At 66.7% G+C, this 115343-nt stretch carries 88 protein-coding genes and 1 pseudogene (2 of these 89 cut by a window edge); 74 read left to right on the plus strand and 15 right to left on the minus strand.

What is annotated here, in order from left to right; translation table 11 throughout:
• The 8 genes from DGN21_RS03195 to hslU form a co-directional block, all read left to right on the plus strand.
• Nucleotides 1–585, plus strand: the 3' end of a protein-coding gene (locus DGN21_RS03195; RefSeq protein ID WP_160955228.1) for a S9 family peptidase. 1530 nt of this gene lie to the left of the window's left edge; 585 of the gene's 2115 nt are visible here — the last part of the coding sequence; its start codon lies off the left edge, out of view; the stop codon is at nucleotides 583–585.
• Between the two features lie 162 nt (nucleotides 586–747).
• Complete coding sequence (locus tag DGN21_RS03200) at nucleotides 748–1146, plus strand: YbaN family protein (RefSeq protein WP_126965502.1); 399 nt, start codon at nucleotides 748–750, stop codon at nucleotides 1144–1146.
• A gap of 38 nt (nucleotides 1147–1184) precedes the next feature.
• Complete coding sequence (locus DGN21_RS03205; protein WP_126965501.1) at nucleotides 1185–1439, plus strand: lipoprotein; 255 nt, start codon at nucleotides 1185–1187, stop codon at nucleotides 1437–1439.
• Complete coding sequence (dapF, locus tag DGN21_RS03210) at nucleotides 1429–2280, plus strand: diaminopimelate epimerase (RefSeq protein ID WP_126965500.1); 852 nt, start codon at nucleotides 1429–1431, stop codon at nucleotides 2278–2280. Before DGN21_RS03205 ends, dapF begins: the two co-directional genes overlap by 11 nt.
• The gene (locus tag DGN21_RS03215; protein ID WP_160955229.1) at nucleotides 2280–2951 is read left to right on the plus strand and encodes a DUF484 family protein; all 672 of its coding nucleotides are present in this window, start codon (nucleotides 2280–2282) and stop codon (nucleotides 2949–2951) included. The genes dapF and DGN21_RS03215 overlap by 1 nt, the downstream gene beginning before the upstream one ends.
• 78 nt (nucleotides 2952–3029) lie before the next feature.
• Nucleotides 3030–3917 (plus strand): tyrosine recombinase XerC, encoded by an 888-nt coding sequence (gene xerC / locus DGN21_RS03220; protein WP_126965498.1) that lies wholly within the window; start codon nucleotides 3030–3032, stop codon nucleotides 3915–3917.
• Between the two features lie 446 nt (nucleotides 3918–4363).
• Nucleotides 4364–4915 (plus strand): ATP-dependent protease subunit HslV, encoded by a 552-nt coding sequence (gene hslV, locus DGN21_RS03225; protein WP_005997221.1) that lies wholly within the window; start codon nucleotides 4364–4366, stop codon nucleotides 4913–4915.
• A 100-nt stretch (nucleotides 4916–5015) separates the two neighbouring features.
• Complete coding sequence (hslU, locus tag DGN21_RS03230) at nucleotides 5016–6383, plus strand: ATP-dependent protease ATPase subunit HslU (protein ID WP_024940232.1); 1368 nt, start codon at nucleotides 5016–5018, stop codon at nucleotides 6381–6383.
• Nucleotides 6384–6715: 332 nt separating this feature from the next.
• Here hslU and DGN21_RS03235 read toward each other — a convergent pair whose 3' ends face one another.
• The 4 genes from DGN21_RS03235 to DGN21_RS03250 are packed head-to-tail and all read right to left on the minus strand — an operon-like array spanning nucleotide 6716 to nucleotide 10429.
• Nucleotides 6716–7171 (minus strand): nucleoside deaminase, encoded by a 456-nt coding sequence (locus tag DGN21_RS03235; protein WP_016903626.1) that lies wholly within the window; start codon nucleotides 7169–7171, stop codon nucleotides 6716–6718.
• A complete protein-coding gene (locus tag DGN21_RS03240; RefSeq protein WP_126965497.1) occupies nucleotides 7168–7668 on the minus strand; it encodes a GNAT family N-acetyltransferase in 501 nt (166 codons plus the stop codon). The genes DGN21_RS03235 and DGN21_RS03240 overlap by 4 nt, the downstream gene beginning before the upstream one ends.
• Before the next feature lie 26 nt (nucleotides 7669–7694).
• Complete coding sequence (locus DGN21_RS03245; protein ID WP_104571068.1) at nucleotides 7695–8783, minus strand: HlyD family secretion protein; 1089 nt, start codon at nucleotides 8781–8783, stop codon at nucleotides 7695–7697.
• Complete coding sequence (locus DGN21_RS03250) at nucleotides 8780–10429, minus strand: MFS transporter (RefSeq protein WP_215825118.1); 1650 nt, start codon at nucleotides 10427–10429, stop codon at nucleotides 8780–8782. The genes DGN21_RS03245 and DGN21_RS03250 overlap by 4 nt, the downstream gene beginning before the upstream one ends.
• A gap of 87 nt (nucleotides 10430–10516) precedes the next feature.
• Between DGN21_RS03250 and ubiE the strand changes: the two genes are divergently transcribed.
• The 11 genes and pseudogenes from ubiE to DGN21_RS03305 all read left to right on the plus strand — a co-directional run bounded on the left by ubiE (nucleotide 10517) and on the right by DGN21_RS03305 (nucleotide 25967).
• Nucleotides 10517–11278, plus strand: a complete 762-nt coding sequence (gene ubiE / locus DGN21_RS03255; RefSeq protein WP_016903622.1) for a bifunctional demethylmenaquinone methyltransferase/2-methoxy-6-polyprenyl-1,4-benzoquinol methylase UbiE — start codon at nucleotides 10517–10519, stop codon at nucleotides 11276–11278.
• Nucleotides 11279–11495: 217 nt separating this feature from the next.
• Nucleotides 11496–12386, plus strand: a complete 891-nt coding sequence (locus tag DGN21_RS03260) for a GGDEF domain-containing protein (RefSeq protein WP_024940237.1) — start codon at nucleotides 11496–11498, stop codon at nucleotides 12384–12386.
• A 237-nt stretch (nucleotides 12387–12623) separates the two neighbouring features.
• Nucleotides 12624–14579 (plus strand): M1 family metallopeptidase, encoded by a 1956-nt coding sequence (locus DGN21_RS03265; RefSeq protein ID WP_184429022.1) that lies wholly within the window; start codon nucleotides 12624–12626, stop codon nucleotides 14577–14579.
• 233 nt (nucleotides 14580–14812) lie between these two features.
• The gene (locus DGN21_RS03270) at nucleotides 14813–15532 is read left to right on the plus strand and encodes a hypothetical protein (RefSeq protein WP_126965494.1); all 720 of its coding nucleotides are present in this window, start codon (nucleotides 14813–14815) and stop codon (nucleotides 15530–15532) included.
• 144 nt (nucleotides 15533–15676) lie between these two features.
• Nucleotides 15677–16299: pseudogene (locus DGN21_RS03275) on the plus strand (HAD family hydrolase).
• Nucleotides 16300–16923: 624 nt separating this feature from the next.
• Nucleotides 16924–18939: a methanol/ethanol family PQQ-dependent dehydrogenase gene (locus DGN21_RS03280; protein WP_326520548.1), complete on the plus strand. Its 2016-nt coding sequence runs from the start codon at nucleotides 16924–16926 to the stop codon at nucleotides 18937–18939.
• Entirely contained in the window at nucleotides 18936–20696 is a 1761-nt protein-coding gene (locus DGN21_RS03285) for a quinoprotein dehydrogenase-associated putative ABC transporter substrate-binding protein (protein ID WP_126965493.1), read from the plus strand. Before DGN21_RS03280 ends, DGN21_RS03285 begins: the two co-directional genes overlap by 4 nt.
• A gap of 25 nt (nucleotides 20697–20721) precedes the next feature.
• Entirely contained in the window at nucleotides 20722–21372 is a 651-nt protein-coding gene (locus DGN21_RS03290) for a c-type cytochrome (protein WP_047126076.1), read from the plus strand.
• The gene (locus DGN21_RS03295; RefSeq protein WP_126965492.1) at nucleotides 21369–22430 is read left to right on the plus strand and encodes a beta-propeller fold lactonase family protein; all 1062 of its coding nucleotides are present in this window, start codon (nucleotides 21369–21371) and stop codon (nucleotides 22428–22430) included. Before DGN21_RS03290 ends, DGN21_RS03295 begins: the two co-directional genes overlap by 4 nt.
• Before the next feature lie 35 nt (nucleotides 22431–22465).
• Complete coding sequence (locus DGN21_RS03300; RefSeq protein ID WP_126965491.1) at nucleotides 22466–23572, plus strand: S-(hydroxymethyl)glutathione dehydrogenase/class III alcohol dehydrogenase; 1107 nt, start codon at nucleotides 22466–22468, stop codon at nucleotides 23570–23572.
• 10 nt (nucleotides 23573–23582) lie between these two features.
• Nucleotides 23583–25967, plus strand: a complete 2385-nt coding sequence (locus tag DGN21_RS03305) for a TonB-dependent receptor (protein WP_126965490.1) — start codon at nucleotides 23583–23585, stop codon at nucleotides 25965–25967.
• A gap of 577 nt (nucleotides 25968–26544) precedes the next feature.
• Here the strand turns inward: DGN21_RS03305 and DGN21_RS03310 are convergent.
• Together DGN21_RS03310 and DGN21_RS03315 are read right to left on the minus strand one after the other, a co-directional pair.
• The gene (locus DGN21_RS03310; protein ID WP_065032118.1) at nucleotides 26545–28518 is read right to left on the minus strand and encodes a sigma-54-dependent Fis family transcriptional regulator; all 1974 of its coding nucleotides are present in this window, start codon (nucleotides 28516–28518) and stop codon (nucleotides 26545–26547) included.
• A 247-nt stretch (nucleotides 28519–28765) separates the two neighbouring features.
• Entirely contained in the window at nucleotides 28766–29698 is a 933-nt protein-coding gene (locus tag DGN21_RS03315) for a carbohydrate kinase family protein (RefSeq protein WP_003482735.1), read from the minus strand.
• A 276-nt stretch (nucleotides 29699–29974) separates the two neighbouring features.
• On the opposite strand from DGN21_RS03315, the gene DGN21_RS03320 reads away from it, so the two are divergent.
• The 9 genes from DGN21_RS03320 to DGN21_RS03360 all read left to right on the plus strand — a co-directional run bounded on the left by DGN21_RS03320 (nucleotide 29975) and on the right by DGN21_RS03360 (nucleotide 42280).
• Complete coding sequence (locus DGN21_RS03320; protein ID WP_003482734.1) at nucleotides 29975–31021, plus strand: rod shape-determining protein; 1047 nt, start codon at nucleotides 29975–29977, stop codon at nucleotides 31019–31021.
• Nucleotides 31022–31193: 172 nt separating this feature from the next.
• On the plus strand, nucleotides 31194–32471 hold the full coding sequence (gene mreC / locus DGN21_RS03325) for a rod shape-determining protein MreC (RefSeq protein ID WP_215825119.1): 1278 nt from the start codon (nucleotides 31194–31196) through the stop codon (nucleotides 32469–32471).
• Nucleotides 32468–32953: a rod shape-determining protein MreD gene (gene mreD, locus DGN21_RS03330; protein ID WP_016900812.1), complete on the plus strand. Its 486-nt coding sequence runs from the start codon at nucleotides 32468–32470 to the stop codon at nucleotides 32951–32953. Before mreC ends, mreD begins: the two co-directional genes overlap by 4 nt.
• A 3-nt stretch (nucleotides 32954–32956) precedes the next feature.
• Nucleotides 32957–35017, plus strand: coding sequence for a penicillin-binding protein 2 (gene mrdA, locus DGN21_RS03335; RefSeq protein ID WP_065032116.1), 2061 nt, complete (start codon nucleotides 32957–32959; stop codon nucleotides 35015–35017).
• The gene (gene rodA / locus DGN21_RS03340; protein ID WP_054591925.1) at nucleotides 35014–36132 is read left to right on the plus strand and encodes a rod shape-determining protein RodA; all 1119 of its coding nucleotides are present in this window, start codon (nucleotides 35014–35016) and stop codon (nucleotides 36130–36132) included. The genes mrdA and rodA overlap by 4 nt, the downstream gene beginning before the upstream one ends.
• 318 nt (nucleotides 36133–36450) lie before the next feature.
• Nucleotides 36451–37851, plus strand: a complete 1401-nt coding sequence (locus DGN21_RS03345; RefSeq protein WP_215825120.1) for a glycosyl hydrolase family 28 protein — start codon at nucleotides 36451–36453, stop codon at nucleotides 37849–37851.
• A gap of 412 nt (nucleotides 37852–38263) precedes the next feature.
• A complete protein-coding gene (mltB, locus tag DGN21_RS03350; RefSeq protein WP_024940725.1) occupies nucleotides 38264–39403 on the plus strand; it encodes a lytic murein transglycosylase B in 1140 nt (379 codons plus the stop codon).
• Entirely contained in the window at nucleotides 39400–40815 is a 1416-nt protein-coding gene (locus DGN21_RS03355; RefSeq protein ID WP_102255644.1) for a septal ring lytic transglycosylase RlpA family protein, read from the plus strand. Before mltB ends, DGN21_RS03355 begins: the two co-directional genes overlap by 4 nt.
• Before the next feature lie 259 nt (nucleotides 40816–41074).
• Nucleotides 41075–42280 (plus strand): D-alanyl-D-alanine carboxypeptidase family protein, encoded by a 1206-nt coding sequence (locus tag DGN21_RS03360; RefSeq protein WP_016900824.1) that lies wholly within the window; start codon nucleotides 41075–41077, stop codon nucleotides 42278–42280.
• Nucleotides 42281–42528: 248 nt separating this feature from the next.
• Here DGN21_RS03360 and DGN21_RS03365 read toward each other — a convergent pair whose 3' ends face one another.
• Nucleotides 42529–43590: a lipid A deacylase LpxR family protein gene (locus DGN21_RS03365; protein WP_024939686.1), complete on the minus strand. Its 1062-nt coding sequence runs from the start codon at nucleotides 43588–43590 to the stop codon at nucleotides 42529–42531.
• 290 nt (nucleotides 43591–43880) lie between these two features.
• On the opposite strand from DGN21_RS03365, the gene DGN21_RS03370 reads away from it, so the two are divergent.
• The 5 genes from DGN21_RS03370 to DGN21_RS03390 all read left to right on the plus strand — a co-directional run bounded on the left by DGN21_RS03370 (nucleotide 43881) and on the right by DGN21_RS03390 (nucleotide 49529).
• Nucleotides 43881–44864, plus strand: coding sequence for a CsgG/HfaB family protein (locus DGN21_RS03370; protein WP_024939685.1), 984 nt, complete (start codon nucleotides 43881–43883; stop codon nucleotides 44862–44864).
• A 127-nt stretch (nucleotides 44865–44991) separates the two neighbouring features.
• The gene (locus DGN21_RS03375; protein WP_016900827.1) at nucleotides 44992–45270 is read left to right on the plus strand and encodes a YbeD family protein; all 279 of its coding nucleotides are present in this window, start codon (nucleotides 44992–44994) and stop codon (nucleotides 45268–45270) included.
• 89 nt (nucleotides 45271–45359) lie between these two features.
• A complete protein-coding gene (gene lipB, locus DGN21_RS03380) occupies nucleotides 45360–45956 on the plus strand; it encodes a lipoyl(octanoyl) transferase LipB (protein WP_252374684.1) in 597 nt (198 codons plus the stop codon).
• Between the two features lie 15 nt (nucleotides 45957–45971).
• Entirely contained in the window at nucleotides 45972–46985 is a 1014-nt protein-coding gene (gene lipA, locus DGN21_RS03385; RefSeq protein WP_016900831.1) for a lipoyl synthase, read from the plus strand.
• Between the two features lie 384 nt (nucleotides 46986–47369).
• The gene (locus DGN21_RS03390) at nucleotides 47370–49529 is read left to right on the plus strand and encodes a carboxy terminal-processing peptidase (RefSeq protein ID WP_184429024.1); all 2160 of its coding nucleotides are present in this window, start codon (nucleotides 47370–47372) and stop codon (nucleotides 49527–49529) included.
• A gap of 174 nt (nucleotides 49530–49703) precedes the next feature.
• Here DGN21_RS03390 and DGN21_RS03395 read toward each other — a convergent pair whose 3' ends face one another.
• The gene (locus DGN21_RS03395) at nucleotides 49704–50447 is read right to left on the minus strand and encodes a sulfite exporter TauE/SafE family protein (protein ID WP_126965106.1); all 744 of its coding nucleotides are present in this window, start codon (nucleotides 50445–50447) and stop codon (nucleotides 49704–49706) included.
• Nucleotides 50448–50622: 175 nt separating this feature from the next.
• Between DGN21_RS03395 and DGN21_RS03400 the strand changes: the two genes are divergently transcribed.
• On the plus strand, nucleotides 50623–51507 hold the full coding sequence (locus DGN21_RS03400) for a LysR substrate-binding domain-containing protein (protein WP_126965107.1): 885 nt from the start codon (nucleotides 50623–50625) through the stop codon (nucleotides 51505–51507).
• A 54-nt stretch (nucleotides 51508–51561) separates the two neighbouring features.
• Here DGN21_RS03400 and DGN21_RS03405 read toward each other — a convergent pair whose 3' ends face one another.
• Nucleotides 51562–52431, minus strand: coding sequence for an endonuclease/exonuclease/phosphatase family protein (locus DGN21_RS03405; RefSeq protein ID WP_215825121.1), 870 nt, complete (start codon nucleotides 52429–52431; stop codon nucleotides 51562–51564).
• Nucleotides 52432–52594: 163 nt separating this feature from the next.
• Between DGN21_RS03405 and DGN21_RS03410 the strand changes: the two genes are divergently transcribed.
• The 8 genes from DGN21_RS03410 to gnd all read left to right on the plus strand — a co-directional run bounded on the left by DGN21_RS03410 (nucleotide 52595) and on the right by gnd (nucleotide 61188).
• Entirely contained in the window at nucleotides 52595–53650 is a 1056-nt protein-coding gene (locus tag DGN21_RS03410; RefSeq protein WP_047124615.1) for a bifunctional nicotinamide-nucleotide adenylyltransferase/Nudix hydroxylase, read from the plus strand.
• Between the two features lie 126 nt (nucleotides 53651–53776).
• Entirely contained in the window at nucleotides 53777–55180 is a 1404-nt protein-coding gene (locus DGN21_RS03415) for a nicotinate phosphoribosyltransferase (RefSeq protein ID WP_160955173.1), read from the plus strand.
• A 22-nt stretch (nucleotides 55181–55202) separates the two neighbouring features.
• Nucleotides 55203–56303, plus strand: coding sequence for a hypothetical protein (locus DGN21_RS03420; RefSeq protein WP_065032113.1), 1101 nt, complete (start codon nucleotides 55203–55205; stop codon nucleotides 56301–56303).
• Nucleotides 56296–57360 carry a DNA methyltransferase gene (locus DGN21_RS03425; RefSeq protein WP_160955174.1) on the plus strand — a complete coding sequence of 355 codons (1065 nt, stop codon included), beginning with the start codon at nucleotides 56296–56298 and terminating at the stop codon, nucleotides 57358–57360. Before DGN21_RS03420 ends, DGN21_RS03425 begins: the two co-directional genes overlap by 8 nt.
• Nucleotides 57361–57433: 73 nt before the next feature.
• Nucleotides 57434–58219 (plus strand): DUF2242 domain-containing protein, encoded by a 786-nt coding sequence (locus DGN21_RS03430; protein ID WP_160955175.1) that lies wholly within the window; start codon nucleotides 57434–57436, stop codon nucleotides 58217–58219.
• Nucleotides 58220–58339: 120 nt separating this feature from the next.
• Nucleotides 58340–58720 carry a glycine zipper 2TM domain-containing protein gene (locus DGN21_RS03435; protein WP_024939674.1) on the plus strand — a complete coding sequence of 127 codons (381 nt, stop codon included), beginning with the start codon at nucleotides 58340–58342 and terminating at the stop codon, nucleotides 58718–58720.
• 141 nt (nucleotides 58721–58861) lie between these two features.
• Nucleotides 58862–60226 carry a hypothetical protein gene (locus tag DGN21_RS03440; protein ID WP_252374685.1) on the plus strand — a complete coding sequence of 455 codons (1365 nt, stop codon included), beginning with the start codon at nucleotides 58862–58864 and terminating at the stop codon, nucleotides 60224–60226.
• A 20-nt stretch (nucleotides 60227–60246) separates the two neighbouring features.
• On the plus strand, nucleotides 60247–61188 hold the full coding sequence (gene gnd, locus DGN21_RS03445; protein WP_039514966.1) for a phosphogluconate dehydrogenase (NAD(+)-dependent, decarboxylating): 942 nt from the start codon (nucleotides 60247–60249) through the stop codon (nucleotides 61186–61188).
• A 201-nt stretch (nucleotides 61189–61389) separates the two neighbouring features.
• Here the strand turns inward: gnd and DGN21_RS03450 are convergent, their stop codons facing one another.
• A complete protein-coding gene (locus DGN21_RS03450; protein WP_215825123.1) occupies nucleotides 61390–62457 on the minus strand; it encodes an oxidoreductase in 1068 nt (355 codons plus the stop codon).
• A gap of 150 nt (nucleotides 62458–62607) precedes the next feature.
• Here DGN21_RS03450 and DGN21_RS03455 point away from each other — a divergent pair, with 150 nt between their 5' ends.
• The 5 genes from DGN21_RS03455 (at nucleotide 62608) to folK (ending at nucleotide 67628) form a co-directional block, all read left to right on the plus strand.
• Entirely contained in the window at nucleotides 62608–62982 is a 375-nt protein-coding gene (locus tag DGN21_RS03455) for a BON domain-containing protein (protein ID WP_215825124.1), read from the plus strand.
• Between the two features lie 286 nt (nucleotides 62983–63268).
• Nucleotides 63269–65080, plus strand: coding sequence for an ATP-binding protein (locus DGN21_RS03460; protein WP_024939669.1), 1812 nt, complete (start codon nucleotides 63269–63271; stop codon nucleotides 65078–65080).
• Nucleotides 65077–65517: a response regulator gene (locus tag DGN21_RS03465; protein WP_016900854.1), complete on the plus strand. Its 441-nt coding sequence runs from the start codon at nucleotides 65077–65079 to the stop codon at nucleotides 65515–65517. The genes DGN21_RS03460 and DGN21_RS03465 overlap by 4 nt, the downstream gene beginning before the upstream one ends.
• Nucleotides 65518–65520: 3 nt before the next feature.
• Nucleotides 65521–67023 (plus strand): hybrid sensor histidine kinase/response regulator, encoded by a 1503-nt coding sequence (locus tag DGN21_RS03470; protein ID WP_024939668.1) that lies wholly within the window; start codon nucleotides 65521–65523, stop codon nucleotides 67021–67023.
• Nucleotides 67024–67115: 92 nt separating this feature from the next.
• A complete protein-coding gene (gene folK, locus DGN21_RS03475; RefSeq protein ID WP_184432155.1) occupies nucleotides 67116–67628 on the plus strand; it encodes a 2-amino-4-hydroxy-6-hydroxymethyldihydropteridine diphosphokinase in 513 nt (170 codons plus the stop codon).
• Nucleotides 67629–67640: 12 nt separating this feature from the next.
• Here folK and DGN21_RS03480 read toward each other — a convergent pair whose 3' ends face one another.
• The gene (locus DGN21_RS03480) at nucleotides 67641–68378 is read right to left on the minus strand and encodes a pteridine reductase (RefSeq protein ID WP_184516089.1); all 738 of its coding nucleotides are present in this window, start codon (nucleotides 68376–68378) and stop codon (nucleotides 67641–67643) included.
• Here DGN21_RS03480 and DGN21_RS03485 point away from each other — a divergent pair.
• Both DGN21_RS03485 and DGN21_RS03490 read left to right on the plus strand, forming a co-directional pair.
• A complete protein-coding gene (locus DGN21_RS03485; RefSeq protein WP_024939666.1) occupies nucleotides 68377–69630 on the plus strand; it encodes an SAM-dependent methyltransferase in 1254 nt (417 codons plus the stop codon). The two genes, DGN21_RS03480 and DGN21_RS03485, sit on opposite strands and share 2 nt — an antisense overlap.
• On the plus strand, nucleotides 69618–70031 hold the full coding sequence (locus tag DGN21_RS03490; protein WP_026063984.1) for a VanZ family protein: 414 nt from the start codon (nucleotides 69618–69620) through the stop codon (nucleotides 70029–70031). Before DGN21_RS03485 ends, DGN21_RS03490 begins: the two co-directional genes overlap by 13 nt.
• 232 nt (nucleotides 70032–70263) lie before the next feature.
• Here the strand turns inward: DGN21_RS03490 and DGN21_RS03495 are convergent, their stop codons facing one another.
• On the minus strand, nucleotides 70264–72309 hold the full coding sequence (locus DGN21_RS03495; RefSeq protein ID WP_184577070.1) for a TonB-dependent receptor: 2046 nt from the start codon (nucleotides 72307–72309) through the stop codon (nucleotides 70264–70266).
• Nucleotides 72310–72621: 312 nt separating this feature from the next.
• Nucleotides 72622–73482 carry a 2OG-Fe(II) oxygenase gene (locus DGN21_RS03500; RefSeq protein WP_160955181.1) on the minus strand — a complete coding sequence of 287 codons (861 nt, stop codon included), beginning with the start codon at nucleotides 73480–73482 and terminating at the stop codon, nucleotides 72622–72624.
• A 189-nt stretch (nucleotides 73483–73671) separates the two neighbouring features.
• Here DGN21_RS03500 and DGN21_RS03505 point away from each other — a divergent pair, with 189 nt between their 5' ends.
• The 24 genes from DGN21_RS03505 to DGN21_RS03620 all read left to right on the plus strand — a co-directional run bounded on the left by DGN21_RS03505 (nucleotide 73672) and on the right by DGN21_RS03620 (nucleotide 108098).
• Nucleotides 73672–75150: a hypothetical protein gene (locus DGN21_RS03505; RefSeq protein WP_184551415.1), complete on the plus strand. Its 1479-nt coding sequence runs from the start codon at nucleotides 73672–73674 to the stop codon at nucleotides 75148–75150.
• Between the two features lie 79 nt (nucleotides 75151–75229).
• Nucleotides 75230–77884 (plus strand): TonB-dependent receptor, encoded by a 2655-nt coding sequence (locus DGN21_RS03510; protein WP_054591904.1) that lies wholly within the window; start codon nucleotides 75230–75232, stop codon nucleotides 77882–77884.
• Between the two features lie 158 nt (nucleotides 77885–78042).
• Nucleotides 78043–78855 (plus strand): type II secretion system protein N, encoded by an 813-nt coding sequence (locus DGN21_RS03515; RefSeq protein WP_160955183.1) that lies wholly within the window; start codon nucleotides 78043–78045, stop codon nucleotides 78853–78855.
• Complete coding sequence (gspD, locus tag DGN21_RS03520) at nucleotides 78852–80933, plus strand: type II secretion system secretin GspD (RefSeq protein ID WP_160955184.1); 2082 nt, start codon at nucleotides 78852–78854, stop codon at nucleotides 80931–80933. The genes DGN21_RS03515 and gspD overlap by 4 nt, the downstream gene beginning before the upstream one ends.
• Before the next feature lie 4 nt (nucleotides 80934–80937).
• A complete protein-coding gene (gspE, locus tag DGN21_RS03525; RefSeq protein ID WP_252374686.1) occupies nucleotides 80938–82425 on the plus strand; it encodes a type II secretion system ATPase GspE in 1488 nt (495 codons plus the stop codon).
• Complete coding sequence (gene gspF / locus DGN21_RS03530; RefSeq protein ID WP_160955186.1) at nucleotides 82412–83608, plus strand: type II secretion system inner membrane protein GspF; 1197 nt, start codon at nucleotides 82412–82414, stop codon at nucleotides 83606–83608. Before gspE ends, gspF begins: the two co-directional genes overlap by 14 nt.
• Nucleotides 83609–83636: 28 nt before the next feature.
• Nucleotides 83637–84101, plus strand: a complete 465-nt coding sequence (gspG, locus tag DGN21_RS03535) for a type II secretion system major pseudopilin GspG (RefSeq protein ID WP_102583436.1) — start codon at nucleotides 83637–83639, stop codon at nucleotides 84099–84101.
• A gap of 27 nt (nucleotides 84102–84128) precedes the next feature.
• Nucleotides 84129–84611: a GspH/FimT family pseudopilin gene (locus tag DGN21_RS03540; protein ID WP_160955187.1), complete on the plus strand. Its 483-nt coding sequence runs from the start codon at nucleotides 84129–84131 to the stop codon at nucleotides 84609–84611.
• Nucleotides 84595–84975 (plus strand): type II secretion system minor pseudopilin GspI, encoded by a 381-nt coding sequence (gene gspI / locus DGN21_RS03545; RefSeq protein WP_160955188.1) that lies wholly within the window; start codon nucleotides 84595–84597, stop codon nucleotides 84973–84975. The genes DGN21_RS03540 and gspI overlap by 17 nt, the downstream gene beginning before the upstream one ends.
• Nucleotides 84972–85595 carry a type II secretion system minor pseudopilin GspJ gene (gene gspJ, locus DGN21_RS03550; protein WP_126965125.1) on the plus strand — a complete coding sequence of 208 codons (624 nt, stop codon included), beginning with the start codon at nucleotides 84972–84974 and terminating at the stop codon, nucleotides 85593–85595. The genes gspI and gspJ overlap by 4 nt, the downstream gene beginning before the upstream one ends.
• The gene (gspK, locus tag DGN21_RS03555; protein ID WP_126965126.1) at nucleotides 85592–86584 is read left to right on the plus strand and encodes a type II secretion system minor pseudopilin GspK; all 993 of its coding nucleotides are present in this window, start codon (nucleotides 85592–85594) and stop codon (nucleotides 86582–86584) included. Before gspJ ends, gspK begins: the two co-directional genes overlap by 4 nt.
• The gene (gene gspL / locus DGN21_RS03560) at nucleotides 86581–87669 is read left to right on the plus strand and encodes a type II secretion system protein GspL (protein ID WP_126965127.1); all 1089 of its coding nucleotides are present in this window, start codon (nucleotides 86581–86583) and stop codon (nucleotides 87667–87669) included. Before gspK ends, gspL begins: the two co-directional genes overlap by 4 nt.
• The gene (gene gspM, locus DGN21_RS03565) at nucleotides 87666–88142 is read left to right on the plus strand and encodes a type II secretion system protein GspM (protein ID WP_126965128.1); all 477 of its coding nucleotides are present in this window, start codon (nucleotides 87666–87668) and stop codon (nucleotides 88140–88142) included. Before gspL ends, gspM begins: the two co-directional genes overlap by 4 nt.
• 5 nt (nucleotides 88143–88147) lie before the next feature.
• Entirely contained in the window at nucleotides 88148–88858 is a 711-nt protein-coding gene (gene gspN, locus DGN21_RS03570) for a type II secretion system protein N (protein WP_024940305.1), read from the plus strand.
• Between the two features lie 724 nt (nucleotides 88859–89582).
• Entirely contained in the window at nucleotides 89583–92291 is a 2709-nt protein-coding gene (locus DGN21_RS03575) for a TonB-dependent receptor (RefSeq protein ID WP_126965129.1), read from the plus strand.
• A gap of 159 nt (nucleotides 92292–92450) precedes the next feature.
• Nucleotides 92451–95345 (plus strand): beta-galactosidase GalA, encoded by a 2895-nt coding sequence (gene galA, locus DGN21_RS03580; protein ID WP_215825126.1) that lies wholly within the window; start codon nucleotides 92451–92453, stop codon nucleotides 95343–95345.
• Entirely contained in the window at nucleotides 95342–97777 is a 2436-nt protein-coding gene (locus tag DGN21_RS03585; protein WP_126965131.1) for an alpha-N-acetylglucosaminidase, read from the plus strand. Before galA ends, DGN21_RS03585 begins: the two co-directional genes overlap by 4 nt.
• Nucleotides 97778–97886: 109 nt before the next feature.
• Nucleotides 97887–99053, plus strand: coding sequence for a heparan-alpha-glucosaminide N-acetyltransferase domain-containing protein (locus tag DGN21_RS03590; RefSeq protein ID WP_126965132.1), 1167 nt, complete (start codon nucleotides 97887–97889; stop codon nucleotides 99051–99053).
• 258 nt (nucleotides 99054–99311) lie between these two features.
• Nucleotides 99312–100034 (plus strand): GntR family transcriptional regulator, encoded by a 723-nt coding sequence (locus tag DGN21_RS03595; RefSeq protein ID WP_016900882.1) that lies wholly within the window; start codon nucleotides 99312–99314, stop codon nucleotides 100032–100034.
• Between the two features lie 46 nt (nucleotides 100035–100080).
• Nucleotides 100081–101358 carry a sugar MFS transporter gene (locus DGN21_RS03600; RefSeq protein WP_024940299.1) on the plus strand — a complete coding sequence of 426 codons (1278 nt, stop codon included), beginning with the start codon at nucleotides 100081–100083 and terminating at the stop codon, nucleotides 101356–101358.
• A 40-nt stretch (nucleotides 101359–101398) separates the two neighbouring features.
• Nucleotides 101399–102466 (plus strand): LacI family DNA-binding transcriptional regulator, encoded by a 1068-nt coding sequence (locus tag DGN21_RS03605; protein WP_024940298.1) that lies wholly within the window; start codon nucleotides 101399–101401, stop codon nucleotides 102464–102466.
• Nucleotides 102467–102471: 5 nt separating this feature from the next.
• Nucleotides 102472–103500: an SIS domain-containing protein gene (locus tag DGN21_RS03610; protein WP_016900885.1), complete on the plus strand. Its 1029-nt coding sequence runs from the start codon at nucleotides 102472–102474 to the stop codon at nucleotides 103498–103500.
• A gap of 2 nt (nucleotides 103501–103502) precedes the next feature.
• On the plus strand, nucleotides 103503–104657 hold the full coding sequence (gene nagA / locus DGN21_RS03615; protein WP_126965133.1) for an N-acetylglucosamine-6-phosphate deacetylase: 1155 nt from the start codon (nucleotides 103503–103505) through the stop codon (nucleotides 104655–104657).
• A 777-nt stretch (nucleotides 104658–105434) separates the two neighbouring features.
• Nucleotides 105435–108098 (plus strand): TonB-dependent receptor, encoded by a 2664-nt coding sequence (locus tag DGN21_RS03620; RefSeq protein WP_184428956.1) that lies wholly within the window; start codon nucleotides 105435–105437, stop codon nucleotides 108096–108098.
• Between the two features lie 169 nt (nucleotides 108099–108267).
• On the opposite strand, the gene DGN21_RS03625 is transcribed toward DGN21_RS03620, so the two are convergent.
• Complete coding sequence (locus DGN21_RS03625) at nucleotides 108268–109500, minus strand: multifunctional CCA addition/repair protein (RefSeq protein WP_160955190.1); 1233 nt, start codon at nucleotides 109498–109500, stop codon at nucleotides 108268–108270.
• Between the two features lie 972 nt (nucleotides 109501–110472).
• Complete coding sequence (locus DGN21_RS03630; protein ID WP_167708423.1) at nucleotides 110473–112446, minus strand: transglycosylase SLT domain-containing protein; 1974 nt, start codon at nucleotides 112444–112446, stop codon at nucleotides 110473–110475.
• 271 nt (nucleotides 112447–112717) lie between these two features.
• On the opposite strand from DGN21_RS03630, the gene DGN21_RS03635 reads away from it, so the two are divergent.
• On the plus strand, nucleotides 112718–115343 hold the 5' portion of the coding sequence (locus DGN21_RS03635) for a TonB-dependent receptor (RefSeq protein ID WP_184551426.1). It continues 254 nt past the right edge of the window; only the first 2626 of its 2880 coding nucleotides appear in the window; the start codon lies at nucleotides 112718–112720; its stop codon lies beyond the right edge, outside the window.

A 115343-nucleotide genomic window follows, 5' to 3' on the forward strand; every position in this document is an offset into this window, starting at 1 on the left:
CAGGAAATGGGCCGCCAGTGGTACGACGACGGCAAGCTGCTGCACAAGAAGAACACCTTCACCGACTTCATCGACGTCACCCGCGGCCTGGTGGAACAGGGCTATGCCGCCAAGGACCGCGTCGCCGCTTCCGGCGGCAGCGCCGGTGGGTTGCTGATGGGTGCGGTGGCCAACATGGCCCCGCAGGACTATCGCGTGATGGTCGCGCAGGTGCCGTTCGTCGACGTGGTCACCACCATGCTCGATGCCAGCATCCCGCTCACCACCAACGAATACGACGAGTGGGGCAACCCGGAAAAGAAGGCCTATTACGATTACATGCTGTCTTACTCCCCGTACGACAACGTGACCAGGCAGGCCTACCCGGCCCTGTTCGTCGGCACCGGTCTGTGGGATTCGCAGGTGCAGTACTGGGAGCCGGCCAAGTGGGTGGCCAAGCTGCGCGACGACAACACCGGTACCCAGCCGATCGTGTTCCGCACCAACATGGAGGCCGGTCACGGCGGCAAGTCCGGCCGCTTCCGCCGTTACCGCGAACTCGCCGAGTCCTATGCGTTTGTGCTGGATCAGCTCGGGGTCAAGTAGTTGAGGGGCGGGGATTGGGGAGTCGGGATTGGGGATTGGTAAGGACGGGACTCTTCCAGCCCTGCGTGCCGACGTCCCCCATCCGCCGTTCGGGCCCCTTCTCCCGGTGCGAGAAGGGGATGCCCGGACCATCTCGGCGCCCGCTGGCCGTATCATTTACCCATGACGCGACCGACTCGATTCCGCTGGGCCTGGTGGTTGCTGGCCTATGCCAGCCTGGCGACCGGCATCGTCGGTATCTTCGTGCCCGGCCTGCCGACGACCGTGTTCATCCTGATTTCCGCCTGGGCCGCCTCGCACGGCTCCGAGCGCCTGCACAACTGGCTGCTCTCGCACCCACGCTTCGGCCCGGCGATCGTCGAGTGGCAGACCTATCGCGCGGTCAGCCGCAAGGCCAAGTGGATGGCCACGCTCACCATGACCGTCTGCGCCGGCGTCATGCTGTGGTGCGTGCCGGTGTTCTGGGTCAAATGCCTGTCGATCGGCAGCATGGCGGTGGTGGCGATCTGGCTGTGGCTGCGCCCCGAGCCGCCACCGCGCGCGCTGCCCGCTGCGCATTGAGCGCACGGCAGTCAGGGTGTTCTGGCTATACTTCGGCCATGAGCCTCATGTCCCGACCGTCTGTTCGTCTCGCACTGGTTGGTGCGACCTTTGTCCTGCTTGCCGCCTGCGGCAACAAGGGCCCGCTGGTGATGCCGCAGAAGCCGGTGCCGGTGGAAGCCCAGCCGGTGCTGCAGCCGCCGGATGCGCCGCAACCGCTGAATGAGTCCTCGCCTGCGCCTGCGCCGGTGAACACCGATACGCAGCCCGCGCCCACCACCGACCAGCCCGCTAGCAGCGGCAATGAGCGCTGACGGCCGCAGCGGGCGTCTGCGTTTCACCAAAATGCATGGCGCCGGCAACGATTTCGTGCTGCTGGACCTGCGCGACGGCACGCCGCCGCCGGATGCGGCGCTGGCCGCACGTCTGGCCGACCGCCATTTCGGGGTGGGCTGCGACCAGATCCTGACCATCGAACCCCCGCGCAGCAGCGAGGCGGTGGCCGCGTACGGCATCTGGAATTCCGACGGCTCGGCCGCGCGCCAATGCGGCAACGGCGCGCGCTGTGTGGCGGCCTGGCTGGTGCGCGACGGCACCGCGCAGGGCGATGACTTCGTCATCGATAGCCCGTTCACCTCCCACCGCGTGCAGCGTCTGGACGCCGGCACCTATGCGGTGGCGATGGGCGTGCCGCAGTTCGAGCCCACGCAGATCCCGCTGGCCGGCTTTGCGCATGCGCGCGAGGAATACGCGCTGCCGGTGCATGGCGAAACCGTGCGCTTTGGCGCGGTGTCGATGGGCAACCCGCATGCCGTGGTGGAAGTGGGGCGGGTGGAGGCGGCGCCGGTGGAACGCGTCGGCGGCCTGTTGCAGCAGAACGCCGCGTTCCCCGATTCGGTCAACGTCGGCTTTGTGCAGGTGGTCGACCCGACGCATGTGCGCCTGCGTGTGTTCGAACGCGGCGTCGGCGAAACCCTGGCCTGCGGCAGCGGTGCCTGCGCAGCGGCGGTGGTGCTGATGCAGCGTGGCCGTGTCGAGCGCGACGTGCAGGTGTCCTTGCCCGGCGGCGAGCTGCGCATCCGTTGGGCCGGCGAACAACAGGAGGTCGTGATGTCAGGCCCGGCCGTGTTCGTCTTCGATGGAGAGTGGAACTGATGAGCGAGAACACGGACAAATTCAGCGCGCACGAAGTGGCAACCTGGTTGCGGCGCCACCCGACCTTCCTCAAGCAGTTCCCGGATCTGGCGGTGAGTCTGCTGGTGCCGCGCGACGACGGCCCCACCGCCTCGCTGGCCACCTATCAGCTGGAAGTGCTGCGCGACAAGAACCGCGAGCTGTCGCGGCGCCTGCACGAGCTTGGCCACAATGCGCAGGACAACGAGCGCCTGGCGGTACGCACGCATCAACTGACCCTGGCGCTGATGCGCCAGACCAGCGCGGCCGACACGCTCAAGGCGATGGCCGCCTCGCTGGCGGAAGATTTCAATGGCGAACTGGTGCGGCTGGTGTTGCTCAAGCCGGTCACCGGCCTGGAGGCCGACTGGCTGCAGGTCATCGCCGCCGACGATGCACGGCTTGCACCGTTCCGCGATTGCCTGAGCGACGGCGAGCCGATCTGCGGCCGCCTGCAGGCGGAAAAACACGCGCTGCTGTACGCCGACCAGGCTGCCAACGTGCAATCCACTGCGCTGCTGCCGTTGCCCGGCATCGGCCTGATTGCGGTCGGCAGCAGCGACGCCAACCGTTTCTATCCCGGCATGGGCACCTTGTTCCTGCGCATGATGGGCGAGTCCCTGGGCGTGGCCTTGCAGCGCTTCGACACATGATGCGCCGTGCAGGGTGCGCCGATGCGTGCAGCCTGCGCTGGATGGCCGCGCCGATGGTGCGGCAGCGAGGAATCTGAGGTGGCGTCGGTCGACGACTTCCTGGGATACCTGCAGGTCGAGCGGCAGGTGTCGGCGCATACGCTGGATGCCTACCAGCGCGATCTTGCCGCGTTGGTGGGCTGGGCCGGCGAACAGGCCATCGACGATGTGGCGCAGCTCGATAGCGCACAGTTGCGGCAGTTCGTTGCGGCCGAGCACCGGCGCGGGTTGTCGCCCAAGAGCCTGCAGCGTCGTCTGTCGGCATGCCGCAGTTACTACGCCTGGTTGCTCAAGCATGGCCGCATTGCCGCAAGTCCGGCGGCGGCAATGCGTGCACCCAAGGCGCCACGCAAATTGCCGCAGGTGCTCGATGCCGATGAAGCGGTGCGTCTGGTCGAGGTGCCCACCGACGCGCCGCTGGGCCTGCGCGATCGCGCCTTGCTGGAGCTGTTCTATTCATCCGGGCTGCGCCTGAGCGAGCTCTGCGCGCTGCGCTGGCGCGACCTGGATCTGGACAGCGGCTTGGTGATGGTGCTCGGCAAGGGCGGCAAGCAGCGCCTGGTGCCGGTAGGCTCGCATGCGATCGGCGCGCTGCGCGACTGGCTGCGCGACAGCGGCGGGCGTGCCGACACGCATGTATTCCCCGGCCGCGCCGGCGGTGCGATTTCGCAGCGCGCAGTGCAGATCCGCATCAAGCAACTGGCAGTGCGCCAGGGCATGTTCAAGGACGTGCATCCGCATATGCTGCGGCACAGCTTTGCCAGCCACATCCTCGAATCCTCCGGCGACCTGCGCGGCGTGCAGGAATTGCTCGGCCATTCGGATATCGCCACCACGCAGATCTATACGCATCTGGATTTCCAGCATCTGGCCAAGGTCTACGACGCTGCGCATCCGCGCGCCAGGCGCAAGAAAGCTGCTGAGTGAGTGGCGCGGCGTGTGTTGCGCTTGGCGGTTAACCACTTCTCTGAAGTACCGCCGCGTGCGAATCGCCGCTCTTGAGCCCCTATCGCATTGGGAGAGGGGCAAGAGCGCAGGCATCGGCGCCTGTACGCGCATCCATGCGCGGGCCTGCGTGGTTACTCGGGCCGGAGCGTTTGTTGCAGTGATGCGCATATGACGGCCGCGTACTGCGGTGACAGGTTTGCGCAGCAGCGTCTCCGCGCCGGCGACGATCACCCGGTTCATCCCGAAGCGCACACCACGCTCCCAATCGTTCTCGTGTGCGGCTGCTCGATGCCTGCGTACCGGTAGCGCACACGCATGCTGTCTGCCGTCTGAGCGCGCTGCATCAGTCGCCCGCGCCGCATGCGCGCAGCATGCTTGAACCCGGCAGGGGCGTCCCCACCTCATTGGAAACCCCCGGAGGACCCATGGACCCCAGCCAGAACCCCAACATCGTTCACGCCACCACCATCATCTCGGTTCGGCGTGGTGGGCATGTCGCCGTTGCCGGCGATGGCCAGGTCACCCTCGGCCACACCGTCATGAAGGGCAATGCGCGCAAGGTGCGTCGGCTCGGCCGCGAGGGTCAGGTGCTGGCCGGTTTTGCCGGTGCCGCCGCCGATGCGTTCACCCTGTTCGAGCTGTTCGAAGCCAAGCTCGACAAGCATGGGCAACTGACCCGTGCCGCCGTGGAGCTGGCCAAGGATTGGCGCACCGAGCGCCGCCTGGGCAAGCTCGAGGCGCTGCTTGCGGTCGCCGATAAGGAAACCTCGCTGATCATCAGCGGGACCGGCGATGTGATCGAACCGGAAGACGGCATCATCGCCATCGGTTCGGGCGGTTCGTACGCCCTGTCGGCTGCCCGCGCGCTGCTGGCGCACACCGAGCTCGATGCCAAGACCATCGCCACCGAGGCGATCAACATCGCCGGCGATATCTGCATTTATACCAATCGCAATGTGGTGGTCGAAGAGCTGTGAATCGGGATTTGGGATTGGGGATTCGCAAAAGCACTCCTTTCCCTGCGCCCGGACACGCATCGATCGTTCCTACTCCGCTTTTACGAATCCCCAATCCCCAATGCCAAATTCCGATACCTCAACCATGACTCCGCGCGAAATCGTGCAGGAGCTCGATCGTCATATCGTTGGCCAGCACGATGCCAAGCGTGCGGTTGCCATCGCGCTGCGTAATCGCTGGCGCCGCATGCAGCTGCCCGAAGAGCTGCGCAACGAGGTGATGCCCAAGAATATCCTGATGATCGGCCCGACCGGCGTCGGCAAGACCGAGATCGCGCGGCGTCTGGCCACCTTGGCCAATGCGCCCTTCGTCAAGGTGGAAGCCACGCGCTTTACCGAGGTCGGCTATGTCGGCAAGGATGTGGAACAGATCATTCGCGACCTGGCCGACACCTCGGTCAAGCTGTATCGCGAACAGGCCAAGGTGCGCGTGCGCAACCAGGCCGAAGAACGCGCCGAAGACCGCCTCCTGGATGCGCTGCTGCCGCGCCGTGCGGCCGGGATCGGGTTCGATCCGGAAGCGGCGCGCAACGAGCCCTCGGCGCAAGACAACGACACCCGCATCAAGTTCCGCCGCATGCTGCGCAGCGGCGAGCTGGACGAGCGCGAGATCGAGCTGGAAGTGGCGGTCAACGCCAGCATGGACATCATGACCCCGCCGGGTATGGAGGAAATGGGCCAGCAGCTGCGGCAGATGTTTTCCAACCTGGGCAGCGGCAAGTCGCAGAAGCGCAAGCTCACCATCAAGGCCGCGCGCCCGCTGCTGATCGAAGAAGAAGCCGGCAAGCTGGTCAACGAAGACGACGTGCGTGCGGCGGCGATCGAAGCCTGCGAGCAGCACGGCATCGTGTTCATCGATGAAATCGACAAGGTCGCCAAGCGTGGCGAAGCCGGCTCCAACGGCGGCGATGTCAGTCGCGAGGGCGTGCAGCGCGATCTGCTGCCGCTGGTGGAAGGTTCCAACGTGTCGACCAAGTACGGCACGGTCAAGACCGACCATATCCTGTTCATCGCCTCCGGCGCGTTCCATCTGGCCAAGCCAAGCGATCTGATTCCCGAATTGCAGGGCCGTTTCCCGATCCGTGTCGAATTGACCGCGCTGACCAAGGCCGATTTCGTGCGCATCCTCACCGAGCCCAAGGCGGCGTTGATCAAGCAGTACGAAGCCCTGCTGCAGACCGAGGGCGTGCGCCTGACCTTTGGCGCCGATGCGGTGGAGCGCCTGGCCGAGATCGCCGCGCAGGTCAACGAGCGGCAGGAAAACATCGGCGCGCGCCGCCTGCACACGGTGCTGGAGCGTCTGCTCGATGTGCTGAGTTATGAGGCGCCGGACCGCGACGGCCAGAGCGTCACGGTCGATGCGGCCTACGTCGATGCGCAGCTCGGCGAACTGGTGCAGGACCCGGACCTGAGCCGCTATATCCTCTGACGGCGAGGGCACCGCACTAGAGAGTTGGTCGGTGGCCGCGTGAAAAACTGTTTGCCGAACGTGCGTCGGACTTCGAGCCGGCGCATCAGGGTCACGGCGCGCATCACGCACTGCCCTTGCTGCTCTTAAGCAAGCACACCGACCATCTCGACTTGGTCCTTGCCCGCCCACCGTCGCGGGACCTTACGCGGCATGGATGCCGCGTAAGAGCCTACATGGACGTACTTGCGGCGTGTCCTGCGATGGTGGGCGGGCAAGGGCCTCGCAGCCAAGCCGCAGATCAAGCGCTCTGCACCCAAACCGCTGCAGTCAAACCGCTGCACCCAAACCGCTCAGTCCTCGCCGATATCCTCGTTCCACACGTCGGGGTTGGCCGAGATATAGCCGCCCAGCAGGTCGATGCATTCCTGGCTCTGCAGGTCGATGACAGTGACGCCGTGCTCGCGCAGCCAGGATACGCCGCCCTGGAAGGTGACCGACTCGCCGACCACCACGGTGCCGATATTGAACTGGCGCACCAGCCCGCTGCAGTACCAGCACGGCGCCAGCGTGGTGACCATGATGGTGTCCTTGTAGCGACGCTGCCGGCCGGCCTTGCGGAAGGCATCGGTTTCCCCATGCACGGAGGGATCGTTTTCCTGCACGCGGCGGTTGTGGCCGCAACCGAGCAGACGTCCGTCGTTGTGGTACAGCGCCGCGCCGATCGGGATGCCGCCTTCGGCCAGGCCCTGGCGGGCTTCGGCAATGGCGGTGTCGAGCAGTGCGCGGTAGTCGGGGGTGGTGATCATGCAGGCTCCTGGGTGGCGGCGTCGGCGCGACGCAGCATGTCGATGTGGGGAATGCCGTCTTCCAGATACGGTGCGGACGAGGGCGTGAAACCGTGTGCGGCGTAGAACGCCTGCAGGTGCGCCTGCGCACCGAGTTGCACGGCGCTGGCGGGCCACTGCCGGTGCACCAGCCGCAAGCCTTCCTGCAGTAATGCGTGTGCGAAGCCGTGGCCGCGCTGCGTGGCGGCAATCACTACCCGGCCGATGCTCGGCTCGGGGTAACTCACACCGGGCGGTAGCACGCGCAGATAGGCGGCCAACGCACCGTCGTCGGTGCTACCGAGCAGATGCAGCACACCCGGCAGGCTGTCCTTGCCATCCAGCTCCGGATACGCGCACTGCTGCTCCACCACGAACACATCCGAGCGCAGCCGCAGCAGCGCGTACAACTGCGTGGTGCTCAGTTGGTCGAAGCGCAGGCATTGCCAGTGCAGCGAGGGTGGGGACAGGGACGACATCACCGCATGATAGCGGCTGTGTCGCGTCAGTCGACCGCGCTGTCGGTGTCGATCGCCACCACCACCGACATGCCCGGGCGTAGCCGCGGTGCCAGCGCCTGGTCCGGATCGACGCTGATGCGCAGCGGAATGCGCTGGGCGATCTTGACGAAGTTGCCGGTGGCGTTGTCGGCCGGCAATACGCTGAATTCCGAGCCGGCGGCCGGAGAGATTTCCTGCACACGGCCGTGCAGACGCGCATTGTCCAACGCATCCACGGTGAAGCTGGCGCGTTGCCCGATGCGGATCTTGGCCATCTGGGTTTCCTTGAAATTGGCCACGATCCACAACGTGTCCGGCACCAGCGACATCAGCTGCGTGCCATTGGTGACGTAGGCGCCCTGGCGCACGCCGAGCTGGCCGAGCTGGCCATCGCGCGGGGCCAGGATGCGCGTGTTGTCCAGATTGATCTGCGCCAGTTGCACGGCCGCTTGCGCATTGGCCACCGCCGCTTCCAGGGCGGCGCGATTGACGGTGACGCTGCGTGCGTTCTCCTCGGCGGCCTGCACGGCCGCGCGCGCCTGCGCCACGCCGGCATCGGCCTGCGCACGTGCGGCGAAGGCGGTGTCGCGATCCTGTTCGGATACCAGTTTCTGCTCGGCCAGCTGCTGCGCGCGCGCATACGCCGAGCGGGTGCGGTCGCGCTGGGCCTGATTGCTGCTCAGTGCGGCGCGTTGTTCGGCGATGGTGGCATCGGCGCTATGCCGCTGCTGGTCCCAGTTGGACAGGTTGGCCTGGGCGGTCTGCAGCTGCGCCCTGGCCTGTTCGAGCTGCTGGGCATAGATGCGGTCGTCGATCCTGGCCAGCAACTGACCGTGTTTGACGTGGGCGAAGTCCTGCACCGGCACCTCGGTGACATAGCCGCTGACCTGCGGCGCGATCACCGTGATCTGGCCATGCACCATCGCGTTTTCGGTGCGCTCGACGGCGCTGACGAACGGCGGCAGGCGCCATGCATACAGCACCAGCAATACGCCGATGAGCGCAAGCCCGCCGAAGCCGATCACGCCACCGATGCGGCGCCGCCTGCGACGTTGCAGATCGGCAGGAGAGGTTGAAGCTGCAGGTGTATTCATGGGCGCGCGGTGGAAGCAGGAGAGGGGGACGCAGCGGATGGGCGCAGATAACGCCGCCACACCAGCACGGACAGGATCCATAGCCCGGTGGCGATGGCGATGCAGCCGATCAACAGGAACACGTCGTTATAGGCGAGCACATTGGCTTCGCGCGTGGCCACGCTGCCCAGGGCGCGCACGCCCTGGGCCTGGCGCAGGGCCGGGTCGCCGATGCTGCGGCCGTACAGCGCGGCATAGGCCTGCACGCGCGCGGCTACTTGCGGGTCGGTCAATGCCAGATGTTCGACCAGCTGGCTGGAATGGTATTTCTCGCGCACGACCTGCACGGTGCCGAGCAGCGCGCCGCCGAGCAGGCCGCCCATGTTCTGTGCCATGCCGAACAGCACGATGAAGCTGATCAGGTGGCCCGGCTGCGCGATGACCCGGCCCAGCCCGGCCACCATTGCCGGGCCGATGAAAAAGGTGCTGCCAAACGCGAGCAGGAACTGGCTGACGTACATCTGCTCCGGGCGGGTGAGGCTGGTGGCATCGGCATCCATGAAACAGCCGATGCAGATCGCCGCCACCGCAATGATCAGATGTTCGGCCACCCGCGCCGGATTGATCAGCCACGCGCTGGCGGCAACGCCGACCACTGCGCCCAGCAACATCAGCGCGAACAGGGTCTGCAGCTGCGTGTTGGCCAGTCCCAGGGTCTGGAAGAAGCCGATCGCGCCGGTGCTCTGCTCGGACAGCACCAGCCGGATCAGCAGGATTGCCAGGCCCAGCCGCAGCATGTCGCCGCTGGCCAGCCAGCGCGTGTTGATCATCGGGTTGCGGCGGTTGTGCTCGATCCACGCCGCCGTGCACAGCAGCACGATGGAGGCCGCCAGCACCACGCCCAGCCACGGTGTGCTGGTCCACCACAGCAGCCGCCCCAGCGACAGCACCGCCGCCAGCCCGGCCGAACCGGCCGCGAACAGGCTGAAGGTGAGGAAATCCAGCGGCTCGAATACGCGATAGCGGTCGCTGGGCGGCAGCTTGAGCGCCAGCACGCAGGCCAGCGCGAACACCGCCAGGCCCAGTTCGAATAGGTACAGGCCCTGCCACTGTGCAAATTCCAGCAGATCGGTGGAGAACACCCGCGCCAATGGCAGCGCCAGCTGGGTCACCCCCAGCCCGGTCACCACCGCCTTGAGCCGGTATTTGGCCGGGAACGCCTGGATCACGTAATACAGCCCCAGCGAGCTGAGCGCGGCGCCCACCAATCCGTGCGCGGCACGCACGGTGATCGCCGAGCTCAGGCTGTGCACGAACAGATGCGCGAAGGCGATGACCGCATACAGCGCCAGGAAGATCTCGGTGAAGCGCCGCAGCCCGAACTGCTGGCGGAACTTCACCAGCAGCAGGTTGGCCGACATGTTGGTCATCACGTAGGCGGCCGGCAGCCAGGCCATTTCGGTGGCGTAGGCGCCCAGCGTGCCCTGCAGATAGGTCAGGTTGGCGGTGACCAGCGCATTGCTCAGCCCGCCGGTCAGCGCCACCACCACGCCCACCAGCCCGTACTGGATGCGGCGCCGGGTAGAGTGCAGGGGGGTGGAGGCCGACCCGGGCAGGGTGGGCTTCTCGTGGGGCTGCCAGTCGCGCTGGACGTACTTGTCGTGCACGCAGGGCTCGCAGGGCCGGTCGCAGGGAAGGCAGCGATTGTGGTCCGGTTGCGGTCATGGCGGCGTCAGCAGTGCGATAATCCGCCCATGAGCGAATCCCCCTATACCTCCGGTACCACCCATTTCGGCTTCCGCGACGTCGCTGCCAAGGACAAGCAGAAGCTGGTCGGCGAAGTGTTCACCTCGGTCGCGCGCAACTACGACCTGATGAACGATCTGATGAGTCTGGGCGTGCACCGCGCATGGAAACGCTACTTCGTGGCGACCGCGCAGGTGAAGCCGGGCGACCGTGTGCTGGACCTGGCCGGCGGTACCGGCGACATCGCCGTGCTGCTCAAGGAGCGCGTCGGCAACGAGGGCGCGGTGGTGCTGGGCGACATCAACGCCGGCATGCTGTCGGTAGGCCGCGACCGGCTCACCAACCGCGGCCTGGTGGCCGGCTTCGATTACGTGCAATGCAATGCCGAGGCGCTGCCGTTCCCGGATCAGAGCTTCGATCTGGTGACCATTTCCTTCGGCCTGCGCAATGTCACCGACAAGGACGCCGCGCTGCGCGAGATGTACCGCGTGTTGAAGGTGGGCGGGCAGGCGCGCGTGCTGGAGTTTTCCGAAGTCACCGCCGACTGGTTCAAGCCGATCTACGACTTCCACTCGTTCAAGATCCTGCCCAGGCTGGGCCAGCTGTTCGCGCGCGACGCCGACAGCTACCAGTACCTGGCAGAAAGCATCCGCAAGCACCCGCCGCAGGAATCGCTCAAAGGCATGATGGGCGAGGCCGGATTTGCGCGTTGCCACTACAAGAACCTGACCGGCGGCATCGTGGCGATCCACTCCGGCTACAAGATCTGACCCGGATCCGACCCAGCGTGATCTGAGCGTCCGGTCCGGCGCGCAGCATGCGCCGGACATCGCGCATCGGGCATCGCACGAGCAGGTCATGCTCGTGTTCGCTTGCCGCACGATTGCACTGTGCGCAGGTGCGTTTGCCGACAAACTTTTGAGACTCCCGTCGCGTTGGCTCCACTGACGGTCGGCGACACTAGGCGCTCTTTTGCCGGAGACGTGGATGCGCTTGTACGCAGGGTTGTCGCGCGTGTTTCCCCGCTCCTTCAGCGCCAAGCTGCTGGCGGTGACCTTTGTCGGCATCCACCTGCCGTTGCTGTTGTTGATCGCCTGGCTGGCCGCGCAAAGCGAGTTGAGCGGGCGCCCGCTGTGGTCGGTGGTGATCGTGGCGCTGCTGGCCACGCTGGCTGGCACCGCGGCGACCCTGTCGGCCCTGTATCGCCTGCTCGCACCGCTGCGCATCGCCGCCGACGCACTGGATGCGTATTACGCCGATCAACGTCTGCCCAGCCTGCCCGAACATGGCGACGACGAACTGGGGCGGTTGCTGCGTGGCATCAATCGCAGCCTGCGCGGCATCGATGCCGGCATGCGCGATCTGAAGAAGCACGCCTTGTTCGACCCGCTGACCGAGGCCTTGAACCGGCGCGGCTGCGAGCAGGCGATGCGCGATTCGGTCACCGCCGCGCAGCGCGAAGGCTGGCCGTTCGTGCTGTTCGTGCTGGACATGGACAACCTCAAGCCGATCAACGACCGCTTCGGCCATCTGGCCGGCGATCGCGTGCTGGTGCGGCTGGTGGAATCGGCCTACGGCTGGCTGGGCGCGCAGGACTGGATCGGGCGCTGGGGCGGCGACGAATTCCTGATCGGCGTGCATGCCAGCGAGGACGACGCCACGCTCAAGCTCAATCAATGGCTGTCGATGCTCGAACGCGAGGATGCCGACGAGGCGCCGCTGCATGTGAGCGCCGGCAGCGCGGTGTGCGAGCGTGGCCTGGATGCCACCGAGCTGTATCGCCGCGCCGATGCGGCGATGTATCGCGCCAAGTTTTCCGGCGGCCGGCGTCTGGTACGCGACGGGCATGACAGCCCGCGCAGCCATCCGGTGGTCTAGGCGATCCGGCAATCACCTGGCGGCCGGGTCGCAGGCGGGTGCGCGCTAGGCACGGGTAGCCTGAGTTACGCCATTAACGCGGTTGCTGCGTAAGGTTCGCGCCGACGCGGCCAGCGACATGCACGGTGTCTCCAGCCGGCGCGGGTTGAGCGGCCGGCACGTGCTCGCCATCGGCCGCACGGGCAGGCAACGGCCCGGGGCGTTAAAATGCTCAATTCCCTCGCTGCGGTGCCGTCGATGCGCTTCCCGTTCCTGTCGCTGTCCCTGGCCGTGTCCATTGCGCTGGCCGGCTGTTCCAACGAGTCCACGCCGCCGGCCGCCAGCACCGCCGCGCCGGCCACCACTGCCAAGGCCCCCGTGAAAGCAGACGCCCGCAACCACGACGAAAGCTCCTACGCCCAGCCGCAGCTGGTGGTCATCAAGGATCTGGCGCTTGACCTGAAGCTGGATTTCGACGCCAAGCAGATCGGCGGCACCGCCACCTACACGCTGGAATGGAAGGACAAGGCCGCCAAGCAGCTGGTGCTGGACACGCGCGAGCTGAGCATTGCGCAGGTGCAGGCCGACGACGGCAAGGGCACGCTGGCGCCGCTGCAGTTCGCGCTGGCGCCGGCCGACAAGACCTTCGGCAGCAAGCTCACCATCGAGGCGCCGAATCAGCCGGCCAAGGTCGTGATCACCTACCACACCGCGCCGACCGCCTCCGGCCTGCAGTGGCTGGAGCCGTCGATGACCGAAGGCAAGCAGTTGCCTTTCATGTTCAGCCAGTCGCAGGCGATCCACGCGCGTAGCTGGGTGCCGTTGCAGGACACCCCGAGCGTGCGCTTCACCTACAGCGCGCACGTGACCTCGCGCCCGGACGTGATGGTGCTGATGAGCGCCGACAACGACCCCAAGGCCGCGCGCGACGGCGACTACAGCTTCAAGATGCCCGAGCCGATTCCGTCCTATCTGCTGGCGATCGCCGCCGGCGACGTGGTGTTCAAGCCGATTTCCGCGCGCTCGGGCGTCTGGGCCGAGCCGGCCATGGCCGACAAGGCCGCCAAGGAATTCGAAGACACCGAAAAGATGATCGGTGCTGCCGAAAAACTGTATGGCCCGTATCGCTGGGGCCGTTACGACATGCTGGTGCTGCCGCCGTCGTTCCCGTTCGGCGGCATGGAGAATCCGCGCCTGACCTTCGCCACGCCGACCGTGATCGTCGGCGACAAGTCGCTGGTGTCGCTGGTCGCGCACGAACTGGCGCATAGCTGGTCCGGCAACCTGGTGACCAATGCCAGCTGGAAGGACATCTGGCTCAACGAAGGCTTCACCACCTACGTGCAGGCCCGCATCACCGAAGCGCTGTATGGCGTCGAGATGGCCGAGATGGAGCGCGAGATCGACCAGGGCGACCTGCTGGCCGAAGTGAAGGGCATGGCGCCGGCCGACCAGGCGCTGGCGCTGCCACCGCTGGCCGAGCGCGACCCCGACGAAGCCCTGAGCCAGGTGGCCTACGTCAAGGGCGCATGGTTCCTGCAGTTCCTGGAGCAGCGCTTCGGCCGCGAGGTGTTCGACCCGTTCCTGCGCGGCTGGTTCGACGATCACGCGTTCCAGAGCGCCACCACCGACCAGTTCGTCGATTACCTCAACAAGAACCTGCTGGACAAGCATCCCAACACGGTCAGTGCGGCCGAGGTGGATGCGTGGTTGAAGCAGCCGGGCATCCCGGCCTTCGCCGCCAAGGCACGCTCGCGCAGCTTCTCGATCGTGGACACCGCGCGCATCGCCTGGAGCGGCAGCGGCACGCTGCCGAGCAAGCAGGTCACCGGCGAATGGGGCACGCAGGAATGGGTGCACTTCCTCAGCGGCATGGGCGCCATGCTCAAGCCCGAGCAGCTCAAGCAGCTGGATGAGGCCTACCACTTCACCGGCACCCCGAACGGCGAAATCGCCATGCGCTGGTATCCGCTGGCGATCCGCAGCGGCTACACCGATGCGCGCCCCGCTGCAGGCGAGTTCATCGAACGCGTCGGCCGCCGCAAGCTGGTGCTGCCGATCTACGCCGAGTTGTTGAAGACCCCGGACGGCATCGCCTTCGCCGAGCAGGCCTTCGAAAAGGCCAAGCCCAGCTACCACCCGATCACCACCGCATCGGTGGCCGAGATGATCGCCAAGGCCAAGGCGGCACCGCCGGCGCAGCCGCAGCCGTAATGGCAGCGGGAGGGCGTTGCCGACGCCCTCCCGCCGCTTTCCTTGCTGCATCGTGCAGGCAGCACCGCGCCCTGCAATCGCCGTTGTAGGAGCGCACCCGGGCGCGACGTGGCGTTACCGGGAATGCTCCATCGCGCCCGGGTGCGCTCCTACGCTGTGTGGCCGTTTGATCGCGGCTATCGTGGGCAGGCTGGTATCGTTGCCGCTGCCTTTCATGCCTTCCGGAGTCGACGATGAAGTATCTGCTGAGCGCGGCCTTGTGCGTCGCTGCAGTGAGTGGCTGTACCGACCGCGAGGCGCAGCGTCAGGCGCAGGCAAGCGCGCAGGCGCAGGCCAAGCAACAGCAGGCCGATGCACTCGCCAAGCAATACGACGAGGCGGTGAAGGCCGGTAACTGGGACATGGCACGCGCGCATGGCGCCGCACTGCTGGAAGGCTACGCCGGGACCGCGGCGGCCACACGCATCGAACCTGGCTATGCCGACATCAAGGCCAAGGGCGACCAGGCGCGCGAACTGCGCCGCATGCAGGCGTTGTGGCAGTACTCGCAGGTGCCGGCCAAGGGCGGCACGCAGCGCTCGGCGATGATCGATGCCAAGAGCCGCGTGGATGTCGACGGCAGCGGCCCCAAGCCGGTGAGCCTGGTGTTCCGCGATCACCCGCAATGGAAACGCCACAGCTATCTGGTGCTCAAGGCCGGCGACTTCAACTGCTATGGCGGCTGCAAGGTGCAGATCTCGGCCGATGATGGCGCAGCACGCCCGATGGCCGCGCACCGCCCCGACACCGATGAAGCGATCGCGATGTTCATCGACGACGACAAGGCGCTGTGGAAGCTGGTGCGCAATGCCAAGCGCATCAGCATCGCGTTCCCGGTGAAAGCCGGCGGCACGCGCACGGCAGAGTTCGAAGTGGGTGGCCTGGACACCACCCAGATGCCGGGCTGGAAGTAGGCGCACCGCCCTTGCACGGCACCAGCTGCGCAGCCGGTGCACGGCATCGGCATAGGAGCTGGTGCATTCGGGTGCGTGCGCGCGGTGTGCGTTCCCCTGACGGCTTGCGATGTTGCGTCAACCATCTTTGGAGTCTTTGCACGTATGGATGCCATGGCCATCACACAGATCTCTCCCGCGTTGTCCGGCTACCGCTATTGGGTGTTCGACATGGACGGCACGCTGACCGAAGCGGTGCACGATTTCGCGTTGATCCGACGCGCGTTGGAGATCCCGCCCGAGGCGGACATCCTGCACCACCTGGCATCGCTGCCGGCCGAGCAGGCCGCAGCCAAACACGCCTGGTTGCTCGCGCACGAGCGTGAACTCGCGCACGCCGCACAGCCTGCGCCCGGTGCAGTGGCCCTGGTGCGTGCGTTGCAGGCAGCCGGATGCCGGCTCGGCATGCTCACCCGCAATGCGCGCGCATTGGCGCAGGTGACATTGCAGGCGATCGGCCTGCACGATGCATTGCCTGGGACGACATCGTCGGCCGCGATGAGGCCGCCCCCAAACCCGCACCCGATGGCCTGCAGTATTTTGCGCAACGCTGGGCGGTGGAGGGCACAGCACTGGTCATGGTCGGCGATCACCAAAACGACCTGGCCTGCGGCCGTGCAGTCGGTGCCTGCACCGTGCTGGTCAACACGCCCGGCGATCCATGGCCCGGCCTTGCCGACTGGCGGTTGCAGGATTGCACGCAGTTGCTGGCGCAGTGGAACCGCTAGCGTGAGCTTTGGCGAGTAGGCCAGGCGCGCGAAGCATGGAGTGCGATGCGTGGCTGGCCGCGTGTCTCTGGATGACGATGGCGATCAGGACACCGTCATCGCATTGGAAGAGTGACATGCGCTCGAAAGGGCGCGGACGCTGCTGAGTCTTGCAACGCGTCATCAGCACTGCCAGACATCATGCAACTGGCCTATGCCGTACCCTCATCCGCCCTTCGGGCACCTTCTCCCGATGGGAGAAGGGAAGGCGGCAGCACCCGTTCGACGACGTAGCTGGCCTTCGGTGAGGTGTTGCCTTGCGCAAGCCACAGCAAGCTATGTCGCCTCAAGCGTGCAAGGTGCGCAGCACTGACCGACAGGCAGTCCCACCCCCGCTGCACCATCCATGTCACAGCACGCCCGGCGCAAACTGTGCCAGAACCGTGACAGTGCGCCTTGCGCAAGCGACTGCCATCACATCAAACCTTGCTGCTCCAACATGGTGCGTCGCACCAGTGCGCTGGCATGGCGTTTGCTCTTTCCCTCTCGACGTTTCCGACGTCCGCGGTGCAACTGGCGGGTGCAACGCCTGCGCTGCGGGATGTTTCAACCGACTGGTTGTTCAATCGAGAGGGGTAGACGCATATGCACCAATCTTCCTGTCGCAGCCTGCGCAGCAGTGTGCTGCTCATGCTTGCGCTGAGCGCCGCGTTGGCCGGCTGCAAGAAAGACGCCGCCACGGAAACGACAACGCCTGCACCGGCCGCCACTCCCGCAGCCGCGCCGGCCGCCGCCACCGTGGTCGATACCGACAGCGAGTTCACCACCAATGCCAGCAACCCGGATAACTGGGGCGGCATCGGGCGCGACTTCGCGCTGACCCGGCACAGCCCGCTGGCCGAGATCAATCGCGACAACGTCAAGAACCTGAAGATGTCGTGGGAAATGAAGACCGATGCCACGCGCGGCCACGAAGGTCAGCCGCTGGTGATCGGCAGCGTCATGTACATGGTCAGCGCGTATCCGAACAACGTATTCGCCATCGACCTGGCAGCGCAGGACGACGGCGGCAAGGTGTTGTGGAAGTACACCCCGCAGCAGGACGAACGCTCGGTGGCGGTGGCGTGCTGCGATACGGTCAACCGCGGCGCCTCCTATGCCGATGGCAAGCTGGTGTTCGGCAGCCTGAGCGGCGATGTGATCGCACTCGATGCCAAGACCGGCAAGGAAGTGTGGAAGCAGAAACTCGCGCACCCGGACAAGGGCGAAACCATCACCATGGCGCCGATCATCGCCGACGGCAAAGTGGTGGCCGGTATCAGCGGCAACGAGTTCGGCGTGCTTGGGCGTGTCGCTGCCTACAACCTGGCCGATGGCAAGCAGGCCTGGTCTTGCGATGCGGCCGGTACCGACAAATCGATCTGCCTGGGTGCGGATTTCAACAAGGCCAACCCGCAGCATGGCCAGCTCGGCGATCTGGGCGTCAAGACCTTTCCCAACGACGAATGGAAGCGTGGCGGTGGTGCGGCCTGGGGCTGGTACAGCTACGACCCGAAGTTGAAGCTTCTGTATTACGGCACCGGCAATCCCGGCCTGTGGAGCCCGTCGTATCGCTGCGGCAAGACCTCGCAGGAGGAATGCAACAACGGCGAGCATGACAACAAGTGGTCGATGACCCTGTTCGCGCGCAAGATCGATACCGGCGAAGCGGTGTGGGGCTACCAGAAGACGCCGTTCGACCAGTGGGACTACGACGGCATCAACGAGCCGATCCTGGTCGATCTGAGCATCGACGGCAAGCAGGTGCCATCGGTGGTGCAGTTCGACCGCAACGGCTTTGCCTACGTGCTCGATCGCCGCGACGGCACCTTGCTACGCGCACACAAGTTCGTGCCGGCCAACTGGGCCGAACGCATCGACATGAAGACCGGCCGCCCGGTCAAGGTGGCCGCGCATTCGCCGCTTGAACGCGGCAAGAAGGTGCAGGCCTTCCCGTCGGCGATGGGCGGCAAGGACCAGCAGCCGTGCTCGGTGGATCCGGCCAATGCGGCGGTGTTCTTCTGCGGCACCAACAACTGGCATATGGAGCTGGAACCGCAGGAACGCGGCAACACCATGATGGGCCTGCCCTACGTGTTCGCCAACGTGATGATGAAGCCCAACGAGCCGGGTGCACTGGGCATCGTCAAGGCCTTCGACGTGGTGGAAGGCAAGTCCAAGTGGGAGATCAAGGAGAAGTTCCCGGTGTGGAGCGGCACCCTGGTCACCGACGGCGGGCTGGTGTTCTACGGCACGCTGGATGGCTGGTTCCGTGCGGTGGACAAGGACACCGGCAAGAAGCTGTGGGAGATGAAACTGCCCTCCGGCATCATCGGCAACCCGATCGCCTACAAGGCCAATGGGCACCAGTACGTGGCGGTGTTCTCCGGCATCGGTGGCTGGATCGGTCTGCCGGTGGCCGCAGGTCTGGATCCGTCCGATCCATATGGCGCGCTGGGCGCAGCCGGTCTGGCATTTGGTGCCGGCTTCGACAAGATCCCGCTCGGCGGCATGGTGCACAGCTTCCGGATCGATGGTGCCGGCAAGACCGTGACCGCCAGTGCCACCGCCACGGCGGCTGCAGGCGGCACCGCCAACACCGCAGCGAAGACCGCACGATGAGTTCCACGCAAGGCGTTGGACGCGCGCACTGGCAGTTCGCTGCCGGTGCGCGTGGCATGCACCGGCAGCTGTGTCGGCTGCTGGTGCTTTGCAGCCTCGGACTCGTCGCCGCAGGCTGCACCCGCGAGCCGTCCTCACCGACGGCTCGCGCTTCTGCTTCCGATGCGGCGCCCGCGACGGCGGCCTCCACTGCGGCACCGGCCACGGCCAGTGCTCCACCGCCAACGCCCGATCCGCACGTGCTGCGGGTCTGCGCCGACCCGGGCAACATGCCGCTGTCCAACAAGGCCGGCGAAGGCTTTCAGAACAAGATTGCGCAGGTCGTGGCCGAGGCCATGGGCCGGCGCCTGGAATACGAGTGGCGCACCTATTACCAACGCGGGCTGGCACGCAGCACGATCACTGCCGGCCGCTGCGATGTGTTGATGGACCTCAACAGCGATTTCGAGCAGGGCCTGACCACACGCCCGCTGTATCGCTCGGCCTATGTGCTGGTGACGCGCAAGGGCCTGGATCTGGTGCCGACGTCGCTGGACGATCCGGCGCTGAAAACACTGCGGCTGGGCGTGTTCCAGAGCTCGCCCGCACGCCAGGCCCTGTACGAGCACGGCATCAGCGGCCAGGTGCAATACCTGTTCTACGACTCGGCCACGGCGCCGGAAGAACATCCCGGCAAGCTGGTCGAACGCGTCGCCGCCAATGAACTGGATGCGGCCGAATCCTGGGGCCCGGTGGCCGGTTATTACGCGCAGCGCAGCGGCCTGGGCGTGGTGCCGCTCAATACCATCGACGATGCGGTGCTGGAGTATTCGATGGCATGGGCGGTGTCGCGCAAGAACGCGGACCTGCGCGATGCCTTGAACACGGCCATGCAACAGAGTTCAGCAAAGATCGCCGAGATCCTGCGCAGCTATCACGTGCCGCTGGTGCGCTGTGGCGACTGCGTGGTAGCCGGCGATCTGGCCGCGCACGGGCCGTATGCCACGCCGATGCCGGTGTCCAAGGCGCCAAGCCCGGCTGCGTCCTCGCAGGAGCTGGCGCAGCTGCAACTGCGCATCGCCGACGGTGCCGACCCGAACCAGGAACTGGCGCATGCGCTGGATGCAGGCGACGCGGTGCGTGCGGCGTGGCTGTTGCGGCATGGCGCCGATGCCAACCGTCCCAACCTGCTCGGCGAGCCGCCGTTGCATCAGGCCATCCGCAACCAGGAACCGGATCTGGTCGGACTGCTGCTCGATGCCGGCGCACGCCTGGATGCGCGCGATGGCAGCGGCTGGACCGCCTTGATGAAGGCAGCCTGGGCCAACGATGCCGGCAGCGTGACCAGGTTGCTCGGCAAGCGCGCGCCGGTGGACACCGTCTCCAGCGATGGCTGGAGCGCGCTGGACCTGGCGGTGTCCTACGCCGATGTCGGCGTGGTGCAGGCCTTGCTCAAGGCGGGCGCGGATGTACGGCGTGCCAATGCCACCGGTTTCACGCCGGTGATGTTCGCGGTGGCGCGCGACGACCCGGCGATGCTCGATGCGGTGCTGGCCGGCGGTGCCGACGTCGGCCACGCCAACCAGGCTGGCGTCACCGCATTGATGCTGGCGGCCGCGGCCGGGCGCGACGCGGTGGCCAAGCGCCTGCTGGCGGCCGGCGCCGACCCTGCCGCACGCAATCGCGACGGCAAGACCGCCGCTGCATTAGCGCAGGCACGCGGCGATAACGCGCTGGCCACGCTGCTTACCGAGGCCAGGCGCCCCTCCCGGCAATGACCGTGTCACCCGCCGCGCGCACGGGGTGCGCGGTGCTCCCTCCGATCAGAAAGGTTCGTTCATGCGCAAGTCCACCGTGGGTTGTTTCGATCGTTCCATGCGCGCACCGCTGTGCGCGGTGATGCTCAGCGTCGTGCTGGCGGCCTGCGGCAAGGACGCACCGCCGCCCGCGCCCGCGCCTGAGGCGGCCACCGCACCGGCTGCCAGCCCGCCGGCGCCGGCCACCGGTACTGCTGCACCTGCGGCGGCGAGCGCCGCGGTGCCCAATCCGGCCGCCGGGCCTGCGCCGGATCCGGCCACGCCGCCCGCAGCGCCGGCCACCGTGGTGCCGATCCCGAAGGGGCCGGAGGTCAAGGTCACGCCCGAGCTGATCGCCGAGGGCAAGAAGATCTATTTCTCCGCCGGCTGCAATGCCTGCCATGGCGGCACCGGTGGCGGCGGCATGTGCCCGCCGTTGACCAACGACATCTGGGTGTATGGCAGCGACGACGACACCTTGCGTACGCTGATCAGCGAAGGCACCGCCGCGATGATCACCCACGGCAAGACGCGGGTCGGGCATGAAAAGGTGGTCGGGCAGATGCCGCCGTTCGCGCCGGTGCTCAAGCCGGGCGACACCGAAAAACTGCTTGCCTTCATCCATTCGATCAACAAGACCGCGGGCAAGGCGCAATGAGGCCAGCGCCGGCCGGTTGGCAGTGCATCCTTGCAGCAACTGCGCTGGGCGCGCTGCTGGTCTTGGCCGGTTGCCGTCGCGATGCGGAGCTGCCGGCGTCCAACGCGGCGCCGGCGGCAGCGATGCCCGCAACGAAGGCCGCGGCGCCGGTGCCCGCAACGCGGCCGGTATTTGCCTATGTGCCCAACCAGCGCAGCGGCACGGTGTCGGTGATCGATACGCACACCGACACGGTGGTGCGTACGCTCAGTGCGCGGGGGCAACTGGGCAAGCGTCTGCAGCAGGTATTGCCGGGCCCGCAGGGGCATCTGTACCTGATCGATGCCGAGCATCACCGCCTGATCGAACTCGATACCGACAACGACGCGGTGCTGCGCAGCGTGGAGATCGGCGAGAACGCCGAAGGCATTGCGCTGTCGCCGGACGGCAAGCAGTTTGCGGTGTGTGTGGAAGGCCAGAACCAGGTGATGTTGATCGATGCGGCGCAGTTCAGCGTGCAACAGGTGATCGCCACGCGCGGGCAGGCACCCGAGCACTGCGCCTACACGCCGGACGGGCAGTGGCTGCTCACCAGCAACGAGGGCTCCAACGACATGGACATGATCGAGCTGGCCACCGGTCGCTCGCGCGGCGTGGTCGCCACCAGCGGCCATCCGCGCGGTATGGCGTTTGCACCCGACGGGTACAGCGTCTACATCGCGCAGGAGACCGCCAACGTGGTCGACGTGATCGACCTGCAGACGCGTCGACGCCGCGCCAGCCTGCCGGCCGGCGTGCGCACGGCCGGCGTGGCGTTGTCTGCCGACGGCACGCGGCTGTATGCGTCCAACGGCGGTGCCGGCACGCTCAGCGTGATCGATACCAACACTGCGCGCAGTCTCGCCGAGATTGCGGTGGGGCTGCGGCCGTGGAATCCGGCACTGACCCCGGCCGGCGACAAGCTGTATGTCGCCAACGGGCGCTCGAACACGGTCAGCGTGATCGACACCGTCGCATTGCGCGAGATCAAACAGATCCCCGTCGGCGAACTGCCGTGGGGCGTGGTCATCGCGCGCTGAGCGGCGGGCATGCCGCAGCGCGCCAGGGAGGCCGGATGAAGACACGCGCTGCGGTGGCATGGGGTCCGCACCAGCCGCTGACCATCGAAGAGGTGGACCTGCAGCCGCCGCGGCCCGGCGAGGTGCTGGTGCGCCTGGTCGCCACCGGGATCTGCCATGGCGATGCGCATGCATTGGCGCATGCGCAGGCGGGCAGCTTCCCGGTGATCCTGGGTCAGGAAGGCGCGGGCATCGTCGAGGCGGTCGGTATCGGCGTCACCAGCGTGCAGCCCGGCGATCACGTCATCCCGCTGTACATGCCCGAATGCGGCGTGTGCAAGTTCTGCCGCTCCGGCCGCACCAACCTGTGCCAGGCGATCCGCAGCAGCCAGGAGCGCGGGCTGATGCCCGATGGCAGCAGCCGGTTCTCGTTGCACGGCCGGCCGATCCTGCACCACATGGGCATCAGCACGTTTTCCGAATACACCGTGGTGCCGGAGATCGCGGTCGCGCGGATCCAGCCGGAGGCAGCGCTGGATCAGGTCTGCCTGCTCGGCTGCACGGTCACCACCGGCGTCGGTGCGGTGCTCAACAGCACGCATGTGCGGCCCGGCGACTGCGTGGCGGTGTTCGGCCTGGGCGGCATCGGCTTGTCGGTGGTGCAGGGCGCGGTACTGGCGCAGGCCGGGCGCATCATCGCGGTGGATATCGACCCGGCCAAGTTCGCGCTGGCGCGCGCGTTGGGCGCCACCGATTGCCTGGATCCGCGCGACTACGGCGCACCGATCCAGCAGGTGATCGTGGACCTCACCGATGGCGGCGCCGACCACAGCTTCGAATGCGTGGGCGATGTCGGCGCGATGCGCGCGGCGCTGGAGTGCTGCCACAAGGGCTGGGGCGAGAGCGTCATCCTCGGCGTGGCCGACGACGCGCAGGAAATCAGCACGCGCCCGTTTCAATTGGTGACCGGGCGGGTGTGGCGCGGCAGCGCCTTCGGTGGAGTGAAAGGGCGCAGCGAATTGCCCGGCTATGTCGCGCGCTATCTGCGCGGCGACATCCGGCTTGCGCCGTTGATCACCCGCACGCTGGCGCTGGACGACATCAATCAGGCGCTGGCGGACTTGCGTGCGGCGCGCGGCATCAAATCGATCGTGCTCTATTGAGGAGACGCAGATGGCAGCAGGCACACGCAGCACGGCAAGGTTGCACCATCACGCACTGGCAGGCGCCTGCGCCAGCGCCTTGCTCGCAAGCAGCGCGCTGGCAGTGGCGGCCGATGCGCCGCAGGTGACCTGGCTGGACCGCATCGAGGTCACCGCCACGCCGATCCCCGGCACCACCATCGATGCGGCGCAACTGCCGTACATGGTGCAATCGGCCACCAACAGCGAGCTGTCGCGCGCGCGCAGCAACAACCTCGGCGATCTGTTGCAGCGGCGCTTCGTCGGCGTGGATGGCAACGATGTGCAGGGCAGCGCGTTCCAGAACGACCTCACCTTCCACGGGTTTCGCGCCTCCGCCTTGCCCGGCGCCTCGCAAGGCGTGTCGGTGTATCTGGACGGCGTGCGTTTCAACGAACCATTCGCCGACATCGTCAGCTGGGACATGCTGCCCGAGTCGGCAATCAATGCAGTGACCCTGATGCCCGGCTCCAATCCCTTGTTCGGGCCGAACACGCTCGGTGGCGCGGTGGTGTTGTCTACCGCATCAGGCCTCACCTCACCAGGAGTGCAGGGCGAGCTGAGCATCGGCAGCGGTGCGCGCAAGCGCCTGGATGCCAGTTACGGTCTCGCCAGCCAGGACGGCTGGCATGGCTTCGTCGCGGTGACCGGTTTCGACGAGAACGGCTGGCGCGATGCCTCCGAGGGCCGCCTGGGCACCGTGTTCGGCAAGGTCGGCAAGCAGGGCGAGCAGACCGACTGGAGCCTGTCGGTGCTGCACGGGCGCAGCCGCCTGATCGGCAATGGCCTGCTGCCGGATACGCGCTACACCGACGATGGCCCCGAGCCCGGCCTGTATCGCGCCGACCGCCGCGCGGTGTACACCTCGCCCGATCTCACCCGCAATCGCAATACGCTGTTCACCGCGCAACTGGACCATCGCTTTGATGCGGACACCGCATTGCATGCACTGGCCTACGCGCGCGTGGGCCGCCGCGACACCGTCAATGGCGATATCGGCGAGGACTACGAAGAATTCGTCGAAGAATGCGCCTCCGGCTACGCCGCCGACGGCAGCGCGCTGGATGCCGATTGCGATGTCGCGCGCGCCGATGCCGATGCATTGCCCACCGGCGCGCTCAACACCACCCAGATGCGCCAGGAGGCGCAAGGTCTGGCAGTCAACCTGAGCAGTCAGTGGGGTGCGCATGCGCTCAGCACCGGCGTCACCTTCGATCGTGGTCACGTGCGCTATCAGCAATTCGCCCGCGACGGCTGGGTGCAACCGGACCGCTCGGTCGCTGCCGATCCGGATGCCGAGCGCGCGTTCTTTTCCGGCGTGCGCGGCAGCACCAAGACGCTGGGCGTGTTCGTCGCCGACACCTGGGCGCTGGACGCTGCCACCCATCTCAGTGCCGCAGTGCGCTGGAATCGCGTGGTGGTGGACAACATCCTTTCCACCGCCGACGACGGCGACCGCCCACGCGAGCGCTTCGTCTATGCCAAGGCCAATCCGTCCCTGGGTCTGACCCATCGGCTCGATTCGGGGCTGACGTTGTACGGCTCGGTCGCGCAAAACAGCCGCGCACCGACCGCGATCGAACTGGGTTGCGCCGATCCCACCCAGCCGTGTCGGTTGCCGACCGGCCTGCAGGCCGACCCGCGCCTGGAGCAGATCGTCTCCCGCACGTACGAGCTCGGCGCGCGCTGGGCGCCGTCGGCCAACAGCAACGCCAGCCTGTCGGTGTACCGCGCCGACAATCGCGACGACATTTTGTTCCTGCGTGCACCGGACACCCAGCTGGGTTACTTCGACAACGTCGGCCGCACCCGCTACCAGGGCGCGGATCTGGCGCTGCGTCTGCGCAGCGGCGACTGGCAATGGTCGGCCGGCTACAGCTTCCTGGATGCGACCTACCGCAGCAATGGCGAGCTGCTGTCCGGCGAGCGCGTGATCGCCTTGCGTCCAGGCCTGCGCATCGCCGCATTGCCGCGCCACAACCTCAAGCTCGGCGTGGAATGGCAGCACGATGCGCTGACCCTGGGCGCCGGGGTGCGTGCGGTGTCCGGGCGCGTGGCCAGCGGCAACGAGGATGGCCAGGTCGACAATGCCGACGACGACGAGCCCGCACCCGAGCGCATCGACATCGGCACCGCCGGCTACGCGCTGGTGGATCTGCAGGCGCGTTGGCAACTGGGCGCGCGGCTGTCGCTGTTCGCCCGCATCGACAACGTCTTCAACCGCCGCTACGCGACCTACGCGGCCGTGGCCGAAGACGTGTTCCCCGATGGCGAACTCGCGCGTCCGCAGGATGCGCCGGTGGAAACCGGCCCGGCAAGGTTCCTCGCGCCGGGTGTGCCGCGGCAGTATCTGATCGGGTTGCGTTGGGCGTTATGAGGCTGGGGATTCGGGATTGGAGATTAGGGATTCGCAAGGCGCAAAGTGCAATCGCCAGTCGCCCGCAGCGTTATCTGGATGGTGCCGAGCTGCGCTAGTCGAGGGTGCGGTGTCCTCACCGCTCGCGGGACACGCCGTAAACCCATCCCTGGGGGCTCGGTGGCGGCATCCATGCCGCCACACGGTCCCGCAAGCGGTGAGGACACCGCACCAGACAGTTGATTGGTTGCCTTGTTTAAAACCATGCACACCGACCATCTTGACTGGCCCTTGCCCGCCCACCGTCGCGGGACCTTACGCGGCATGGATGCCGCGTAAGAGCGTACAAGGACGTACTTGCGGCGTGTCCTGCGATGGTGGGCGGGCAAGGGCCCTGCAACCAATCTCGCAGCCAAGCCCCAAATCATCCGCTCCACAATCGCGGCATCGACACGTGGTGCATGCCGCACCAAACAACAGCGGCACCCACCTGATGGTCAAGAAGTGCTCTTGATAAATCGCTCCAAATACCAGCGCCAAGACCCCGCCTTGGCTCTAACGAATCCCCAATTCCGAATCCCAAATCCCCGCCCTCCAATCACCCGGTATCCAGGCCATGCTTGCGCAGCTTGCGATACAGCGTGTTGCGACTGATGCCCAGGGCATCGGCGGTGCGGCTGACATTCCAGCGGTGGCGTTCGAGTTGTTGCTGCAGCACCAGGCGTTCGGCCTGGTCGAGTGCGACGCGGCCGGGCATGTCGTCGGCGGCCACCGCGCCGCCATCGACCAGGCACGGTGCGCTGCCGGCATCGACGATTTCCTGCGGCAGATTCGGCAGGCGGATCACTCCGTCGCTGCACAATACCGCCGCCGTGCGCAGCACATTACGCAACTGGCGCAGGTTGCCCGGCCATGCGTAGCTCAGCAGCTTGTGCATCGCTTCCTCGCTGATGCGCACGCTGTGCTCGCTGGTTTCCTCGCGCAGCAGCGTGCGAATCAGCTCGGCCTTGTCGCTGCGCTCGCGCAGCGGTGGCAGGTGCAGCACCACGCCATTGAGCCGGTAATACAAATCCTCGCGAAACTCGCCGGCCGCCACCCGCTGCGCCAGATCGCGATGGCTGGCGCTGATCACGTGCAGCTCCAGCGGTACCGCGCGTTCGCTGCCCAGTGGGGTGACGCATTGTTCTTCCAGCACGCGTAGCAGGCGGCTCTGCAAGGGCAGCGGCATGTCGCCGATTTCATCCAGAAACAGGGTGCCGCCGCTGGCCTGCAGCAATTTGCCATGGCGGCCTTCGCGCGCGGCATCGGTGAACGCGCCGCGCGCATACCCGAACAATTCGCTCTCTATCAATGCCTCGGGAATCGCCGCGCAGTTGATCGCCACGAACGCGCCGCCAGCCCACGGCGAGCCGCGGTGCACCGCCTTGGCGAATTCCTCCTTGCCGGTGCCGGTGTCGCCGCACAGCAGAATCGACACCCGATGCGCAGCCAGCTTCAAGGCATTGGCCAGGTTGTGGCGCATGCGCGAATCCGAGCCGACATGCTCACCGGGTTGCAGCTCGGTATCCGGTGCCAGCTGCGCCGGCCCACCCACCGCCGGCAGCGCAGCGCGCGCTCGCGGCGGGCGCACCAGTGCGTAGAACCGTCGCCCATGGCAGGCGCAGCGGATCGACCACAAGGTGCCGGCATCGCTGCCGGCGCGGTGCTCGAGGGTGTCGAAATCCAGCTGCATCACCTGTGCGATGTTGCGGCCCACCAGCTGGCTGCGATCGATCTTGCCCAGTTGCTCCAGCACCGCCTCGTTGACTGCCAGCACGCGGCCATCGGTATCGATCGCGATCAGTGCCTCGTGCAGCAGGCCGGCGAACTCGGGCCGGCTATGGAAGCGCAGGATGAAGGCATGGCCGAACTGGTTGAGGAAATGCGAGCGCGAGATCTGCGCCGCCGACATGCTCACCAGGGCCACGGTGTGGCGCTGGATCTGCTTGCCGTCCTGCGCGTTGGGGGTGGACGCATCCAGCACCGCCAGCAGCCCGCCATGCGGGTCCAGGATCGGCGCGCCGCTGCATGACAGCGGCAGATGGCGGGTCAGATAATGTTCGCCGCGGTGCACGCTGACTGCGGTGCGCTCGGCGGCGCAGGTGCCCAGGCCGTTGGTGCCCTGGTGACACTCGGCCCAGCTGGCGCCGCAGAACAGACCGGCCTGGCGGAATTCGCGCAGCAGGGTGGGGTCGTGCACGCTGTGCAGCACGGTCGCCTCTGCATCGGCAAAGATCACGGCGTAGCCGCTGCCGGCGATCTGCTCGTAGAGGTTTTCCATCTCCACCTTGGCAATGCGCAGCACATCGCCCAGACGTTGCTGGCGCTCGCGCACGTGCAGCGCATCGTGCACCAGCGGCTCGGGGGCTGCCTCGGGCAACAACGCGTAATCGTCCAGGCAGCGCCGCCACGAGCGCGACAGTGGTGCGGCAAGCGGCGCGATGTCGCGCAACCGACGGATCTGCCGGAGCGCATCCGGTTCGATCTCCGGCAGGGCGATGGACGTGGCGGCGACAACGCTTGGCTCGGACATGGGCCAGCGTTCCTCAGTGGGCGCGAAGCGTCAGTAGAGGCACAGATCGGGCTGATGCTCAAACTGCATTGCAGCAATTGCGGTGCCGACGCGCCCCTTTCCTGCGGGAGCGGGGGTGCGGTGAGGGGGCGGTGCGAAGCCCGAAGCTGTTCAACTTGCACGGGGCTTCGCCCGTCCCCTCATCCGCCCCTGCGGGGCACCTTCTCCCGAGAGGAGAAGGGCAAGCGCTGATCAGCGGCGGTGCGCGTCAGAGCGCGTAGCCGAACTGCTGCTTGAACTGGTCGTTGAACTCGGCAAAGTCGAACCGTTGGTTCTGCGTGCCCGGGTGCTCCACCTTCAGCGCGCCCATCAGGTTGCCCATCCGCCCGATCGTCAGCCAGTCGTAACCGCCCTGGATGCCGTAGATCAGGCCGGCGCGGAAGGCGTCACCGCAGCCGGTCGGGTCGACCACGCGGCGCTCGTGCGCCGGCGGGATGTCGTAGGTCTTTTCCGGCGTATGCACCAGCGCGCCCTTGGGGCCCTGCGTGGTGATGTAGGCCTGCACGCGCGAGACGATGTCCTTCTCGTCCCAGCCGGTGCGTTCCTGCAGCAGGTTGGATTCGTAGTCGTTGACCACCACGTACTGGGCCTGCTCGATGAACTGGCGCAGTTCCGGGCCGTTGAACAAGGGCATCGCCTGGCCGGGGTCGAAGATGAAGGGGATGCCGGCGGCAGCGAACTCTTCCGCATTCTGGATCATGCCCTCGCGCCCATCCGGGCCGACCAGGCCCAGGGTCACGCCCGGCACATCCTTCACGTGGTTCTCGTAGCTGCGCATCATCGCGCCCGGATGGAAGGCGGTGATCTGGTTGTTGTCGTGGTCGGTGGTGATGAAGGCCTGCGGGGTGAACAGGTCGTCGATGATCTTCACCCGCGACAGGTCGATCCCCAGCGTTTCGAAATGCTCGCGATACGGGCCGAAGTCCTGGCCCACGGTGCCCATCGGGATCGGCGCGCCGCCGAGCAGATGCAGGTTGTAGGCGATATTGCCGGCGCAACCGCCGAACTCGCGGCGCATGCGCGGGACCAGGAACGACACATTCAGGATGTGCACCTTGTCCGGCAGGATGTGGTTCTTGAACTGGTCCGGAAACACCATGATGGTGTCGTAGGCGAGGGAACCACAGATCAGTGCGGACATCGAGTCAGGCCTTTGCGTTGGGAAATACCCGCCAGTTGCCGGGCATGGCAGCGGGACGGCGCGCGCGCCGCGGCGCAAAGGGTAACGGCTGCGACCGATCAGGGCCACAACCGCATGCCATGCCCGGCGTGACCGGCACATGAAAACGACGCCGCAACGGCCGATTTTTCCTTGCCCGCACCGGGGGGGATTGCTAGGCTAGTGGACTTCGTTTTCTGCCCAAAATTTCGCCAGTCTGGCGGCGGGCACGCGACTTACCCAGGAACAACTCCCTCGATGTTCAAGAAACTCCGCGGCATGTTCTCCAACGACCTGTCCATCGACCTGGGCACGGCCAATACGCTGATCTACGTACGCGGGCAGGGCATCGTACTGAACGAACCTTCGGTGGTGGCGGTGCGTCAGGACCGCGCAATCGGCGGCACGCGCTCGGTGGCCGCCGTCGGCGCCGAGGCCAAGCAGATGCTCGGCCGCACCCCGGGTCACATCACCACGATCCGCCCGATGAAGGACGGCGTCATCGCCGACTTCACCTACACCGAGGCAATGCTGAAGCACTTCATCAAGAAGGTGCACAAGTCGCGCTTCCTGCGCCCGAGCCCGCGCGTGCTGGTGTGCGTGCCGGCCGGTTCCACCCAGGTCGAGCGCCGCGCCATCAAGGAATCGGCGGAAGAAGCCGGTGCGCGCGATGTGTATCTGATCGAGGAACCCATGGCCGCGGCGATCGGTGCCGGCATGCCGGTGACCGAGGCGCGCGGTTCGATGGTCATCGACATCGGCGGCGGCACCACCGAAGTGGCGGTCATCTCGCTCAACGGCATCGTCTACTCGCAGTCGGTGCGCGTGGGCGGCGACCGCTTCGACGAGTCGATCACCAACTACGTGCGCCGCAACCACGGCATGCTGATCGGCGAAGCCACCGCCGAGCGCATCAAGCTGCAGATCGGCTGCGCCTACCCGCAGGACGAGGTGCAGGAGATGGAAATCTCCGGCCGCAATCTTGCCGAAGGCGTGCCGAAGATGATCAAGATCAACTCCAACGAAGTGCTCGAGGCATTGCACGAGCCGCTGTCGGGCATCGTCTCGGCGGTCAAGCTGGCGCTGGAACAGACCCCGCCGGAACTGTGTGCCGACGTGGCCGAGCGCGGCATCGTGCTTACCGGCGGCGGCGCACTGCTGCGCGACCTGGACCGCCTGATCTCCGAAGAAACCGGCCTGCACGTACAGGTCGCCGACGACCCGCTCACCTGCGTGGCCCGCGGCGGCGGTCGCGCGCTGGAGCTGGTGGACATGCACGGCAACGAGTTCTTCGCGCCGGAGTGAAGCGTTCGGGATTGGGGAGTCGGCATTCGGGATTCGCAAAAGCGGGTCCGGCCCACGGCCCGGTAGGACTGCTCCGCAGTTCCGCGAGTTCACGTTTTAGCCGCATCCGTATCGGGGGCAGCCAACCGCTCCCCGAATCCCCAATTCCGAATCCCCAATCCCGGCCCTGACAGTGCCCTCCTACGCCGGTCCTCCCGTCGCCTCCCGTCCGGGCGAAGTCACCTCCACGCTGCGGCTGCTGGTCTATCTGGTGCTGGCGATCGTGCTGATCGCGCTCGATAGCCGGGGGGGCTGGCTGAGCCAGGTGCGTCTGCAGGCCAACCTGCTGATCCAGCCGATCTGGGCGGTGGCCGGATTGCCGGGGCGGATCGGCTCGCAGGTGCGCGACAACGCCGCCACCCATGCGCAGCTGGTGGAAGAAACCCGTACCCTGCGCAATCAGTTGCTGGTGGCCAATGCGCGCCTGACCCGGCTGCAGACCGCTGCGCTGGACAATGCGCAGCTGCGCGAACTGCTCAACGTCGCCGAGCGCCGCGGGCTGGACGTGCAGCTGGCGCCGATCCTGGATATCGACCTGGACCCGACCCGGCAGCGCCTGTTGTTGGACGCCGGCAGCCGCGATGGCGTGCTGCTGGGCCAGGCGGTGATCGATGCCGGCGGGCTGATGGGCCAGGTGATCGAAGTGACCCCGCTGCATTCGACCGTGCTGCTGCTGACCGACCCCGACCACGCGGTGCCGGTCAGCGTGGCGCGCAACGGCGTGCGCCTGATCGTCTACGGCCGCGGCGACCGGCTGGAACTGCGCGACATCCCGCTCAGCGCCGGCGTGCAGGTGGGCGACGAAATCGTCACCTCCGGCCTCGGTGGCCGCTTCCCGGCTGGCTTCCCGGTCGGCAAGGTCTCCGAACTGCACCCGGACGACACCCACGCCTTCCTGGTCGGCGAACTGACCCCGGCCGCCAAGCTCGATCGCGGCCGCGATGTGCTGCTGCTGCGCGCGGGCAAGCCGCTGCGGGTGGTGCCTGGGGCCGGGATTGGGGAGTCGGGAGTTGGGATTGGCAACAGCAACAGCAACAGCAACGGTAACGGCAACGGCAACGGCGTCGCGGCGGCGGCCGGCGCGCCGGTGACTGCGACACCGCGCACGCCTGCGGGCGGTGTTTCCAACGCAGCGACTGATACCGCGCGCCCGACGGCCGCCGCAGCATCGGGCACCGGTACCTCGGCGCCTGCACGGTCCGCAGCGACACCTGCCGCGCCCGGCGCGCTGCCGTCCAGTGCGCCAGCGTCCGGCCGCCCGGCCAGCACGTCCGCCCGGCGTCCCGCATCGACTGCATCCAACGGCCCGAATCCCGATTCCCGTTCGTCCCCGCCACAGGGCGCTGCTTCCAGCCAATCCCCAATCCCCACTCCCCAATCCCGTCCGGCTCCGCAGGAGACGGACCAATGACCCGCATGCGCAACACCTGGATCCTGCCGGCGAGCATCGTCATCGCGCTGGTGCTGGGCCTGCTGCCGCTGCCGGTGGTGGTGCAGCCGCTGCGTCCGTACTGGCTGGCGCTGGTGCTGGCGTACTGGGTGATCGAGGAGCCGGACCGGGTCGGGCTGGGCATCGCCTTCGTGGCCGGCGTGCTGGCCGACCTGCTGTATGGCGGGCTGCTCGGCGAGCAGGCGCTGCGGCTGGTGATCATGACCTTCATCCTGCAGCGCTTCCGCGCGCGGATGCGCTTCTTCCCGGTCTCGCAGCAGGCGCTGGCGATCGGCGGGCTGCTGCTCAACGACCGCATCGTCTCCTCGGCCGTGCATCTGGCGGTGGGCGAGCCGACCCTGCCGTGGAGCTACTGGTGGGCGCCGCTGCTGGGCATGGCGCTGTGGCCGCCGCTGTTCGTGTTGCTGGATGCGGTGCGGCTGGGCAAGCGGAGCAAGAAGTAAGCCATGCACGGGCGTCGTCATCCCAAGAACCCGCATGCGGAGGCCGAGCAGTTCCGCCGGCGTGCGGTGCTGGGCTTTGTGATGGTGGTGATCTGCCTGGTCGGGCTGGGCGGCTGGTATTTCAAGCTGCAGGTGCTCGACCACGAGGTCTATGCCACGCGCTCGGAAGCCAACCGCATCAAGCCCAAGCCGGTGGTGCCCGGGCGCGGCATGATCTACGACCGCACCGGCCGGCTGCTGGCCGAGAACGTGCCGGCCTTCCGCCTGGACGTGACCCCGGACAAGGTCGCCGACATGGACGCCATGCTGGCTGCGCTGGGCAAGGTGATTCCGATCGCGCCGGAGGATCTGGAGCGCTTCAACCGCGAGCGGCGCGCGCGCCGAAGCTTCCTGCCGGTCACCCTCAAGTTGCGCATGAGCGATGAGGAAATGGCGCGCTTTGCGGTGGAGCGCTGGCGCTTCCCCGGGGTGGAGCTGGAGCCGTACCTGACCCGGCGCTACCCGTACGGGCCGCTGTTCGCGCACATCATCGGCTACGTCGGCCGCATCGACGAGAAGGACCTGGCGGTGCTGGGCGAGGGCAATGCCGCGCTCACCCACATGGGCAAGTCCGGGCTGGAGCGCTATTACGAGCAGGACCTGCGCGGCCAGGTCGGTTACGAGCAGGTCGAAACCAACGTGCAGGGGCGGGCGATCCGCACCGTCGGCCGGGTCGCGCCGCAGTCGGGCGCGGACCTGCGGCTGTCGGTGGATGCCGACCTGCAGCGCGCGATGGTGGCCGCGTTCGGCGAGCACGAAGGCGCGGCGATCGCGATGGACCCGCGCACCGGCGAGATCCTGGGCATGGTCAGCCTGCCCAGCTACGACCCCAACCTGTTCGTCAACGGCATCTCGCATACCGATTTCCGCATGCTCAACGACAACCCGTCGCGGCCGCAGTTCAACCGGCTGGTGCTGGGTGGCGTGGCGCCGGGCTCCACGCTCAAGCCGCTGATCGCGCTGGCCGGCCTGGACAGCGGCCTGCGCCGGCCGGAAGACCGGGTGCTGTCCACCGGCATGTTCTATCTGCCCGGGGTCAGCCGCGGCTGGGGCGATTCGCATCGCGGCGGCCATGGCTGGACCGATCTGCGCAAGTCCATCGCCCAGTCGGTCAATACCTATTACTACCGGCTGGCGGTGGACATGGGCATCGAGCGCTTCGACCACTACCTGGGCGAGTACGGCTTCGGCCAGCCGACCGGGGTGGACCTGCTCGGCGAGATCGGCGGCATCCTGCCGTCGCCGGCCTACAAGTACAAAACCCGCAAGGAGCGCTGGTATCCCGGCGACACCGTCAACATCGCCATCGGCCAGGGCGACTGGAAGGTGACCCCGCTACAACTGGTGCGCGGGGTGTCGGCGATCGCCAGCGGGCTGCTGCTGCGCCCGCACTTGGTGCTGGAGCAGCGCACCGGCTTCGATCACCCCTGGCAGCCGATGATCCAGCCGCCGGGCAAGCCGATCAGCCCGAGCGCGGCGCACCTGCAGGTGGTGCGCGAGGGCATGATGGACACCATGCGCCCGGGCGGCACCGGCTATGCGATCACGCCGGGCGCGCCGTATCAGATGGCCGGCAAGACCGGCACCGCGCAGGTAGTCAGCCGCAAGGGCGTGGCCGCGGTGGACCCGCGCAGCCTGCCGCTGCATCTGCGCCACCGTGGCCTGTTCGTCGGCTTCGCGCCGGCCGACAACCCGGTCATCGCGGTGGCGGTGGCGGTGGAGGGCGGTGGTTTCGGTACCAGCTCGGCAGCGCCGATCGCACGCAAGATCTTCGACGCCTGGCTGCTCGGCAAGCTGCCCGCCGGCCTGGAGCCGCTGGACAGCGAGCTCGGCATGACCGCGGTGGGCGTCAACCAGTTCGAAGCCGGCGCCACCGATGCGCGCCAGGCCGGCGATGCGGCCGCGGCCACGCTGGACGAGCTGCCGGTGGTGATCGGCCAGACTGCGGTGGCGTTGGACCCCAACACGCCGGCGCAGCCGGTGGTGCCGGATGTGCCCGATGCGGTCCAGGAGACCGACCATTGAGTGACATCCTGCGCTGGCTGGTGGACATGGTTGCGCGTTTCACGCGCAGCCTGGACTGGGTGCTGTGCCTGGCGCTGGGTGCGCTGATGGTGATCGGCCTGTCGGTGCTCAAGAGCGCGGGCGGCGCCGCCAACGGCGATCATCTGGTGATGGCGCAAGCCGTGCGCTTCGTCATCGGCCTGGCTGCGATGTGGGGCATTTCGCGCATGTCGGTGCTACGCCTGCGCGCCTGGACGCCGTGGGTGTACGGCCTGTCGATGCTGCCGCTGCTGGCGGTGTTCGCGCTAGGCACCGGCAAGTACGGTCGCCAGTGGCTGGACCTGAAACTGTTCTACCTGCAGCCGGCCGAACTGCTCAAGATCAGCCTGCCGATGATGGCCGCCTGGTATCTGCACCGCATGCCGTTGCCGCCGCGCATCTCCACCGTGCTGGTGACCGGCGTGATCATCGGCGTGCCGACCGCACTGATCATGCTGCAGCCGGACTTCGGCACCGGCGTGCTGATCGCCGCCAGCGGTGTGTTCGTGCTGCTGCTGGCCGGCCTGCCGTGGTGGTGGGTGGCGGTGGGCGTGGGCGGCGTCTCGGCGGCCGCGCCGGTGGCCTGGTTCTGGCTGCTGCGGCCGTACCAGAAGGACCGCATCATGATGTTCCTCAACCCGGAAAACGATGCGCTGGGCGCCGGCTGGAACATCATCCAGTCCAAGATCGCGATTGGCTCGGGCGGTTTCGACGGCAAGGGCTGGGGGCTGGGTTCGCAGTCGCATCTGAACTTCATTCCCGAACAGACCACCGACTTTGCGTTCTCGGTGCTCAGCGAGGAGTTCGGCTGGATCGGCGTGGCGACCGTGCTCAGCCTGTACCTGATCGTGATCGCGCGCTGCCTGTGGATCGCCGCGCAGGCGCGCGACACCTATTCGCGCCTGGTCGCCGGTGCCACCGGCCTGGCCTTCTTCGTCTACGTGCTGGTCAACGGCGGCATGATTTCCGGGCTGCTGCCGGTGGTGGGCGTGCCGATGCCGCTGATGAGTTACGGCGGTACCTCGGCGGTGTCGCTGCTGGCCGGGCTGGGCCTGGTGATGGCGGTCAAGGCGCACCGCCCGGTGCACGGCTACTGAGCCGGCGCGTTCTGCAGCCGACGCTGACAGGCACTCACCCGTGTCGAAAGAACCAATCACACCTGGCCAGTCGCAGCACGCCGCTGGCGACAGGGCGTGACACGCAGCTGACGCTGCGCAAGGCGCGCGGTTCTGCGCGCTGCGTTGCAATGACGACCTCCCGGCACGGGGCCGCTTCGCGCATGCGGTATCGGGTTCGCGCGGCGTCTGTGAATGGGCACGTCGCTCCGTAGAGTCCGATGCGCCGCCGTCCTGCGCGCGGCCGGGTCGCGTTGCAGCTGCAGGCACGCGCCATTCCTCTTCCAGGTGAGCTCTTCCATGAAACTGCCAACCGCCGCGATCGGCTGTGTCTGTCTTACGTTCGCCGCTCACGCCGGCGCCATCAACCTTGCCACCGGCGATACGCGCGCGGTCTCCGAGCCGGCGATTCCCGCCACCTGCCAGCCGGTGAGCGCCAGCCATACGCCAAGCGGACGGCTGTTCGACGCCGCGCTGGAAAGCGCACCGCCCGACACCAAAGCCATCCAGGCCGCACTGACTGCCTGCACCGGCAAAAACGGCAGCGTGCTGCTCAAGGCCGGTACCGGCAACGCGTTTCTCAGCGGCCCGCTGACCATTCCCACCGGCGTCACCCTGGTCGTCGATCAGGGCGTGACCCTGTACGGCTCGCGCAATCCGGCCGACTACGGCAGCGGTTGCGGTGTCGCAGGCGCCAAGAGCGGCGGCTGCCTGCCGCTGATCAGCGTCAAGGGCACCAGGTCGGGCGTGATGGGCGTACGCACCGGCGGGCGTCAGGGCACGATCGACGGGCGCGGCGATCTGCCCATGCTCGGCAAGAGCACCACCTGGTGGGAGTTCGGCGAAAACGCCAAGGCTGCCGGCCAGGTGCAGAACAGCCCGGACCTGATCAAGGTGCAGAACTCCAACACGTTCACCCTCTACAACGTCAATCTGATCAATGCGGCGTACTTCCATTTCTTCGCGCATATCGTCGATGGCCTGACCATCTGGGGCGTGCGGGTGAAGTCGCCGGCGACCAGCCCCAATACCGATGGCCTGGACCTGGACAGCGTGGTCAACGCCAGCCTGGTCGACAACGATGTAATGGGCGGCGACGACTGCGTGGCGATCAAGACCATTGCGTCCAAGTCCGGCAACATCAGCGTGCGCGACAACCGCTGCTACGGCACCCACGGCATCTCGATCGGTAGCGAGGTGATGTCCGGGGTCAACAACGTGCTGGTCGACAACAACGCCATCACCGCCACCGACGATGCCGGCAACCGCAGTACCGACAATGCCGGGCTGCGCATCAAGACCAGCCTCGCCAAGGGCGGCCCGGTCAGCCTGGTCACCTATCGCAATACCTGCCTGTACGGGGTGACCAGCCCGCTGGTGATCAACCCGTTCTATTCGTCCGGCGGCAGCGGCACCAAGCCCAGTTTCGCCGGGGTCGTCGTCAACGGCCTGCGTACCACCGGCGATGTCGGCCTCAAGGGCAAGGGCTGGATTCTGAAAGGCTTCGATGCGCAGACGCCGCTGGACCTGACGCTGGCCAATGTGGCCACCGGCAATACCGCGGTCTCCGCCAGCGATGCGCAGATCGGGCTGAGCAACAGCGCGCTCACCCCGACCGGCAGCAACGTCACCACCTCCAGCGTGCAACTTGGCGGCAGCGTACCCACCTGCTCGACTGCGCCACGCTTCCCGGCCCTGTGATCGACCAGGCGCGGCCACCCGGCCGCGCCCGATGGCCTGAGTGACATCAAAGGAAGCAAAACCTGCCACTCATGCGGTCAGATGAAGAGGCCAGAAGCAGGCCCACGGCATGCCGCAAAAACGCAAAGCCTCGCCAGCGCCTGGCCCGGTCCACCAGACAACCCCAGTCGGCACACGAGCACCCCGCACCCCACAATTCCCGAATCCCGAATCCCGAATCCCGAATCCCGAATCCCGAATCCCCATTCCCGAATCCCCATTCCCCATTCCCCATTCCCCATTCCCCCGCAGCACCCAAACCAATCCCCAATCCCCCCTCCCAAATCCCCGCCGCCCAGAGCGACAAGCTAAAGCTCTTTCCTTTCATGGTCTTATTGCCAGAAGTTCATCTGTTCTCTGTTACCCTCGGCCGATGATTCGACGCACTCTGACCTGCCTGCTCACCCTCGGCCTTGTCGCCTGCGCGACTCAGCCCAGCCCTCCGACCCCGCCGCCGGCCGCCAGCGCGCCCCCGGCCAAGCCGCCGAGCGCCCCGGTCGCGCCCGTCAGTGCCGCTGCCGAAGCGCCCGCGCTGCCGCCGGTGGACCTGACCCCAGTGCCGTTCGAGATCGCCCGCGCCAACTTCGTGCGCGACACCGCCGCTAAATACGGCATCGACGCCGCACAGATCGAAGCGGTGCTGGCGCAGGCGCAATTCAAGGACGCCATCGTCACCGCGATGTCGCGCCCGGCCGAGCGGGTCAAACCGTGGAACGAATACCGCCCGATGTTCATCACCCAGGCGCGGATCGATGGCGGCCGCAAGTTCCTGGCCGAGCATCGTGCCGAGCTGAGCAAGGTCGAAGCGGCCACCGGCGTGCCGGCGCAGGTGATCGTGGCCATCATTGGGGTAGAGACCAGTTACGGCAGCAACGCCGGCAAGTACCGCGTGCTGGACGCGCTATACACGCTGGCGTTCCGCTATCCGCGCAGCGGCGACCCGGCCAAGCTCGAACGCGAAGTGCGTCGCGAGCTGTTCTTCCGCGATGAACTCGGCCAGCTGTTCGCGCTCGGCAAGGAAGAGCAGCTCGATGTCACCACGCTGATCGGCAGCTATGCCGGCGCGATGGGCATGGGCCAGTTCATGCCGTCCAGCTACCGCCAGTTCGCCGTCGACGGCGATGCCGACGGCAAGCGCAACCTGTTCACCGACCACAACGACGTGTTCGCCTCGGTCGCCAACTACTTCGTCAAGAAGGGCGGTTGGGTGCGCGGTGGCCAGGTCGCGGTGCCGGCCACGCTGGCCGCCGGCCACGAGGAATTCAATCCCACCGACTGGTCGCCGGTGTACACGCTGGCCGACCTGTCTGCGCGCGGCTATCACCCGAATGCGCCGGTGGTGGCCGGCAGCACCGCCACCCCGATCACCCTGGACGATGCCAACGGCAAGCAGTACTGGCTGGGCTTCCAGAATTTCTACGCGATCACCCGTTACAACATTTCCAAGATGTACGCGATGGCCGTGTTCCAGCTGTCCGAGGCCATCGCCGGCAAGGAGTTACCCCCGGCATGAACAGCACGACAGGCCCCAAGTGGCTGATCCCGATGGCGCTGATGCTCGGCCTGGCGGCCTGTAGCAGTGCACCGAAGAAAAGCGCCGGCACCGGCGGCAGCGGCGCGATCAAGGGCGTCAAGGTCGACGGCAAGGGGCCGGCGTATGTGGCCACCGGTTGCCCCTCGACCTCGCCCTACGCACCCGCCAAGGAAGACCCGTCCACGCGCGGCGACTACACCGCCGGCGGCCTGTACAAGCCGGGGGTCAAGGACACCACGCCGGACCACGTGCCCAACGTGGCCTGCATCCCCGAACCGCTGGTCACCAACGAGCCGCGCTCGGCGGTGGGCAACCGCTCGCCGTATGAGGTGCTGGGCAAACGCTACGTGGTGATGGACAACCCCGGCGACTATGTCGAACGCGGGACTGCCTCGTATTACGGCAGCAAATTCCACGGCCGGCTGACCTCCAACAAGGAGGTCTACGACATGTACGCCTTCACTGCCGCCCACAAGACCTTGCCGTTGCCCAGCTTCGCCCTGGTGACCAACACCGACACCGGCGACTCGGTGGTGGTGCGCGTCAACGACCGCGGCCCGTTCCACGATGGCCGCGTGATCGATCTGAGCTACGCCGCTGCGGTCAAGCTGGGCATCACCGGCAAGGGCACCGGCAACGTCGAGGTACGCGGTCTGACCGAAGCCGACAACGGCAATCTGCTGGCCAAGCGCCGCAGCGGCCGCGCGCCGGTCAGCACTGCGGTGGCCGCCGCACGGCCGGCCGCCAGCGCCAGCCAGATCGATGGGTTGGTGCAGCGCCTGCCCACCCGTACCGTGCCGGCCGCCGCCCCGCGCGCAGTGGCCGCCAGTGCCGCCGCTCCGGTAGCCGCCGCAGCGGCAGGCAGTGTAGGGGCCGCTGCGATTCCCGCGGGCGAGCGTTGGCGCTACCGCGTGGCCGATTCGCGCCAGCCCGGCAACGCCGACAACTTCGATGCCTGGATGAAGTCGCAGGGCGTGCGCGTGGCCACCGGCAAGCCGGCTGCCGCCGCGCCGCGGCCTGCCTCGGCTGCCCCGGTCGCGGTCGCGCCAGCCGCCCCGGTCGCGGTGGCGGCGATCAAGCCCGCCGACAGCGCGCCGGCACGTCCGCTCAGGAGCGAACCGGTACCGGTCAAGGCGCCGAGCGTGGCCGAGGCGGCACTGGGCGACATCCTGTTGCAGGTGGCCAGTTTCGCCAGCCGCGAGAACGCCAACCGCGCGCTGTCGCAGCTTGCCTCGGCCGGGATTGCCGGTGCCAGCGTCAGCGACATCGTCAGCGGCGGTCGCACCTTGTGGCGGCTGCGCGTCAATGCGCGCGATCACGCCAATGCCTCGGAAATCGCGCAGCGCATCGCCGGCCTGGGCTTCGGGCGCCCGCAGATCGTCGCCAACTAGCCACGATCGATCCGGCAGCCAAGGCGTCGGTGGGTAGCCCAGCGCTCGCTATCGACAGCTAGCGTCGGGCAGCCGCGATCACGATGCGCCCCATGCAGCTTGCTCGATCGCCCAGTGCGTCAGCCACGTTCGGCGCGTCGTCTGCCCCCATCGCTGAACTGCGCAGGCGCGCGCAGCATCGCGTGCGTCGCCCTGATCGCCGTGGCGCCTTACAATTTCGCATTACCCAGCCTTCGGGCCCGTCAGGAGTCGTTCTTCAATGAAATTCCGCTTCGCCGCCGCTGCGGTGGCCACGTTCGCCTTTGGCCTGGTCTGCGCGCAGACCCCTGCGCCGCAGCCGACGCCTGCCGTTGCCGCTGCGCCGGCCGCCGTCCCGGTTCCGCCCGCACCCGCGCCGGCGGTGTCCAAGTCCTGGATCCTGATGGATTACGCCACCGGGCAGGTGCTGGCCGGTGAAAACATCCACCAGCAGCTGGCCCCCGCCAGCATCACCAAGGTGATGACGTCCTACGTGGTCGCTGCCGAAATCAAGAATGGCAAGGTCAAGCGCGACGACCAGGTCATGATGAGCGAGCGCGCCTGGCGCGAGGGCGGTGCCGGCACCGACGGCAGCTACAGCGGCTTCCCGGTCAACCAGACCGCGCGTCTGGAAGACATGGAAAAGGGCATGGCGATCCAGTCCGGCAACGATGCCGCGATCGCACTGGCCGAGCATGTGGCCGGCAGCGAAGAAGCCTTCGCCTCACTGATGAACAGCTACGCCGCCAAGATCGGCATGAAGGACTCCTACTTCGTCAACGCGCACGGCCTCAGCGCCGAAGGTCACCATTCCACCGCCTACGACCTGGCGATGCTGGGCCGCGCGATGGTGCGCGATTACCCGGAGACCTATGCCTACAACAAGATCAAGGAATTCCAGGTCGGCAGCATCAAGCAGAACAACCGCAACCTGCTGTTGTGGCGCGACCCGGCGGTGGACGGCATCAAGACCGGCCACACCTCCGAGGCCGGCTACTGCCTGCTGAGCTCGGCCAAGCGAGGCGACCAGCGCCTGGTGGCGGTGGTGATGGGCGATTCGTCCGAGCGCCAGCGCGCCGACGACAGCCTGGCCCTGCTCAACTGGGGCTTCCGCTTCTTCGAAACCCACAGCCTGTACGCGCCCGGCAAGGTCGTGACCAAGCAGAAGGTCTGGAAGGGCCAGCAGGACGAAGTGCAGCTCGGCGTGGCCCAGCCATTGCTGGTCAGCCTGCAGCGCGGCCGCTACAACGACCTCAAGCCCAGCATGGAAGTGGCCAAGAACCTGCAGGCCCCGATCAAGCAGGGCCAGCAGATCGGCACCGTCAAGGTCAGCCTGGACGGCAAGATCATCGCCCAGGCCCCGCTGGTCGCCATCAACGCAGTCGAGGAGGGCGGCTTCTTCAAGCGCCTCTGGGATGCGTTCTGGATGTGGTGGGAATCAGAATAAAAAAATGCCGGCGAAAGCCGGCATTTTTTTGGAATCGGGAATCGGGAATCGGGAATCGGGAATCGGGAATCGGGAATCGGGAATCGGGAATCGGGAATCGGGAATCGGGAATCGGGAATCGGGAATCGGGAATCGGGAATCGGGAATCGGGAATCGGAGAGCGGGAATCGGAGAGGTGGGAATCGCAGAAGCGGGGGTGTCGCTCTTGCTCTACCTATTCCCCATTCCCGATTCCCAATTCCCAGCCCTCAAAGCATCCGACTGATCGTGAAACTGCCATACACCGGCGTTTCGCGCTGGGTGTCGAATTCGCGGGTGCGGTGGTAGCGGGCGATGGCGAACTTCCAGCGGCCGTACATCACCGCCAGGCCGTAGCCGACGTCGCCTACGAACGGGCGCTTGTCCACGCTGTGGCTGTTGCGGAAGGTGTTGCCGTCCAGGGTGATGTCGCGCAGCACCCAGCGCGCATCGGTGGTCAGGAACAGATGGCCCGACCAGCCGCTGGCGCGTCCGAGCCGGCTGGGGGCGGTGTTCTCGCCGGCCGGGCGGGTCGGGGTGCTGCCGAAGTCGTCCGGCAGCTTCCAGCCGAAGCGCACCTCGCCACCGGCATTCAGATGCGTGGCCATGTTGCCGACCGCGCCGCCCCAATGCGAGATGAAATCCCAGCCGAAGCCGTCCGCATTGACTGCCGCGTCGCCCGGCCAGCGGCGCATGCGCTCGTGCACCAGGTTGATCAGCGGCTCGTTGTGCAGCTGGTTGTCCCAGCCCTGGAATTTTTCGTCGCCCAGCACATCGTGGATCGCATCCTGCGCTTCCTGCGCAAATGCCCACGGGCCGACCACGCCGACCTGCAGCTGGGTGGTGCGCAGATGCGCATCGTTGCGCGCGTTGTAGCCGAAGCTCGCCAGCAGGATGCCCGCATACGGGCGATCGTCCGGGATCACATCGCGGCGGGTGGGGTCGGTGGGAGTGAAAATCGCCTGGCCGATCGAGAACACCATGTTCTGCTGATCGAACTCGCCCGGATGCAGACGCTCCAGATAGCCGTTGACCCAGCGCGCGGTGCGCGGCAGGCAGGGGTCGTCGGTGTAGTCGACCAGGTTGGGCGACACCAGCGTCAGCACCGCGCCGTTGGAATAGCCCTGGTCCTGATCCTCTCCGCCGAACAGGTCGTTGTCGACCCGGAAGTTCACCGCCGGCGGCGTCCGGCTCATTCTGCTGGAATCGCACTGGTCGGCAGCCACGGCCGGCATCGACAGTGCGGAAAGAGAGAGCAGCAGGGCAGCGGACAAGGCGCGCGGTCGAAGCATGGAGGGCCTGGAAAGGTAAGGAGGGGCGATGTTCAGCAAAGGTGCCTGCGGCCGCTGCTGCGCCGCGTGAATGTGCTCCGGGATCATGCCCGAGCCGCCCGGATGCAGCGGCAGAGCCTGGAACACCAGTCCGTTCCATTTGCGGTACGGCGGCCATGAAAAGCCCGCGCGAATCGCATATGATCCGCCTCCGGGGGAACTAGCCCCAAGGAACGGCGGCCTTTCTCAGGCCGTTTCATCACCAACGGATCGCGTTTGCCGACGGCAGCGCAGGTGTCAGGGGAACAAATATGAGCAAGACGATTTCTGTGAGCGCAGCGCTGTTGTCCAGCGTGTTGGGTGTTGCACTGGTCAGTGTCAGCGCGCCGGCCTCGGCCGGACTGAAGGATGCCTTCAAGGGGTCTGCACAGGATCAGCGCAAGGAGGCCGTCGCGCAGATCCCGGTGTGCGCCAAACCGCTGGGCAGCCTGTCGGTGCTCGAGCCGGAGGATGCAGTCAACTGGTGGTCGGGTCAGCAGTTGCCGGCGCCGTCCAAGCTGATCAAGGTATTCGTCAACCGTTCGCGCTGCTTCACCCTGGTAGACCGTGGCGCGGGCATGGCGGCATCGCAGCGCGAGCGCGACATGGCGGCAAACGGCGACCTGCGCGCCCGCTCCAACGTCGGCAAGGGCCAGATCCGCGCAGCCGACTATGTGATGACGCCGGACCTCATTTCGCAGAACCACAATGCCGGCGGCAGCGCCATTGCCGGCATGCTGGGCGGCCTGATGGGCGGCAATGCCGGCAACCTGGTCGGTGGCCTGAACCTCAACAAGAAGACCGCCGACGTGGTGCTGACCATCACCGATGTGCGTTCCTCCGAACAGGTCGCCATGGCCGAAGGCAACGCCAAGAAGACCGACCTGGGCTGGGGCGCGCGTGGCAACGTCTTCAGCGGCGGCGACTACGGCGCCGCCGGTGCCGGCGGTTATGCCAATACCGAGATCGGACAGGTGATTACCCTGGCCTATCTGCAGGCTTACACCGACGTCGTCACCCAGCTCGGCGGTCTGTCCGGCAACGCGGCTGCATCCAATGTGCAGCAGGCTGTGACCGTGACCCGCGCGGGGCGTCTGTTGGGCAATGCCAAGGGCACTGGCGCGGCCGTGCGTACGCTGGAGCCGGGCATGATGCTGTACCCGACTGGCACCAAGGAAGGCGTCATGTGGGAAGTCGAAGACGAAATGGGCAACCGCGGCTGGGTGTCGTCGGCCATGCTGGAACTGTCCAAGTAAGCAGTTGGCCAGACCCACGCTGGGCATGACGCGTACGGCGTGAAACAACGGGGCCCCTGCGGCCCCGTTGTGTTGTCCCGCGCGCGGCGGGCTTGGGTTTGTCCACCATCGTCCCGATAATGGGCGGATGGAAATCAGCACCGACAACCCCGATCACGGCTTCCAGTTTCCCGGAACCTTCGAGCTCAGCGCAATGGGCGCGGCCGAGCGCGGGCTGGAAAGCGAACTTCCGCGCCTGCTCGCCGCCACCGGTGTGGAGCTGCTGGAGGAAAGCATCAGCTGGAAGCATTCGTCCAGCGGCAAATATGTCTCGGTCAAGATCGGCTTCCGTGCCGAGAGCCGGGAGCAGTTCGACGCTGCGCACCAGGCGCTGCGCGACCACCCGGAAGTGAAGTGGACGCTGTAGCGATCCAGGCTGCGGAAAGCCCTGTCCCCGTCCTGCCGGCGCAGTTGCGCGATCTCGGCCGACAGGCGTACGCGCCAGTTTGGCGTGCGATGCAGCGTTTCACCGATGCGCGTGATGAGGCCACGGCCGACGAAGTGTGGGTGGTCGAGCATGCGCCGGTGTTTACGCTGGGCCAGGCCGGCAAGCCCGAGCATGTGCTCGCGCCGGGCGAAATTCCGGTGCTGCAGGTCGATCGCGGCGGCCAGGTCACCTATCACGGCCCCGGCCAGCTGGTGGTCTATCCGCTGCTGGACCTGCGTCGGCTCAAGATCGGCGTGCGCGATTACGTGTGCAAGATCGAGCAGGCGCTGATCGACACGCTGGACGAATGGAACATCCTCGCTGAGCGCCGCGAGGGCGCGCCGGGCGTGTACGTGGGCGGGGCAAAGATCGCCGCGCTCGGGATCCGGGTGCGGCGCGGCTGCACCTTCCACGGCCTGTCGTTCAATGTGGCGATGGACCTGGAGCCGTTCCACCGCATCAACCCCTGTGGCTATCAGGGCCTGCAGGTGACCTCGGTGCTAGACTTGGGCGGCCCCTCCGGGATGGACGCCGTCAAGGCGGTGCTGCTCGATCAGCTGGCGCGCCAGTTCGGTCTCGTCCTGCAGCCTGTCTCCGCGTTGCCCGACCTTTCGCTTCCGGCCTGAGCGCCCGTTACTGCCATGACCCAGCCTATCGCCCGTTCCATCCCCTTGCAGGTCGTCTCCGGCGACACCGCCGCACCTGCGCCGCTGCAGACCGGCGTCAAGCAGATCGGTGGCGACAAGATCAACCGCTCGCCAGTGCAGTTCGTCGATGCGCCGGTGTTGCGCAAGCCGTCGTGGATCCGGGTGCGGATTCCGTCCGGCAATGCAGTGCAGAACCTCAAGGCCAAGCTGCGCGAAAACCGCCTGGTCACGGTCTGCGAGGAAGCCAGCTGCCCGAACATCCACGAGTGCTTCAGCCACGGCACCGCCACCTTCATGATCCTGGGCGAGGTCTGCACGCGGCGCTGCTCGTTCTGCGATGTGGCGCATGGCCGGCCCAAGCCGCCGGATGCAAACGAGCCGGCCAGCCTGGCCACCACCGTGGCCGACATGGGCCTGAAGTATGTGGTGGTGACCAGCGTGGATCGCGATGACCTGCGCGACGGCGGTGCCCAGCATTTCGTCGACTGCATTTCGGCCATCCGGGTCAGCTCACCCAAGACCCGCATCGAGATCCTGACCCCGGACTTCCGCGGCAAGGGCCGCATGGACCGCGCGCTGGAGATCCTGGCGCTCAGCCCGCCGGACGTGTTCAACCACAACATCGAAACCGTGCCGGATCTGTACCCGAACGTGCGTCCGGGTGCCGACTACCAGTGGTCGCTGACCCTGCTGCAGCGCTTCAAGGCGCAGCATCCGTCCATCGCCACCAAGTCCGGCATCATGCTCGGCCTGGGCGAGACGATGGAGCAGGTGCACGCCACCTTGCGCGACCTGCGCGCGCACGATGTGGACATGATCACCATCGGCCAGTACCTGCAGCCGACGCCGCACCATCATCCGGTGATGCGCTACTGGACGCCGGAGGAATACAAGGCGCTGGAGGACTACGGCAATGCGCTGGGCTTCAGCCACGTCGCTTCCGGGCCGATGGTGCGCTCCTCGTATCACGCCGATCGTCAGGCCGCCGGCGCGGGCGTTGCTGCTTAAGCCAGCCGATCACGCCTGCGCCCACGCTCAGGCGGGCGCGGCCGCCAGTGCCGGCGTCAGCTGATGCCGCATCCGGCCGCATGCCGAGTGCATGTCGTCGCGAACTGCCCGCGACCGCCCTCGAGTAGCTCCGATGATTTCGAGCTAGAACGACCCACACGACCCCGCACACCGCGGGGTCGTGTCGTCTCCGGCCGCTGCTCTCGGCTTGCAGGGTACGGGCGCGTTCACAATCCGCTACAGGCCCGGCGCTAGGCTGATTCAGCCAGCGGATGACAACGCCAGCAACTTTCGGCACTGTCATGCTGTCTGATCCGTTCACCGCCTTTCTTTCGTCGGCCCTGTGCCGAGAGCCATTCGATGACCTACAACGTTTCTGCGTCCATGAAGGCCGGCCTGCTGGCGCTGGTGTTGACCACTCCGATGGCATTGCTCGCACGCGCCGACACGGCGTTGCCGGCGGCAGCCACGCCCGATCAGGCCACAGCGACCAAGCTGGTCTATGGCCTGCTCTCCGACAGCCGCTATGCCTACCGTCCGCGCACGCTGGACGAGGCCATGACCAAGGATGTGTTCAAGCGCTATCTGGAAACCCTGGACGGCAGCAAACAGTTCTTTACCCAGACCGACATCACCGGCTTCGCACCGCTGGAAGCAGGCGTGGGCGACGCGCTGCGCGGCGGCAAGCTGGATCCGGCGTTCCAGGTGTTCTCGGTCTACAAGAAGCGCGTCGACCAGCGCGTCAAGTATGCGCGCGACCTGCTCAAGCAGGACTTCGATTTCACCGGCAGCGACAAGTTTGAGTATGACCGCAAGGACGTGCCGTGGGCTGCCGACGACAAGCAGCTGGACGTGCTGTGGCGCCAGTCGGTGATGAACGACTGGCTGCGCCTGAAGCTGGCCGGCAAGAAGCCCGAAGACATCCGCAAGACGTTGGACAAGCGCTATGCGGCGCTGGCTGATTCGGTCAACGAGTTGAAGGCCGAGGACGTGTTCCAGTTCTTCGTCAACGCCTACACCAACGCAGTCGATCCGCATACCGACTACTTCACGCCGCGCACGGCCGAAAACTTCAATCAGCAGATGTCGCTGTCGTTGGAAGGTATCGGTGCGCAGCTGCAGAAGCAGGACGACATGGTGGTGATCCGCGAGGTCATCCCGGGCGGTCCGGCGGCGGTGGATGGCACGCTCAAGCCGGGCGATCGCATCGTCGGCGTGGGCCAGGCCAAGAACGGCGCGATCGAGGATGTGATCGGCTGGCGCATCGACGACGTGGTCGCCAAGATCCGCGGCAGCAAGGACACCCAGGTGCGCCTGGAATACATCCCGGCCGAGTCGGGCATTGACGGCAAGCACCGCACCGTGACGCTGACCCGGCAGAAGGTGCGTCTGGCCGAGCAGGCCGCCAAGGGCGAGACCATCACCCTGCCGGCCAAGGGCGGCGAGCCGGAGCGCCGCATCGGCATCATCAAGCTGCCGGGCTTCTATCAGGATTTCGAAGGCCGTCGCCGCAACGCGACCGACTATGCCTCGGCAACGCGCGACGTCGCCAAGCTGCTGGCCGGCTTCAAGACCGACAAGGTCGACGGCGTGGTGCTGGACCTGCGCAACAACGGCGGCGGTTCGCTGGACGAGGCGATCGAGCTCACCGGCCTGTTCATCGAGCAGGGCCCGGTGGTGCAGGTGCGCGAATCCGGCGGCCGGGTCACCGTCAATGGCGACAGCAATCCCAAGGTGGCCTGGGATGGTCCGCTGGGCGTGCTGATCAACCGCGGCTCGGCATCCGCCTCGGAGATCTTTGCCGGTGCCATCCAGGACTACGGCCGCGGCCTGGTGATCGGTGAAACCAGCTTCGGCAAGGGCACGGTGCAGAACATCGTCGACCTGGACCGCTGGCCGGCGGCGGAAGGCCAGCGCTACGGGCAGGTCAAGCTGACGATCGCGCAGTTCTTCCGCGTCAGCGGCTCCAGCACCCAGCACAAGGGCGTGGTGCCGGACATCGCATTCCCGGCCAGCGTGGATGCCACCGAGTTCGGCGAGAGCACCTACGACAACGCGCTGCCCTGGACGCGCATCGCCGCCGCACCACACACCCAGTACGGCAACTTCGCGCCACTGCTGCCCAAATTGCAGGGCCTGCACACCGCGCGTATCGCCACCGACAAGGAATTCCAGTGGTGGGAAGAGGACGTCAAGCAGTTCCGCGATGAGAAGGCCAAGAAGTACATCTCGTTGAATGAAGCCGAGCGCGTCGCCGAGCGTCAGAAGCAGGATCAGCAGCGCAAGGATCGCCAGCAGGTGCGCAAGCAGCTGGGCCTGCCGCTGGACCCGCTTGCCGAAGACAGCGACGACGGCCTGACCGGCAACGAGCGCGATATCGTCAAGGACACCGCGCGTGAGAAGGCCGCAGAAAAGCGCCCGGATCCGTTGCTGCACGAATCGGCCGCCATTCTTGCCGATGCGCTGGGCCTGCTGTCGCAGGACCAGCCGCTGTCGGCGCAGGTGCTGCCGCAGTCGACCGCGCCGGGACGTTGGGCCGACTGATCGTTCGTCGAACAGCTGGCGACGACATCAGCGTTAAGTACAAGAAACGCCACCGCATCGCGGTGGCGTTTTTATTGGCCGACCCTTTCATGTCTGGCACGACGTCGCGAGCGGATTTGACTGACGATCGATTGCCGGCTGCCGTGCCTGCGTGTCGTGCGACGCCCGTTGTACTTACGCCAGTGCCTGCCAGACACCTTGCAGACCGAGCACCAGCAAGGTGGTGAAAAAGAAACGTCGAAACGTCTCGGCAGAAATGCGGTTGCGCACCCAGGCGCCCAGCCACATGCCGATGGCGGTGGGTAGCAGTGCCCACAACGACGGAGCGATCGCCGCGCGGGGTAGTGCGCCGTGCCAGGCCAGTGCACTGGCAAGCGCCAACGTCGCCACGCCGAAACACCAGCCCAGGGAGCGGATCAACAGCTCGCGCGGTAGTTGCAGGGCGGTGAGGTAGGGCAGTGATGGCAGCACGAACATGCCGGTGGCGCCACTCAGCAGACCGGTGGCCAGCCCGGCCAGTGGCCCTGCCCACGGTTCGTGACGTGCCTGCATCGTCCAGTGTCGACGGGCCAGCCCAAGCAAGGCGTACAGCGCCAGCAGTGCGCCCAACCCGGCGCGGACCAGGCTAGGGTCGGCGCCTGTCAGCACCCCAGCACTCAGCCAGGTGCCCAGCGTCACGGCGGCCAGCAATGGCCACAGACGTCGCAACAGGGGCGCCGTGTCCGGTCCCCAGGCTTGCTGCACGTTCGTCACAAGCGAAGGCAGAACCAGTAAGGTCGCTGCCTCGGCAGGCGTCAGCCACAGACCCAGCAGCCCCATCGCAACGGTCGGCAAGCCCATCCCGGCCACGCCCTTGACCCAGCCTGCCAGCAAAAACACGCCTGCGATCAGATACCAGTGGGTGTGCAATGTCTCCATGCAGCCAAGGATCCGGGCTTGTTCCGCGGCAGACAATGCGTGATTGTTTGATGCAGGCTTCGGCAGCGCCGAAGGCTAAGGCGGGATGCCGCGCGTGCAGAGGCCCCTGGCTTGGCTGGCCTGTCCTGTCGGTGGCGAGCGCATGTCGATGACTGCACGTGCTTGTGGAGCGCTCATGCATCTGGAATTTGTCGATTTACGGTTGTTCATCGCAGTGGTCGAGACCGGCAGCATTACTGCCGGTGCACAACGCGCGGCGTTGTCGCTGGCCGCTGCCAGTGCGCGGATTCGTGCGCTGGAGCTGCAGGTGGGCGCCGTACTGCTGGAACGCGGGCGCCGCGGCGTCAGTCTGACTCCGGCCGGCGGCGTGTTGCTGCGGCACGCACGGCAATTGCAGCGGCAGGCCGAGGTGCTGCAGCTGGAGCTGGGCGGCTACGGTGGCGGTGGCCAGGTGACGCTGCGGCTGGCGGCCAATACCGCGGCGCTGTCGGCATGGTTGCCCGAACGGTTGGCGGATTTTCTCATCGCACATCCGCAGCTGGATCTGGCATTGACCGAGCAGGGCAGCGACGAAGCTGCCGATGCGGTGCGCGAGGAACGCGCCGACATCGCCGTGGTCGCGGGTCATGCCGATCTCAGTGGGCTGCAGGTGCTGCCGTTCCGTGAGGATCGACTGGTGCTGGTGATGGCTGCAGCGCATCCACTGGCCGGTGCCGCGACGCTGCAATTGAGCGAGCTCGCGGGAATGGACATGCTGGGGCTGGCCGGCGACAGCGCCTTGCAACGGCATCTGCGCGTGCACATGAACCGCGCCGGCGTGCAGGTGCGCATGCGTGCAAAGGTACAAGGCATCGACGTGTTGTGCCGCATGCTCGCACAAGGCATGGGCGTGGCGATTCTCCCGCACGCCGCAGTGCAACGCTCATGCGTGCGCGATCAACTGGCCACGGTGCCCCTGGATGCAGCCTGGGCACCGCGGCAACTTTCGATCGTGCTGCGTTGCGAGCCTGCGCCGTCGACCATGCTGCAAGCGCTGGTGGATTGGCTGCAACACGACTGAGCTGCGTAGCGTCAGAGCGGCCGGCATCGTGACAGCGTCACGTCGCCGGCGCGCTCAACGCGGCCAGGCGAATTCGGCCAGCACCGGATAGTGGTCGGACGGCACTACACCGCCGGGACGCTGATCCAGCGTGGAAAAACGTGTCGGTGTCAGGCCACGGAACAGGATCCAGTCGATGCGACGGGTCGGTTGCGTGGTGAAGTCCTGGAAGGTTTTTTCCGGGCCTTGCGGCTCGGGAACACGAGCGCGTGCATCGCCAAGCGTGGCGGTGAGCACGCGGTAGGTGCCCTGGTCAGGATCGCTGTTGAAGTCGCCGGTCAGCACCACCGGAATGTTTGCCGGCAGCGCCGCGATGCGCGACAGGATCAGGCGCGCGCTGTGCTCGCGGGCGGCCTCGTCCTGGTCGCGGTGGGCGAAGTGCGTGTTGAGCAGATAGAAGCGGCGCTTGTCGCTGCGGCGCTCGAACAGGGCCCAGGTCACCATGCGCGGCAGGTCGGTGTTCCAGCTGCTGCTGCCGGGGACCTGTGGCGTTTCCGACAGCCAGAAATCGCCCGATTCCACCAACGACACCGCGCGGCTGTCGTAGAACACGCCCATGTGCTCGTCGCCGTCGTCGCCGCGGCGGCCCTTGCCGAACCAGCGGTAACCAGGCAGTTGCGCAGCCAGATATTGCGCCTGCTCCTGCACCAATTCCTGCGTGCCGAAGACATCCGGGTGCACTTGTTCGACCAATGCCGCCATCGCCGCGCGGCGCACGCTCCAACGCTTGTCGCCATCGGTATCCACCGGCACGCGCACATTGAACGACATCACCCGCAAGGGCGCAGGCGCAGGTGCAGGTGCAGACAACGCAGGCAAGGCGATGCACAGCGCGAGTGCGGCGAACAGGGAACGTGAGATGGCGCGAACGGACAGGCGTGACATGCAGGCGGATTCCTCAAGGACCGATCGGCGAGTCTAATCGGCATGCATGACCGAAATGTCATCGACATACCGCGCCCGCTTGACGTCGTCGCACATCGGCGTAGCATTTGCACCAAGCCATCGGATAGACCGATGGCTGCCTACTCAACCGTGAGGGATTCTCATGGCACCGCAGTACGACTATCTCGTGTTTATCGGGCGTTTCGAGCCCTTTCACAACGGCCACGCCGCCGTCGCCCGCCACGCGCTGGGCAAGGCGAACAAGCTCATCGTGTTGATCGGCTCTGCCGACACGCCTCGCACCATTCGTAATCCGTGGACCGTCGCCGAACGTGCGGTGATGATCGAGTCCGCGTTGCCGGGCGAGAGCCAGCGGCTGATCCTGCGCCCGTTGCGCGACCATCTGTACAACGAAAGCCTGTGGATTGCCGAGGTGCAGCGCCAGGTCGCCGAGGCCGTACAGGCCGATGGCGGCACGCCCGATGCGCGCATCGGGCTGATCGGCATGGACAAGGACGCCAGCAGCTACTACTTGCGCGAGTTTCCGCAGTGGCCGCTGGAAGATGTGCAACATACCGCCACGCTGTCGGCCACCGAGTTGCGCCGCTATCTGTTCGAGGCCGGCGAGATCGGTTTCCACGGTGGGTTGCTGATGCTGCGCGGCAATGTGCCGGCGCCGGTGTACGACATGCTGGAAGCGTTCCGGCGCAACTCGCCGAGCTATGCGCAGCTGGTGGCCGAATACCGTTTCATCGAGCAGTATCGCGCCGCCTGGAAGGATGCGCCGTATCCGCCGACCTTCGTCACCACCGATGCGGTGGTGGTGCATTCGGGCCACGTGCTGCTGGTGCGTCGTCGCGCCGAGCCGGGCAAGGGCTTGTGGGCATTGCCGGGCGGTTTCGTCGGCCAGGACGAAGGGCTGCTGGACGGCTGCCTGCGCGAGCTGCGCGAGGAAACACGGCTGAAGGTGCCGGTGCCGGTGCTCAAGGGCTCGTTGCGCGGGCGCCAGGTGTTCGACCACCCCGAGCGCAGCCTGCGCGGGCGCACCATCACCCATGCATTCCATTTCGAATTTCCGGCCGGTGAGTTGCCCGCGGTGCGCGGCGGCGACGATGCCGACAAGGCGCGCTGGATTCCGCTTGCCGAAGTCATGGCGATGGGTCCGCGCCTGTACGAAGATCATCTGCATATCCTCGAATTCTTCCTGGGTCGCGGCTGAGGCCGACAACGATTGCGTGCCGTCATCCACCAAATGCGTCCGCGCGCAATCCAAGATCGGCTTGAACCGTAGCCTCCCCGCCGGCGGACAGACCGCTGGTTCATTCGACGCGAAGGAGCTTCCGTCATGTATTACCTCGATAACCTGCTGCTCAACACCGACAGCTACAAGGCCAGCCACTGGCTGCAGTATCCACCCGGCACCGATGCGGCGTTTTTCTATGTCGAATCGCGCGGTGGCGTCTACGACCAGACCGTATTCTTCGGCCTGCAGTCGATCCTGAAAGAGGCCATCAACCGGCCGGTGACGCATGCCGACATCGACGATGCGAAGGCCTTGCTGGCCGCGCATGGCGAGCCGTTCAACGAGGCCGGCTGGCGTGACATCGTCGATCGTCTCGGCGGGCAACTGCCGATCCGCATCCGTGCCGTGCCCGAAGGCACGGTCGTGCCCACGCACAATGTGCTGATGACGATCGAATCCACCGATCCCAAGGCGTTCTGGGTGCCGTCGTACCTGGAAACGCTGCTGTTGCGCGTGTGGTATCCGGTGACGGTGGCAACGGTGAGCTGGCAGGTGAAGCAGGTGGTACGCGATTACCTGCAGCGCACCAGCGACGATCCGGAAGGGCAGTTGCCGTTCAAGCTGCATGACTTCGGCGCGCGTGGGGTGTCCAGCCTTGGTTCGGCCGCGCTGGGCGGTGCCGCGCATCTGGTGAACTTCCTCGGCACCGATACCGTGTCGGCGTTGCTGCTGGCGCGTGCGCATTACCACACTCCGGTAGCCGGCTATTCGATTCCCGCTGCCGAGCACAGCACCATCACCAGCTGGGGCCGCGAGCGCGAGGCCGATGCGTATCGCAACATGCTGGCGCAGTTCGCGCGCCCCGGTTCGCTGGTGGCGGTGGTATCGGACAGCTACGACATCTACCGCGCGATCCGCGAGCATTGGGGCACCACCTTGCGCGAGGAGGTGATTGCCTCAGGTGCGACGGTGGTGATCCGTCCGGATTCGGGCGACCCGGTGGATGTGGTCGAGCAATGCCTGCTGCTGCTGGACGAGGCGTTCGGCCATCAGCGCAATGGCAAGGGCTACAAGGTGCTCAACCATGTGCGGGTGATCCAGGGCGATGGCATCAACCCGCAGTCGCTGCGCGCGATTCTCGAACGCATCACTGCTGCCGGCTATGCCGCCGACAACGTCGCCTTCGGCATGGGCGGTGCGCTGTTGCAGAAGGTGGATCGCGACACCCAGAAGTTCGCGTTGAAGTGCTCGGCCGTGCGCGTGGACGGGCAATGGATCGATGTCTACAAGGACCCGATCACCGACAAGGGCAAGCAGAGCAAGCGCGGTCGGCTGACCCTGCTGCGCGACCGTGCCGATGGCAGCTATCGCAGCGCGTTGCTGGATGAAGTCGACGCGCATGCCGACAGCGAAGATGCGCTGGTGACGGTGTGGGAGAACGGCGTCATGCAGCAGGAGTGGACCCTGGAGCAGGTGCGCGCACGTGCCGACGTCGCGCGCCGCTGACGTTCGCCGCGCGGATAGCGGCATGCACGCCTCCCTCGACGAAGACTCGTTGCTGTCTGCATCGCCGCTGTTGGCCGGGTTGCGCGCGGCCGCGCCCAGCCTGCGGCGGCGTGTGCCGCAGCAGGACGAGAGCAGCCGATGGCATGCATTGCGCATCGGCGAGCGCGCGTATCGGGCAGCGTTGCCGATCACCTTGACCCCGTATGCCTCGGTACGGCCATGTTCGGCGCGCTGCGGCTTCTGTTCGGAAAACCTGCGTCAACACCGTGGTGGCCCGGCGGCAGCGATGTTGCGGCCAGGGCCGGACTACTTTGCGCAGTTGCGCGCTGCGTTGCAGCTGCTGCACGGGGTGCCGTTGTCGTACTCCTTGTCCGGCCTGGAGATGACCGACGACCCGGACTGGTTGCAGGACTTGCTGCAGACCCTGGCGACGACGCCCGACGGCCCGTGCGTGGAGCAGCGTGTGCTGTACAGCAATGGTGCCGGCCTGGCGCGCGCGCAGGGGGCACAGTTGCTCGATGCCCTGGTCGACTTCGGCCTGTCGTGGATCGAGCTGTCGCGTCACCACCCGCTGCAGGCCGGCAACGACGCGATCATGCGCTTTCGTCCAGACGAGCCCATTGCCGATGCGGCCATTTTCGCGCGGACGGCGCAACGCATCGCAGCGCGCCTGCCGGTGCGGCTGGTCTGCATCGTGCAGCGGGGCGGCGTGGACTGTGCCGATGGCGTGGCGCAGTACCTCGCGTGGGCGCGTCGCTGTGGCGCCACGCAGGTGATCTTCCGCGAGTTGTCGCGTCTGGACGATGCGTACCGCAACAATGGCACCTGGCGCTATATCGCGCAGCATCGCATCGGCATGGAAAGCCTGTTGGCGGACTGCATGCAGCAGCCGTGGTGGTCGCATTGGCAAGCCGACGGCATGACCGAGGGTTATTACTTCTGGAATCTGCGCATGCGCAGCGAGGACGGCCTGGAAGTGGTGTTCGAAAGCGCCGACTACGCGGCCATGCACGCACGCCACGCCACCGGCGACCTCTACAAGCTGGTGTTCTTCGCCAATGGCCGCCTGTGTGCGGGCTGGGACCCGGATGCCGATGTGCTGTGGGAGCCGGCCGATGGATGAACTCGATCAGCGCAGCTGGTGGACGCCGGCACCGGATGAGCCGTCCTGGGCATTGCCCGAGGATCTGCGCGCAGCCGATCCGCTTGGCGGGCGCGACTGCGGCTGGGTGAATCAAATGCGCCCGTTCGTGCGGCACTTCAGCGTGCCGGGCGCACAGGTGTTCGATCCGTTCTGTGGATTCGGCAGCACGCTGCTGGCGGCGACGCTGGAAGGGCGTGGCGCGCATGGCATGGAGATCGATGCCGCACGTGCGCAACTGGCACGCACGCGCCTGCAGCGGCACGGCGTGCAGGCGCCGGTCGTGGTCGGCACGCTGGTCGACACCGCGCCTGCGGCGGCGATCGATCTGTGCCTGACCAACGTGCCGTATTTCGGTTGCCACTGGCGCGGTGCGGCACTGCCGGGGCAGTTGTATGCCAGTGCCGATTACGCAGGCTATCTGTCCGGCATGCGGGCGGTATTGCATGCCTTGCGCAAGCGGATGCGAGTGGATGGCTTCGGTGTGGCGATGGTGGAAAACGTCGTCGTCGGCGGGCGGGTGATTCCGCAGGCGTGGGATCTGGGGCGGATCCTTGCCAGCCTGTTCACCCTGCGCGAGGAGCGGGTGCTGTGCTACCGGCGGCCGGGCGCAGCGCTGGCGCCTGCAGGCACGCACAGCAATCGCAGCCACGAGTACGCGCTGATCTTCCAGCACTGCCGTGCGCAGTTGGACCTGCAGCAGGCAGCGCTGCTGCTGCAGGCGCTACGCGCAGACGGCCTGCCGGTGCAGGTGCACGGCAGCTACGCGCGCTGGCTGCAGGCACCCGAGTCGGTGCCGGAGGGGCCGGCGGATCTGGACCTGATCCTGCAGGCGGAGCAGCCGCTCTGGGACCGCCTCACCGTCTGGCTGCAGGCGCAGGGATTCGCCTTGAGCCTGTGGGGCGAGCCATGCCGGGCGCCGGTCGCGTTGGCGGCGGTGCGTGCCCACCACTATCTGCGCGCCGAGCGCATCGGCGCAGACGGCGGCCGCCTGCAGCTGGACCTGCAACTGCCAGCGGATGAACCGCCGTTGCCCTGATCGGCCAAGCGACGCCGCGCGCACACCGGTTGCGGCTATGCTCTGTGCCGGTTTTGGATGCCGGAATGTCTCCATGTCTTGTTCTTCCCTGATTGCGCGCGGTGCCCTGCTTGGCGCGCTGGCAACCCTGGCTGGTTGCGGTGGCAGCAAGGGCGACACCATGCTGATGCGTGAGTCGTTCAATTCCGACGACACCTACTCGCGCAGTGTGGCCTCCACCTCGCCGCAGGCCTGCGAGGCCGCGCGCCGGGTGTTGTTGAGCCAGGGCTATGCGGTGACGCGTGCCGATGCCGCTGCGGTGGAAGGCAGCAAGAACTTCCAGCTCAAGGAAGCCGACCAGAGCGAACAACTCAATCTGCGCATTTCCTGCGCCACGCAGGACGGCGGCAAGGCGCAGGTGTTCGTCAGCGCATTGCAGGACCGTTACGCGCTGAAGAAGAGTTCGACCTCGGCCAGCGTCGGTGTCGGTGTGCTTGGTTCGTTGTCGTTGCCGGTCGGCAGCAGCGGCGATTCGCTGGTGCGCGTGTCCAGCACCACGGTGCAGGACGCGGCCTTCTACAAACGCTTCTTCGACCGTCTGAATTCGTACCTGCCCAAGGTCACCGAAGCGGTGCCTGCACCTGCAACTGCTGCTCCGCCACCGCCACCGCATGCGATATCACAAGCACCGGCTCCGGTGCCTGCGGCCGCTCAGGCCAGCGAGGCGGCCACTGCTCCCGCCACGCCAGCAACAGCTGCGCCGCAACCTGCTGCAACGCCTGTCGCACAGCAGCCGGTGGCGCCATTGCCGGTGGAGGCGCAGGACCCACCGCCGACACCAGCCGAGCTGCCGCAAACCGAGCCAGCAAGCCAACCGTGACGAAGCGATTCAGGCTCTGCTCCAGAGCCTGAATAGCCGGTTGCACGCTTCACGTCGCGTTCTCGACCAAGTGGCGAAAGTGCAGCCATGACTCGCCAAGGGGCGAGATGGAGACAGACGATGAAGATGCGCAATTCCCTCGTGGGTATGTCCCTGATCGCGTTGATGGCAACCAGCACACTGGCGCAGGCGCAGACGCGTTCGTACCAGCAGCGTTACACCGAAGCAGATGAGGGCCGCAAGTTCGGCGATGGCACGCGCGTGCGCTGCCGCAATGTCGAAGTGCAGAAGAACTCGACCGATCCCAATCGCATCGGCGGGACAGTTGCCGGCGCGGCCATTGGTGGCCTGCTCGGCAACCAGGTTGGTGGCGGCAACGGCAAGAAGCTGGCAACCGTGGCCGGTGCAGTTGCCGGCGGCGCAGCGGGCCGCACCATCCAGGGCAACCGCCAGCAAGCCAACGGTAACCGTCAGGTCGAGCGCGTCTGCGAACGCCGCTGAACTTGATGCAGTGAATCCTACGAGCCCCGGTCCTGCCGGGGCTTTCTACGTCTGAGGATGCAGCAGCTTGCTGCCGATCTACACCACCTTGTACCGATGAGTGCGTTCCAGAAGCCCCGCCCGCGGCGGTGGACGGGAGTGATGCGGCCTGCGTCAGTATCAGTATTCGCGCCGCACCGACCGCGCCGCCGCCTCTCCGTGCGTCTATGCGCGATGGCGCTGCTCGGTGTGCAGCTGTTGCAGGCTGCCGCGGCCGCGCCGAGCGAGACCGCACGCAAGGCGTCCGTTGACTGTGTGGATGCCTTGCTGCAGAAGCTGGGCTGGAGCATTCGCAGCGCCGCAGTGGGTGCGCCGGTGATCCAGCGCGGCGAGCCGTGTACGCGCGGTTCGCTTGCGCAGGCGCGTGCGGCCGGCGATCTGCAGCTGACGCTGCCGGCCAGCTGGAACGCGCAGCAACGCGGCGCCGCGCTCAAGGCCTTGCTGGACGACAGCGCCACCCAATGCGCATACGCGTTCGAACTCGGTGCGGCCACACGGCGTGCCACCACGCAGCTACAGGACAACCCGGGCTACCGGTTTTCGGCGCTGCAGCTGGGCTGGATCGGATTCGGCTGGCGTGGCGCGGCATCGCAGGGCTGGAGCGGCTTTCGCAGTTTCGGGCGCGGCTATCAACCGCGCGGCAGCAATGCGCAGGCGCTGGATGCGTTCTATCGCGGCCAGGTGCGCTCCGAATGCGGAGTGGGGCGGCAGGTGGCCCAGCTGGCCACCCAGCGCGAGTTGTATGGCGATGCCGGATTCGATCAGGTGTTCACCTCGGGCGAGTTGTCGATCGGCACGTTTCTGACCCTGCACAACACCGACAGCATCCTGCTGGGTGCGCATGCCGGCGAGTTCTTCGCCGACGGCAAGGCGGCCAGAACCGCGCAGCTGGGGCGGCAGGCATTTGTCGGTGCGCCGGGGTTCATTGCGCATGTGTTCGACAAATCGTTTCTGGACGACATCCACAACCAGGCCGAAAACTTCGTGGTGGTGGACGTCAGCGATGCGGCGGCGCAGGCGCTGGCGCAGCACGGCGGCTTTGCGCACTACGACGCGCTCAATCGGCAGATCTGGGAGTTGGCCAGGGAACTGCGCGGACCGGGCAAGCGTCGCTTCGAGCGGCTGTTGTACGAACGCGATGCCGCGCTGCGCGCCACGCTCGACCCGCAGCAGCAGGCACGCCTGCAAACGCTGCAAGGCCTGCTGGATGACCCGTTCTACCAGGGCTTTCTGGTGTACGTGCATCCCAAGGGCATCAAGCCGATCGGGTACCACGTGGCGCGCCTGCTCGATCGCAATCCGCGCACGCCGTATGCCATCGACCTGACCCTGCACAATCTGCGCAGCACCTTGTACTGGCGTTGGATCGACTGGCAGCTGCAACAGTGCGGCGCCGGCACCGCGACGGAACAATCCATTGAGAATTCCGCCACGCCAGCGTACGCCGGGCGTGGCACCCTGCACTGATCAGATCATGAGGAGCGATTATGGAACTGGGTATGGTGGGTTTGGGCCGCATGGGCGCCAACATGGCCGAGCGCCTGGTGCACGGCGGACACCGCGTGCATGGCTACGATCCGGGCGAAGGTGCGCGTAGCAGTGCGCAGGCCAAGGGCATTGTCACCGCCGATGCGCTGGCTGCACTGGTGTCCGCGCTGCCGAGCCCGCGCGTGGTGTGGTTGATGGTGCCGGCGGGCAAGATCGTCGACGACACCCTGGCGCAGCTGCTGCCGCTGTTGCAGGCCGGCGACATCGTCATCGATGGCGGCAATTCGTACTACAAGGATTCGCAACGCCGCGCCGCGCTGCTGCATGCCAGTGGGATCGCCTTTGTCGATTGCGGCACCAGCGGCGGCGTCTGGGGCCTGCAGGAAGGCTACAGCCTGATGGTCGGCGGCGACGAAGCGGCGGTGACCACGCTGCATCCGGTCCTGGCCACGCTGGCGCCGGCAGCGGACAAGGGCTGGGGCCGCGTCGGCCCGAGCGGCGCCGGCCACTTCACCAAGATGGTCCACAACGGCATCGAGTACGGAATGATGCAGGCCTATGCCGAGGGCTTTGCGCTGATGCAGCACAAGACCGACTTTGCGCTGGACCTGCACCAGGTCGCCGAGATCTGGCGCGATGGCAGCGTGGTGCGTTCGTGGTTGCTGGATCTCACCGCCGATGCGCTGGCGCACAATCCGACCATGGCCGGTATCGCACCGTTCGTGGCCGATTCGGGCGAAGGGCGCTGGACGGTGGCCGAGGCGATCGACCTGGAAGTGTCGGCGCCGATCATCACCTTGTCGCTGATGGAGCGGCTGCGCTCGCGCGACAAGGATTCGTTCACCGACAAGCTGCTGGCCGCAATGCGCAACCAGTTCGGTGGTCATGCGGTCAAGACCACCACGGAAGCCGCGCCGACGATCGGCAGCAAGGACGTCTGAGCGATGCCGATTCCTGCGCGCCTGCATGGCGCGCAGTGCAGGTCTGTTCCATCGCGTCTGTGTCTGGCGACTGCCGGCGTGTCCGCTGACTGATGGCAGTGCGCATCGATGCAGTGCCCGGGCGTGGCACCGCAGAATGCGAGCGCGCCATTGCCGATGCCCAATATCGGCTGGGCGCCTGCACCGGCGCCCGGCCGTGCATCAGTCGCGTGAACCCGCGTTCGCGCCTTCCAGCCATTGCACCTGGCCCGAGGCGGCGCTGCGTTGCGCCAGTTCCAGCAGTTCCATCACCTGCACCGCGTCGGCAGCGCTGACCGGTGCCGGGCCGGCGCCTGCCAGGGCATCGCGAAACGCGGCGTAGCACTGGCGGTAGTCGCCCGGCGTAGTGTCGGGTTGATGGGTATGCACGCGGCCTTCGTCGTCCACGCGGGTCAGCGTGCCCGGAAGCGGGTCCACGCCCCAACCGGCGGTACCGGGGCGGCGTCCGGCGCGTAGCTGGTCTTCCTGGGTATCCAGCCCATGTTTGAGGTAACTACCACGGGTGCCGTGCACGGCAAAGCGCAGGCCGCTGTCGGCCACCAGCGAGCCGGCGTGCAGGATCACGCGCAGCCGCGGGTAACGCAGGGTGACGTGGAAATAGTCGTCGCTGCGCGCCTGGTTGCGCTGGCGCTGCAGGTCCGCGCCGATCGCCTGTGGCGTGCCGAACAGCTGCAGCGCCTGATCGAGCAGATGTGGCCCCAGGTCGTACCAGAGACCGGCGCCGGGGATGTCGCTTTCGCGCCAGCGGTCGCGCACCTGCGGCCGGAAGCGGTCGAAATGCGAATGGAATTCCACCACCTCGCCCAACTGGCCTTCGTCGATCAGCCGGCGCACGGTGAGGAAGTCCGCATCCCAGCGCCGGTTCTGGAACACGCTGACGATGCGCCCGGCCGCCGCCGCAGCAGCCACCACCTCGCGCGCCTGTGCGGCGTCCAACGCAAAGGGTTTGTCCACCAGCACATGCTTGCCGGCGGCCAGGGCCTGCAACGCGAATGGTGCGTGGGTCTGGTTGGGGGTGGCCAGCACCACCGCATCCAGCGCCGGATCGGCCAATGCCGTTTCCAGATCGGCCAGCACGGCGACATCGGGGAAGTCGGCCTGCACCTGCTGCGGCTTGGACGACACCACGCTGTGCAGGGCCAGACCGGGGGTGCCGGCGATCAGCGGGGCATGGAAGGTGCGGCCGACATAGCCATAGCCGACGACGGCCAGATTGAACGGTTTAGGCATTGAAAACGGTTCATCGCAACGACGGAGGAGGCCTGCATGGTATTGCACCCACCCGTGTGCGCCGGGTTCACAACCCCTGCATCCGGCAGTCACGTGTGCACGACGAGCGCCACTGCAGACTGCGGCCACATTCACAGGAGGGTACATCCGATGAAGAACATCAAACATGCACGCAAGTTGCTGGCTCTGGCGCTGTCGTTCGGTCTGACGCTGGGTGCCTCGCAGGCATTCGCTGCGCCGCAGGAGCACGCCGCGCACAAGGATCACGCTGCCGACAACATGAACGAATCCAAGAAGCCGGTGACCGACACCTGGATCACCACCAAGGTGAAGGCCGATCTGCTGGCCACCGACAATGTGTCGGGCACCGACGTCAAGGTCGAGACCAAGAACGGCATCGTCACCCTGACCGGCACGGTTGCCACTAAGGCCGAGCACGACAAGGCCGTGGCAGTTGCCAAGGGCATCGAAGGCGTCAAGAGCGTCAAGTCCACCGGCCTGAAGGTCGTCGCTGCAAAGATGTAACTGCAGCGGTAGCGAATGCCGGGCCAGCCGAGGCGAGGCGGCTGAACCGAGCACAAGGCGCACTCCATGGGGTGCGCCTTTTTTGTTGCCTGCGCGCAAGACGGGCACGCCGACGGGCGGCCGGTCGCTCGCGCCATTTTCACGTTTACTGCACTTATGATATGCCCATTCAGCTATGTCGCCGTGGGAGTGATCAGGCTGAATCGTTAATCTCATCCTGAGCCTGATCGGAGACAATGCCGACTTGCCTTCGGGGCCTTGGCAGCGAGCGGATACAGACCTAGCAATGCAGACAACGGTCCAAGAAGACAGATGGGATCGCTGGCGCCTGCCATTACTGGCGGTTGCCGTGTTTCTGATTGTGGTGGTGCCGTCGCTGCTGCTGCAGCAGATGGCGCACAACGCCAACCAGGCCGCGGTGTGGGTGTCGCATAGCCAGGAGGTGCAGGAGACCGCCCAACGCCTGGAAGCGGCGATGCGCGATACCGAATCTGCGGCCTTGATGCGCTCGCATGGCGTGCAGCGCCCGGCCCTGCTGGAGCGCATGCGGCGCGGCCGGCGCGAGTCGCTGGCGGCGGTGCAGCGGCTGATCGTGCTGACCAAGGACAACCCCGCACAGCAGGTGCGGATGGGGCGTATCCAGAGCACCATCGAGCGGCGCCTGTTGCTGGCCGAGCGGATTGCGGTGACCACCGCGCCGGAGCAGATCCGTCTGCTGATCAACGACATGACCCTGAACAACCCGATCCGCGTGCTGATCGACGAGTTGCAGGACGCCGAGGGCAAGCTGCTGGAGTTGCGCAGTGCGCGCGCCGACACCGAACGCACGCATTACGCAGTGTTGAGCTGGGGCACGCTGGTGGTGCAGTTGCTGCTGCTGGGCACGGTGACCTGGTTGCTGCAGCGGCAGATCCGTCGCCGCCTGGCGGCCGAACAGGAATACCTGCGCGCCAACGGCCGCGCGTCGTCGGTGCTGCAGACCGTGCGCGAGCCGATCGTGCTGCTGGATTCCGGCCAGCGCATCCTGCTGCACAACCCGGCGTTTGCCGAGTTGTACGGGCTGGACGAGCGCGGCAACGAATCGATGCCGCTGGAGGACGTGGGCGATGGCGTCTGGCGCGATGCGCAGATCCATCAGCGGCTGGCCGACGTGTTGCTGCGCGGCCGCGAGTTGTGGGACTACGAACACGAGCAGCGCGCCGCCGATGGCGTGCAGCGCACCATGCTGATCAACGCGCGGCGCATGCCGCTGCCGGACACCAGCGACGAAGACGTGGTGCTGATGACGGTCAGCGACATCAGCCTGCAGAAGGCCTCGCAGCTGCGCATCCAGGAGCTCAACCGGCAGATGGAAGGCAAGGTGGAGCAGGTGTCAGAGGTCAATCGCGAGCTGGAAGCCTTCAGCTATTCGGTCTCGCACGATCTGCGCGCGCCGCTGCGCCATGTGGCCGGATTCTCCGACAAGCTGGCGCGCCACCTGGGCGATGCGGCGGACGAGAAATCGCGTCACTACATGGAAGTGATCAGCAGCTCGGCGCGGCGCATGGCGTCGCTGATCGACGATCTGCTGGTGTACTCGCGCCTGGGCCGCAGCGCGCTGCGGTTGCAGGCGGTGGACATGCAGTCGCTGGTGTCGGAAACCCGCGCGATCCTGGATTCCAACGTGCAGAGCGAGAACACCGGCCACCGTGTGGACTGGCATATCGCGCCGTTGCCGGTGCTGGTGGCCGACGAGAACATGATGCGCCAGCTATGGATGAACCTGCTCGGCAACGCGGTGAAATACAGCACCAAGCGCGAGGTGGCCAGGATCGAGGTCACCTATACGCCGATGGCCGACGGCGGCCACCAGTTCAGCGTGCGCGACAATGGCGCCGGCTTCGACATGGAATACAGCGCCAAGTTGTTCGGCGTGTTCCAGCGCCTGCACAAGGCCAGCGAATATCCCGGGACCGGTATCGGCCTGGCCAGCGTGCGGCGTGTGCTGACGCGTCACGGCGGCCGGGTCTGGGCCGAAGGCGCGGTCGACGAAGGCGCCACGTTCTATTTTGTGCTTCCTCCTGCGCTTGAAGCGCCCAACCAAGAGTTCAATGTATGACCGCCATCCGTACCATTCTTCTGGCAGAAGACAGCCCGGCCGATGCGGAAATGGCCGTCGACGCGCTGCGCGAAGCCCGCCTGGCCAATCCCATCGTGCACGTCGAGGACGGCGTGGAGACCATGGACTATCTGTTGCGTCGGGGCATCTTCGCCGATCGCGAGGAAGGCCTGCCGGCGGTGTTGCTGCTGGACATCAAGATGCCGCGCCTGGACGGGCTGGAAGTGCTCAAGCAGATCCGCAGCGAGGAGTCGCTCAAGCGCCTGCCGGTGGTGATCCTGTCGTCCTCGCGCGAGGAGAGCGATCTTGCCCGCAGCTGGGACCTGGGCGTGAATGCCTACGTGGTCAAGCCGGTGGACGTGGATCAGTTCTTCAACGCAGTCAAGACGCTCGGCACCTTCTGGGCGGTCATCAATCAGGCACCGGAGCTGGACTGACCCATGCTGCAAGAGGGGGGCAAACTGGAGCAGCTGAAGATCCTTCTGGTGGAAGATTCACCGGAAGACGCCGAGCTGTTGTCCGATCAGCTGCTCGATGCCGGGCTGGATGCGGCGTTCGAGCGTGTGGACAGCGAGCCGTCGTTGCGTGCCGCACTGGATGAATTCCAGCCGGACATCGTGCTGTCGGACCTGAGCATGCCCGGTTTTTCCGGCCATCAGGCGCTGCGCCTGGTGCGCCAGAGCGGCGCCACGCCCTTCATTTTCGTCTCCGGCACCATGGGCGAGGAGACCGCGGTCAAGGCGCTGCAGGACGGCGCCAACGACTACATCATCAAGCACAATCCGACCCGTCTGCCGAGCGCGGTGATCCGCGCGATCCGCGAGGCGCGCGCCGACCTGGAACGCCAGCGCGTGGAGAGCGAGCTGATGCGCGCGCAGCGGCTGGAAAGCCTGGCAATGCTGGCGGCCGGGTTGAGCCACGACCTGCGCAACATCCTGCAGCCGTTGCTGATCGTGCCCGACCTGCTGGCCGGACGCACCGACGATCCGCAGCTGCGCCAGCTGGCCAACGTGGTGGCCGAGTGCGGCCGGCGCGGGCACGAGATGGCCGAGTCGATGCTCTCGTTCGTGCGTGGCTCCAACAAGCCGCGCGAGCAGGTGTCGATCGCCAGCCTGTTCCAGGCCGTGCAGATGCTGCTCAAGAGCAGCCTGCCCGACGGCGTGCGCCTGCAGATGGACACGATCCCGCTGGACCTGACCATCGAGGCCAACTACACCGAGTTGCAGCAATGCCTGCTCAACCTGGGCCTGAACGCGATCCAGGCGATGCCGGGCGGCGGGATGCTGACCCTGTCGGCCGATCGCCACGACGGCACGCGCGTGCGCATGAGCGTGGCCGACACCGGCGTGGGCATGAACGAGGATACCCGCGCACGCCTGTTCAGTCCGTTCTTCACCACCAAGGCCGATGGCACCGGCCTGGGGCTGATTTCCTGCAAGCGCATCGTCGAAAGCTACGGCGGCAGCATCGTGGTCGACAGCCGCCTGGGCGAGGGCACGCGGTTCGACATGATCGTGCCGATGCGTGCGGCCGCAGTGACGATTGCCGACACCGAGCCGCCGCTGGCGTTGGGGCATGGGCAGCGCATCCTGCTGGTGGATGGCGAGGCCACGCGCCTGTCGCTGCTGGGCAATGCCTTGTCCAGCCAGGGCTATCAACCGCAGCTGGCCACCGACGGCGCGGCGGCGCTGCAACTGGTGCAGCAGCACGCGATGCCGGACCTGGTGATCATCGACAGCGACATCATCCAGCTCTCGGCGGTGAGCGTGTTGTTGAGCATGCAGGAGCTGGGCTACCACGGCCCGGCGATCGTGCTCGAGGATGTCGGCGCGCCGCTGCAACGTTCGCACTTCCCGCCGGATATCCCGGTGCATGTGCTGCGCAAACCACTGGAAATGCGCCGGGTGTTCCGCGCGGTGGCGCATGCGCTGGAAGCGGCCTGAGGCCAGTATCTGGCGCGCTGCGGGCGGGCAGGCTCAGATGCGGCACGATTGCAACAGTTGACGCCCACGCTGGCCGCATGCGCGAATAACGCATGACCACCGTGCTTCTCAGCCTCGGCAGCAACGTCCAGCCGACCCACTACCTGCGCCTGGCCGTCGACGCCTTGCGCGCACGCTTCGGCCAGCTTGCCGTCTCGCCGGCGTACCGCACGCCGGCGGTGGGCTTCGACGGGCCGGACTTCGTCAACAACGCCGTGGCGCTGGACACGGACATGGAGCTGGCTGCGCTGGATCATTGGCTGCATGCGCTGGAAGATGCGCACGGCCGCGATCGCAGCGGCCCGCGTTTCAGCGACCGCACGCTGGACGTGGATGTGGTGTTCTTCGGCGATTGCATCATCGAAGGCCCCGGTCATCTGCGCATCCCGCGGCCCGAGCTCAAGCATGCCTTCGTGTTGAAGCCGCTGGCCGATATCGCACCCGACTTTGTCGACCCGCTGAGCGGGCAGACCCTGGCCGCGCTGTGGCAGGCGCACCCGCAGCACGGCATCGCGTTCACGACGGTGGCGCTGGATGCGGCCCCGGCGCTGGATGTGGCGCGCTAGCGCCGTTGCAGCTCAACTGAGCTGGCGGCCGCCGTCCACATGCAGGGTGTGGCCGGTGACGAAGCCGGCGTCGTCCAGCAGCCAGCGCACCGCCTCGGCGATTTCCTCCGGCGTGCCGATGCGGGCCAGCGGCGTGCGTGCGAGCAGCGCCTGCATGGCCGCTGCGGATTTGCCTTGCTCCGGCCACAGGATCGCGCCGGGCGCGACCGCGTTGACGCGTACCTCCGGTGCCAGCTCCAGCGCGAGCGAGCGGGTCAGCATTTCCAGCGCACTCTTGGACGCGCCGTACAGCGGGTGATTGCGCATCGGCTGCTGCGCGTGCAGGTCGGTGATGTTGACGATGGCGCCGCGGTGCTGGCGCAGCTGCGCGGCGGCAGCCTGGGCGATGAAGAACGGTGCGCGTGCATTGACTGCGAACAACTCGTCCCATTGCGCGGCTGTCGCTGCGCCGAGCGCGGTGGGGTAGAACGCGGAGGCATTGTTGACCACGCCATCCAGGCGGCCGAACGCGGCGATGCAGTCGGCGACCAGCTGCGCCGGTGCCTCCGGCAGGCGCAGATCGGCGTGCAAGGCCTGTGCACTACCGGCGCGCAGGGCGCAGAGCTCCGCTACACGCGCGCCGAGCGCCTCGCCGGAGCGGTGCGCATGCAGGGCGACGCGGTAGCCGGCCGCATGCAGCGTGGTGGCGATCTGCGCGCCGATCCGGCGACCTGCACCGGTGATCAACACCACCTTGGAACTGTCTGTCATGGCGTACTCGCTCGGCGTTGCAAAGGGCTCGGCTATCCTGTGCATTGTCCCCGCAACCGGTGCCCGCATGCACGCCGACCTTCCTACTCCCGATCCGGACGCCCTGGCGCATAGCGACCGGCTGGCCGCGCATCTGCGCGCCGAGATCGCCGCCGCCGGTGGTGCGATTCCATTCTCGCGTTTCATGGAGCTGGCGTTGTACGCGCCGGGTCTGGGCTATTACAGCGCCGGCTCCAGCAAGTTCGGCGAGGCTGGCGATTTCGTCACCGCACCGGAGCTGGGGCCGTTGTTCGCGGCCACCGTGTCCGGGGCGCTGGCACCGGTGCTGCAGCAGCTCGGGCCGCAGGCGCGCGTGCTGGAAGTGGGCGGCGGCAGCGGTGCCTTTGCCGAAGTCACGCTCAAGCGCCTGCTCGAGCTGGATGCGCTGCCGGAGCGCTACGCGATCCTGGAGCCCAGTGCCGACCTGCGCGAGCGTCAGCGCGAGCGGTTGGGACGCAGCCTGATCCCGCCGGTGTTCGATCTGGTGGAGTGGCTGGACGGGCCGTTCCCGGACGATTGGGACGGGGTGCTGTTCGCCAACGAAGTGATCGACGCATTGCCCACGCCGCGCTTCACGCTGCGCGACGGCGAGGTGTATGAAGAAACCGTGGTGCTGGATGCGCAGCAGCAATTCGCGCGCGGCGAGCAGCCGGCCGATGCCTTGCTGGGCGCGGCGGTGCGGCATCTGGAACGTTATCTGGAGCAGCCCTTCGCCGATGGTTATCGCTCCGAGCTGCTGCCGCAGTTGCCTTACTGGATCCAGGCGGTGGCTGGCGGTCTGAAGCGCGGCGCGATGTTGTTCGTCGATTACGGTTACCCGCGTGGCGAGTTCTATCGTGCGCAGCGCGAAGACGGCACCCTGCGCGCGTTCTATCGCCATCGTATGCATGAGGATTTGTATCGCTGGCCGGGCCTGCAGGATCTGACTGCGTCGGTGGACTTCACCGCGTTGGCCGAGGCCGGCACCGGAGCCGGTTTCGAGTTGGCCGGCTACTGCACGCAGGCGAGTTTTCTGCTCGGCAATGGCCTGGATGCGTTGTTGGCGCAGGCCGACACGCGCACCGACGAAGTAGGGCGCATGCGGCTGCGCGAGCAAATCAAGCGGCTGACCTTGCCCAGCGAAATGGGCGAGCGCTTCCAGGTGATGGGTTTTGCGCGCGATGTCGATTTTGCGCCGGCATTTCTGGCGGGCGATCTCACGTGGCGGCTGTGACGCAGACGCTGCGCCCGTTTCATCGGCCGCGGTTGTGGGTGGGGTTGTGGATCGCTGCGATCGTGGTGGTGATCGCGGTCTGCCTGGGGCCGCCTCCGGAGATTCCGGAGCTGCCGGATAACAGCGACAAGGCCGAGCACTTTTTGACCTTCGCGCTGTTGTGCTGGGGCGCGGTGCAGTTGTTTGCCACGCGCCGCGCGCAGGTTGGTGCGGCCATCGGTCTGGTGGCTTTAGGCGTTGGCATCGAGATCGCGCAAGGCGCACTGACCACCAACCGAAGCGCCGACCCATACGATGCGCTGGCCGACACGCTGGGCATTGCTGCAGGCCTGTGCCTGGCGTGGACGCCGTTGTGTCTTGTGATGTTGCGGATCGACCAGCGCCTGTTCGCGCGGGGTTGAGTTGCGTGCGCGCATGCGTGTACGAATGCGCGTGTGCGCCAGGCACTGCCGTTATCGAGCGGTGTACTTGCGATGGCGCATTGACGCATTGACGCATCGGCAGCGGGTAGCGGGATGTCGTGGCAGCTGCCTGCAGTGTGTGGAGTCCCGGATCCGGCGCATGGCTGCATCGGGTAGCAGCCACGCGTACATCATCGGATGAGACGTCGATCGCAGCCTGTGGATGCGCGGGTTACAGCTTCATGCTCAGGCCAAGATAGAGCTGGCGCCCTGCCGCTGGCGAAAACATTGGCTGCGCCTGCGTCCAGAAGAAGCTGTCGTACCACACGTAGGCATACTCGCGGCCGGTGGCATTGCGGACCTGCAGATCCACGCTCCAGGCGGGATTGATGGTGTATCTGGCGGTGAGATCCAGGGTGGCGAAGCCGCCGTATTTGCCGGCCAGGTTGCGCTCTTCCAGATAGTAGTCGCCTTGCGCGCGGCCCTGCATTCCCAAGCGCAGCGCAGCGGTCGGGCGGTACTCGACGCCGACGTTGCTGATGTAACGCGGCGTTGCGGCCACTTCGCGGCCGACCAGCGACACGCTGGCATCGCGGTCGTCGCGTTCGATCTTTGCCTCCTGGTACGCGTGCGATGCCCATAGCGTCCACCTGTCGCCCAGCTGCGCATTGATCTGCGCATCCACGCCACGCCTGCGTGTCTTGCCCAGGGTGACGGTGGTGCCGGTGGCGGGCATGTTGGAGACTTCGTTGGCCGCATCCTGTTGCCACACCGCAATGCGCGCCTGGCCGCCCTGGAACGGGCTGAATTTCATGCCCAGCTCCACGCCGGTATTGGTGGATGGGCGGACGTCCGCCTGCCCGGCGGTGAGGTAAGCCGGCGCCGTGGACCCGGTCAGCACCTGGAAGCTGCGGCCCCAGTTGGCATAGACGTTGGTGGTCGGGGTGAAGGCGTAGACCAGGCTCAGTTTGGGCTGCTCGATGGTGCCGTAGCGCTGCAGCGGCGCGCGAACGCCGCCGGGCAGTCGGGTGTCGCCGTCGAAGCGGTCCACACGGTAGGCCGGCACGATCTTCAGCGCCTCGGTCGGCTGATAGATCGCCTGCACGTAGGCGCCCCAGTTGTCGAAGGTGTGGCGGTCGTCGTTCTGGATGCGTGCCGGCGTGGCATCGAAATCGGTGGGCTCGGCGTAGCTGAAGCGCTCGCGTCGGTAGGCGTTGTCCTGATGCTCGTAGTTGATGCCGCCTTCCAGGGTGAGCGTGTCGCTGCTGCGCCAGGTCAGCGTGTTGAGCATGCCGACCTGGGTCTCGTCCCAGATGCGGCGCTGGCGTGGCGCATTGCCGGTGGGCAGGTCGCTGAAGGTCACCCGGCGGTCGTCGTGATAGCGGTTGGAGTAAAGCTTGGTGCCGAAAAACAGCCCGTCTGCCAGCTTTAGATCCAGATGGACGCCGAACTGGCGCATGTCGCGGTCGTCGCCGTCGTTGCGGTTGCGCAGGTCCGAACTGCGACGGTCTGCCTGCATTTCCGCTGCGGTCATGAAGCCGGGTTCGTCGGCCTGGTTGTGATAGACGCGTGCGGTCAGGCCGATGCGCATGCCGTCGTCGAGGTTGCCGTAGAACCATTTGCCGCCCAACGAATACTTGCTGGAGGTGTCGTGGTCGCGGTAGCCATCGGAGGCCTGCACGCCGACGAAATAGTTCTGCGCAAACCCGTCGCGTTCGCGTCCCACGGCCAGCTGCGCATCGCGGGTGTTGAAGCTGCCGTAGGTCAGGCGCGCGTCGGTGTAACTGCCGCCCTGGCGCGTGCCGAAATTGATGTTGCCGCCGATATTGTGCAGGCCGTAGCGCGGATCATTGGTGCCGCGCACCACTTCGATGTAATTGATTTCCAGCGGGAACAGCATGTCGATGAAGCGCTGGTTGCCACTGTTGACGTTGCTGGGGATGCCGTCGATCAGCGTCTTGATCGCATTGAGGTAACCCTCGCCGTTGAAGGCGCGAAAGCTGACCTTGCCCGATTCGGCGCCTTGCCGGGTTTCGGTGAGCTGGATGCCGGGCATCTGCCCGAGCAGCTCCCAGCTATAGGACACGTTTTTGTCCTCAATCTGATCGGCCCCCAGCACGTCCACCGAGGTCAGTACCTGATGCGCGGTGAGTTGGCCTTCGCCATGCTGGTGGACATCGACCTTGCCGAGCGTCAGCGCCGAATCGGACGACTGTGCGCGTGCCTCAGGGAGCAGCAGAACGGCGCCGACGGCCGCCGCGAGAATGTGGATCTTCATGGATCGGACAGCACCAATGCGAAGTGGGAAACCGAATGTGGCATCTTTTGCAATATTATAACATAAATGACAAATCTTCGATCCGAGCCGCAGGGCGCTCGCGGTGCGCGTGCGCTGCCGGGGGCTGGATCGCGGCAGCCAGAGCGCTTCGCACCGCGCTCAGCGGTGGCTGCGATCAGCAGGATTGGAGGCCGGCAGCAGCTCCGGTGACCAGGCGTGGCTGGCCTGGTGCAACAGGCTTGGGTGGCAGGCGGCAGGGGGGGCGGTCGCGTCGGTACGTGCCGGCCGCTGATGCCGGTGTTCTGCAGAGCGTTAGCCGGGCATGCGTACCGCGCGTTCGCGTAACCACTTGGTCGCCACCCACTTTTCGCCGGCCAGGACCGGTGCGCCGGCATGCAGGCTGCGTGTCATTGGATGCGGGCGGTCGTAGCTGAAGAACACCGCATTGCCTTTGACGGCGGCAACGTCCAGGTGCGCATCGGGAAAGCGCGTGGCGCCGCCGCGTTCCGGCGTGTTGAGATACATCACCAGCGATGCGACGCGTTGGCCGCCGGCCTGCAGCAACACCGGCGTGCCGGCGGCCGCGGGGTCGAAGTAATCGTAGTGCGGTTGATACTCGGCGCCGGTGGCATAGCGCAACACCTGCAGTCCTTCGCCGTGGTCCACGGGCCAGTCGAGCAGGCGGGCGATGCGTGCTTCGATGCGTTGGCACAGCGCATCCTGCCCCAGCTGCAGGCACATGCTGTGGCTGGTGCGTGCGGCATGCACGATCTGCGCGCCGTTGTCGTTGTCCACCGTGCGCGAACGCGCCAGGCGTGGCTGCGCCAGTGCGATCAATGCCTCGCATTCGGCATCGGACAGGAAATCGTCCAGCACCACCACGCGCGGCAGCAACAGGCTGACCAGCACGCGCACCTGGCGATCGCCCAGGTCCAGCAACGAGGCATCGTTGTGCTGCAGCACTGCCGGCACGCGCACCGGCACCGGCAGGCCATGCGTCTGCGCGTGCTGGTGGATGTGGTCGCGCAGCAGGGCCTCGACTGCATCGATGGCGTCCTGTTCGTTCCAGCCCTGATCCAGGAGCGGCTGTAGCGCTTGTTCGGGCGGCTGGCCGGCCATTGCCTGCGCAATGATCCAGTCGCCCAGGGCAGCGGGGATGGGAGGCGGAGTCATCCTCCTACAGTGCATGTCAATGTGTGGCAGGCATGTGTCAATTGTGTCGTCGTAAGACAAATGAAACAGACAGCCCCTATAAAAGTGACGGGGATCTTGAACGTGCTCGCCACTGCAGTGAGCGGAACGCAACCAATTCTTGACGACTCCTCTTCATACCGGACCTTCCTTGACCTGGAGATCAGCCGCATGTCCGTTCGCAATAGCAGCAAGACACTTCTCATGACCTTTGGTACCGCGCTGGCCTTGTCGGCCTGCGGTGGTGGTGCCGATCGTGTCGCCTCGCCCGGCGAGGGCGCATTTCCGCCGGCACCGACGCCGGCTCCCGCACCGACCCCGGCGCCCACGCCTGCACCGACGCCCGCTCCGGCACCGACCGGCCCGGCCGCCGATTGCCCGACCGGTTTCTCCAACGTCGGCACCATCGCCAACAACACGCTGCGCGCCTGCCAGCTGCCGGACACCATCAACGGCAACCTGGTGGTGCCGGCACGTGCGGGCACGGCGTATTCGATCAGCGGACGCGTCAACGTGGGCACCGACCGCGGCGGCAACGCCATCGCACCGGCCGCCGGCAGCACGCAGGGCATCCTGACCATCGAGCCGGGCGTGACCCTGTTCGGTTCGGCGGGTAGCGACTACATCGTGGTCAACCGCGGTTCGCAGATCTTTGCCGAAGGCAGCGCCACCGCCCCGATCGTGTTCACCGCGCGCCAGGCGCTGGAGGGCCAGGTCAGCGCCAACACCATCGGCTTGTGGGGCGGCATCGTGGTGCTGGGCCGTGCGGCCATCAACAACTGCCCGGGCACCACGGTCTCCGGTACGCCGGAATGCCAGGCGCAGGTGGAAGGTACCAATGCGTTCTACGGCGGCAACAGCGCCACCGACAACAGCGGCTCCATGCGCTACCTGCGGGTGATGTATTCGGGCTTCGAAATTTCGCCCAACAACGAGCTGCAGGGCATCACCCTGGCCGGCGTGGGCAGCGGCACGCGCCTGGATCATGTGCAGATCCACAATAGCTCCGACGACGGTATCGAATGGTTCGGTGGCACCGTCAACGGCAGCCACATCGTGATCACCGGCGCCGACGACGATTCGCTGGATACCGACGCCGGCTGGAACGGCGCCCTGCAGTTCGGCATCGTGGTGCAGCGCGCCGGTGGCGGCGACCGCATGAACGAGTGGAGCAGCCTGCGCCGTCAGCCGTATTCGCGCCCGAAGGTGGCCAACTTCACCTACGTGGGCAATGCGCGCGCCGGTGCGGCGATCATGCTCAACCAGGGCACGCAGGCCGCGTTCTACAACTCGGTCGTCACGCGTCCGGCCGGTGGCAGCGGTGATGGCCTGGTGTGCTTCAACCTGGCCGATGCCGACACGCTCGGGACCTTCAACTCGGTGTTCTTCGCCTGCCCGACGGCCTTCGGCAGCGACGCGCGTGCGGCCACCCAGTTCGCGGCCGGCACCAACAACGTCACCAACGGCGTGTCCACGTTGCAGAACACCTTCGTCAATGGCGCCAACGAAAGCGCCGTGCCGGCCTTCCAGGGCTTGAACGGGGTGAGCAGCTTCTTCCAGCAGGTGAACTACATCGGTGGCGTGCGCGATGCCAACGACACCTGGTGGCAGGGCTGGACCTGCGGCCTGACCGCCGATCGTCCCTGCTGAGGCACAGCATCGCAAGGCAGCCAACGCGGCTGCCTTGCGATGCGTCCAGCTTCATTCTTCAGTTGCCAGGGCTCCCACGATGCGAACCTCCGCTGTCGCCCGTCTCTCGCGGACGGGCCTGTCTCTTTCCATTTCCACCTTGCTGTTTTCCGGCGCTGCGCTGGCGCAGTCGACCACCACCGATGCCGGCTCTGCCAGCGGCAGTAGCAGCACCGCCACCAGTGCGCCCAAGCAACTCGACCAGGTCGTGGTGCGCGGCGAGTACATTCCCGAGCCGATGCTGCAGACCTCGGAGGTGGCATCGTTCGTCACCCGTGAGGACATGGAGCGCACCGGCGACAGCAGCGCGGCGGTAGCGCTGACGCGTGTCACCGGGCTGAGCCTGTCGCGCGGCAAGTATGTGTATGTGCGCGGCCTGGGCGAGCGTTATTCGTCGGCATTGTTCAACGGCTCGCCGTTGCCCAGCCCCGAGCCGATGCAGCGCGTGGTGCCGCTGGATCTGTTCCCCAGCGACGTGCTGGCCAGCGTGACTGTGCAGAAAACCTATTCGGCCGATTATCCGGGCGAATTTGGCGGTGGCGTGATCGATCTGCAGTCGATGGCGGTGCCGGACAAACCGTTCCTGTCGCTGACTGTAGGTGGCGGCGTCAACAGTGTCAGCACCGGCGAAAAAGGCCTGACCTATTACGGCTCCGGCGATGACGAATGGGGCTACGACGATGGCACCCGCAAGCAGCCTGCCGCGTTGCGCGATGCGATCCAGAGCGGCCGGCGCGTGGATCTGGGCAGTTTCTCGCGCGAGGACATCCGCCGTATCGGCCGCAGCTTGAACGACGCCAACCTGTATGTGCTGCAGGAAAAGGACAGCATCGCCCCGGACGTCAATGTCGGCGGCAGTGCTGGTTACAGCATGGACGTGGGCGAGGCCAAGCTGGGCATCATCGCGGTGGCCAGCTACGACAACGAGTGGCGCACGCGCACCGGCAAGCAGCAGGACGGCATCTTTGTCGGCGATACGGTCGAGTTCAATTCCAACTACGACTTCGCCACCACCCGCAACAACGTGCGCACCAACGGCATGCTGGGCCTGGGCTGGGAGTACGGCCGCCACACCATCGGCTGGACCACCTTGTATGTGCACGATGCTTTGAAGGTGGCGCGCAGCCGTGCCGGCCGCGATGAGCTGGCCGGTTTCGATGTGCGCGACGACAACACCGAGTGGTACGAGCGCCAGCTGATCAACAACCAGCTGCGCGGCACGCACGCGTTCGGCGAGTACGACGATCTCAAGATCGAATGGCGCGCAGCGGTGGCCAATGCCAGCCGCGATGTGCCGTACGAGACCGGCATCCGCTACGAGTTGCTCGATGGCTATTGGGCGCACGATGCCTCGCGCGTGCAGAACTACACCCGCTTCAGCAAGGTCGACGACAAGGTGGCCAGCGGCGGGGTGGATGTGACCTGGCGTTTGCCGATCGAGCACGACTTCACCGTCAAGGGCGGTCTGGCCTATCTGGACAACGATCGCAGCGCGTGGAGCCGCGAGTTCCGCTTCCTGGCGCTGGACGGCCCGCTGCCGTTCTACAACCAGTTCCAGCGTGTGGATTACCTGATCTCCGATTACAACCTCAGCAACGATCTGCTGCGCCTGCGCGAGACCACCGGCAGCTTCGGTGCGGCCGCGTACGATGCGACCCTGAAGGTCAAGGCGGCGTATCTGCAGGCCGAGGGCGAGATCGTGCCGACCCTGCGCGCCACCGTCGGTGTGCGCTACGAAGACGCCACCCAGGCGGTGCATCCGTACGACATCTTCACTGGCGTACGCCAGGACAGCGTGGCACCGCTGGAGAACAGCTACGCGCTGCCATCGGCCACGGTGACCTGGAACTTTGCCGAGAACCAGCAGCTGCGCTTTGGTGCGTCCAAGACCATCGCGCGCCCGCAGTTCCGCGAGATGGCGCCGCAGCAGTATCTGGACCCGGATATCGATCGCCAGTTCTTCGGCAACCCGTTCCTGGTCGATAGCGAGCTGGTCAACCTGGATGCGCGGTACGAGTGGTTCTTCGAGCCGGGCGAGTATTTCACCGTCGGCGCGTTCTACAAGAGCATCGACAAGCCGATCGAAGCCATCGTCAACGATGCGCCCGGCGGCGGCATCGTGCAGAGCTTCATCAATGCGCCCGAGGCCACCTTGTACGGCATCGAGCTGGAGGCCAAGAAATATCTGGACCTGCCGATCGCGGCCGACTGGTGGGGCGACAAGCGGGTGTTCGTGTCCGGCAACTACACGCGCACCAAGTCGGAGGTGAGTGCCAGCGATGGCGACACCGTGCAGCCGTTCGGCTTCACCGCACCGGTGCAGGCGACCTTGTTCATCCGCGATGGCTCGGCCTTGCAGGGGCAGTCCGATGACATCGCCAACCTGCAGATCGGTGTGGAAAGCGAGAGCACCCATAGCCAGGCCACCTTGATCGCCAACTATGTCGGCGAGCGGGTGTCCGCGCGTGGCCGGCCGGGGCAACCGGATTACATCGACAAGCCCGGCACCTCGCTGGATCTGGTGATCAAGAAGGGCCTGGTGTGGTCGGGCAATACGCTGTCGTTGAACTTTGCCGCACGCAACCTGCTCAAGACCAAGTACCAGGAATATCAGAGCCTGGGCAGCAATCGGGTGGACCTGTACGAGTACCAGCCCGGCGTGACGTATGACCTGAGTGTGACAGCGCGCTTCTGATTCGACGCCCGCTGCCGGTATCGCAAACGCCCGCCCTGCCTCGCATGGCGGGCGTTTGCATCTGGGTCTGTGTCGCCGTGTGTCGGCCTGTGTCATCACTTTCTTCGAACTGACACATTGCTGCCGCATTCTGTCATCCGACCGCAATCCTGAGACGGATGTCCGCTTTGCAGCGCGCTTTGCCCTCCTTGAAACCCCTGATGTCGGCGCGCGGCCGCAGTGCACTGGCCTGCGTGCTGCTGGCCTTGCTCGCGCTGCAGTGTGCGCGCGTGGTGTGGGTGATGATCACCCCGATCGGTCCGTTGGGCACCGCCCAGGTCGCCACGCCTGCACAGGCGGAATTGCCGGCACTGCGCCGCGATGTGTTCTATCGCAGCGTTGCGGAGGCGAATAGCGACGGCATCGTGTTGCATGGCGTACGCGCGGGTGGCGCGCAAGCGGCTGCGTTCCTGAGCAACGGCGACGGCAGGCAGGGGGCGTATCGCATTGGCGATGGCGTGGTGGCTGGGGTGACGGTGCAGGCGATCGCGAGCGATCACGTGCTGCTGCGTACCGGTAGCGGCGTGCGACGTCTGGCCTTGGTGGAATCCACCGCGTCTGCGGCGGCCACATCGCCGGCAACGACCACGACTGCAGCAGCGGGCGGCGCACCTGCGGTGACGTCGAATGTCGGCACTGCGGCTGGCACGGCCACGGCGGCGGCCGTTGACCCGCAACAACTGCTCACCACCGCCGGGCTGCGTGCAAGCGAAGACGGCAGCGGCTTCACCGTGATGCCGCGCGGCGATGGTGCGCTGCTGCGCCAGGCCGGCCTGGCGCCGGGCGATGTATTGACCCAACTCAATGGCCGCACGCTCGATGCCGAACACCTGCGCGAGCTGCAGGACGAACTGCGCGATGGCCAGGCGGCCACGCTGACCTACCGCCGCGACGGCCAGACCCACACCATGACCTTGAAGCGCCCGCAATGACTGCTGCCCGCCCCAGATGGCTGTTTTCGGCCACGTTGTTGCTTGCCCTGCCGGCGGTGCCGATGCTGTCGCTGCATGCCGCCGATGCGCCGGCCGTACGCCTGCAGGATGTGGACCTGCGCGCCTTCATCCAGGATGTGTCGCGTGCCACCGGCATCACCTTCATCGTGGACACGCGCGTGCAGGGCACGGTCAACGTGGCGCGTGCGCAGGCGATGTCGGAACAGGATCTGCTCGGCATGCTGCTGGCGGTCTTGCGTGCCAATGGCTTGATCGCGGTGTCCAGTGGGCCGTCGACCTATCGCATCATTCCCGACGATACCGCTGCACAGCAGCCGGCCAGCGCCGCCAACGGCAACCTGGGATTTGCCACGCAGGTGTTCACCCTGCAACGCGTGGATGCGCGCAGTGCCGCGGAGATCCTCAAGCCCTTGATCGGGCGCGGCGGCGTGATCATGGCGATGCCGCAGGGCAACAGCCTGTTGATTGCCGACTACGCCGATAACCTGCGCCGCGTGCGTGGCCTGGTCGCGCAGATCGACACCGACCGCGCGGCGATCGACACGGTGAGCTTGCGCAATAGCTCCGCGCAGGAACTGGCGCGCACGCTGACCTCGCTGTTCGGGCAGGCGGGCGAGCGCAGCAACGTGCTGTCGGTGCTGCCGGTGGAAAGCAGCAATTCGCTGATCGTGCGCGGCGACCCGGCGCTGGTGCAGCGGGTGGTGCGCACCGCGGTGGATCTGGACGGGCGCGCCGAACGTCGCGGTGATGTCAGCGTGGTGCGGCTGCAGCATGCCAGCGCCGAGCAGTTGTTGCCGGTGTTGCAGCAGCTGGTCGGGCAGACCCCGGGCAACGAGGCACAGCCCGGGCAGGACACGCGCTCCAGCGCGGTGGATGTGGCCGCCGGCGCTACGGGCGCTGCACAGACGCAGGTGATCACACCGGCCGCCGGCAAGCGCCCGGTGATCGTGCGCTACCCCGGCTCCAACGCCTTGATCATCAATGCCGACCCGGAAACCCAGCGTGCCTTGATGGATGTGATCCGTCAGCTGGACGTGCATCGCGAGCAGGTGCTGGTCGAAGCGATCGTGGTGGAGATCTCCGACACCGCCGCCAAGCGTCTGGGTGTGCAGCTGCTGTTGGCCGGGCGCAATGGCACGGTGCCGTTGATTGCCACGCAGTACAGCGGCGCCTCGCCGGGCATCGTGCCATTGGCCGCGGCAGCGGCCGGCACGCGCAGCAACAACGGCGACGACGATTCGGTGCTGGAACAGGCGCGCAATGTGGCCGCGCAATCGCTGCTGGGCCTGAGCGGCGGCCTGATCGGGCTGGCCGGCCAGAGCAACGATGCGGTGTTCGGCATGATCATCGATGCGGTCAAGAGCGACACCGGCTCCAACCTGTTGTCGACCCCGTCGATCATGACCCTGGACAACGAGCAGGCGCGCATCCTGGTCGGGCAGGAAGTGCCGATCACCACCGGTGAAGTGCTGGGCGCGGCCAACGACAACCCGTTCCGCACCATCCAGCGCCAGGACGTGGGCGTGGAGCTGGAAGTGCGCCCGCAGATCAATACCGCCGGCGGCATCACTCTGGCGATCAAGCAGGAAGTCTCGGCGATTGCCGGGCCGGTCAGCGCGCAGTCGTCGGAGCTGGTGTTCAACAAGCGCCAGATCGAAACCCGCGTGGTGGTGGAAAACGGCGCCATCGTCGCGCTCGGCGGCCTGCTCGACCAGAACGACCGGCAGACCGTGGAGAAGGTGCCGCTGCTGGGCGATGTGCCTGGGCTGGGAGCGCTGTTCCGGCACAAGTCGCGCAATCGCGACAAGACCAATCTGATGGTATTCATCCGCCCGACCATCATCCGCGACGCGGCCGATGCGCAGCGCATGACCGCGCCGCGCTACACCTATCTGCGCGATCGCCAGTTGGCCGATGGCGACCCGGAAGCCGCGCTCGATGCGCTGGTGCGCGACTACCTGCGTGCGCAGCCGCCGCAGCTGCCGGCCGCGCCATCGTCGGCCGTACCCGCACCGGCAACAACGCCTGCGCCCGGCGCGCGTCCCGCGCAGCGCTGATGCCATGAACACCGCGCGCGCCAGCATTTCCTACGCGTTTGCCAAGCGCCACGGCGTGGTGCTGCTCGGCAGCGACAGCGCCGCGCAGATCGGCCTGCGCGAAGGCGGCGACGTGCAGGCGCTGATCGAGCTGCGGCGTGCGCTGGGCATGCCGTTGCAGGTGCGCACGCTGGCGCCGTCGGTGTTCGACCGGCATGTGTCGGAGATCTACGCCGATGCCGGCATGGAGCAGGGAGTGCAGGTCGAGGCGCTGGACCTGCACGGCAGCCTGGATTCGTTGATCGACGACATCCCCACCGCCGATCTGCTCGACAGCCAGGACGATGCGCCGATCATCCGCCTGATCAACGGCATCATCGCCGAGGCCGCGCGCCTGGGCGCCTCGGACGTACATCTGGAATCCTACGAATCGCGGCTGCGCGTGCGCCTGCGCGTGGATGGGGTGATGCGCGAGGCGGCCACCTTGCCCGGACGCATCGCGCCGTTGCTGGTGTCGCGGGTCAAGGTGATGGCGCGGTTGGATATCGCCGAAAAACGCATCCCGCAGGATGGCCGCGTGTCGCTGGTGATGGGCGCCAAGGCGCTGGACGTGCGCGTGTCCACGCTGCCGACGCGCAGCAGCGAGCGGGTGGTGCTGCGCATCCTGGACAAGGAGCAGGGCACCTTGTCGCTGGCCCAGCTGGGCATGCCACCGGCGGTGATGCACACCGTGCAGCGCGCCCTGCAGGTGCCCAACGGCATCGTGCTGGTGACCGGGCCGACCGGCTCGGGCAAGACCACCACGCTGTATGCGGCGCTGAGCCTGCTCAACGATGGCTCGCGCAACATCCTCACGGTGGAGGACCCGGTGGAATACGCCATCGACGGCGTCGGCCAGACCCAGGTCAATGCACGTGTCGGCATGACCTTCGCGGCCGGCTTGCGCGCGATCCTGCGCCAGGATCCGGACGTGGTCATGATCGGCGAGATCCGCGACGCCGAGACCGCGCAGATCGCCGTGCAGGCCAGCCTCACCGGCCACTTGGTGCTGTCCACCGTGCACACCAACGATGCGGTGGGCGCAGTCACGCGGCTGCGCGACATGGGCATCGAACCGTTCCTGCTCGCGTCGAGCCTGCGGCTGATTCTGGCGCAGCGCCTGGTCCGTCGCCTGTGCACGCAGTGCCGCGCACCGCGCGTGATGGATGCCAGCACGCGGCAGATGTTGCAGGCGCCCGACGATGCAACCATCTACGCCGCCGTGGGCTGCGCGGCCTGCCACCACAGCGGTTATGCCGGGCGCGTGGGCATCTACGAAGCCATCGCGGTGGACGATGCGATGCGCCGCCTGATCGGCGACAACGCCGACGAGGATGCCCTGGCGGCAGCGGCCTTCGCACGCGCAGCGCGCCTGGGTGATGCCGCGCGCGCCGCTGTGCTGCAAGGCCTCACCACGCTGGAAGAAGCGCTGCGGGTGACCCGCCAGCAGGACGATGCGCATGCCAAGGTTTGACTACACCGTGCTCGACCTGCATGGGCACAGCCGTCAGGGCGTGATCAGCGCGGACACGGTACATGCTGCGCGTGCGCAACTGGAGCAGCGGCAGTGGGTGCCGGTACGCGTGGAGGCGGCGGTGGCGGCCAGCAGCGTGCGTCCGGCGCGTTTCAGTGGCAAGGATCTGGTGCTGTTCACCCGTCAACTCGCCACGCTGGTGGAAACCGCGCCGCTGGAAGAAGCGCTGCGCACCATCGGCACGCAATCCGAACGGCGCGGCGTGCGCCGGGTCACCGGCCAGACGCACGGGCTGGTGGTCGAGGGCTTCCGCCTGTCCGATGCGATGGCGCGCCAGGGCACTGCGTTTCCGCCGCTGTACCGCGCGATGGTGGCCGCGGGCGAGAGTGCCGGGGCGCTGCCGCAGGTGCTGGAGCGCCTGGCCGACCTGTTGGAGCGGCAGGCGCAGGTGCGCAGCAAGCTGCAGTCTGCGTTGGTGTATCCGGCGGCGTTGGCCCTGACTGCCGGTGCGGTGGTCATCGTGCTGATGACCTTCGTGGTGCCCAAGGTGGTGGACCAGTTTGATTCGATGGGCCGCGCATTGCCATGGCTGACCCGCGCAGTGATCGGCGTGTCGAATTTCCTGTTGCATGCAGGCATTCCGTTGCTGGTGGCACTGGTCATTGCGGTGATCGCAGCGCTGCGCCTGCTCAAGCGCCCGGAGGTACGCCTGGCGGCCGACCGTGCGGTGCTGCGCGCGCCCTTGCTCGGCCGGCTGATTCGCGATCTGCACGCCGCACGCATGGCGCGCACGCTGGCCATCATGGTCAACAGCGGGCTGCCGTTGATGGAAGGCCTGATGATCGCCGCGCGCACCGTCGACAACCGCGCCTTGCGGATGGCCACCGACAACATGGTCACGGCAATCCGCGAAGGCGGCAGCCTGGCTGCGGCGATGAAGCGCGCCGGCGTGTTTCCACCGACGCTGCTGTACATGGCCTCCAGCGGCGAAAACAGCGGGCGCCTGGCGCCGATGCTGGAGCGCGCCGCCGATTATCTGGAGCGCGAGTTCGAGTCGTTCACCACCGCGGCGATGAGCCTGCTGGAGCCGGCCATCATCGTGCTGCTCGGCGGCGTGGTGGCGGTGATCGTGCTGTCGATCCTGCTGCCCATCCTGCAATTCAACACCCTCGCGCTTGGTTGAGCGCGGACGCTTATCCCTGGAGATCCTCATGCAGTCCATCCCTTCTCGCGCACGTCCTGGCTCGCTCACTGCGCGCGCGCGCCTGCGCGGCTTCACCCTTGTCGAGTTGATGGTGGTCATCGTCATCATCGGCCTGCTGGCCACGGTGGTGATGATCAACGTAATGCCCAGCCAGGACCGCGCCATGGTTGAGAAGGCGCGTGCCGACGTGGCGGTGCTGGAGCAGGCGCTGGAGACCTATCGCCTGGACAACCTCAGCTACCCGAGCACCGAACAGGGCCTGCAGGCCTTGCTCAATGCGCCGAGCGGATTGACCCGGCCCGAGCGCTATCGCCAGGGCGGCTATATCCGCCGCCTGCCGGAAGATCCGTGGGGCCATGCGTATCAATACCGCCGCCCGGGCCGCAGTGGTGGCTTCGACGTCTACTCGTTCGGTGCCGATGGTGCCGAAGGCGGCGACGCCGACAATGCCGATATCGGCAACTGGCGCTGAGTCGCAACAGTGCTCGCGCAAACGGACATGGCAAGGCGAGCACGGGCATGTGCGTCGCGGGCGCAGGCGCGCGGCTTCACCCTGCTCGAACTGCTCGCCGTCCTGGTGATCACCGCACTGGCCAGTACGCTGGTGGTGCTGACCTTGCCCGATGCGCGGCGCGACCTGCACGACCAGGCCGATGCATTGGCCAGTGCCTTGCTGCACGCACGCGACGAAGCCATCCTGAGCCTGCGCATGGTCGAGGTGACCGTGGATGCAGGTGGCTACAGGTTCCGCCGCCAGGCGCAGCAACGCTGGGTGCCGCTGGATGAAAAGCCGTTCGCCGCGATGCGCTGGCCTGTCGGCGTGCAGACGCAGTTGCCGGTGGGCGGGACGCAGTTGAGCGTGCGCTTCGACCCCACCGGTGCGGCCACGCCGCAACGCATCGCGCTGGCCGACGGCCAGCAACAGCTGCAGGTGGTGGTGGACGCCGCCGGCGTGGTGCGGGTCGATGCGCCCCTGCGGTAAGCCCCATGCCTGCGGCGGGTTTTCGCTGCTCGAACTGATGGTCGCGCTGGCGATCTTCGGCATGGCCGTGGTTGGCCTGCTGAACCTGTCCGGCGAAAGCACGCGCACCGCGGTGGTGCTGGAAGAGCGTGCACTGGCTGCGGTGGTTGCGGAGAATCAGGCGATCGACGCGATGCTGGCGCCCACCGCCGCAGCAGTGGGGCCGGCGAACGGGCAGGAAAGGCTGGGCGGACGCAGCTGGGACTGGCAGCGCACGTCAATGCCGGCCGGCAGTACCGGCATCGTGCGCATCCAGGTGCAGGTGCGCGCCGCAGCGCAGGCGCAGGAAATCGCCAGCCTCAGCGTCTTGCGGAGCGCCGAATGATCCGCACACCTCGCAGCGCAGCGGGCAGCCGTGGCAGCGCGGGCTTTACCTTGATCGAACTGTTGGTCGCCCTGGCGGTGTTCGCGCTGGTGGCGGTCGCCGCGGTGGTGGTGATGCGCCAGAGCATCGACCAGCGCGATGCGGTGCGTGCACGTTTGCAGCAGGTCCGCGAGTTCCAGCTTGCACATGGCCTGTTGCGCAGCGACCTGCAGCAGGCCGCAGTGCGGCGCACGCGCAACAGCGAGGGCGGCGCTGCACGCACCGCGTTCGTCGCCAGCCCGCCCGGTGTGCCGGGGCCGCTGTTCGGTTTTGCGCGACGCGGCTGGAGCAATCCGGATCAGGCGCCGCGCGCGTCGCTGCAATACGTGGAATACCGGGTGGTCGATGGACGCCTGGAGCGCAGTGCACGCCCCGCACTCGACGGTGCAGTCGCCGGTCCGCCGCAGGTGGTGTTGCGTGGCGTGCGCTCGGCGGTGGTCGGGTTCCATTATCGCGCGCAGTGGAGCGATGGCTGGAGCGGCGGGCTCGACGCACTGCCGGATGCGATCTCGCTGGAGCTGGACCTGGAGCAATGGGGCCGCGTGCGCCAGTTGTTCCTGCTACCGGAGGGGCGCGGATGAAGGCCTTGAACGCACGCAGGCAGCAACGCGGCGTCGCACTGCTGACGGTGCTGTTGCTGGTGGCGGTGATGACGTTGCTGATGGTCGCAGTGCTGGACGATCTGCGCTTTGGCCTGCGCCGCAGCGGCAATGGCGAGGCGATGACGCAGGCGCAGTGGTATGCGCTGGGCACCGAAACCATCGCCCGGCAACGCCTGCAGGCACTGGCCAGGCGCGACCCGATGCGCACCACGCTGGAGGGTGGCTGGAACGATCAACCGGTGACCTTCCCGCTGGACGACGGCGCAGTGAGCGTGCGGCTGCGCGACCGCGGCGGCTGCTTCAATCTCAACAGCGTGGTCGCCGGTGCGCCCGAGCAATGGCAGCGCAGCGACGACGGCGCAGCGCAGTACCGCGCCTTGCTGGAGGTGCTGGGCATCGCACCGCAACAGGCGCAGGCGCTGACCGATGCACTGGTGGACTGGATCGACAGCGACAGCCAGCCCGGCGCGCAGGGCGCCGAAGACGATCGCTACCTGCAATCGGCAGTGCCGTTGCGCAGCGGGGCGACCCTGCTGGCGGGCGTCAGCGAGCTGCGCGCCATCGCCGGCTACACGCCGCAGGTGATCGCGCAGTTGCGGCCGCATGTGTGCGCACTGCCGGAGGCGCGGCTGTCGCCGGTCAACATCAATACGTTGCGTCTGCAGGATGCGCCGGTGCTGGTGGCGCTGACCGAAGGCGCCCTGGAATTGCCGGCCGCGCGCCGCGTCATCGCCGCGCGGCCGGCCGGCGGATGGCGGGACGTCAAGACCTTCCTGAGCCAGCCAGCGCTGATCCAGGCCGAGCTTTCCAATGCAGTGCTGGAACAGATCGAATTACGTAGCCGTTATTTCTCCCTCTACAGCCAGGTCGACCATGCCGGCGCGCAGGTCGTGCTGGACGCCTTGCTGCAGCAGGATCCTGCCGGGCGCGTGCGGCTGGTGGCGCGCCAATGGAGTTCCGACGAATGAGTACCACCTTGCTGTTGCTGCCCGCCGATGCCACCGCGCACGCGATCGCCGTGCGTGTGGACGCGCATGGCCAGGTACTGTCGCAGCGCGTGGCCAGCGCGCCGTACGAACCGTCCGCACGCAGCGTGCTGGTGGTGCCGGGCGTGGATGTGCATCTGCGCTGGCTGAGCCTGCCCGGCCGCAGCATCGCGCAGTCGGTCGCGGCCGCGCGCCTGCAACTGGCCGAACATCTGGCTGTGGAGACGCCGGCCCTGCATGTGGTGATCGCCGATCGCAGCGAGGCTGATGGCACGCGCCTGGTCGCTGCGGTGGATGGCGCAACGATGCAGCAGTGGTTGGCGCGCGCAGCGCAGCTGGGCGTCGTCCCCGATGCGGTGGTGCCCGATTGCCTGTTGCTGGAGCCCGGCGCGGACGCTGCGGCGGCAGTGGTGGACTGGGACGGTCGCTGGCTGATCCGTGGCGCAGGCCTGGCCTGCAGCCTGGAGCCGGAGGCCGCGCGCATGCTGCTGGGCGCGCGCGCGCCGGCACAGCCGCCAGCGCAGGACACCGCGCACGCCATTGCCTGCCTTGCGCAAGGCGCCACGCGCGCACCGATCAACCTGCTGCAACACGCGTTCGCTGCGCGGCCGGCCGCTGCGCGCACGGTCACTACGCGCCGTCTTGCGGCGCTGGCCGCGCTGGTGCTGCTGTCGCCGCTGGTGCTGGTGCTGGCACAGACACTGCGCTACGAAATCGGCGCGCGCCTGCTGCAATCGCGCGCCGCCGCGCAGTTGGGCGTGCGCGATGCGGCGGCGGTGCCGGCCGCGCTGCAGGCACGCCGGCATACCGGGGCAGCGGCCGATCGCCTGGCCATGCAGCTCGGCGACTTGTTCGCAGCGGTCGATGCCATGCCGGCGGCGGAACTGGATCAGATCGACTATCACGCCACACAGCCGCTGCGCGGCACCCTGCTGCACGCCGATGGCGCCAGCCTGCAACAGTTGTCCACGCGTCTGGCCGGGGAGGGGTGGCAACTGCAGCCCGGCAGCAGCCAGGGCGAGGACGATCGCCTGCGGACGTCATTCGTGCTGGAGCCATTGCGATGACTGCACCTATGCAACGCGGCGCGCAGTGGTGGCAGGCACGTGCGCCGCGCGAGCGGCTGATGCTGGGCGTGATGTGCGCCGCCGTGGCTGCGTTCGTCGCCTGGTATGCGCTCTACACCCCGTTGCGGCACTGGCGTGCCCAGGCGCAGGCGCGCTATGCCGCTGCGGCGCAGCTCGTGCTCGATGCATCTGCGCATGCATCGGCGAGCAGGCGTACGGCTGCTCCTGGTACGGCGGCACTGAACGAGCTCATCGCAAGCAGCGCACGCGATGCCGGCGTCGGCATCACCGCCCAGCAGCGCAACGCAGCGGGCGGGGTGGACGTGCAGATCGATGCGGTCAGCGCCGCCAGCCTGTTCGGCTGGCTGGAGCGGCTGCGCCAGGCGCATGACCTGGCGCCGACGCAGCTGAGCATCGTGCGCGACCAGGGCCAACTGCAGGTACGCTGCGGGTTTACGGAGCCTGCACCGTGACGCGCCTGCGTTGGATCCTGGTCTTTTTGTTGATGGTGGGCGTTGCGCTGCTGGCATGGCTGCCCCTGCGCCTGGTGTTGCCACGCGAGGGCTTGCCGTTCTCGGCGCTGGACGTGGAGGGGCCGGTATGGGCAGGCACCTTGCGGCAGGTGCAATGGCAAGGCATCGCCTTCGGCGATGTCATGGTGCGGCCGCGCATCTGGCCGCTGTTGCGTGGACAGCGCCAGGTGCACCTGCAGGCCCCGCAGCTGCAACTGCTACTGGTGGATGGCGCGCAACACGGTATCGGCGATGCGCAGGGCCAGCTGCTGTTGCGCCAGCCGGCGGGCATGGCCTTGATCGATCTGGCGGTGGAGCTGCAGCAGGTGGATCTGCTGTTCGATGCCACCGGTTGCGTGCAGGCAGGTGGCCGGGTCGGCCTGCAACTGCTGGCGAGCGGGGCGGGCGAGCTGCCCGGTCTGCCGCCGTTGCGCTTGTCCGGGCAGCCGCGGTGCGTGGATGACAGCGCCGTGCTGAGTCTGCTGCCCGATGCACCGTTGCCTGCCGGCGTGCAGGCCGATGCACAGCTGCAAGTGTGGCGCGATGGGCGTTGGCAATTGCAGTCACGCATCGATCCGGGGCAGGACGCAGTGTTGGGCGTGGGCCTGCAGTTGCTGGGCTTTGCCGCCACCCCGGAGCGCAGCTTGTTGCGCATCGACCAGGGGCAATTGCGCTAGGACTGCTGTTACGCGGGGCGCGGCGAGAAATCTTTCGTCTGCACCATTAGCGTGCATGCCTGGTGGCTGGTGTCTTCATCGTGGCCGCTGCGAAGGCACAGTTCATTGATCCGTTGACAACGTTGTCGACGTAGGACCCTGCGTAGTCATTGCGCCAGTTGCTGGATTGCTTCGATAAGGCAGAAGTGCTGCTTCCGATACACGGGAGCGTGCGGTATGGACTGTGATCCAGCCCGCAACGCGTGCGCTGCGGCCCACACATTCCGGATCCACCGGAATTGGTCTGGTCACCGGGGATTGGTCAGCGACTGGTCCTGTGACAACGATGCCCGCCACGCACCCGAATGATCCTTTGTGCACCGTCGAAGGTCTTGAAAATCAGGGCTTAGACGCGTTCGCAGCCGCCGGTCAAACACTTTCGGCAGTGACTGTTGACAGGATCTTTTAAAGACCATAAGAATCAAATCCACTGAATTGGTATTTGCCAGTCAGGGCCGTTGATCAGCAATGGCATGCGATGTCCGTCCTGGGAGGGAGGCGGCATCGGCACCCACGGGGGGCCGTACGGGGTGCTCGCAGACAACAGATCGCAGGCGGTTCCGCACGTCCGGAACTGGTGGCCTGTGCGCGTGTGGGTGGGTTGCCCAGCGTCGTGATCTGTCTTTGCTGATCGATCGGAATGCCAGCCGCGTCGTCGTCCAGCCATTCCACCTCAGGATCTCCCATGTCACCTGTCCCGCGTGCCTCGTTGTGTTGTTGTTCGCCCTCCTCGCTGTCCGTCGCCATCGCGATGTCGCTGCTTGCCTGCGGTGCCAGTGCGCAGACGCAGCAATCGCCGCCGCCGGCATCGGCGCAGATCTCCCAGCTCGATACCGTCAAGGTCACCAGCTCCTACCAGAAGAGCCTGATCACCGCGATGGACAACAAGCGCGACGACGTGCGCATGACCGATGGCATCTCCGCACAGGACATCGGCAAGTTTCCTGCCGAGAACATCGCCGAAGCGATCCAGCGCATCCCCGGCGTGCAGATCTCCACCATCAACGGGCGCGGCTCCACCATCAGCGTGCGTGGTCTGGGCCCGCAGTACTCGGCCACCACCATCAACGGCCAGGTAATCAAGAGCGCCGACTTCACCGACGGGTTCCGCTACGACATCATCCAGCCGGAAGTGGCCGCCGGGATCGAGGTGATCAAGTCGCCGTCGGCGGACATGGATGCCGGCGGCCTGTCCGGCACGGTCAACATCAACACCACCAAACCGCTGGACTACCAGCAGACCAAGCTGCTGTTCTCGGCCAAGACCCAATATGCGGAGTTCGCCGGTGGCTCGCCCACGCCCAAGGGCGTGCTGACCTATATCGACCAGTTCAAGTTCGGCGGTGGCGATCTGGGCGTGTTCCTCAGTGCCGGCTACCAAAAGCTCAAGGACCGCGCCGATTATCTGTGGATCGACCGCTGGTACACGCAGGATACCGACGCCGGCACCTTGTACATCCCGCGTCGTCCGCGCTATCGCTCGATCGAGCGCGAGACCACGCGCAAGATGTTCAATGGCGGCCTGCAATGGAAGCCCAACGACCAGCTGGAGATGAACCTCACTGCGCTGTATTCGCAGGACAAGACCGCCAACGACATGAACCAGCTGGTGTACTCGTTCGAGCGCACTCCGCTGACGGTGCTGCAGACCAACGGGTTGACCGCCACGCAGGTGTCGGCATCGGACTACTGGCTGGAGAACAACCGCCAGATCGAACAACACGATCTGTCCACACAGTTGCTCACCTACGACTTCAAATGGAAGCGCGATGCCTGGACGCTCAGTGGCGCGGCCAATTACACCCAGGGCAAGACCGACGAGAACGAACGCGCCGCGATCCTGGGCCGGATCCCCTCGGCGACGCTGCTGGATACCTCCAATCCCGACGCGATCTCGCTGACCACCGATGCCGACGCCACCGATGCCAGCGCCTGGGACAAGCGCAATCTGGTGCGTAGCGAGTACCCCAACGGTTCCATCCAGTCGCTCAGCAACAAGGAATGGTCGCTGCAGCTGGATGCCGAACGGTATCTGGAGCTGGGTGCGTTGAATGCGGTGCGCTTCGGTGCCAAATACCGCCGCGAAACCTTCGAGCGCGACGTGCGCCGGCGCGACTTCCTGTACCTGCTCAGGACCGGTGCGGTGTCGGGCTTCGACATGTTCCCGGAGCTGTCGGCCGCCAACAGCACGGTCAGCAACTTCCTCGACGGGCAGCTGGCCTCGCAGGACAGCTGGGTCACCCCGGACATCGCCGCCTACGCACGCTCGCTGGCGGCCGCCGGCATCAGCGTGCCGGTGCTGTTCGCACCGCAGAGCAGCTACAGCATCGAGAACGACATTTCCTCGGCCTATGCGATGGCGCGCATCGATACCGACATCGGCAGCATGCGCCTGCGCGGCAACCTCGGCCTGCGCTACGAAAACACCAAGCGCACCACCGACACCTACCTGACCCAGGCGCAGGCCGCCAGCGACGATGCCAATGTGGTGATCGGCACCGCGCGCGCGCCGTACGAGTATTCCAACTGGCTGCCCAGCCTGAATCTGGTGCTGGACATGCGCGACGATCTGCTGCTGCGCTTTGCCGCCGCCAAGGTGCTGGTGCGGCCGATCCTGGACAGCAACACCGCCATCGCCTCGACCATCTCCACCGGCACCAATACCGGCGGCACCACCACCTATCTCGTCACCCAGGGCCAGACCGATCTGAAGGCACTGACCGCCGACCAGGCCGACCTGAGCCTGGAGTGGTACTACGGCAACGGCGGCGCGCTGACCGTGGCTGGCTTCTGGAAAAACATCAAGAACGGCACCTTCAACAGCATCGTCTGCCCGGCCGCCTTCAACGGCACCGCGCTGTCCAGCAACGCGGCCGGCGACTGCGTGGACAGCGGTGGCGATATCTACGAGATCACCGCCACCACCAACGACCCGAGCAAGGTCAAGATCCGCGGTTACGAGCTGGGCTGGACGCAATCGCTGGATGCCTGGCTGCCGATCGACGGCTTCGGGGTGACCACCAACTTCACCCGGGTGATTCCGCAGCGCGATACCGATTTCCAGATCCGCAACCTGTCCGAGCAGACCTGGAACGCCACCGCGTACTGGGAGAGCGCGCATTATTCGGCGCGCGTTTCGCTCAACCATCGCAGCGAGTACGAACAGGACAGCAGCGACAGCTTCTTCGCGCGCGAAGGCCACACCATGAAGGCGCGCACCCAGCTGGATGCAGTGCTCGGCTACCAGGTCAACGACAGGCTGAGCTTCCAGCTCGGTGGCCTGAATCTCACCAACCGCACCGAGGAGGCGTACAAGGACATCGCCAGCCGCTGGCAGATGACCGGCGTCACCGGCCGCAGCTACTACCTGTCGATGCAGTGGGACATGCTGTGATGCCGGGCCAGCGAGCACTGCGCCGGCAGGCACCGCTGCGGGTGGCAGCCAGCAGCGCAGGCAATGCCGCAGGTGTGATGGACGCGCGCCATGCAGTGGTCACGCGCGCGCCGCGTGCGTCACGGAGCGCGCCTGCGGTGCAGGCTGGCGGGCGCCATCATGCGCAGGCGTGAGTTCCTTGCCGGCAGCGTCTGCGCCTCGTCGCTGCTTGGCGTGCCGGCGCTGCTGCCGGGCGCGGCGAACGCTGTAGCGACACGCGCGGGCAGTGGCGGCACGCCGCGTCCCGCGCCACCGCCAGCGGGCACCGATGGCGCAGGCCAGTGGCTGGACCTGGACGAGGGCTGGCGCTTCCATGCCGGCGATCTGCCGCCGCCGCGCCTGCTTGCGCAGGACGAGACTTACGACAACGCCAAGGCCGGCCGCGCCTGGGGCGCAGCGGCGCCGGACTACGACGACACCGGCTGGCGACAGCTGCAACTGCCGCACGACTTCGTGGTGGAGCAGGCGGTGCGCGCCGACGCCAACATCGCGCAGGGCTATCGCCCGCGCGGCATTGCCTGGTACCGGCGCACGCTACGGCTGGACGAGTCCGTGCGCGGCCAGGCGGTGGAACTACGTCTGGACGGCATCGCCAGCCATGCCACCGTGTGGGTCAACGGCATGCTGATGGCGCGCAGCTGGAGCGGCTACAACGGGCTGGTCATCGATCTCACGCCGGTCGCGCGCTACGGCAATGCCGTGAACAGCATCGCCATCCGCGTCGATGCCGAGGCGATGGACGGCTGGTGGTACGAAGGCGGCGGCATCTACCGGCACACCTGGCTGGTGCTGCGTGCGCCCTTGCATATCGCCGGCGATGGCCTGGCGGCGGTGCCGCGCGAAGGCCCGGGCGATCTCTGGCAGCTGACGGTGCAACTGGACCTGGTCAACAGCGGCGAACAGCCTGCCGAGGCGTGGGTGGATGTGGCGCTGCGCGACCCAGACGGTGCTGTCGTGGCGAGTGGCGAGACGCAACTGCGCGTGGCTGCATTCGGTACCGTGCAGGCGGCCATCAGCATGTCGGTGCCGCAACCGCAGCGCTGGAGCGTGGACACGCCGGTGCTGTACCGCGTGCAGGCCAGCATGCGTGGCGCGGACGGCCGCAGCGACCATGCCGAGTGCGAGATCGGCTTTCGCAGCCTGCGCTTCGATGCCGACCACGGCTTCTTCCTCAATGGCCGCCCGCTCAAGATCAAGGGCGTATGCCTGCATCAGGACCATGCCGGCGTCGGGGTGGCGCTGCCCGATGCCTTGCACGCGTTTCGCCTGCAGCGCTTGAAGTCGATGGGCTGCAATGCCATCCGCCTGCATCACGCGGTGGCACCGGAACTGCTGCAGGCCTGCGACCGGCTCGGCATGCTGGTGATGGCCGAGAACAGGCTGTTCAATCCCGCACCCGAGTATGTGGCGCTGCTGCAGAACATGGTGCGGCGCCAGCGCAACCATCCCAGCGTGTTCCTGTGGTCGCTGCTCAACGAGGAGCCGCTGCAGGGCACCGCCACCGGTTACGCGATCATGGCGCGCGCCGCCAGCGCCGTGCGCGCGCTCGACGACAGCCGCCCGATCACCGCCGGCATGAACGACGGCATGTTCGCCACCCGTGGCGCGGCCGATGTGGTGGACGTGCTCGGCTTCAACTACCGCCAGTTCAACTACGACCGCGTGCATGCGGCGCGGCCGCGCACGCCGATGCTGTCCAGCGAGGACACCAGCGCGTTCCAGACCCGCGGCGCGTGGTTCACCGACCTGGACGCGCACGTGGTGGCCGAAGACGACAGCCTGGCCGCGGACTGGGGCAATACCCACCGCCGTGCCTGGCAGCTGATTGCCGAACGCCCGTTCGTCGCCGGCAGCTTCGTCTGGACCGGCTTCGATTATCGCGGCGAACCCACGCCGTTCGAATGGCCGTCGGTGGGCGCGTTCTTCGGCATCATGGATCAATGCGGATTTGCCAAGGGGGCCTACTGGTTGCGCCGCGCGCTGTGGATCGACGACGCGCCGGTGCTGCACCTGTTGCCGCACTGGAACTGGCCCGGCCGCGAAGGCCGGCCGATCAAGGTGATGGCGTTCTGCAATGCCGCGCAGGTGGAGCTGTGGCTCAATGGCCGCTCGCTGGGCAAACAGGCGGTGGATTGCGCGCAGATGAATCAGTGGCAGGTGGACTATGCGCCGGGCGTGCTGGAAGCGGTGGCCTGGCGCGACGGCCGCGAGGTGGCGCGTACGCGGGTGGAAACCACCGGCGCAGCGGTTGCGCTGCGGCTCACGCCCGACCGCCCCCAGCTACGCGGCGATGGCCGCGATGCGCAGCCGGTGACGTTGGAAGCGGTGGACGCGCAGGGTCGCCACGTGCCCGATTGCAATGCAATGCTGACGCTGCAGATCAGCGGCGGCCGCTTGCTGGGGGTTGGCAATGGCGACCCGAATGCACACGCCGCCGATCGGGGCATGCAAGTGGCCCTGTTCAACGGGCTGGCGCAGGCGATCGTGCAGGCCGAGCGTGGCGCAGGCGTATTACGGCTGCAGGCGCGCAGCGCAGGCGTGCGCGATGCGGTGATCGAGATCGCGTGCGTGGCGGTGCCGCTGCCGGCCGCGGTGCCGATCGTGGCGCCGGTGATGGTGGTCGAGAGCTGGCGCCACACCGCCGCCTTCGCGCAGCCGCCGGCACCGGATCTCTCGCGCCGCCCCAACGACAACAACAGCTGGAGCAACACGTTGCCCGGCACCCTGGAAACCGCGCCCGAACGCGCCGGCTACGTGTTGTACCGCACCCGGTTCACGCCGTGGCAGGGCGTGCAGGCCCACGGCGGCATGCTCGACCTGGGCCGCCTCAGCGGGCCGGCGCAGGTGTTTCTGGATGGCCGTGCAGTGACACAGGCGGCGGCCGGCACACCGATCAAGTTGGCGCTTGCACCCGCGACCGGCGCGCGCACGCTGGCGGTGATCCTGCAGGTCGCTGCGGATCAACCGTTTGGATTCCACGACGTCGTCACCGTGCAGTATCGGAACTCGCCATGATTACCTCATCGTTTTTCCCGTCGTCGCCCGCGCGGCTGTTCGCCGGCGCAGTGCTGGGCGCCTTGCTCGCCATTCCCCTCACCGTGCTGGCTACACCGCCCGCACAGGCGGTGCTGCAACGCCTGATCGGCGCACGCGCCACCCAGTTCGAGATGCGCGTGGCACCGCGCGGCGACGGCGCGGACTGGTATCGCATCGATGCCGGCGGCGACACGGTGCGCATTGCCGGCTCCTCGCAGGTGGCCTTGGCGCGTGGCGCCTACGCTTATCTGGGCCAGGCCGGTGCGGCCTCGATGAGCTGGGAAGGCGACCGCGTGGCGCTGCCGGCGCAATGGCCGGCCTACAGCAGCGGCCAGGTGCGCACGCCGTTTGCCCATCGCGCCTATCTCAACACCTGCACCTACGGCTACACCACGCCGTTCTGGGACTGGCCGCGCTGGCAGCGCGAGATCGACTGGATGGCGCTGCACGGCATCGACATGCCGCTGGCGATGGAAGGGCAGGAGGCGATCTGGCAGGCGCTGTGGCGCGAGTTCGACGTGGGCGATGACGCGCTGGCGGAGTATTTCTCCGGCCCCGCCTTCACCCCGTGGCAGCGCATGGGCAATATCGAAGGTTATCGTGCACCGTTGCCGCAGCAATGGATCGACAGCAAGCGCGTGCTGCAGACGCAGATCCTCACCCGCATGCGCGAGCTGGGCATGCAGCCGGTGCTGCCGGCGTTTGCCGGCTACGTGCCCAAGGCATTCGCGCAGGCGCATCCCAACGCGCGCATCTACCGCATGCGCGCCTGGGAAGGCTTCCACGAAACCTACTGGCTGGATCCACGCGATCCGTTGTTCGCCCAGGTCGCGCGCCGGTTCCTGGAGCTGTACACGCAGGCCTACGGTGCAGGCGAGTTCTATCTGGCCGACGCCTTCAACGAGATGCTGCCGCCGGTGGCCGACGACGGCAGCGACGTGGCCGCCGCCAAGTACGGCGACAGCATCGCCAACTCCGATGCCGCACGTGCCAAGGCGGTGCCGGCGGCGCAACGCGATGCACGCCTGGCCGAATACGGGCAGGCCTTGTATCGCTCCATCGCGCAGGTCAATCCGCAGGCCACCTGGGTGATGCAGGGCTGGCTGTTCGGTGCCGACCGCGAGTTCTGGCAACCGCAGGCGATCGCCGCGTTTCTCGGCAAGGTACCCGACGCGCGATTGATGGTGCTGGACATCGGCAACGACCGCTATCCCGGCACCTGGAAGGCGGCGCAGGCCTTCGACAACAAGCAGTGGATCTATGGCTACGTGCACAACTACGGCGCCAGCAATCCGTTGTACGGCGACTTCGCGTTCTATCGACACGATCTGCAGGCTTTGCTGGCCGATCCGGACAAACGCAACCTGCGCGGCTTTGGCGTGTTTCCGGAAGGGCTGCACAGCAACTCGGTGGTCTACGACTATCTCTACGCGCTGGCCTGGGAGGGCCCGCAACAATCCTGGTCGCAATGGCTCACGCAATACACCCGCGCGCGCTACGGCCGCAGCGATGCGGCCTTGCTGCAGGCCTGGTCGGATCTGGAAGCGGGCATCTACCAGACCCGCTACTGGTCGCCGCGCTGGTGGAACAAGCGCGCCGGCGCGTATCTGCTGTTCAAGCGGCCGACCGCCGACATCATTGGCTTCGACGACCGCCCCGGCGATCCGCAACGCTTGCGCCGCGCCATCGACGCGTTGCTGCAGCAGGCCGACCGCTATGCCGACGCGCCGCTATACCGTTACGACCTGATCGAAGACGCACGGCATTACCTGAGCCTGCACGCCGACCGTCAATTGCAGGCGGTGGTGCAGGCCTACGACGCCGGCGAGTTCGCACGCGGCGATGCGCTGCTGGCGCGCACCACGCAAGTGGTGCAGGGGCTGGATGCACTGGTCGGCGGCCAGCACGAAACCCTGGCCGACTGGACCGGCCAGGCCGCTGCGGCCGCCGGCAACGATGCCGCACTGCGGCGTGCCTATGTCGGCAATGCACGTGCGCAGGTCAGCATCTGGGGCGGCGACGGCAACCTGGCCGATTACGCGTCCAAGGCATGGCAGGGCATGTACGCGGATTTCTATCTGCAGCGCTGGACGCGCTTTCTCGGCGCATACCGCGCCGCACGCAAGGCGGGCACACCGTTCGACGCAGCGGCAGTCAACGCGCAGCTTGCCGCGTGGGAGCGCCAATGGGCCGCGCAGGACGAAGTGCCGAAGCGACAGCCACCCCGCGACCCACTGACCTTGCTGCGCGGCTTGCTGGCGCAGGTGGACGCGCAAGAGGGTTTGCAAAGCGCCATGCAACGCAATGTGCAAGGCAGTACGCACAGTGCAACGCAAGGCATTGCCCAAGGCGACGTGCACGGCATGGCGCACGGTGCCATTCGCGGCACCACGCAAGGTACTGCCCAATGAGCAGATCCATATTGCACATCGCGGCCCTCCATGAGCGCTTCCGTACCGAAGCAGCGACACTCGCCACGGGCAGCACGCTTCCCCTGCAGTCGCTGGGCAAGGAACTGCAATGAGCGCACAAACACTCCCTGCTGCAGCTGGTGCCGCAACCGCAGCACCCAGGCGCGAACGCTTCCTGTCGCTGGACGTGTTCCGCGGCCTGACCATCTTCCTGATGATCCTGGTCAACACCGCCGGGCCCGGCGCGCAGCCATATGCGCAGCTGACCCACGCGGCCTGGTTCGGCTTCACGCTTGCCGATCTGGTGTTTCCCTCGTTCCTGTTCGCCGTCGGCAGCGCGATGAGTTTTGCGCTGGCCACCGGCACGCCGCACCGGCAGTTCCTCGCCCGCGTGAGCAAGCGCGCCGCGCTGATCGTGATGTGCGGCGTGCTGATGTACTGGTTTCCGTTCTTCCACCCGCAGCCCGATGGTGGATGGGCGTTCACTGCAGTCGATCAACTCCGCCTGACCGGCGTGCTGCAGCGGATCGGCCTGTGCTATCTGCTCGCAGCGCTGCTGGTGCGCTATCTGCCGCCACGCGCTATCGCGCCGGTTTGCGTCGCGCTGCTGCTGGGCTACTGGGCATTGCTGTACGTCTTTGGCGAGCCCGGTGCGGAGCTGAGCAAGACCGGCAACGCCGGCACCCGGCTGGACCTGTGGCTGTACGGGCATGCGCATCTGTATCGCAAGGATGGCGGCTTCGACCCCGAGGGCCTGCTTGGCACGCTGTCGGCCACGGTCAACGTGCTGGCCGGCTATCTGGGCGGGCGCTTCATGCAGCGGCACGGCAAGACCGGTGCCGCCACGCGCAGCCTGTTGCTGGCGGGCGCGGGGCTGGTGCTGCTGGCGTTGCTCTGGCACCCGGCCTGGCCGCTGTCGAAGAAGCTCTGGAGCGGGTCGTTCGTCGCTTGCACGGTAGGCCTGGATCTGCTGGCGCTGGGCGTCCTGGTCTACCTGCTGGAGTTGCGCGGCTGGAGCGGCGGCAGCGGCTTCTTCACCGTACTGGGGCGCAACCCGCTGGCGATCTACCTGTTCTCCGAACTGTTCGTGGTGGTGCTGCGGCTGCTCCCGGCCGGCAGTTCCGGGCTGGACCTGTACGCCTGGGCCGGCATCCGCGTGTTCCAGAGCATCGCGCCGGGCCCGCTCGGGTCGCTGCTGTGCGCGCTGAGCTACACGCTGCTGTGTTGGTGCGTGGGCTGGTGGATGGATCGGCGGCGCTGGTATCTGCGGCTGTGATTGCCCGACCCGGCAACCGGTGACGCAGCCCCGGGGCGCGGACAGTGCCGCACCGGCCTGATCATCGGCATGCATCCCGCCCTTGAGCGCGGTGGACGCCTGCGTCAGCCAGGGCCTGTCACCGCTCCCGACGATCCACAGCCGCTAATGCGCTGCAGGCAAATTGGTACTATATTGGACCTAACGAATCCAAGTCGGTCCGGAGGACAGGCAATGGCCAAACCGAAAACCGAAGCCAGGACGGACACCGACCCCCGGATGGACGCGCTGACGCTGGACGCCTCCGCGCCGACGCCGCTGTATCTGCAACTGGCGAGCAAGCTGGACGAGCAGATCCGCGGCGCGCAGTGGAAGGCCGGCGAGGCGCTGCCGGCCGAGCGCCAGCTGTGCGAGCGGCTGCAGATCTCGCGGGTGACGCTGCGCCAGGCCGTGGACGTGCTGGTCGAACAGGGTTTGGTCTCGCGCCGGCAGGGCGCCGGCACCTTCGTCACCACGCAGATCCAGCACCAGCTCAGCGGCCTGACCAGTTTCAGCGAGACGCTGCGCATCAAGGGCTACGAGCCCGGCACGCGCTGGCTGGAGCGGCGGCTGCGCCCGGCGCATGGCGAAGAGATCCTGCGGCTGGGCCTGTCGCCGGACGCGGCGGTGGCCTCGCTGACCCGCCTGCGCAGCGCCGACGACCGGGTCATGGCCTACGAGCATGCAGTGTTGCCGCAGCGCATCGTCGCCGACCCGCAGCAGATCGGCGATTCGCTCTACAGCTACCTGGATGCGCAGGGCACCCCGGTGGTGCGCGCGCTGCAGTACTTCCGCGCGATCAATCTGCCCGCGCGGCTGGCCGAACACCTGCGCATGAAGACCGGCGAGGCGATTCTGCATGTGGTGCGCGTGGGCTATGCGCGCGACGGCAGCGCGATCGAATTGACCGACACCTATTGCCACAACGATTTCTACGATTTCGTCGCCGAACTGCGTCGCTGATCCAGCGCGGCGCCCCCCAACCGACAACTCAAGAGCCAGCCGATCCATGACTACCGCCAGGCCCGCAAATCCCGTTGTCTCGATCGCCATCGTCGGCGTGCTGTTCTTCATCATCGGCTTCTTCACCTGGATCAACGGGCCGCTGATCACCTTCGTGCGGCTGGCGTTCGACCTCAACGAGGTCAACGCCTTCCTAGTGCTGATGGTGTTCTACCTGTCGTATTTCTTCCTGGCGCTGCCGGCGTCGTGGATCCTCAAGCGCACCGGTATGAAGAAGGGGCTGGCGCTGAGCCTGGTGGTGATGGCGGTGGGCGCGGCCGGCTTCGGCCAGTTCGCCACCCAGCGCTGGTATCCGGGCGCCTTGGGCGGCCTGTTCGTGATCGGCAGCGGCCTGGCGCTGCTGCAGACCGCGATCAACCCGTACATCAGCATCCTCGGGCCGATCGAGAGCGCGGCGCGGCGGATCGCGCTGATGGGCATCTGCAACAAGATCGCCGGCATCCTGGCGCCGATCCTGATTGGCTCGCTGGTGTTGCACGGCATCGGCGATCTGTCCGCGCAGGTGGCCAGCGCCGATGCGGCGACCAAGCAGCAGTTGCTCACGGCCTTCGCCGCCAAGATCCACGCACCGTATCTGGTGATGTCCGGGGTGCTGCTGTTGCTGGCGATCGGCGTGCTGTTCTCGCCGCTGCCGGAGCTGCGGGCCTCCGAGGCCAATGCCACGCCCGGCAGCGCGGTTGGCGTGCAGAAGTCCAGCATCTTCCAGTTCCCGCACCTGTGGCTGGGCGTGTTGTGCCTGTTCGTCTACGTGGGCGTGGAAGTAATGGCCGGCGATGCGATCGGCACCTACGGCCACGGCTTCAATCTGCCGCTGGACAGCACCAAGATCTTCACCTCCTACACGCTAGGCGCGATGCTGGTTGGCTACATCGTCGGCCTGGCGTTGATTCCGGGTGTGATCTCGCAGGCGCGCTACCTGAGCGTGTCGGCGGTGCTGGGCGTGCTGTTTTCGCTGGGCGCGCTGCTGACCCACGGCTATGTGTCGGTGGGCTTCGTGGCCGCGCTCGGTTTTGCCAACGCGATGATGTGGCCGGCGATCTTTCCGCTGGCCATCCGCGGGCTCGGCCGCTTCACCGAGATCGGTTCGGCCTTGCTGGTCATGGGCATTGCCGGCGGCGCGATCATTCCGCAGCTGTTCGCCATTCTCAAACAGCACTACGACTTCCAGGTCGTGTTCGCTGCGCTGATGGTGCCGTGCTATCTGTACATCCTGTTCTATTCGCTGCGCGGTTACCGTGTGGGCCTGCCGGCCCAGGCCAAGTGAACCAGGCAGCATGATGCGTTCCGACGAACAAGGCATACCCATGCGCAGGCCCACCATCAAAGATGTCGCCGAGCGCGCCAAGGTCTCGTTGAAGACCGTGTCGCGCGTGATCAACAACGAACCGTCGGTGATGCAGGCCACGCGCGCGCGCGTGCTGCGCGCCATCGCCGATCTCGACTACGAACCCGATCCGTCCGCGCGCAACCTGCGCAGCGGCACGCCGTTCGTGATCGGCCTGGTCTACGACAATCCCAACCCGTATCACATCATCGGCATCCAGAACGGCGTGCTGGCGGCCTGCCGCGAAACCGGCTTCGGCCTGCAGATCCATCCGTGCGATTCCACCTCGCCATTGCTGGCCGAAGAACTGGCCGAATGGGTGCAGCGCTCGCGGCTGGCCGGCGTGGTGCTGACCGCACCGATGTCCGAGCGCCCCGAGTTGATGGCCGGCCTGGCTGCGCGCGGCATCAAGAGCGTGCGCATCATCGCCGCCACCGACGATCCGGGCGACGGCCCCTGCGTCTATATCGACGACCGCGCTGCCGCCTACGAGATCACCGAGCATCTGGTCCAGTTGGGCCATCAGCGCATCGGGTTCCTGTGGGGTGGCCCGCAGCACCGCTCCAGCGGCGAGCGCTACGCCGGTTACGAGGCGGCGTTGAAGGACTACGGCATCACCCTGGACAAGCACCTGGTGATTCCCGGCGATTACACCTTCGACGACGGCTTCCGTGGCGCGCGCCGGCTGCTGTCGTTGCGCGAGCCGCCCACCGCCATCTTCGGCAGCAACGATGAAATCGCCGCGGGCGTGCTGGCCGCAGCCAAGTCCACCGGCATGAACGTGCCGTATCAATTGTCGATCGCCGGTTTCGAGGACAGCCCGTTCTCGCGCCAGTCCTGGCCGGCGCTGACCACCGCCAAGCAGGCCACCGACGACATCGCGCGGCATGCCGCACGCCTGTTGATCAGCCAGCTGCGCAGCGATGCCTACGACGACCAGCCCGCGCAATTGCAGAACCGCGGCTTCGTGCCGCAGCTGGTGGTGCGCGGTTCCACTGCACCGGCGCAGACGCCGTCCGCCAAATCCCTTCCTCCCGAATCCGCCTGAGCACGATGAGCCTTCCCACCGAAACCGAGACCTTGATGTTCCGCGAGGCGGCGCAGACCGCTGACGTGGTCGCCGCACAGTTCGCCCGCAATGCCGACACCGTCGCCGCCCTCGCGCAGTCGCTGCGCGATACGCCGCCGCCGTTCGTGGTGACCTGCGCACGCGGCAGTTCCGATCACGCAGCGACCTACGCCAAGTATCTGTTCGAAACACAACTGGGCATCGTGACCGCCTCTGCATCGCCGTCGGTGGGCTCGGTCTACGCATCGCCGCTGCAGTTGCGCGGTGCGCTGTACATCGTGATTTCGCAATCGGGCAAGAGCCCGGACCTGCTGCGCAATGCCGAGGCCGCCAAGGCGGCCGGCGCGCGCGTGGTCGCGCTGGTCAACGTCGAGGATTCACCGCTGGCGCAGCTGGCCGAGGTGGTGATTCCGCTGGGCGCAGGCCCGGAAAAAAGCGTTGCCGCCACCAAGAGTTATCTCGCCTCGCTGGCTGCGCTGCTGCACCTGGGCGCGGTGTGGAAGAACGACCCGGCCCTGCTCGCGGCGGTAGAGGCACTGCCGCAGCAGTTGCGCGCCGCCTGGCAGGCCGACTGGTCCGCGCTCACTGCCGGCCTGGTGCCGGCACACAACCTGTTCGTGCTCGGTCGCGGCCTGGGCCTGGGCGCGGCGCAGGAAGCGGCGCTGAAGTTCAAGGAAACCTGCGGCCTGCATGCCGAGGCGTACAGCTCGGCCGAGGTCAAACACGGCCCGATGGCGCTGGTGGGGCCGGGCTTCCCGGTGCTGGTGTTCGCCCAGCCCGACGAAACCGGCGCCGGCACGCGTGCGCTCGCGGCCGAATTCCGCGCGCGTGGCGCGCAGGTGTGGCTGGCCGCCCCCGACGGCGACCTGCCGCTCGTGGATGCGGCGCACCCGGCCAGCGCGCCGCTGCTGACCGTGCAGAGCTTCTACCGCGCGATCAACGCGCTGGCCCTGCAACGTGGCAACAATCCCGATCTGCCGCCGCACTTGAACAAGGTCACGGAAACCGTTTGAACATGGATGCTTCCCCGATTCAAGCGTTGTGCAATGCACGCGTGCTCACCGACGATGGCTTGCAGGATGGGCTGGTGGTCCTGCTGGCCGGCACGCAGATCCAGGCGGTGGTGGCGGCCGACGATGCGCGCGTTGCGCAGGCGCATACGCGCGTGGATCTGGGCGGCGCCACCTTGCTGCCCGGCTTCATCGACATCCAGGTCAACGGCGGTGGTGGCGTGTTGTTCAACAATGCGCGCGACCCGCAGGCGCTGGCCACGATCGCGGCGGCGCATCGCCGCTACGGCACCACCGGCATGCTGCCGACATTGATCAGCGACACCGCCGAGGTGATGGCCGAGGCGATCGCCGCCACGCGCCAGGCCATCGCGCAAGGCGTGCCCGGCGTGCTCGGCATTCATCTGGAAGGCCCGTACCTGAGCCCGGCCCGCAAGGGCACGCACGACGCGCACAAGTTCCGCCTGCCCGACGCGCACGAGATTGCCGTCGATACCTCGTTGGACAACGGCGTCACCCTGATCACGCTCGCACCCGAGCGCGTGCCGCTGGACGACATCCGCGCCTTTGTCGCCGGCGGCGCGACCGTGTTTGCCGGCCACACTGCGGCCAGCTACGAGCAGGCGCGCGACGGCATTGCCGCCGGCGTCAGTGGTTTCACCCATCTGTACAACGCGATGTCGCAGCTGACCGGGCGCGAGCCCAGCGCGGTCGGCGCCGCGTTGGAAGACCCCGATGTGTGGTGCGGCATCATCGTCGATGGCGTGCACGTGCACCCGGCCAGCCTGCGCGTGGCGCTGGCCGCCAAACCGCGCGGCAAGCTGTTGCTGGTCACCGACGCCATGCCGATGGTCGGTGCCGACAGCCCCAGTTTCGACCTGTACGGCGAAACCATCACCGCCGTGGACGGCGTGGTACGCAATGCCGACGGCGCACTGGCCGGCTCGGCGCTGGACATGGCCACGGCCGTGCGCAACAGCGTGCAGTGGCTGGGCGTGGACCTGGCCGAAGCCGCGCGCATGGCGTCCACCTATCCGGCGCAATGCATCGGCCTGGGCCAGCGCCTGGGCCGCATTGCACCCGGCTATCAGGCCGACCTGGTGCTGGTGGATGCCGACGTGCAGGTACTTGCCACCTGGGTGGCCGGTCAGCGCGAGTAAGTCCGCGCGCCGCCGCACGAACCCGTTCGTGCGGCGCGATGCGCTTGAAACCTTGTTTGCAGTCGTGTCTTCGGTGAACCGCCATCGTCGGTACGCTGCAGCATGAGCGTGCGTGCGTGCGCGAGTGCAGGGCGTGCTTTCGCCAAGCTCCGGAAAGGCATCAGTGTTGAACGCTGGAGCAGCCAAGCAGAACCCGGGCGCTTTCGGCGTCACGCGACACGTAGTGCAACCGACGCGCTTTCCGTTGCAGTAGACGCTCGACGATGACTGCAGCCGCATGCGCTTGCCGCAGGTCAGCAATGCGATCGCGGTAGTTTGGCAATGCACTGCGTACACCATCCACCACAACAAAGCCTGCAACACACTCTGCATCGCAACATCCGGCTGCGCAGCCTTGTGGCATCAGGCCGCTACGCGCAGTGGTCTGCATCGTCGATGCATATGAGTGCGAACACGATCACGCTGTCATTCCAATATCTGCGTCGTCGGTGCGGTTTCAGGCATGAAACTGGGCTTTTGTGGCAGCGAGTTGACAGCCCCGGCTGCGAAAGGCACCTTCGCTGATAACGTTGTCAGCGAGCAGGAGCCACTTCTGAATTCTTGAAAGCGTTGTCGTCCGGCCGCTGGTCGGACTGGCGCTGACCCGCACGCCGCTACGGCAGTGCGGGACGCTGCTCGCATCCGGCACAGGGGACGGAGTGCGGGCATGTCACGCGCATCGCGCGTTGTCGTGCAACCACATGGTTGCCACCTGACATCCGTCAAGAGGTCTACGCAATGCCGTCTTCCCGTGTGTTCGAGTTGTCCCGTCACCTGTTCTGTCATGCGCACCCGCTGCGTCGTACCCCATTGAGCACTGCAGTCCGCGGCCTGTTGATCGGTGGCGCTACCCTGGCAGGTCTTGCCGCGTTGCCCGCAGGTGCGCAGGAGCAGGCTGCAGCCCCGCAGGAACAGGCGCCCGCGCAAACCAATCCCTCGGTATCCACGCTGGACGAGGTCAAGGTCGTCGGCTATCAGGCCAGCCTCGGCAAGGCACTCAACGTCAAGCGCAATGCCGATGCGATCGTCGATGCGATCAGCGCCGAAGACATCGGCAAATTCCCAGACACCAACGTCGCCGAGTCGCTGTCGCGCCTGTCCGGCATCACCGTGGATCGCCAGTTCGGCGAAGGCGAGAAGGTCAGCATCCTCGGTACCGACCCGGCACTCAATCGCGTGCTGCTCAACGGCCAGACCATTGCCTCCACCAGTTGGGGCGGCGATCCCAACGACCCGGATAGCCGCTCGTTCAACTACAGCACGCTGGCGCCGGAAGTGGTCGGCCTGATGGAGGTCTACAAGACACCGGAGGCACGCATCGACGAGGGCTCCATCGGTGGCACCGTGATCGTGCACACGCGCAAGCCGCTGGACCTTGAGCGCAACACGCTGACCGGCACGCTGAGCTACGGCTACAACGATCGTTCCGAGGAGGGCAAGCCGAATGCCTCGGCGCTGTACAGCTGGAAAAACCAGGATGAAACGCTCGGTGTGCTCACCTCGGTGATGCATTCGCAGCGCGTGTTGCGCCGCGATGGCGTGGAGATCTTCGGCTACGACAATGTGCAAGGCGCAGGGTTCCCGGCGTCTGTGGTCGGCAACAACACCGGCGTGTTTCCAACCTCGATCAACACCGCGTTGTTCCAGCAGACGCGCAAGCGCGACGGCGTCAGCGCGGCGTTGCAGTGGAAGCCGGATGCCGATTTCGAGCTCAACCTGACCGGTTTGTACGTCAAGGAGAGTTTCGACAACTACAACCAGAGCCGCTACGGCTACTGGGGTTCCACCCCCGGCGATGCGCAGGCGCTGGGCTTCGAGAACGGCGTGGCGACCTCGGGTACGTTCGGCGACCAGTCCAACACCTACCTGGACGGCTACCTGCGCAACAGCGAGGTCAGCACCGGCAGCATCCATCTACGCACCGACTGGCATGGCGATGGTTGGAATGCGTCCAGCCAGGTGGGCTACACCAGTTCACAGGGCGGTGCCGAGCGCATCTACGGCATCCAGTTCCGCAACCTCGCCGGTTACAGCTACAACATCGACGGGCGTCGTACCGCGATGGACTACAGCACCGACCCCACCAACGCGGCGGCGATGCAACTCAACAACGCCTCGGCCAGCCACAGCCCGCAATACGACAAGGAACGCTACCTGCAGCTGGACTTCGACCATGCGGTGGAGTGGGGGCCGTTCACCCAGATCCTGACCGGCATCAAGCTGACCAATCACGCCACCGGGCAGTCCTCCTACAGCCGCACCTGGACCCCGAACGACGGCAGCACGCTGGCCGCGTTCTCGCCGGGCACCACGCCGTCGGGCTATCTGGACGGCTTGTCGACCAGCGCCGACATGCAGCGCTGGTCGACCATCAACAGCGGCGCCATCAGCCAGTACATCGGTGGCCTTGAAGGCGATGACGGCTTGCCGATCAGCTACGCCGGCAACTACAGCATCGAAGAACAGAACCGCGCCTGGTTCCTGCAGGGCAACTTTTCCGGCGAGCGCTATCGCGGCAACGTTGGCGTGCGTTACGTGCACACCCGCGATTCCACCGATGGTTTCAGCTATGCGCCCGGTGGCGGCTATACGCCGGTCAACTTCCTCAACAGCTACGGCAAGTGGTTGCCGTCCTTCAACATCGCCTACGACCTGCGCGACGATCTGATGCTGCGCTTTGCTGCGTCCAAGGTGATCGCACGGCCGCGCTACACCAACATGACCCCGTACGTGGCCACCGACGACACCACGCTCACCGCGTCCACGGGCAATCCTGGATTGAGTCCGTACGAGTCCACCAACCTGGGCACATCGCTGGAGTGGTACTTCTCCGACAGCAGTCTGCTCAGCGGCGAGTTCTTCTCGCGCGATATCTCCAACTACATCCTGACCACCGTGGAAGACCGGGTGTTCTTCAACAACGCCACCGGCGGCTCGAGCACCTATCAGACCTCCGTGCCGACCAACGCCGGCGATGCCACGGTGCGCGGCGTTGCGCTCAACCTGCAGCACAACTTTGGCAACGGGTTCGGCGTGGTGGCCAACTACACCTATTCCGATTCCAAGACCGACGGCGATTACAGCCTGCCGTACAACTCGCGCAACGCCTACAACATCAGCCCGTACTACGAGCAGGGCAAATGGAGCGCGCGGGTGAATCTGGGCTGGCGCTCGGAATACTTCACCCAGATCGGCCGCCTCAACGGCCAGCAGATGACCGATGCATTCACCCAGGTCGATGCCTCGTTCGGCTACCAGGCCACCGAGCGCCTGCGCGTGGCGCTGGAAGCCACCAATCTGCTGGACGAAACCTACTTCAGCTATATCGGCAACAAGAACCAGCCGTACTACATCTACAAGAACGGCCGCTCCTTCATGCTGAGCCTGAATTTCAAGCTGTGACGTCGGCCGGGCGGCTGCTCTCGGGCAGCCGCCTTGTTGCAATGGCGGCGGCTCGCGGTTGCAATTTCGACCCGGGGATCTTTCGCTAGTCAGGATCTGAGCGGCAACGCTTTGCTTGGCACGGCTACATCCCTGTCGTGTTGCGACAACGGTATGCGCGATGCATCGGCTATGTGCCGGCCTTTCTTGCGGCCGCAATCGCCGCAATCCGCGCCTTCGCCAATGCCTCGCCGATCTGCGGGCCTTGCAGGCCTTGTGCGGCTAGGTCGCGCGCATTGATGGCCAGCGCAGCGGCGTGCAGGTGCTTGAACTGTTCGCCCTGCGGATATGCGGCGTCTTCGCTGCCCAGCCGGCCACGCTTGTCGGCTTCGCAGACCAGCGCGAGTTGCGCGATGCGCTCGGGGCGGCGAAACGCGTCGCAGCGCACCAGCAGCTCGTGCACGGTGCGGTCGCGCAGTTCGGCCAGGCGATGCACGTTCAAGTGTTCGCGGCAGGCGGTGATGGCGAGCTGGCGATAATCCTGTGGCACCTTGAGCCGCTCGCACAATGTCTGCAGCGGGGCAACGCCGCGCTGTTCGTGCATGATGTGGCGCGGCCATTCTTCCGCCGGCGTGAGCGCCTTGCCCAGGTCGTGGGTCAATGCGGCAAAGCCCACCAGCGCGTCGCCGGGCGCAAGTCGCGCGGCCATGTCGCTGACCATTTCCTGGTGAATGCCGGTATCCACCTCCGGATGAAACTCGGCACGTTGCGGCACGCCATACAGCGCATTGATCTCGGGCAGGATGACGCGCAGCGCATCGGTGTCGTGCAGCGTGCGCAGGAATGCCGACGGCTGTGCACTCTCCAGCACGCGGCGCAATTCCTGCCACACACGTTCGGGCACCAGGCTGTCCAGCTCGCCGCTGGCGGCCATCTCGCGCATCAGTGCTGCGGTCTCTGGCGCGACTGTGAAACCAAGCGGTGCCAGGCGTGCCATGAAGCGGGCAGCGCGCAATACGCGCACGGGATCTTCGACAAAGGCCGGCCCCACGTGCCGCAGCACGCGCGCCTGCAGATCGCGCGCGCCGCCATAAGGATCGAACAGCTCGCCAGTGTCCTCGTCACGTGCGATCGCATTGATGGTGAAGTCGCGGCGCAGCAGATCCTCTTCCAGCGTCACCGAAGGATCGGCATCCACCACGAAGCCGCGATAGCCGCGCCCGGACTTGCGTTCGGTACGCGCCAACGCATACTCCTCACCGCTGCGCGGATGCAGGAACACCGGGAAGTCCTTCCCCACCGGTTTGAAGCCCAGGCGTTCCATCTGCGCCTGATCGGCACCGACCACCACCCAGTCGCGGTCGCCAGCGGGCTGGCCAAGCAGGGCATCGCGGACTGCGCCGCCAACAAGATAGATCTTCATCGCGACATGATGCCCGATGCGGTGCGTGCGTCGTAGGGCGACTGATCCAAGGCTTGGCTGCAGGGCCTCTGCCCGCCCATCATCGCGGACATGCCGTAAGGCACAGCGGACGACCTACGGCTTTGCGGATAGATCAGCCGTAGAGCCGGTGCGGTGTGGCTTTGCTGCAGGGTCCTTGCCCGTCCACCATCGCGGGACATGCCGCAAGGCAGTACGGCTTTGCGGATAGATCAGCTGTAGAGCGGGGTGATGTGTGGTTTTGCTGCAGGGCCCTTGCCCGCCCACCCTCGCGGGACACGCCGCAAGTACGTCCCTGTAGGCTCTTACGCGGCATCCATGCCGCGTAAGGTCCCGCGACGATGGGCGGGCAAGGACCAGTCGAGATGGTCGGTGTGCACAGCTAAGCGCAATGCTTGATGCGCGTTGCTTGATGCCGATGCGCCGGCTCAATGCGCGATGCACTTCGAGCGGCAACCAGTCGGGACGTCTGCTGCGCACGGGTAAGAGCAGCGCGTGATGTGCATTTCGGATAGTGATGTACTTGCCCGGCCCAACGGCCAACGTCCAATGCACGTCGTGTAACAAGCTACTTTCACGTGACTACCGACCAACTTTCTGGTGCGGTGTCCTTGCCGGTTGCGGGACCGTGTGGCGGCACGGATGCCGCCACCGAGCCTCCACGGACGGATTCACGGCGTGTCCCGCAAGCGGTGAGGGCACCGCGCCCTCGACGACCCGAGCCTTCGATCCACCGAAACAACGCAAGGAAGGGAAAGGCTTGGTTGGCCTCACAGCCTCACAGCCTCACAGCCACAGAGCCACAGAGCCACAGAGCTTCAAGCCTAGGAGCGAACGAAAGGCAAGTACCAGAGCGGCATCGCCTAGCTTGCGCCCCAGGCCAAGACAACCACGCGCAACCGCGCAAGCACGATCACCTCATCCGGCCGCCATGTTCGGCGGCTGACTGGGAGCTCAGTCCTGCGCCGCGTTATTGGTCGCCTGGCCTGGCGTGCACACCGGTTTCAGGCGCTTGTCCACCAGCTTGCCCATCAGGCGATCGCTCAGCGGCAGCATGTCGCCGTTGAGCCGCCAGTCGTAGATCACGCTGAAAGCCAGCACACGCGCGACGTACTCACGGGTTTCCTTGTAGCTGATGGTCTCGATCCAGAAGTCCGGCTCGAAGTTAGGCCGTTGCGATTGCCAGCGCCCGGTCGGCCCCGGGCCGGCGTTGTAGGCGGCGATGGTGAGGTAGGGCAGGCCGTAGGTATTGAGCAACTGGCGCAGATAGGCGGTGCCGATGGCGATGTTGGTGTCCGGCTCGTACAGGCTGGTGGCGCCCGCATAACCGGGCAGGGCGATGCCCTTGGCCACGGCCGCGCCGGTGCCCGGCAATACCTGCATCAGGCCCATCGCGTTGGCAGGCGAGCGCGCGCGTGGATTGAAGATGCTTTCGGCACGGATCTCCGCTGCCACCCAGGCCGGGTCGATCGCGTTCTTGGCCGCTTCACGGCGAATGCTGTCGTCGTGATGCAGCGGAAAGCGCAATGCATACAGGCGTTGTTCGTCCGGCTGCTTGCCGAGCGCGAACACTGCGCGATCGAACCAGCCATTCTCGCTGGCCACCTGCACCGCCAGCCGGCGCTGGGTGTCGTCGAAGCGGCTCGCGGCATCGTTCCACTCGGCCACGGCCCAACCGGGGCGGTCGATCTGGAACAAGGCGATGGCGCGGAGCAACGCCGGATCGCGCGCGACGGCGGCCTTGGCCTGCGGGGTGTCCTTGGGCTCCCACGGACACAGGCGATATGGCTGCTGCAGACGATCGGCGGCCAGGAAGCCGTGGAAGGTCGGCGATTGCGCGGCTGCGCGATACAGCGGCTGCGCAGCCGCGGCCGCGCCGGTCTTCTCGGCCAGGCGCGCCTCGAAATACTGCCAGCGCGAATCGCTGCGCTGGGTGGCGGGCATCTTGCGGATCGCCGCCAAGGCGGCCGGCCAGTCGCCGCGCGCCATCGCCTCGCGCGCACGCCATTCGTGCAGGCGCTCGTCGTACGAGGCATCGGGCACTGCATTGAGGCGACGCGCCGAATCCGGCAGGTACGACGCCACCGTCCACAGCGCGATCTGGTACAGCACCTGGCCGCGCTGCGCCTCGCTGAAACCGAGCGCGCTGGCCAGCTGCGGCAACTGCTGCTCGGCCGCATCCGGGTCGCTCTTGGCTAGCTTGGCCAGGCCATCGACCGCGATGCGCCGGCTGCGCTCGGTTCTGGGCCAGCTCGATGCACGCGGATGCACCTTGTCCAGAAACGCGGCGTAGTCGTTGGCCAGGGCCAGATCGGCTGCCGGCAGACCGCGTGCGGCCGTGCGCATCACCGCGGGCAGTTGTGCATCGGCGGCCGCCTCCACGCGCTCCCAGCGCAGCGCCGGAATGAGCTCGCCGCGCGACTCCAGCCCGGCGACCACCGGATCGCAGGCATCGGGCAGGCCCTTGCCGGTACGCCATAACGTCAACGCATCGCGACTCCACTGCGCATCCAGCTTGCCGGTTGCCTGTCGCGCGGTCAGCTGCGCACAGCGCAGGCCGACGTTGTCGGTGGGTTTCCAGTTGGCCAGCAACGTGGTCCAGTCCTGGCGCCGCGCCACCGCCGGCAACCAGGTGCTGCGGAAGCTTTCGGCCACCGGCTGGCCTGCATAACGCTGCAAAAATCCCTGCGCCTGCGTGTTGGAGACGTTGTCGATGTTGCGCTTGAGCGTGGCAAATTCCAGCCAGCCATAGAGCGGGTGACGGCTCAGGGCACCGAGCTGACCGGCATCGGACTGGCCGCGCTCTGCAGCGGCGATGGCATCGCGCATGGCGGTCAGTTGCGGGTCGAGGCTTTGGGCATGCAGCGTGGTGCTGCCAAGGCACAGCAGGCCGACGAAAACAGTGGCAAGACGGGGGGCATAAGTCATTGCGCGATGATACCGAAGCGCGCCCGCGCGCCTGAGTGAATACGTGCAGGATCGACGCCCGTCAGCGCTGTCGGCAGCGACCTGCGCCGCGAGGCGCAGATGCGTCCCGTTGGCGCGCGGTCTTGGTCTGCGGCCCGGCGCGCAATGGGAAGCGTCTCTCACTGCCTGCATGGTTGGCTTGCGGGGCGTTAAGGTTTCGTTTAAAAGTTGGGGCGGACCGCAGGGCACGGGGGCGTGCGGACACTTAGCAGTCCTTCTGGAGAGAGAAAGGATGAAGCGTCTGATTGGCTCCCCGCGGTCATGCCTGGCCGTGCAGTTGTCGTTGTGTCTGGTTCCCACACTCGCCTGGGCGCAACAGCCCGAGGCCGCCCCGAGTACGCGCACGCTCGACAGCGTGCAGGTCACCGGCACCCGCATCAAGACCGCAGAATTGCAGGGCCAGGTGCCGATCCAGACGCTCAACCGCGCCGACATCGAACGCACCGGCCTGACCTCGATCGGCGAGGTGCTGCAGGAACTCACCGCGTCGGGTTCGGCGCTCAACGCCAAATTCAATTCGTCCGGCAACTTCGGCTTCCCGCCCGATGGCGGCGGTGTGGGCGCCGGCTCGGCGCAGGTGGATCTGCGCCATCTCGGCTCCAAGCGCGTGCTGGTGCTGGTCGATGGCATCCGCTGGGTCAACGAGTCTTCGGCCTCCGGCGTGGGCTCGTCGACCGATCTCAACACCATTCCGCTGGCCATCGTGGAGCGGATCGAGGTACTCGAAGACGGCGCCTCGTCGCTGTACGGCTCGGATGCGATTGCCGGCGTGGTCAACATCATCACCCGGCGCAGCTTCGACGGTGCGCAGGTCACGCTCAACTACGGGCAGTACGGCAAGGGCGACGGCGCCAACCAGGGCATGGACCTGGCCTGGGGCACCAGTGGCGAGGATTTCAGCCTGTTTCTGGGCGCCAGCTACGTCAAGCAGGATCCGATCTACGCACGCGACCGCGCGCAGGCCCGCTTCCCGATCCCGGGCACCGGGCTGACCTTTGCCAGCTCGGCAACGCCCGATGGTCGCTTCCAATTCGTCGACCCCAACACCGGCGTGCGCCAGAACCTCACGCCCAACGCCGGCGTCGGCACGCCGCAATACGATGGCAGCGCCGGCTGTACGCGCAGCGACGACTACCACTGCTTCGGCACCGCAGACCGCTACAACTTTGCAGAACAGAACCTGTTGCTGACACCGTCCGAGCGCAAGGGCGTGTTCGCGCAATTCCGCTATTACTTCAACGACGACGTGCAGTGGTACGTCAAGGCGCTGGGCAACCGGCGCGAGTCGACCAACCAGGCGGCGCCCGAGCCGATCTTTCTCGGCCCCGATGCCGGCACCGGCAATCCGCTGGCCGACAACATCGTGATTTCCGCGCTCAATCCGTTCAATCCGTTCGGCTTCGAGCTGAACTCGGCTACCAACCTGATCCAGATCGGTCGCCGCCCGGTGGAGGGCGGGGCGCGCCGTTTCGAGCAGCAGGTCGACACGCAATACTTCGGCACCGGTCTGGTGGGCACCTTCGAAGGTGCGGCGCGCACCTGGTTCTGGGACATCAACGGCATGTACAGCAAGAACAAGGCCGAACAGACCAACTACGGCAGCTACAACCTCTACAACATCAACCTTGGCCTGGGCGATCCGGCCGCGTGCGCGGCGGTGGCCGGCTGCGTGCCACTGGATATCTTCAGCGGCGCCGGCAGCATCACGCCGGAGATGTTGCGCTGGATCCAGCCGGTAGTGCGCGACCGCAGCCAGAACGAGTTGAGCCTGTTCACCGCCAATCTGAGCAGCGAGCTGTTCCAGCTGCCCGGTGGCGCGGTGTCGTTCGCCACCGGCTACGAATACCGCAAATACGAAGGGTCCTACCAACCCGATCCGCTCACCGTGGCGGGGCGCTACAACGGCGTGCCGTCGTTGCCGACGTCAGGCAGCTACGACGTCAACGAGGCCTATCTCGAGCTCAATATCCCGATCTTCGCCAATTCGTCGTTGGGCGACAAACTCGACCTGAATATCGCCGGTCGTTATTCGGATTACTCCACTTTCGGTGGTGAGTTCACGCCAAAGTACGGCTTGCGTTGGCAGGTCACCGATGAGCTGGTGCTGCGCACCAGTTATGCAGAGGGCTTCCGTGCGCCGACCATCGGCGAGCTGTTCGGTTCGGCCGCGCGCGCCGATCTGCAGCTGTCCGATCCATGCTCGATCGGGTTGGGCGGCACCGCGCCGCGCGGCAGCGCCGCGAACTGCGCATCGCTCGGCGTACCGGCCGGCTATCAACAGGCCAACCAGCAGATCTCGGTCACCACCGGCGGCAACGAGCAACTGGATCCGGAACGTTCGCGCAGCTTCAGTGCCGGCTTTGTGTTCAGTCCTGGCTTTGCCAGCAATGCCAGCTGGTCCGACCGCCTCGACCTGGAGATGACGTTCTATCGCCATCATGTCGATGGCGCGATCCAGGCGATCAATGCGCAAACCCAGCTGGATCTGTGCGTGGATACCCTGGACGCGCTGTATTGCAATGGCATCGGGCGCGCCTCCACCGGCGGCATCAATGCGTTCAACAACCGGTTGACCAATCTGGGTTCGATCAAGACCGACGGTTGGGATGTAGACCTGTTCTGGACGATGCCGGAAACCGGGTTGGGGCGATTCAAATTGTCCTGGCAGAACACCTTTGTGGGCCGCTACGAGGCGCTCGGTGCGGCAGGGCAGCGCCAGCCGCAGGGGCCGGGCATCGAAGTGGTGGACAGCGCGATCCCCGAGTGGACCAGCAACGCGGTACTGGACTGGTCGCTGGGCAACTGGACCGCATCCTGGACGGCGCGCCACATCTCCAAACTCACCGAGCAATGCGGCG

The organism is Xanthomonas sp. MLO165 (genome assembly GCF_018831305.1).
Taxonomy (GTDB): domain Bacteria; phylum Pseudomonadota; class Gammaproteobacteria; order Xanthomonadales; family Xanthomonadaceae; genus Xanthomonas; species Xanthomonas arboricola.

What these genes read in the sequence shown, in the direction of transcription:
- DGN21_RS03590 (WP_126965132.1), top strand. Translation starts at nt 97,887, where the DNA reads ATGAGCGCACAAACACTCCCTGCTGCAGCTGGTGCCGCAACCGCAGCA.
- DGN21_RS03450 (WP_215825123.1), bottom strand. Translation starts at nt 62,457, where the DNA reads ATGCCTAAACCGTTCAATCTGGCCGTCGTCGGCTATGGCTATGTCGGC.
- DGN21_RS03425 (WP_160955174.1), top strand. Translation starts at nt 56,296, where the DNA reads ATGGATGAACTCGATCAGCGCAGCTGGTGGACGCCGGCACCGGATGAG.
- DGN21_RS03415 (WP_160955173.1), top strand. Translation starts at nt 53,777, where the DNA reads ATGTATTACCTCGATAACCTGCTGCTCAACACCGACAGCTACAAGGCC.
- DGN21_RS03370 (WP_024939685.1), top strand. Translation starts at nt 43,881, where the DNA reads ATGAGCAAGACGATTTCTGTGAGCGCAGCGCTGTTGTCCAGCGTGTTG.
- DGN21_RS03295 (WP_126965492.1), top strand. Translation starts at nt 21,369, where the DNA reads ATGAGGCCAGCGCCGGCCGGTTGGCAGTGCATCCTTGCAGCAACTGCG.
- DGN21_RS03480 (WP_184516089.1), bottom strand. Translation starts at nt 68,378, where the DNA reads ATGACAGACAGTTCCAAGGTGGTGTTGATCACCGGTGCAGGTCGCCGG.
- nagA (WP_126965133.1), top strand. Translation starts at nt 103,503, where the DNA reads ATGGATGCTTCCCCGATTCAAGCGTTGTGCAATGCACGCGTGCTCACC.
- DGN21_RS03360 (WP_016900824.1), top strand. Translation starts at nt 41,075, where the DNA reads ATGAAATTCCGCTTCGCCGCCGCTGCGGTGGCCACGTTCGCCTTTGGC.
- DGN21_RS03265 (WP_184429022.1), top strand. Translation starts at nt 12,624, where the DNA reads ATGCGCTTCCCGTTCCTGTCGCTGTCCCTGGCCGTGTCCATTGCGCTG.
- mltB (WP_024940725.1), top strand. Translation starts at nt 38,264, where the DNA reads ATGATTCGACGCACTCTGACCTGCCTGCTCACCCTCGGCCTTGTCGCC.
- DGN21_RS03585 (WP_126965131.1), top strand. Translation starts at nt 95,342, where the DNA reads ATGATTACCTCATCGTTTTTCCCGTCGTCGCCCGCGCGGCTGTTCGCC.
- gspD (WP_160955184.1), top strand. Translation starts at nt 78,852, where the DNA reads ATGACTGCTGCCCGCCCCAGATGGCTGTTTTCGGCCACGTTGTTGCTT.
- DGN21_RS03245 (WP_104571068.1), bottom strand. Translation starts at nt 8,783, where the DNA reads ATGAATACACCTGCAGCTTCAACCTCTCCTGCCGATCTGCAACGTCGC.
- lipB (WP_252374684.1), top strand. Translation starts at nt 45,360, where the DNA reads ATGCAGCGTTTCACCGATGCGCGTGATGAGGCCACGGCCGACGAAGTG.
- folK (WP_184432155.1), top strand. Translation starts at nt 67,116, where the DNA reads ATGACCACCGTGCTTCTCAGCCTCGGCAGCAACGTCCAGCCGACCCAC.
- hslV (WP_005997221.1), top strand. Translation starts at nt 4,364, where the DNA reads ATGGACCCCAGCCAGAACCCCAACATCGTTCACGCCACCACCATCATC.
- gspG (WP_102583436.1), top strand. Translation starts at nt 83,637, where the DNA reads ATGCAGTCCATCCCTTCTCGCGCACGTCCTGGCTCGCTCACTGCGCGC.
- gspK (WP_126965126.1), top strand. Translation starts at nt 85,592, where the DNA reads ATGAAGGCCTTGAACGCACGCAGGCAGCAACGCGGCGTCGCACTGCTG.
- lipA (WP_016900831.1), top strand. Translation starts at nt 45,972, where the DNA reads ATGACCCAGCCTATCGCCCGTTCCATCCCCTTGCAGGTCGTCTCCGGC.
- DGN21_RS03420 (WP_065032113.1), top strand. Translation starts at nt 55,203, where the DNA reads ATGCACGCCTCCCTCGACGAAGACTCGTTGCTGTCTGCATCGCCGCTG.
- gspJ (WP_126965125.1), top strand. Translation starts at nt 84,972, where the DNA reads ATGATCCGCACACCTCGCAGCGCAGCGGGCAGCCGTGGCAGCGCGGGC.
- gspM (WP_126965128.1), top strand. Translation starts at nt 87,666, where the DNA reads ATGACTGCACCTATGCAACGCGGCGCGCAGTGGTGGCAGGCACGTGCG.
- DGN21_RS03630 (WP_167708423.1), bottom strand. Translation starts at nt 112,446, where the DNA reads ATGACTTATGCCCCCCGTCTTGCCACTGTTTTCGTCGGCCTGCTGTGC.
- gspE (WP_252374686.1), top strand. Translation starts at nt 80,938, where the DNA reads ATGAACACCGCGCGCGCCAGCATTTCCTACGCGTTTGCCAAGCGCCAC.
- DGN21_RS03485 (WP_024939666.1), top strand. Translation starts at nt 68,377, where the DNA reads ATGGCGTACTCGCTCGGCGTTGCAAAGGGCTCGGCTATCCTGTGCATT.
- DGN21_RS03345 (WP_215825120.1), top strand. Translation starts at nt 36,451, where the DNA reads ATGAAACTGCCAACCGCCGCGATCGGCTGTGTCTGTCTTACGTTCGCC.
- DGN21_RS03495 (WP_184577070.1), bottom strand. Translation starts at nt 72,309, where the DNA reads ATGAAGATCCACATTCTCGCGGCGGCCGTCGGCGCCGTTCTGCTGCTC.
- DGN21_RS03600 (WP_024940299.1), top strand. Translation starts at nt 100,081, where the DNA reads ATGACTACCGCCAGGCCCGCAAATCCCGTTGTCTCGATCGCCATCGTC.
- DGN21_RS03285 (WP_126965493.1), top strand. Translation starts at nt 18,936, where the DNA reads ATGAGTTCCACGCAAGGCGTTGGACGCGCGCACTGGCAGTTCGCTGCC.
- DGN21_RS03410 (WP_047124615.1), top strand. Translation starts at nt 52,595, where the DNA reads ATGGCACCGCAGTACGACTATCTCGTGTTTATCGGGCGTTTCGAGCCC.
- DGN21_RS03305 (WP_126965490.1), top strand. Translation starts at nt 23,583, where the DNA reads ATGGCAGCAGGCACACGCAGCACGGCAAGGTTGCACCATCACGCACTG.
- mreD (WP_016900812.1), top strand. Translation starts at nt 32,468, where the DNA reads ATGACCCGCATGCGCAACACCTGGATCCTGCCGGCGAGCATCGTCATC.
- DGN21_RS03510 (WP_054591904.1), top strand. Translation starts at nt 75,230, where the DNA reads ATGCGAACCTCCGCTGTCGCCCGTCTCTCGCGGACGGGCCTGTCTCTT.
- DGN21_RS03405 (WP_215825121.1), bottom strand. Translation starts at nt 52,431, where the DNA reads ATGTCACGCCTGTCCGTTCGCGCCATCTCACGTTCCCTGTTCGCCGCA.
- gspL (WP_126965127.1), top strand. Translation starts at nt 86,581, where the DNA reads ATGAGTACCACCTTGCTGTTGCTGCCCGCCGATGCCACCGCGCACGCG.
- DGN21_RS03505 (WP_184551415.1), top strand. Translation starts at nt 73,672, where the DNA reads ATGTCCGTTCGCAATAGCAGCAAGACACTTCTCATGACCTTTGGTACC.
- hslU (WP_024940232.1), top strand. Translation starts at nt 5,016, where the DNA reads ATGCCAAATTCCGATACCTCAACCATGACTCCGCGCGAAATCGTGCAG.
- DGN21_RS03605 (WP_024940298.1), top strand. Translation starts at nt 101,399, where the DNA reads ATGCGCAGGCCCACCATCAAAGATGTCGCCGAGCGCGCCAAGGTCTCG.
- DGN21_RS03320 (WP_003482734.1), top strand. Translation starts at nt 29,975, where the DNA reads ATGTTCAAGAAACTCCGCGGCATGTTCTCCAACGACCTGTCCATCGAC.
- DGN21_RS03310 (WP_065032118.1), bottom strand. Translation starts at nt 28,518, where the DNA reads ATGTCCGAGCCAAGCGTTGTCGCCGCCACGTCCATCGCCCTGCCGGAG.
- DGN21_RS03435 (WP_024939674.1), top strand. Translation starts at nt 58,340, where the DNA reads ATGAAGATGCGCAATTCCCTCGTGGGTATGTCCCTGATCGCGTTGATG.
- DGN21_RS03500 (WP_160955181.1), bottom strand. Translation starts at nt 73,482, where the DNA reads ATGACTCCGCCTCCCATCCCCGCTGCCCTGGGCGACTGGATCATTGCG.
- DGN21_RS03365 (WP_024939686.1), bottom strand. Translation starts at nt 43,590, where the DNA reads ATGCTTCGACCGCGCGCCTTGTCCGCTGCCCTGCTGCTCTCTCTTTCC.
- DGN21_RS03620 (WP_184428956.1), top strand. Translation starts at nt 105,435, where the DNA reads ATGCCGTCTTCCCGTGTGTTCGAGTTGTCCCGTCACCTGTTCTGTCAT.
- DGN21_RS03395 (WP_126965106.1), bottom strand. Translation starts at nt 50,447, where the DNA reads ATGGAGACATTGCACACCCACTGGTATCTGATCGCAGGCGTGTTTTTG.
- DGN21_RS03455 (WP_215825124.1), top strand. Translation starts at nt 62,608, where the DNA reads ATGAAGAACATCAAACATGCACGCAAGTTGCTGGCTCTGGCGCTGTCG.
- DGN21_RS03270 (WP_126965494.1), top strand. Translation starts at nt 14,813, where the DNA reads ATGAAGTATCTGCTGAGCGCGGCCTTGTGCGTCGCTGCAGTGAGTGGC.
- DGN21_RS03610 (WP_016900885.1), top strand. Translation starts at nt 102,472, where the DNA reads ATGAGCCTTCCCACCGAAACCGAGACCTTGATGTTCCGCGAGGCGGCG.
- DGN21_RS03540 (WP_160955187.1), top strand. Translation starts at nt 84,129, where the DNA reads ATGGCAAGGCGAGCACGGGCATGTGCGTCGCGGGCGCAGGCGCGCGGC.
- DGN21_RS03205 (WP_126965501.1), top strand. Translation starts at nt 1,185, where the DNA reads ATGAGCCTCATGTCCCGACCGTCTGTTCGTCTCGCACTGGTTGGTGCG.
- DGN21_RS03280 (WP_326520548.1), top strand. Translation starts at nt 16,924, where the DNA reads ATGCACCAATCTTCCTGTCGCAGCCTGCGCAGCAGTGTGCTGCTCATG.
- DGN21_RS03375 (WP_016900827.1), top strand. Translation starts at nt 44,992, where the DNA reads ATGGAAATCAGCACCGACAACCCCGATCACGGCTTCCAGTTTCCCGGA.
- DGN21_RS03390 (WP_184429024.1), top strand. Translation starts at nt 47,370, where the DNA reads ATGAAGGCCGGCCTGCTGGCGCTGGTGTTGACCACTCCGATGGCATTG.
- DGN21_RS03625 (WP_160955190.1), bottom strand. Translation starts at nt 109,500, where the DNA reads ATGAAGATCTATCTTGTTGGCGGCGCAGTCCGCGATGCCCTGCTTGGC.
- DGN21_RS03515 (WP_160955183.1), top strand. Translation starts at nt 78,043, where the DNA reads ATGTCCGCTTTGCAGCGCGCTTTGCCCTCCTTGAAACCCCTGATGTCG.
- DGN21_RS03260 (WP_024940237.1), top strand. Translation starts at nt 11,496, where the DNA reads ATGCGCTTGTACGCAGGGTTGTCGCGCGTGTTTCCCCGCTCCTTCAGC.
- DGN21_RS03430 (WP_160955175.1), top strand. Translation starts at nt 57,434, where the DNA reads ATGTCTTGTTCTTCCCTGATTGCGCGCGGTGCCCTGCTTGGCGCGCTG.
- DGN21_RS03440 (WP_252374685.1), top strand. Translation starts at nt 58,862, where the DNA reads ATGCGGCCTGCGTCAGTATCAGTATTCGCGCCGCACCGACCGCGCCGC.
- gnd (WP_039514966.1), top strand. Translation starts at nt 60,247, where the DNA reads ATGGAACTGGGTATGGTGGGTTTGGGCCGCATGGGCGCCAACATGGCC.
- DGN21_RS03215 (WP_160955229.1), top strand. Translation starts at nt 2,280, where the DNA reads ATGAGCGAGAACACGGACAAATTCAGCGCGCACGAAGTGGCAACCTGG.
- DGN21_RS03315 (WP_003482735.1), bottom strand. Translation starts at nt 29,698, where the DNA reads ATGTCCGCACTGATCTGTGGTTCCCTCGCCTACGACACCATCATGGTG.
- DGN21_RS03355 (WP_102255644.1), top strand. Translation starts at nt 39,400, where the DNA reads ATGAACAGCACGACAGGCCCCAAGTGGCTGATCCCGATGGCGCTGATG.
- ubiE (WP_016903622.1), top strand. Translation starts at nt 10,517, where the DNA reads ATGAGCGAATCCCCCTATACCTCCGGTACCACCCATTTCGGCTTCCGC.
- gspF (WP_160955186.1), top strand. Translation starts at nt 82,412, where the DNA reads ATGCCAAGGTTTGACTACACCGTGCTCGACCTGCATGGGCACAGCCGT.
- DGN21_RS03595 (WP_016900882.1), top strand. Translation starts at nt 99,312, where the DNA reads ATGGACGCGCTGACGCTGGACGCCTCCGCGCCGACGCCGCTGTATCTG.
- DGN21_RS03240 (WP_126965497.1), bottom strand. Translation starts at nt 7,668, where the DNA reads ATGTCGTCCCTGTCCCCACCCTCGCTGCACTGGCAATGCCTGCGCTTC.
- mrdA (WP_065032116.1), top strand. Translation starts at nt 32,957, where the DNA reads ATGCACGGGCGTCGTCATCCCAAGAACCCGCATGCGGAGGCCGAGCAG.
- DGN21_RS03300 (WP_126965491.1), top strand. Translation starts at nt 22,466, where the DNA reads ATGAAGACACGCGCTGCGGTGGCATGGGGTCCGCACCAGCCGCTGACC.
- DGN21_RS03470 (WP_024939668.1), top strand. Translation starts at nt 65,521, where the DNA reads ATGCTGCAAGAGGGGGGCAAACTGGAGCAGCTGAAGATCCTTCTGGTG.
- DGN21_RS03460 (WP_024939669.1), top strand. Translation starts at nt 63,269, where the DNA reads ATGCAGACAACGGTCCAAGAAGACAGATGGGATCGCTGGCGCCTGCCA.
- gspI (WP_160955188.1), top strand. Translation starts at nt 84,595, where the DNA reads ATGCGCCCCTGCGGTAAGCCCCATGCCTGCGGCGGGTTTTCGCTGCTC.
- galA (WP_215825126.1), top strand. Translation starts at nt 92,451, where the DNA reads ATGCGCAGGCGTGAGTTCCTTGCCGGCAGCGTCTGCGCCTCGTCGCTG.
- DGN21_RS03465 (WP_016900854.1), top strand. Translation starts at nt 65,077, where the DNA reads ATGACCGCCATCCGTACCATTCTTCTGGCAGAAGACAGCCCGGCCGAT.
- DGN21_RS03400 (WP_126965107.1), top strand. Translation starts at nt 50,623, where the DNA reads ATGCATCTGGAATTTGTCGATTTACGGTTGTTCATCGCAGTGGTCGAG.
- DGN21_RS03235 (WP_016903626.1), bottom strand. Translation starts at nt 7,171, where the DNA reads ATGATCACCACCCCCGACTACCGCGCACTGCTCGACACCGCCATTGCC.
- dapF (WP_126965500.1), top strand. Translation starts at nt 1,429, where the DNA reads ATGAGCGCTGACGGCCGCAGCGGGCGTCTGCGTTTCACCAAAATGCAT.
- DGN21_RS03200 (WP_126965502.1), top strand. Translation starts at nt 748, where the DNA reads ATGACGCGACCGACTCGATTCCGCTGGGCCTGGTGGTTGCTGGCCTAT.
- DGN21_RS03575 (WP_126965129.1), top strand. Translation starts at nt 89,583, where the DNA reads ATGTCACCTGTCCCGCGTGCCTCGTTGTGTTGTTGTTCGCCCTCCTCG.